Source organism: Nostoc sp., assembly GCF_036917815.1.
In the GTDB taxonomy this organism is placed as follows: domain Bacteria; phylum Cyanobacteriota; class Cyanobacteriia; order Cyanobacteriales; family Nostocaceae; genus Nostoc.
Genome location: NZ_JBALEK010000100.1, coordinates 55,700 through 171,042 on the forward strand (window position 1 = coordinate 55,700; position 115,343 = coordinate 171,042).

Consider the following 115,343-nt stretch of genomic DNA (forward strand, 5'->3'; position numbering starts at 1 on the left):
TTGTTTATGGCACTCAGAACGGAGGTTCTTAATTCTAGTTCGTAGCTCTCCTGAGGGAGAATGTCACCGGCTTGTGACATAGAAATTACTGACTTAATCCAACATCTTCAACAATTAAACTTTCCTTCAAGTTTCAGTGGTGAAATCGTCTTTGAGTTCAGTCTCAACAAAGGTCGGGTAGAACGGGTAGTTTTAGATGAAACAGCCTCAACCCTAAAAGATGAAGTTGTAGTGGAGAAAATTAAGCGATCGCTCCTACTTTCTACTTTGGAGAGTTCCTCTATCTACAACTGGCAAAGTTATCTTAACCTTGCATCTTCACGTTTAATTTGTAGAGATGCAAAATTTTACATCTCTATCAATTATTTAGGCGTTTTAACCTGACGTGCCATATCTAGGTAAGCACTCATATTCGCTCCAGGACGGCGACGACCATTAGAGCTAGTAGTCGAAGGAGCAAGATATTTTGGTGCAAAGGTGGTTTCAGTAGGTGTCTTTGTGGTGGCGGCTGCTTTAGCGGATTCAGCTTTGGCTGCTTTGCCATTCTGAGAAGCCTCTACTTTGGTCTTGTTAGCAACTTTGGTAGCTTTAGCAGCCTCAGATGCTGCTGGTGCTGCAATTGCAACTGGTTCCTGAGCTTTTTTACCGTTTGATGCTGCTGGTTTCGACTGACTGGTTGCTTCCTCCAATTCTAGGAAGTAACCATTGCTTTTCTTCTTCCCAGGTAACAGCCCAGCAAAGAAACCCAGAATACCTGAAATTAACTTTTTGATAAAATCCATTACAATTACTCCTGCCTGTTATATTTGGAAATCCACCGTAATTGTTAAAAATTACGACAAAATGTTACATTTTCTGCTTTGCGTCATCCCGTTTTGGTGACAACCCTTATAGGCTTCTGCTTAATCAACATTGTAGTAAAACTACAGGGCAAATGTTTTCTTGCAGGCACTTGCAACCTGTCTACACCGAGAATTAATTATTAAATTTTACTGTAACTAAGAGCAAGATTCTGAAACCAAGCTTTACAAAAATTAACATTAATTTGTTTGGTAAATATTTAATTGAAATGAAGCAAACAGTTTACTCTCAACCAGTAGAAGGAGTGTCATAGCCTATTGGCAGATAGCGATGGCAATAAGTTAAATTTTATACAAATTTTATTCCGAAGCATTTCAGTTTAAGCAACAGCTTCACTTTGTAGATTTGTAGAGCAGTATTTACGTACAAAAGTGAAATATACCCATTAATTCAGCGAAATTTTATACATGAACATTGAAAATCAACAACGCAATCCCGTTTTGTTAATACACGGCATTGACGACACAGAGGCAGTTTTTGATAAAATGAGGGCGTACTTAAGACAACGAGGTTTGTCTGTACATACCCTGAATTTACTACCAAATAATGGTGATGTGGGTCTTGATGAGTTGGCAAAGCAGGTAGCTGATTATATTACACCTACCTTTGGATCAGAACAACACCTAGATTTAGTTGGCTTCAGCATGGGAGGAATTGTCAGCCGTTATTATGTTCAACGACTGGGAGGAATTAACCGCGTGCAGAGGTTTATCACAATTTCTTCGCCCCATCATGGAACTGTGGTTGCTTATGTTTCCCGGCGGCCTGGTTGCGTACAAATGCGCCCCGACAGCATTTTTCTCAAGGATTTAAATTCTGATGCTGTAATATTGGGGCAGCTAGATTTTACATCTATCTGGACACCTTATGATCTGATGATTGTCCCAGCCAATAGTTCACAAATGTCTGTAGGACGCGAAGTAATAGTACCAGCTGCTCTACACCCTTGGATGCTGACAGACTCCAGGAGTTTAGCGGTAGTCACAGCAGCTTTAGCAGAGCCTATTAAGCTAAAAAATCCAGTCAGTAGCCAGAATGATTATTAAGCTTACATTTCTTTATTTTGAATTTTGAATTTATCAAAAAAATGGGTTTAATGACATATTATTTATTTACGAATCCTTGGCTGACAAAGGATTTCAGAGCAAATTTTTGTGTAATTAATTTTGTCTGACTACTTAGCACGGCTTTTCTTGATCAGGGAAAGCCAGATGGAATAAAGTTTGGCTCATAGCTTGTGTGGAAATATTACTTTAGCTGGAGAGGTTTCAGAAATTAAGCACTAAGCATGACAAATTCGTTATTCTGTTGATATTCAAACAAAATTACTCATGATTAATTGCTGATGTCATCCTTAATTGATTCTGTAAATCCCTGGTTGTTAGCAGTAGGATTAAACACAATTTTATTGGGTTTAGCTTGGATTGCGCCGAAAAAGCTACTTACCCCTGGTGGATTATTTCACGCCTGGTTCCTGGCCATCTTAATTTGGGTAACTCTAGGCTGGCAAGGATATGCAGTAGTAATGTTCTATTTTCTAGTTGGTTCTGGCGTTACCCGCATCGGCATGGCGCAGAAGGAGGCAGAAGGAATTGCCGAAAAGCGTTCTGGCGCAAGAGGTCCAGAAAATGTTTGGGGTTCGGCTTTAATTGGGGCGCTGTGTGCTTTAGGAGTAGGCTTGATAAATTCGGGATTTATTGTACCTAGTTCCCAATCCCTAGTCCCCAATCCCCAGTCCCTATTATTACTAGGCTATGTAGCGAGTTTCAGTACCAAACTGGCTGACACCACCGCTAGCGAAGTGGGTAAAGCCTATGGTAAAAGCACCTTTTTGATTACTACACTCCAACCAGTACCTCGCGGTACAGAAGGGGCGATCAGTTTGGAGGGTACTTTAGCTGGGATTGTGGCTTCTGTAGCGATCGCATTTGTTGGTTGGGGAGTTGGTTTAATTGATCTATTAGGAGTCGCTTGGTGTGTACTGGCAGCATTTATTGCCACCAACCTAGAAAGTGTGATTGGGGCAACACTGCAATCTAAGTATACCTGGCTGACCAATGAAGTGGTAAATATTTTTAATACATTAATTGGTGCGATCGCATCTGTGCTAATTGCCTGGACATGGATAAGTATCATTAATTAGATCGATTAAGTGGGGCACTGGGCATTGGGCATTGGTAGAAAATAAGAAATCTGCCTTACTACTGCGCTACCCATAATATTTTCAACAGGTCGATATTGGATACTGGGCAAGAAATTCTTTTAAATATCTGGTTGGGGTCTGAATACACATACTTATCTATCTTCCCAATCCCCAATCCCTAATCCCCAATCCCCAGTACAACCAGTTCAATCCTGTTTTGTCCCGGATCGACTGTAAAAGTGATCATGGGAAATTATATTATTTACTAGCTATATAATTTTTTGACCATCTAGATGTAATTAGTTCATGGAATCTTTATCATATTTATCCATCAATGACCAGATGATTTCTATATGATTTAATTTAAAAGTCCTATAAGTGTTTAACCATTTTCACATAATTAATTCATGGAATCTTTATCATTTTTGACAATTAATGACCAAATAATTTCTATTCAGTCAGCAGTAAAGTACCTGCAAGCCTCTGGAAAACTGGGACAGTTCATTGGCGATATTCTCCGCCAGTACGTACTTGAGTCAGAAATCCGCACACGAGACGATATTGAAATTGGTACAGGGATAACTGAACAGGCAATTATTGACTTTAGACTGAAAAATCAACTCACTGACCCCCAAAGTTTCCAAGAATGGTTAAAGACTAATAACACAGATTACGCTACCTTTCACACATCGGTTACTTTTGGTTACAAGTTAGAAAAGCTAAAAGCTGTAGTAACGGAAACAAAACTCCAAGAATATTTTATTGAACGCAAAATTTTTTTGGATCGGGTAGTACTTTCTCGGATTGTTGTTGATAATCGAGAATTGGCAGATGAACTACACACCCAAATTGAAGAAGGAGGTAGTTTTGAGCAACTAGCTAAAGAGTATTCACTTTCAGAGGACCGAATTGTGAACGGCATGATGGGAATCGTCAGCCGAGGCAGTATGCCAGATGTATTACGGGCAGCTATTGATGTGGCCAGTCCAGGACAATTGGTAGGGCCAATAGAAATCGTTGGCAAAGACTCTCCCCAAGGAGAAGGACCTTATGGTTTGTTTCGAGTAGAACAATTTCTGCCAGCGTCTTTAGAAGATACTCAACTAAAGCAAGCACTACAAAATGAGTTATTTGAGAAATGGCTAGCAGAGAAAATTCAAAAACTGACAGTCAAATTACAAGTGAGTTAAAAATTCTGGATAATGAATCTTTACGATTAAAAGTGCTAGCTTCTTTGCCTTGGAATCAGCCGCCGCTATGCTGGCTGACTCCCGAACAACAATCCCAATTAGAAAATGAGTCCGAAACCCGTCAATATCGTCTTGGAGAAAAAATCTGGTCAAACGATGTCGGCGGTTATCAATTCTTAATTGTGGCTGGGAAAGTCCGCTTGCGAGAGGAGGGCATTAGCAAACCAATAGCCGCCCTAGATGTGGGGGATTGGTTTGGTGACTTACAAAAGCTGTCTGCGGATGTTAAAGCTGTAGCTGCTAGTAAAGAAGTGATAGTAATTTGTTGGGATAGTGCGCTGTGGGCAGAATTTTCTCACCCACAAATTCAGGAGTTCTGGCAAGTGTTACCAGTAGAGATGAAGGGAGAAAGAGAGATATTTTCCTTCTCTTCCACTCCTGGACTACTGCCAGCCTCTGAGGGTACTTCCAGCCCCCACAGCCTCCAACCCCAAAGAGGACTCCCAGCCGCCAACCCGATCATCTCAAATTATCCATTTGTTGCTAGCTGGAACACTGCTGCGGCTTGTTTAACAATGGTGGCACAACAGTTAGAAAATTCTGTGCAACTGGAATGGGTGCAGCGCCAACTCAGAGGACAACGCCCAAAACAGGTTGTGGAAGCAGCAGAAAAGTTAGGGTTAGTCTTACGACGGTTACAAGTTAGTTGGGGTGAGTTGCGACAGTTGTCATTTCCAGCTTTATTGCTGTGGAATTCTGACTCATCCCAGAGTCCATCGTGGGTGGTGGCTTATGGAGTTAAAGGCGATCGCTTAATTATCGCTAACCCTCTAAATCCCGAACGGACTTGTGAAAGCTTGCCGCAGTCGATAGTTGAGGCATCCTGGGATGGAAAATTGTGGCAAGCAGAACTCGTATCTCAGCAAGAAAAATTTAACCTCAATTGGTTCACTCCAGCAGTTTGGAAGTATAAGGGATTACTAACAGAAGTATTGTTAGCATCTTTTACCTTGCAGCTTTTGGGGTTAACAACACCGCTAATTACGCAAGTTGTCATTGATAAAGTGATGGTGCAGGGGAGTTTGCCGACTCTCGATGTGATGGCGATCGCCCTTTTATGCGTCGCCGTATTTGAGTCTATACTGGGCATTCTGCGCCTATTCATCTTTACCCATACAGCTCGTCGTCTGGATTTGAGTTTATCAGCACAGCTATTTCGCCATCTGATGCGTCTGCCATTAGCTTATTTTGAGTCGCGGCGCGTCGGAGACACAGTAGCACGAGTCCAAGAACTCGAACAAATTCGTCAGTTTCTCACAGGTACAGCATTAACAGTAATTCTAGATAGCATTTTTACTGTGGTGTACCTGGCATTGATGTTTTACTATAACGTCCCACTCACCTTTGTCGCCTTAGCAGTACTGCCGCTATTTGCAACTTTGACGATAGTTGCAACCCCAATTCTACGTAACTGGCTCAACGAAACTTTTAACCGTTCTGCTGATAGTCAATCGTTTCTCGTCGAGACAATTACCGCAATTCACTCCGTTAAAGCCCATGCAGCCGAACCAGTAGCCCGCGATCGCTGGGAAGGCTTATTTGCCCGCTTCATTCGCACAGGTTTTAAAGCCTCTACTACCTCCAATATCAGCAGCAACATTGGTGACTTTCTCACCAATTTGTCTACCATGCTGATTCTCTGGTTTGGCGCGAAGTTAGTCATTGAACAAAAGCTCACAATCGGACAGCTAGTTGCCTTTCAAATGCTGTCTGGTAGAGTCACCGGCCCACTTTTGCGCTTAGTGCAGTTGTGGCAAAACCTCCAACAAGTGCTACTTTCTGTAGATCGCATTGGTGATATTCTCAACGTCCCCCCAGAAGCCGAACTGGGAACTGGCCTAGTTTTACCACCCTTGAAAGGACAAGTCACCTTCGAGCAAGTATTTTTCCGCTACCGTCCCAACTTTGAAGCAATTTTGCGGGGAATATCCTTCAATGCCGAACCAGGGCAATTTGTTGGCATTGTTGGACGTAGTGGTTCTGGGAAAAGTACCCTGTCTAAGCTATTGCAACGCCTCTATCAAATTGAATCAGGACGCATCCTCATTGATGGTTTTGATATTAAAAGTGCGGATTTAGCCTCACTGCGGCAACAAGTTAGCGTAGTTCTCCAAGAAGACTTTTTATTCAACGGTTCCATTCTGGAAAATATCACTCTTGGTACTCCCGATATTACCGCAGAGCAAGTAGTAGAGGCGGCAAGGTTAGCAGTAGCCCACGACTTCATCAGTCAATTACCCTACGGTTACGAAACCAATGTTGGTGAACGCGGTACCGCTTTATCTGGTGGACAGAGACAACGTATTGCCCTAGCAAGGCTATTTCTTTCCCAAGCGCCGATTTTAGTTTTAGATGAAGCTACCAGCGCTTTGGATAGTGAAACGGAACAACAAGTACTGCAAAACCTGCAAAAAATTTCCGCTAATCGTACTGTGTTTTTGATTGCTCACCGTTTTGCCCCCCTCAAACGTGCTGATTTGATTTTGGTGTTGGAGCAAGGGGTGATTGCCGAACGTGGTACTCACTCAGAGTTGTTGCAACAAAAGGGTTTGTATTGGTCATTATATCAACGGCAGCAAGCAAACATTTGATTTAACTAGCTAGCTTTTAGCTTCTGCCTACTTCACATCTCAAGAATAGCTTTTGGCGAATGGAGTTATGCTCTATTCGCCATTTGAATTGAGTTGCAAACTATGTAAACAAATATAATTGAAATATTTTTTAACGCAGTTTAGGGATACATATAATAATACACCCCAAAGATTTAAGAATCACTTCAGTAATTTACTCTTAATAAAAATCACACTTGTCAAAAGGTTTTTTGGTAATCTAATTAGCATTTTGTTCTGAGATTACATAGTAATTATTGACAATGGAGCTTATTCACACATTAAAATCTTTTTCTTCTAAAGATTTTAACGCTTCGTTCTGTCAAAAAACCATTGTTATCTTTGAAAAAAACTTATGATCAATGATGATACTAATAACAATGTATTGTCAAATAAACAGCTTAATGTAACTTCTATCTCTTCATTAAATAGTTTTAACACGAAGGATGACTACAGCCTCAACCTCGGCGGACGTAGTAGCTACAACTCAGCCGATGCTGATGTGCAGTTACTAAATAATGCTGACTCCGAAAATAGTAGTAACGCTACTGCTACTGCTTTTACGACTCAAAATTATAACTCAACTAATGGCTATGGCTTAATTAATGCAGCAGCAGCAGTGGCTAAAGCTACTGGTAAGAATACCTTTGCTGATGTTCCCGATCTTGGCGGCAATAATTGGGGAGCAGACCTTATTAAAGCACCGGAAGCTTGGGCACAGGGATACACTGGTAAAGGCGTTGTTGTCGCTGTTGTAGATACTGGAGTTGACTACAACCACGAGGATTTAAAAGATAATATCTGGACGAATCCCAAGGAAATTGCTGGCAATGCTAAAGATAATGATGGCAATGGCTATGCTAACGATATCCACGGCTGGAACTTTGTTGACAATAATAATAATGTCCTAGATGACAACGGTCATGGCACTCATGTTTCTGGGACGATCGCAGGAGAAAATAATAACTACGGTGTCACTGGTATTGCCTACGATGCCAAAATTATGCCCGTCAAAGTTTTAGATGACTCTGGCTCCGGTTCCTACATTTCCATCGCTAAGGGCATTCGCTATGCTGTGGATAATGGAGCTAATGTGATTAACCTCAGTTTAGGAGGCGGATCTTCCAATCGTACTTTAGAGTCAGCCATTAACTATGCCAGCAGCAAAGGAGTAATTGTTGTCATGGCAGCAGGTAACGATGGTAGCTCATCACCAGCCTATCCTGCCCGCTATGCATCCAAGTCGGGAATTGCTGTTGGGGCAGTAGATAGTAATAATAACATGGCGGACTTCTCCAACCGCTCTGGAACCAATGAAATCTCTTATGTTACAGCCCCAGGGGTCAATATCTATTCATCAGTTCCGAATAATCAATATGCCACTTATAGCGGCACTTCTATGGCTGCTCCCCACGTTGCTGGTGTAGTTGCCCTGATGCTTAGTGCTAACCACAACCTGACTGATGCCCAAGTACGTCAAATTGTCACAGAAACCGCCGGAAATAGTACACAAACTACAACCTCTAGTTTAAATATTTCTAATGTCAGTTCTATCGCTAGTCAGGTGATTGCAGACACAGCAGGAAATAATACACAAACTACAATCTCTAGTTTTAATCTTTCCAATGTCAGTTCTCTGGCAAGGCAGGTAATGTCTGATGGTAATCTGTTACGCATCTATGGAGAGACTGCAAATTATCTGACATCACAGACAGTTTCTAATTTTAACAGTTCCGATTTTGGTTCTCTGATGGGTCAGGCGATGTCTACGACGGGCTACGCCTACGCAGAAACGGCTAAATATTTAGCACCAGAGACCATCGCTAGTTGGAATAATTCTGATTTTAGTCTTGTGATCGGTCAGGCGATGTCTACGACGGGCTACGCCTACGCAGAAATGAAAAAGTATCTGACATCAGATGAAGGTAATAACGGATTAGTCAATTCAGAATTGCGATCGCAATTCCAAAACGATGAGAAAATTCTGGGCAGCGTCAATGTAGATAGCAATGAGGATGAGAATAATCTTGATGTTGGCAAATTCCTAGATGGAATCCCAAAACAAATGGAACAGTATAGAAAATTCTTGGGTATCGCTTGAAAATTATAGCGATTTGCACAGAGCTAATACTGCTCGATTAATAAAATTAACCAACCTCAAAACTTTGTAGAGATGCGAAATTTCGCATCTCTACATTCTTATAATTCTTGCTAACAATCTTTACCTAATCGCTATCGAGTATAGACCTAACCCCCAACCCTTGCATTTTTTTATTTGCAATAATACCCGTATTCACACCATGACTTCCTAAGTACTTTAACGTAAATTTGTAATATTTTTACGTACTAATATCATAGAATTTATGTAAGAAAAATACAAAAATAGTACATATTGGCAATTAAGTATCTACAAAGGATAAATGGCAATGGATGGGCTAACTCTAGGTAGCAATCAGGATATTCAGCATTCTATTTCTGGGTTAGAAGGAATTGGTTTGGGAAATACTTTCCCAACACATTTGACAGGATTGAGTTCGCAGGGGCTTTTGGCATCAGAGGGTGAAACGTTATTCGACCCTTCGCAATACCAACCTGACACAAGAACAGTCAGGGATTATACTACTGGTTTATTATCTTGGAGAATGCGTAAGTTTAGTTAAGAAAATGACGGGTAGTAATGCAACAACCTATCAATGGAAAAAAGGTGCAAATATTATCACCAGTGGAAATGTGACAGTTGGTACTGCAATAGCTACATTTAATGGTTCTAACGGTACAGCTTATGAAACCAGTAATGGAAAAAATAAACACGCAGCAATTTTTGCTGGCTACCTCAGAGATGATAAAGGTAGTATTATCGGGTTTGAAGCTTGGAATCAAAACTTTGATCCTCCCGGCTCCGGTGTTAAAAAATCAAAATTTTATACATCCGGTAACTATAATGTGAATAGCGATGCAGACTACTACTATGTAATTCAAGTTTAATTTTTCTTTTGTTTAGGAAGATTAGGTAGCGATCGCTCATCTATCGTTAATGAATGTAGGGGTTTAGCATTGTGCTTTACCCCTAAATTTTGTGTACGTTACTTGTCTCGTTCCCAGTCTTTGACTGGGAATGCCTGATGTGAGGCTCCGCCTCAAGACTTGCGGCAGAGCCGCAATGACGAGCATTCCCAGCCAGAGGCTGGGAACGAGGTTTTAAAAGGGTTTTGGCTTAAGTTGACACCTATGAGCATAATGCTAAACCCCTACGTTTTGTGTGCGGTAAGTAGGTGTAGCCCAACCGAGACATCGCCTTTGAACTAGAATCAAAACAACAGAGACTACAGACTTACCTCACTGAAAATGCCTCATTGAACCGCCGTGTTACAGGCTCAGTAATAAACGTCAAAATTGACTTTTTACGAGTGACAATTTCACCTGTAGCAGTCATCCCTGGGGTAAATTCTACTTCTTGACCCCGGACGTTGACGGAATGCTTACTGAGCTTAATTCTTGTCGGAAAAACTAAGCCTAATTCTTTATCAACAACTGCATTCGGACTGATTTGCATGACTTCGCCCTCCACAATGCCAAATTCCTGGAAGGGGAAAGTTGCCATTTTAACTTTTGCCTTCATTCCTTGACGAATAAAGCCAATATCGCGGTTGAGGACTTTCACCTCTAGGAGCATTTCTTCACCTTCCGGCAAAATTGAGACCAATTCTTCACCCGATTGTACTGGGCCTTTGGTGGCTTTGACTCTGTAAATCGTACCGGCAAAGGGAGCCTCGATGGTTTCCAAAGCTTGCTGCTTCCTCGCCTGCTCTAATTGACCTTGAACAGTTGTCAGTTCTTCTTTACGCTTGTTAAACTGCGTCAAAATTTCGCTTTGGCGTTCTGATGCTACACGCTGGGCTTGACTGCGGACACCGTTGTAAGCTTGTTCTGCTTGGCGAATTTCTTGGACTTGGGCAGCAATATCTTTTTCTAATGATGTGACTTTATCTTGAGCCTCTGTTATTTTATTATGGGCATTGGTCACTTCATCTTGCGCTCTGGTGATTTCTGTCTTTGCACGAGTTAATTTTTCTTGGGCATCCAAGTAATCCACACGAGGTACAGCGCCAGGAGTAATTAGGGTGCGTAGGCTTTTTTCTCTTTCTTGTGCAAGTACTAAATTGCTTTCAATTTTAATCCGAATGCTATCGGCGTTGACAAGGTTGGTTTTGGCATTGGCAACGCTGCTTTTGGCATTAATTAAGTTGTCTTGCAATCGAGTCAAGCGGACTTTGGCTTGAGCGATGAGTGCTATTTGGCGATTTGCTTCTGCTTCCGCCGCCGCTTGACGCGCTCGGAAGTCTTGCAGGCGGGAGTTTAAAAGTTCATCTTGCAATTTTGTTCCAGCAGTTTTGCCTCCGGTGCGTTCTGCATCCAAACGTTGCAAGTCGTCCTGAATCAATCTACTAGATTTGGCTAGGCGGGAAACATCAGTTATTTTCAAGTCTGGATCTTTTTGAATCAGAACTTGACCTTTAGTAACGCGATCGCCTTCTTTAACTTTGACGGCGACAATTGACCCTCCACCCAAGGATGTCACCGGTCTTACCTGTGTGGAAGCAATTAATTCCCCTGGTGCTGTTGCTACTTCATCTATTTGCGAGAAGTACGCCCAGGCGATCGTCCCAAATACAATGACGCTCATCGTTCCCGCTAATAATCTAGTGTACAGGGGTGGCAATTCCTGTACCGCCTTCCCCAACTCATAAGTGAGTTGTTCCTCTGGTTGGGCGAATCGCTCTTTTGTCTGACGTGATTGAGCAGCATTTGCAGCTAGGGAAGATTTCATAGGAATTTTGGAGTGGGGAGTAAGGAATGGGGAATGGGGAGCGGGGAATGGGGAGTAAGGAATGGGGAATGGCTTGTTATTTAAACCACATTAATTTTGAGAACCATAGTTTTTAAAAGTAGTGGGAGCATCTTGCTCCCTGGTGCTAGTAGCGGGCAAGATGCCCGCACTACTCCTCTCTTTCAAAATGGACGAGGTTTATATTGTTTCTTCTTCACCCTACTCCCCACTCCCTACTCCCCACTCCCCAGTCAAACTGCTAGATAGCGCCGCAAAAAGTTTTCTAATGTCTCCAACTGGAAGTTATAAATCGCCTCTAAATTGGCAATTTCATCTTTTGTACAGAAAAATTCATTTGCTAGCAATGTGCGATAAGTTCCCAAAGCTTTTTGAATTTGGGGATTAAATAAACCCAATGCACTCTGTAAGCCATCAATGACAAATAGTGGTGAGTTAATTATTACTGGCTCTTTGGTGAAGATCCGACCAAAAATCCGAGGAATATCTTCTCGTAATAAAATCTCCGGTCCTCCCACGGGTAAAATCTGGTTGCGAGCGCCTTCAACTGTCACAGAATCCACTACTATCCTTGCCAAATCATCGGTACTGACAATTGAGGTACGGTTTTTGCGATCGCCAATTAACAGATACAATCCCGTTTCCCGAAATCGTTCTACCAGTGGCAGCAAGTTAGATGCTAATCCAGATGGGCGTAAAATAGTGTAATTTAAGCCACTAGCTGCTAAATATCGCTCTACGGCTCGTTTGGCTTTGAATACCGGAGCGTCTTCATATCCGCGATCGGCTCCCAGTACGGAAATGAAGACAAAATGCTCTACGCCATTAACTTTCGCCTGGTCTATTAATTCAATATTGGCGCGGTAATCTAAAGATAGGGCATCGCGATCAGAACCGTGGGCGCTGATAATATACCGCACACCCCGACTAGCTTTCTGGATATCTTTTTCCTCTAGCAAGTCACCGATGAAGATTTCTGCACCCCGATGTTCTAACTCGCTGTAGCGCGAGGTAAGGCGGACAAATGCCCGCACAGATTGTTCTCGTTCTCGTTGTCGTAGGAGTCGCACAACTCTACGACCAATTCCTCCCGTTGCTCCAGTTACTAGAAACATATAAATACCTAAATTGAATAGTTACAGCGTTTATAATTCTCGAAATGCTCGATATATGCTCAAAATCCCTTGAGCAATACTTAAACAGAAATATGAGCATACTAAGCCAATAGGTCACACCTTATTTATTTTAATACTCTAAAAATTATCCCCCACATCTATTAAAGATGTGGGGGATAGGGTAATGGGATTAGTTTTATATCATATCCGCTTGATTACTTATTGAACCCGAAGAACCCCACCCCGCCAAAGCTACGCTTCGTCTCCCCTCCCGAAGAGCGGGGAGGGGATTAAGGAGTGGGGTGTCATGACTGTGGGAATCATAACTAAATTATGCGGACATGATTTTACTGGCTCAACAAGTTAATAGCTTGTTCAAGCGACATCTTAGCCTTATGCAAGTTCAGCAGGTTCTCTTGGTCGTATCGGTCAGGATAGCTCATTTTCCTGCCCTCCAGCGTTATCCTAATTAGTGCTGCTTGTTCATCTGTGGGTGAATTCATCTCCTCTATAGCAGAACTGATTATCTGAATGGCGTTAAAGTTAGGGAATTTTAACCCTTTACCTTGCTTCATTTGTTGCAGTGCTAAAAATGGAAATGCCATCAGAGTAACGATGTATGAGGTTTTGTATCCTGCATTCCCAGTTGGTTTAATGCCGTATCTACGACACAAGTCGCGTAATTCTTTAATAGTCTTGATTTCAAGTTCGGAACGCGTGAACATAAAATAGAAGTGTCCATTTTTGAAATTGGATATTGGTGGTTGTACTTCCGGCAAGTTGTCGCAACCACTAAAAAACAATCTATTGTTTTGGCACCAAGTAAATCAAGCCTTGTTCATATTTCTCAATAATGCCTAATCCTAAAGGGAACCCACAAAATTTACAACCAATTAAATCAAATAGAGAAGAGTCATTAACAGAGAGGATTAACCTACGCATTACCAAGACTATGAAGGAAGAATTATCCACCAAGGATGATCCTCCAGAATTTTGCCGTCGTGCGATCGAGGAAGCATTAGATAAGGATAGAGAAAAGTAATCTTAAAAGGATAATTGTCACCAGTGTGTGAATTACTGGAATGAGTCAGCAATCAAGCATATTGAGTAGTCAAATGGCATTCTGCTTGCGGAAAACACCGAAATGAGAAAGCAAAGAGACCTTTTGAGTAAGTCAAATACCATTTTGCTTGCTGAAAATACCGAAATGAGAAAACAAACACACCTTTTGAGTAAGTCAAATGCCATTCTGCTTGCTGAAAACACCGAAATGAGAAAGTAAAAGCTGCTTTTGCTTATTAAATTCGACTCTACGGACTCCCAAAAAAAAATACTCAACTACTTCTTGTGGGGTGGGCATCTTGCCATTGGTGTCAACTTAACGTGAAAACCTTCCTAGAACCAGCTTTTAGATTGTCTCGTTCCCAGTCTCCGACTGGGAATGCCGTTCTGGAGGCTCCGCCTCCCTTGCTGGCGGCAGAACCGCCATGAGTAGCATTTCCAGCCAGAGGCTAGAAAGAAGTCTGGGAAAAGTTTTCCCAATTTACAATCCCCCCACATCTTTGTAGATGCAGGGGGAGTATTAACAATTCAAAATTGTTTCAGATCGGGATTTAAACGCTTTGTGCAAGCAGCCGATCTCAAAACTACTCAGATGCTTTGTTATTAGCTCTATTAGCACGCGCCTCTGCCGAAGCCATGACTTCATCCATATTCTCTAGCACTTCACCAGGGTAGTTTTCCAAAACTCTGGTAGAAAGAGCAACCCGCCCTTTACCTTCATCCAAGTCAATAATTACAGCTTTAATTGGCTGACCAACTTGAAATACTTTTTCTAAAGAATCAATAAATTTCTGGCTTACCTGCTTGATATGAAGTAAGGCGCTCATTCCACTTAAATCGACAAATACACCAAAAGGTTTGATGCCAGTAACTTTACCTTCTACTAGTTGACCTAGTTCTAATAAGCTGAAGTTGCTAGAACGAGTTGCTAAACGCTGGGAAAGGATGAGTTTATTGGTGTTGCGATTAATTTCCAAAAAACCCACGGTCAGATTTTGACCTTTAAGTGCTTCTAAATTATCACGCTCGGACAGGTGCGATCGCGGAATAAATCCCCGCAAAGAAAGAATATCGACGGTAACACCACCTTTATTCACGCCCATAACCCTTACTTGCACAGTCTGAGCGTTTTCCTGCATTTCGGCCAATCGTTCCCAGATGTGCTGAATTTCCAACTGCTTTCGAGAAAGGGTGACTTGGCCTTCTGCATCCTGATCTCGAATAATCAAAAACTTCATTTCCTCTTGCAATGGCAGCACTTCCGATAAATCGGTAACTGCTCTCAAAGAAGCCTCATCGCGCGGTAGAAAAGCTGACGACTTGCCACCAATATCAACATAAGCTCCATCATGGTCAAGTTGAAACACTTTGCCATGTACAACCTGTCCCTTTTGAAACTGGTAGTCGTGTTTTTCTAGTGCTTTGGCAAAATCATCCATTGTAAAGGACGAATTGGCTGTTTGAGAAAGTTTCGATTCGGAATTCATGACTTTTGAAGATTAATTGTTATTTGATCTGGTGCAACTGAAGTTTAGATTGTTATTAGTCATTAGTCATTTATTATTCACTAACGCTCTTCTATGACTCTGGAGAGAGAATAATCCAAGCGATTAGAAATCGCGGCTACACAAGCAAAGTCCGCCTGCGCGGACTAACGCCAAAATAGGGTTTCAAATTTAATCTGACGAGAGTAATAAAAGAGCGCTAATGACTAATGACCAATGACCAATGGCAAACTTGGCTGTGTGTGCTTCAGTTCAGTTTACTAAAGAGTTGTTTCACTTGCTCCCAAGCATCAGCCGCAGCTTTAGGATTATAACTGCCACGATGGTCACAGAAAAATCCGTGATCAGCTCCATCGTAGCGAAACAGACGATGAGGAATTTTATATTTTTCTAACTCTGCTTCAATCTCATCTACTTGTTCGGGTGGGATGCTAGCATCTTCTATACCAAAGAAGGCATAGAGAGTACCTGTTATTTCTTTGGTGCGGGTGACAGTAGGATTGCCACCTCCCGGTGTGCGGGTAGTAACTCCAGCACCATAGAAGGAAGCCGTAGCTTTAATGTCTGGCAAGGTGGCTGCAAGATATGCAACGTGACCACCAAAGCAGAAGCCAATACAGCCAAAACCATCTTTTTTCACTTGAGGCAGATTTTTGAGGTAGTCAATTGCTAATTGAACATCGCTCAATAACTCTGAAGCTTGAGTTTGCATAGCGTAGTTTCTGCCCGTTTCCATATCTTCGGGTGTGTATCCGGTTTCAAAGCCAGGAGCAATCCGTTGAAAAAGTGCCGGTGCGATCGCTACATACCCAAGTTTGGCAATCCGTTCTGTAACCTCCCGAATGTGAACGTTGATACCAAAAATCTCCTGCAATACTACCACTCCTGGGTAAGAGCCAGATGCTTTTGGCTGGGCTACATAAGCAGACACTTGAATATTATCTTGCAAAAGATTAACTGTTGTGGTAATTATTGCTTGCTCTGTCATAATAATTTTTACCAGTGCTGTGTGATTAACCGTGTGTTTATTTGATATAACTATGCCAGTATGTCCAGGTTTTTCCAATTAAATTATCAATTACCAATAATGAGCGCATTAAAAACTTGTATCAGAACAACTTTATATGTAAATAACATATTCAGTATGTAGTAAATACATCTGGACACCAAAATAGTGCTGAGTAGGCAAGCAACACTTAATACTCCCCACTCCCAACTCCCCACTCCCCGCTCAGTATTCAGGAGGTTTGCTGATGATTCAATTCCGTATTCAGCCAGACAGCGAAATTCCCGCATCAACCCAGCTGTTTAATCAAATCCGGTTTGCGATCGCTTCCCGACAATATCCCCCTGCTTACAAATTGCCAAGCACACGGGCGCTGGCAATGCAAACGGGATTACACCGTAATACCATTAGCAAAGTTTACCGTCAACTGGAGGAAGACGGATTTGTTGAAAGTATGGCTGGTTCGGGAATTTATGTTCGTCCCCAAGGTCATGAGGGCGGTAGCAGGTTGCAATCACCAATTCTCAAACAAAATCCTGATACATATCAAGTTGTCCAAAAAGCACTTGACGATCTGCTCACCCAAGGATGTTCACTGAATCAAGCCAGAGAGCTATTTTTAGCAGAAATTGACTGGCGTTTGCGTTGTAGTGCGCGGGTACTGGTTGCAGTTCCATCTTATGACATGGGTGCTGGGGAGTTGATGGTGTATGAATTAGAACGATCGCTAAAAATCCCAGTCCAGTTGGTAGCAATGGAAGAATTAACAGCAGTCCTAGATAAAACTACCTCTGCCACAGTAGTCACCAGTCGGTATTTTATCAGTAATGTGGAAGCGATCGCCGCTCCCAAAGCTGCACGGGTAATTCCTCTAGATATCTACGACTACAGCAAAGAACTCAGTCTCTTGAAAACCCTACCAAAAGAAAACTGTGTTGGGATAGTTAGCCTCAGTTCGGGGATTGCACGAGCCGCAGAAGTCATCCTCCACGGCTTGCGGGGGGATGAACTACTGGTGATGACTTCGCAACCAAAAGATGCTTATAAACTTCAGGCAATGGTTAAACGAGCTGAGGTAATCATCAGCGATCAAGCCAGTTTTGCGGCAGTGCAAGCAGCTGTACAAGCAGCCGATGAAGATATTATTCGTCCACCAAAACTGATTAAGGTTGAAAATTATATCGGCACTAACTCGATTAACTTGCTAAAACGAGAACTGGGTTTAAGTTAACCTAAACGTGGTGAAGAGATGCTAAGAATGGCATAGACGGACATAGACGGACACACCTAACAAATAACTCAGGATTATGATTGTGGAAATACAACCAACAGGGTAAATACATCTATTTAATTCAGCTACTACTTATCAAGTATCCAGTAAAGAAACTGTTGAGAGGCGATATATATGAGCATCCCACTTCTGGACTATCCCATACAAGAAAAATTAGTGACCGTCGCAGATGTTTCTTGGGAGGAATTCAAAGGTATTGAGGCACATCTAAAGGACAAACGCAATGTCCGACTCTCTTATTTGTCAGGAATATTAGAAATTATGTCGCCCATCGGTGAAAAACATGAGTACGTAAAAAGAACTCTCAGCTACTTGCTAGAAGCCTACATGAGAGAGTTGGGAATCCGGTTCTACGGTCTTGGTAGTTTTACTCTGGAAGAACCTGGGTATGCTTCTGGTACACCAGATGAATCTTACTGCATTGGTAGCAATAAAGAAACGCCAGACATTGTGATTGAAGTTATTGTTACTAGTGGCACCATTAATCGAAAAGAGTTATACAAACCCAAGAAAGTGCCTGAAGTTTGGTTCTGGAAATCTAACCAGATAAAGATATTCAGTTTAAATGCGGCCGGTGAATATGAAGAAGTAAACCGTAGTGGTTTCTTACCAAATTTAGACCCGGCTTTGTTGCTACAATATATCGGACATTCTGACCAATACGACGCTGTTGCCGAGTTTGTGCAGGCTATCCGAAAATAAGTTAACCCACCTGCGGTTGTTGGGTGTTAATTTGCAAAAACTCTTGTACCCGTTGCAGATAAGTTGGTGCATCTTCCAACATCGGGAAATGCGCTGTGTTGCGAATCATCGCAAATTCAACTTTGTCACTCAATGACGCTGCTTGACGACCCATCTCGGCTGGAATAATCTTGTCATACTCCCCCGCTACGAGTAGAGTCGGCACTGTCAGCTTGGCAAACTCAAACGGCATCACTTCAGCTTGAGCCTTACTGACTGAAGTAAAAATTGTCCCTAAAGCCGCATCGTAATCTGCTTCGAGAAAATCTTGCAAAAAAGCTTGACGCTCAGAATATGGGATAGAACTATATAAAAATCTGGCCATAAACATTCGGTCAACAAAGGGAATTTTGCTTAACCACTTGGGACGGAATTTCACTACATAGCCACCGAATTTATGAAAAGCACTAAAGGATTTTTCATCGTACTCGAAAACGCCGCTACAAGTTAAAATTCCTCGTTCTACTCGTTGAGGGTAGCGGTTAAAAAATAAAGTCGCAACAGAAGCACCCATTGAATGAGCATGGATGTAGACACGCTGAATATGCAACCCATCTAACAAAGCTGCCAAATCATCAGCGTATTCCTCTAATTCATAGCTTAACTCTCTGATTGCCTCTAATTCTTCCTGGGGGGATTCAGACTCAGCAACAGCTTCACTTGCTTGAGTTATGGTTGGCTTCCCACGAGAACGGCCAAATCCCCGCAAATCGTAGAGTAAACAATCAAATTGCTCCGATAAAGCATCAGCAGTATTTTGCCAATACCTAGCCGAACCAGCCCAACCGTGCATGAAAACCATCACTGGTTTTACCAGAAAACTGGATGGTTTTTTCACCCATTCGTAGTAATGCTCAACGCCACGAACATTAATATAAGGCATTTTTGAGAGTTAGGAGTTAGGAGTTTTTAATTGTTGAATCTGGAGTTTTGAGTTAATTACTCATTCTCCACTCTTCACTCCTAACTTTACTCAGCACTAATTTACGCTGATTCTGGCTTCGGTAGTGAAGATGGATGTATTATCAGTTCAGCAGTCGATCGCTTCTCGACCATTTCCCTTGTAACTGTACAGCGTGTCACATCCTTACGGGATGGTAACTCATACATTACATCCAACATCAATTCTTCGACAATACCACGTAATGCTCTCGCGCCAGTTTTACGGCGGTAAGCTTCCTGAGCGATCGCTCGTAAAGCATCTGCTTTAAAATCTAACTGGACATTATCCATTTTCAGCAGCTTTTGGTACTGCTTCACTAAGGCACTGCGTGGTTGGGTGAGAATCGCCATCAGCGCTTCTTCATCTAGCGGATCTACTACTGCTACCATTGGCATCCGCCCAATAAATTCTGGAATCAGGCCAAATTTCACTAAATCATCCGGTTCTAGATGACGGAGAGTGTCTGCTGCTCGTTTCTCCTTCGATTGACCTTCTCCCGGTTGCACAAAGCCGATTGCTTTTTTGCCAACTCTCTGATCTACAATCTTGTCTAAGCCCACGAAGGCACCACCACAGACGAACAAAATATTACTTGTATCAATCTGGATGCAGTCTTGATAGGGATGCTTCCGTCCTCCTTGAGGTGGTACATTAGCGATCGTTCCCTCTAACATTTTCAGCAAGGCTTGCTGCACGCCTTCGCCAGAAACATCGCGGGTAATTGACGTGTTCTCGCTCTTACGAGCAATTTTGTCAATTTCGTCAATGTAAATAATTCCCCGTTGCGCTTCCTCTATATCCAAATCTGCCACCTGCAACAGTCGCAGCAAGATATTTTCTACATCTTCTCCCACATACCCCGCTTCCGTCAGCGTTGTCGCATCGGCGACGGCAAAGGGCACATCCAGGATTTTCGCTAGAGTTTGCGCTAAGAGAGTTTTGCCGCAACCAGTCGGGCCAATCAACAAAATGTTGGACTTTTGCAGTTCTATGGCATCATCTGCCCCAGGTTTGCCACTGGCTTTAGACTGAATCACTGCCAGCCGCTTGTAGTGATTGTAAACAGCTACTGACAGCACTTTCTTCGCTTCGTCCTGACCAATGACGTGTTCGTCTAGATACTTTTTAATCTCTCTTGGCTTGGGTATTTGATTAAACGAAATACTAGCAGAGTGGGTACGCCGTTTTTGAGGTGGCTCTGCTCTTGGTGCTGGTTGTGCTGCCGCACCACTGGTATCGAGCAACTCCTCGTCTAGTATTTCATTACACAAGTCAACGCATTCATCGCAGATGTAGACTCCCGGCCCCGCGATTAACTTACGCACCTGCTCTTGAGACTTGCCACAAAATGAACATTTTAAATGGGAGTCGTACTTAACCATACCAGCCTCTTATTTCAGAATGGTGACGTTTTCCCCTGCTACGGGAAGATTTTGCCTGGAAATGACCTGATCAATCAAACCGTAGTTTTTTGCCTCTTCAGCCGACATAAAAAAGTCGCGCTCAGTATCTGCTTCAAGTCTTTCTAAGGGTTGACCAGTATGGTGAGCCATTAACTGATTCAACTTAGCCTTAACGTAAAGAATTTCTCTGGCTTGAATTTCAATGTCGATGGCTTGACCTTGAGCGCCACCAAGTGGTTGGTGAATCATAATCCGGGAGTCGGGCAGAGACATTCGCTTACCGGCAGCTCCTGCTGTCAACAAAAACGCCCCCATGCTCGCGGCTAATCCAAAACAAATGGTAACAACATCAGGGCGAATTTGCTGTATTGTATCATAGATTGCCATCCCTGCGTAGACCGAGCCACCAGGAGAATTAACATACAGTTGGATGTCTTTTTCTGAGTCTTCGGCGTCCAGGAATAGCAATTGAGCCACAATTGAGTTGGCTACGGCATCATCTATTGGCGTTCCTAAAAAGATAATCCGCTCTCGCAGCAGGCGGGAGTAGATGTCGAAAGCCCTTTCTCCCATACCAGATTGTTCTATCACCATCGGCACGATGTTGCTAGGGCTGCTCAACTGGGAGTTAATGTTTATTCGACTTAAGTTGCTGATTGGGGAATTTCCCGACTGCGATTCAAGCATACAAGCTTTATTTGACGATAATTTAGGACAAATGTTTCAGCAACGGATGCTGCCTTTTCAACGAATGGAATTTGTATAAGCTACGTATTAACCATTATGCCTCATATAATTTCCTCTCGTGTAACACGGTATCAAGCTCAGGCGATAACGTGTGTCACTATTTGCCGAAAATTCATTAATTATTTTGACTTAATCCCTGAGTCATGGGGCATTGGGAAAGAGGAGGCAGAAGTTGTTTAATTTTGAATTTTGAATGCGTGAATTTTGAATTGATTTCTTCCTCATCTCCCTTACCTTACCCATTTCACCAGTACTTTAACTCAGAACTGGTGAATTCATGGCTGTGGGATTTTTTATTATCCTTCTGTAACTTCTGTAGAAGTTTCGCTGTTTCCTTCCTCAGTTTGAGGTGCATCAGCATCAACATCAACTTCTGCGTCTTCCGTTTCCTCTGCGGGACTCAAGGAACCTTCCGGTACAAGTTCAACTGATGAGTGTTCTAAGAGCCAATCGATGATTTTTTCGGTTAACAGTTCGTTTTCCACGATTGACCGCAGTTTATCTTCATCAACGTCTTGTTCCTCTGGGTACTCTTGCAAAAGTTCTGTGACTCTGGCTGCGATTTCTTCTGGTGTTACCTCGATAGATTCGCGTTTGCCGATTTCCCGCAAGGATAAGGAGCGCGTGATGCGTTCAATGGCTTCAGTACGCGATCGCTCCCGCAATTGAGGAATAATATCTTGAGTAAACAACTTTCTGACATCCAATCCTTGCTGAGACAGCCGCATTGCTGTTTGCGTTAGCATTGCATCCACTTCTTGCTCAATCAAGGTTGCTGGTAAGTCAACTTCTACATGCTTGAGTAGTTCCGTTAACAAGGCTTCTTGCTTGTTGTTTTTTGTTTTGTCGTCCGCCTCTTTTTGATATCGCTCTACCAAAGAAGCGCGTAACTCCTCTAAAGTTTCAAAATCGCTGATTTCCTGGGCGAAATCGTCATTTATTTCTGGTAGTTCCTTTTCTTTGATTTCTTTGAGCGTCACGGTGAAAGTTGCCGCTTTTCCAGCTAATTCTTCATTAGCATACGGATCTGGGAACTGCGCCGCAATTTCTCTGGTTTCTTCAGGATTCATCCCCACTATTCCCGAAATAAAGCCGGGAATAAATTTATCTTCCTGCAACTCAACTTGAAAATCAGTTGCTTCGGCTCCGGGAATCGGTTCTAGTTCGGCTGTTTCGTCCTCGCCCTCAACTTTGGCGAATGAACCTTTAAAATCGACCACGGCAATATCGCCGATTTGGGCTGCACGTCCTTCCACAGGAATCAATGTCGCCAATTCTTGACGTTCTTTATCCAGAGTGTTTTCTACTCGTTCTGGATCAAACTTGACTTCTTCAGCCTTAGCTTGCAAATCAGTGTACTGCACTAGATTCACTTCTGGTTCTACATCGACAGCCGCCGAAATCGTCAGGGGTTTTCCCGGTTCATAATTCTTAATCAAATCCTCAAAGGAGGAGCGCAATTGTGGTTGACCGATTGCCGGGATAGCTTCTTGTTTAACTGCTTGCTCAATGCCGTCTTGAATTAGTTCTTCCAGCGCTGCTGCCTTGATTCGAGTTGTACCCAGCCGTTGTAGTAATATCGGCCGAGGTACCTTGCCTTTACGAAACCCAGGAATATTGGCAGTACTCGCTAAGTTCTTAATCACCTGTTCGTAAGTTTGCTTGGTAATTTCCGGCGTAATCTCTATTTCCAGGCCAATTTGGCTGGCGGGAAGTTTTTCCTGGGTGACTTTCATGCTTTGTCTCTAGTTTTCTGGTATTTTATACTCCGAGTACACACAAGACGCAATAAAATAATTGTTTGCGTTTATGGCTTGATGTCTCTTAGGGGCAATGGGAGTTTGCCAAAAGGTCTGATGACATCCTTGGATGAATGCTTGTCCTAGGGCAAAGATCCAGTTTACTGCCAATTACCAAGGACTTGACATTTTACCTTCATAACAATTTGGCTAATGGGGCATCCCTTCTCTACGAGACGCTACGCGTAGCTTGCTTCCACGAAGTGGTACGGCTCCGCTCAGGGCAAGTGGGCATCTTCCCCTGCTCCCTCATTATTCCTCCACTCCCCTCTCACTCTTAGGAATTAATTATTCAGTGGGCTAATGCCGTGATATCCTGGTTCTCAACGAGTGGTTAGTACCCCCAAGTTAAAGTTATAGTATTGAGTCTAGCTATTATTAAGTTATGGTACAGGAGCGCATCTTTTACTTAACCACATCGCTAGGTTCTGTGTTTTGCTGGTTTTGTGCATTTCGATCTTAGTATATTCATCATCTTGGTAAACAACTTTGTAGCCAAGACGTTTCTTGCCTTATGGGTGAGATGCCTGTTAAACGTCTAAGTGCAGATATAGATATCTTCATTTTTCTGCTAAATGGCAGTTTGTTGTATAATAAAATATAGTTAAAATCGATGAAATAAATGGATGTCCATTGTTGTAAAATTCAACATCACTTAATTTATTAAAGAACCAAGCAAATAAATGTATTAAATATATAAAAACAGAGTAAATTAGAGAAAAATCTCAACCTATTCAAAATCTATTTCAAAACTTCGATCGCTACTTACTATATAAATTATTAATTGTTCCAAGAAATTGCAGATAAGTCTCTTAAAGGAGGAAGCAAGTTTGTCGAAATCCTATCGTTTAGCTATTTTGGGAGCAACTGGTGCAGTTGGCACAGAGTTGCTGGAATTATTAGAAAGTCGTAATTTCCCGGTTGCTGACTTGAAGTTATTGGCATCAGAGCGGAGTGTCGGGCGATCGCTACGGTTTAAAGGGGAAAATATACCAATAGAGCCAGTTAGCGATCGCGCCTTTGAAAATGTCGATATAGTACTGGCTAGTGCAGGTGGTTCCACATCCAAAACTTGGGCAGCAATTGCCGTCGAAAAGGGCGCAGTGGTAATTGACAATTCCAGCGCCTTTCGGATGAACCCGGAAGTTCCCTTAGTAGTGCCAGAGGTGAATCCCCAAGCCGCAGCAAATCACCAAGGCATTATTGCTAACCCCAACTGCACAACAATTTTAATGGCTGTGGCAGTCTGGCCATTGCATAAAGTTAAACCAGTGCAACGCATCGTCGCTGCAACCTACCAATCGGCTAGTGGTGCTGGTGCTAGAGCAATGGCAGAAGTCAAAACCCAAACAAGCGCTATACTACAAGGACAGTCACCGGTTGCCGAAATATTGCCTTACCCATTGGCATTTAATTTATTCCCCCATAACTCCCCATTAAACGATTTGGGTTATTGTGAGGAAGAAATGAAAATGGTCAACGAAACCCGAAAAATATTTGGCACGCAGCAAATCAGAATAACTGCAACCTGTATACGGGTTCCCGTACTCCGCGCCCACTCAGAAGCCATTAATTTAGAATTTGAGACTCCCTTTAGTGCAGAGGAAGCCAGAAAAATTTTAAATTCCTCCCCTGGAGTGAAATTGGTCGAAGATTGGGAAACTAATCATTTCCCGATGCCAATTGAAGCAACAGGTAAAGATGAAGTTTTAGTGGGGAGAATTCGTCAGGATATTTCTCATCCTTGTGGGTTGGAATTATGGTTATGTGGCGACCAAATCCGCAAAGGCGCAGCATTAAATGCAGTACAGATAGCCGAGTTGTTGGTAGAGAAAAATCTACTAAAACCTTCTAAAGCTTACGTTTCAAGCTAGTAATTAGTTAAAATAAAGGACTAATGGAAAAGAGCAAATGTGCAAATCACTGTTGAAAGTAGTTTGCAGATAGGTTATTACAATAGAGAACCACCAAGATATAAAAACATGGGTAATCAGGAGTGAAAAAAGGGTGGGAGATTTTGGCAATGTTTTAACCGCGATGATTACGCCATTTAAAGCAGATGGTAGTGTCAACTATGATGTAGCGGCAGAACTGGCGGCACATCTAGCTAACAACGGTACAGATACATTGGTAATGTGTGGCACAACAGGAGAATCCCCGACTCTAAGTTGGGATGAGGAATACCAGTTGTTTGTCGAGGTATTGCAGTCCGTGGCCGGAAAAGCCAAGGTAATCGCGGGTTGTGGATCAAATTCCACCAAAGAAGCGATCGCAGCCACCGAAAAAGCGTCTAAGATAGGAGTACATGGTTCCTTACAAGTTGTTCCTTATTACAACAAACCGCCACAAGCGGGATTGGAAGCGCACTTTAAGGCGATAGCACAAGCCTGTCCCGACTTACCCTTGTTGTTATATAATGTCCCAGGTCGTACCGGACAAAACCTTCAGCCAGAAACAGTTGCCCGGTTAGCTGAGGTTAGCAATATTGTCGGGATTAAAGAATCCACTGGTAGTATAGATCAGGCAAGCGAAATTCGTCGCTTGACACCAAAAGAATTTCACATCTATTCTGGTGATGATTACATGACTTTGCCCTTGTTAGCGATCGGGGCAAAGGGTGTGGTGAGTGTGGCTTCTCATCTGGTAGGAAACCAACTACAGCAGATGATCCAAGCTTTTAGTGCCGGAAAAATTGAGGTAGCCAGCGACATTCATCTTCAACTGTTCCCGTTGTTTAAAGCCCTATTTCTCACTTCAAATCCCATTCCAGTGAAAAAAGCACTGAAACTTCAAGGTTGGGAAGTTGGTTCAACTCGTCCGCCGCTATGTGAAGCTGATGTAGAAGTCAGTCAAAAGTTAGAAGCGGTTCTGAAAGAACTTAGTTTGATCTAGCCACTAACTAGTTAAGCGCTGATAATCTGCTTCTGATCAAAGATACATATAAACAATGATCATAATTGTTCATAAGTTGCAATTTAAAAACCTGTGCTAGGACTGATAGATATACTATGAATCCTTGAATGTACAGTCGATTTTATTGAATAAAAAATTGAAATCTTCAATTAAAACTTGATTGCTTTCAGACTAACTTAAGAGACAGATGATGTTGTCTTAAATACAAGTTCGTTAACTATCAACTTAATTAACCACAAGTAACAATCTCAGGAGAAAATGGCTAAAAACGAAGCTAACAATTCCGCCTTGAAAATTATTCCTTTGGGCGGTTTGCATGAAATTGGTAAAAATACCTGTCTTTTTGAGTATGACGATGAAATTATCCTGTTAGATGCAGGATTGGCTTTTCCCACAGAGGCGATGCATGGAGTAAATATTGTTTTACCAGATACGACCTATCTGCGGGAAAATCGCCACAAAATTAAAGGGATGATCGTTACTCATGGTCATGAAGACCATATCGGCGGGATTGCTTTTCATCTTAAGCAATTTGATATCCCCGTGATTTATGGACCGAGGCTAGCAATGGCAATGCTAGAAGGTAAATTAGAAGAAGCAGGAGTCCGCGATCGCACCGAAATCAGAACAGTTTTACCACGTGATGTGGTGCGGATTGGCAAAAACTTTTTAGTTGAATATATCCGCAACACCCACTCCATTGCTGATAGTTTCACCGTTGCCATTCATACTCCCCTTGGTGTAGTCATTCACACAGGGGATTTTAAAATTGACCATACCCCAGTAGATGGTGAAAAGTTTGACTTGCAACGGTTAGCAGAACATGGTGAAAAGGGCGTTCTTTGTTTGCTAAGTGATTCCACTAACGCCGAGATACCAGGATTTACACCTTCAGAACGTTCAGTTTATCCCAATCTAGAAAGAGTATTTAGTCAAGCGACAGGGCGATTATTCGTCACTACCTTTGCTTCTAGCGTCCATCGCATCAACATGATTTTGGATATCGCCAAGAAGCAGAATCGTGTAGTAACGGTTGTGGGGCGTTCCATGCTGAACTTGATTGCTCATGCCCGCAATTTAGGTTATATCAAGTGTGAAGATAATCTGCTGCAACCATTGCACGCAGTCCGCAATCTCCCTGACGAAAAAGTTTTAGTCTTAACTACAGGTTCTCAGGGTGAAATGATGGCAGCAATGACCCGCATTGCCAACAAAGAACATCCTCACATTAAAATCCGCGAAGGAGATACGGTAGTATTCTCTGCTAACCCAATTCCCGGAAATACCATCGCTGTAGTCAACACCATCGATAAGTTGATGATTCAGGGGGCAAAAGTAATCTACGGTCGGGATAAAGGAATTCACGTTTCCGGTCACGGCTGTCAGGAAGAGCAAAAACTGATGATTGCCTTAACTCGACCCAAGTTTTTTGTGCCATTTCACGGCGAACATAGAATGCTAGTGAAGCACGCAGAAACGGCTCAGAGTATGGGCATTCCTAGAGAAAACATGATCATTATCCAGAATGGTGATGTTGTCGAACTGACTGAAGATGCTATTCGCGTCGCTGGTAAAGTGCCATCTGGTATCGAATTGGTGGATACGACTAGTTCGGGTATGGTAAGTGCTAAAGTGCTGCAAGAACGGCAACGCATGGCTTCAGAAGGCATTATTACGATCGCAGCTGCCATTGATTGGAATGGTAAACTGTTGGCAAAACCAGAAATTCACCTCCGGGGTGTAGTGACAAGTGTAGAGCGATCGCTGTTACAAACTTGGGTAAAACAACGCATTGAAGAAATCCTCACTGTGCGCTGGTCAGAATTTGCTCCTGGCGGTGAAGCAGCAGATGTAGACTGGGGTGGATTGCAAGGTACTTTAGAGCGAGAATTACAACGTTCCATCCGTCGGGAATTGCAATGTCAGCCATCCGTGACTTTGTTGATGCAAATTCCTGATGAGCCACCTGTAAAAGTTGCTGATGGGAGAAGACGGCGGACTCGGACTGCTGCTCAGGTAGCATCATAGGGTAAGATAACAATTTAACAAAGAAGCGCAAAGACGCAGAGTTTTTCTCAAAGTCTTTGCGCTTTGGCGTGAGATAGGATCTTTTATTAGGGACTTCCAAGAAATAAATTATCCAAATAAACGAACCACAGAGCCACAGAGAACACAGAGAAAGGAGAAATAGAGAGGGTTTTTGGGTCAGTTTTGGGACATTTTTTTATTTGGAAGTCCCTTATGGGTATAGTACTTGCCTATAATTTTTGGAGGCGATCGCTATGACTAAAACACCAATAAAATCTGGCATGATTCATATACGGAAACTGTTTTAAACAAAGGGTTGGATATGCGTATCAAGCGTGTACTTAAAAATAATATTACTTATTTACATCTAGTTGAGGAGGGTTATAGCCCTGAAAAGAAGAAGGGTGAAAATAAAATAATTAAGGTACTGGGGGTAGAAGAACAAGAACTAGCTAGGCCACTCAATGACATGACTGAAGAGTTTGCAGTTGTGTGGGCGGAGGACAGGACTTTAGGTAATGCCGTGCCATTTAGTGAAAGAGTTATAGGAAAGTTCCCAGAGGAAGATAGCGGTAATGGCGTAATCCTCCCCTGTGATATAGTTCCATGTGGCAAGTTTCGTAACGGGGCAGAGCGCTGGTGGTGTCGCACCCATCAAGTACACTGGGGAGTCAAAGCTGATTTGCAACAGGCAGTTCAATGTGATGAGGGTATAAGATGCTCAAACTCCACCCAGCCTATGCATTACACAAAAAATCCGTTGGTGATTAATCCAGGTGATTATGCAGGAGGAATAGGTATTTGGGCAGCACTACCAACTGCAATCAACACTACAGATGAACCTGATATTAATGGCGTTTTAATTCATGTACATGTCAGACCTCAGTTGCAGGGCAAAAAGAGTATAGATAGTAACTTTCCATCTGTAGTAATCAAGTCCTGTGAATCGTCACCATTATTTGGTAATGCACTGATAAATATACAAAGAGTTGTTATTGCTCCACCCTCAGCACTAGCATATCTAGAAGCATTGATTAACAACCTGCCTCTGGGGACACTGTACTGTAACAGATGCCAGCACCCACATCTAGACCTTGGTGACTTTGCTCGAAATCCACACAAAAAACATTTTTGCGGCAACTGCGGCGTTGATTCTAACTGGTCAAAGACACCTATCGTTAGTAGTCCCCTCAATGAATTAGCAAACAAACTCACAAAAAACCCAAACTTTGTTGAGAGCGATCGCACTTTAGACCTGAGAGACTACCAGGACTGTCAGATCAAGGTATGGTCATCGACACCAGCCGTTCTCTGGACTAGCCAGTTACCCCAGGAAATGGGCATCCATGTCCATATCTATCAAGGGAAAAAAAAGATTGTAGATGACTCATTTGGAAAGGTTACAGGATTTGACGGTTCGTCTCTTGAGCGTGAAAAGCTGTTAATGACTATGTTAGATAAAGCAAAAAAAACTGCTGTTTGATACCTCAAAGAAAACTTCAGTACGATTGCCTTTGATAGAGTGATCGCCCTCAATTAACCTAGAGGACTGCGATTAACACTCAATATCATCGGCAGTAATGTCTAATGATAAGCCGCTACCGTCTACGCCTAAAAAATCCTGCATAGGATAGGTTGCAATACTGCGTAGGTTTTTTCTAAAAAATAAAAATGTGTCAGTTGGGTTTCGCAAAGCCTCAGCCCAACCTACAAATATTCTGAGACTATATCACTCTCAAATTGCCACTGCTAACCTAAGTTTTGTGAAATGCAATGATTCTACTCGATCAAAAATCAGTGCTTCTACGGCATTTAGCCAGCGATGAGCAGGACATACTTACGTGGGGAAGTGGGAACACGGAAAGGAAAAATGCCTTCTAGGATATTACTGATGTTTATACTTAGCAAAAATACTTTCAGAAAGACCTTATATTAAGTTGTGTAAATGTTACACTAAAACCTATCCAATGACAGATGTCTTTACTAAAATTTAAACTATGTCAAGTTATGAACAAGATCGTAATATTACACTACCGATCCCCAGAAATTTGCGATTAACTTGACGTAGTAATAAATTAGGTTCTGACTTAAGTGGCTAATCAGGTATTACATTATATCGCAGTCAGAACGCGATTTTTCCGGGAAAGTTCGTTGCCACGTTGTATATATTCATCAAAAAGGTGAATAGCCTCAATAACACAGAGGGTTAACCATGAAGGTATTCGACAATACCACCAAAAAGATTTTTCTGGCAAGCTGGGTATCAATCAATCAAACAGAGACTACTGAGCATAAAGCAACCCAGCTTAACCATTCTCCTTCCAAGCCTTACTGGGATATTCTCCAACCCTTACGGCAGCGAGTAGAAAACATTCAAGTCCGCGATCGCCAACTGGCTCACCGTTTGTGCAAACTGATTCCATCTCAGTGCCCCTTTGAACGCGATGTCAAATTCTTTGGGAAGACCTTGTTTCACATTCCGCCGATGTGCAAGCTCAACCCCTTATATGAAGAAGTAGTTGGTTTACGTTTCCGAGCGTTGTGCTATCTAGCCGATGAGTGTGGTGAAGATGTATCGCAGTACTGCTAATACTGAGATATGAGGGCTGGGGGAAAAGTTATGAGTAAGGAGTAATTAGGTCAGGGATCAATAATATAACTCCTAACTCCTAACTCCTAACTATTCTTTTACTATTTTTTTACTATTTCTTTTGCCATTTTTGGATGGCATCCTGAGCATCTTCGTAAGCGCCTGTTTCCTCTGGCACTAAAGCTGCGGTCGCAATTGCGGCATTACGTTCTCCTTCGGTGGCGCGACGCTTTGCCAAGTCTAAAATTTTCTCACTCCATTTATTAATCGATTTTTGGGCAGCATCAAAGCCTGGTTGACCTGCTGGTACTTTCTTGGCAACTTCGATCGCCCGATTGTAGGTAGATGCCTGTTCAGACTTAATCAAGGCATTAGCTGCATCTAAAAGAGTTTTGTTACTCACATACTGCTTGCTCTCTAGCCGCCACAGGTTAATTGCTGCTTGTGCTTTTGCGGATGAGGCTTCATCTTTGGTGATTAATCGAGCCGCAGCAATAGCGCTAGCATACTGTCTTTGTTTAGCACGGCCTTCTGCTAAATCTAAAATCATCTGGCTCCAAATCTTAATATTCTCCTGAGCTTGTTCATACAGTGGTTCACCAGGTTTAATTTTCCCGGCTGTCGCGATCGCCATGCTCAAATCGCTCGCCTGAGTTTGTCTGAGCGACATTTTCGCTAGGTCTAATACTGCTTGATTCCGCTTTTTTGACTCGGAATTAGAGACTATTTGGGCGCTAGATTGGTTGTTAAGTCTAACTGGTGGAGTGGGATCGCTTGGTAAATTATCGATAGTCTGGCGATCGCTAACAGTAGCATTGGGCGATGTGCTTGATATTTGCTTAATTCTAAAAGTTTCTTGATTACGGAGAAAAACTACAGCGATTAAACCTGCTACCAGCAAGCTGCCTCCGCTCCACAAAATAAACTGTTTCCATAAAGGGATGCTTGGTTGATTCGCTGGCAATCGAGAGACGTAACCTTTAGAGGAATTGGGGATAAATCTCCCACTGGTGTTCACTCCCAAGGAAGTTTCCGGCATAGGCTGGGAAACTAAACCAGCAGAAGACTCCTGGACTTTTTGACCCTTAGACTTCTCGACCTTGTAAGCTTTGCCCCGATCTGCTGAAGTTTTAGAATAATCGTCGAGGCGAGGAGCTGCAAGGGCAACAGCAAAGGATTCTTCGGGATAAATCATCGGTTCTGCTTGAAAGTCACCTTCCATTGCCAATTCTGGCAAAATTACTTGCTGCCTTGATGGGATGATAATGGCAGGGTTTTGGACAGGACGCCAGTGGTGGTGACATAATTTTGGCATGATCAGGCTTAGGTAGCTTTCTAAATCTGATAAGTTGCTACCATTACCAGAACGCAAAGCTTCTAACAAAGCTGCCGTAAAGAATCCGTGACCTAGTTCGCTGCTTTCATGGGAAAATTGCTCTGGTTGGCAAGAAAGAATTGTCGCAAGTTGTAGTTCTTGGGCTAATTCTATTGTTTCTTCCCCAACAGGAGCATCCGCTTGAGTGCCAAAAGCACGGTTGATATCAAGTAGTAGCAATACATTTAGGTCAGCAAGTTGCAAACTTTGCATTAGCGATCGCAATTCTATCCCAGTCTCTTGCACGAGTTCGGGGTTGCCCTCTGCTGGCATTAAGTAATCTTTGCCCTTGTAGTTGACCCCATAACCGCTAAAGAATAACCACAGATAGTCTTCCGGTTGCCAACTTGTCGCTGCTAAATTCTCAAGTAGCAGCAAAATATTTTCCTTCGTCGGGTAAGTTGACTTATCCCCAATGGGCGGCGAAGTGTCTGTCATGACTAGACAGTGCTTGGGGACAAAACCTGCCTCTGTCACCAAAAAATCTTCTAGTGCCTCAGCATCTGCTTGGGCACAACTTAAAGGTTGAAATAACTGATATTGATTGATGCCAATCGCGATCGCCCAGTAATTTGCCATCCCGCTCTTTGTCAGTTATTGTTTGCTGGTCTTAAAATTGCGGTTGGCTTTGCCAAAAAAACAAAGCTAACCTATGTCTTATAGTCTAGGTGATTCTGATCGAATCTTAAGTTAGAATGTACTTTTTATTACGTTATTTTAGCGGAAAATACCTTTTACCTAATTTCAATAACAGATCATCATTAAGGAGATAGAAGGTCATGAGCAAGATTTCTGCTCACCTACCATCATCGATCACTCCCTTTTCAGTTATTAGCCAAATTGCCAGAAGAATCCGGATAATTCCTTTAGTAGTTTTGCTCATATCTACTGTTCCGGCGTGGTTTTTGATGGAAGCGATCGCACCTGAGGTTGTGCGAGCTTACACCGCTAGAGTTGATCTAGCTATTGACCGCCTGCCAGACGAAGACTATGAAACCGTTCTCAGGAGGGCGGAAGCAGCCGCTAGGGCATCTGCTCAACGGAGTTTCGACCAAGATATCTTAGTGACAGATGTTTCAATCATTGTATCCGTACAAAAGGATGGAGCGATCGCACCAGTTCTGGCATTAGATGTCAGTCGTCCCCAATGGCGCTCGCGCCCTGATGCTCAAATTTGGGCTACTTACTTCAAAACGGCGCGATCGCTACTTTTCTTTGAAAATAACTCTAATACAGTTTCAGCCGCTAGCGGTGTGTCAACCAAAAAATGACGGGTTTAGCCAGACACAGAGAGAAGTTTGAGCCAAGGCTTCCTTCGCTCAAACTTTTTTTAAAAAAGATACAAAGTCCCCGTGTCCCCAGGTCAGTCTTAACCAAACTTACTTAATTCCTGACTCAACTGTTGTCCTTCGCGTCATTGGATGGCCTAGAATAAGAAGGTTGTCAAGAATCGCGATATCTGCTGACATGGCTGTTCCTAAGAAGAAAACTTCAAAATCAAAACGAGATAAGCGTCGAGCTACCTGGAGGCATAAAGCCGTCGTCGAAGCTCAAAAAGCCCTGTCTCTGGGGAAATCAATTTTGACTGGACGTTCTACATTTGTTTATCCAACTGCTGAAGAAGAAGAAGAATCATAATTTCCCAGTCAGGAAAAGCATGAACAGCACCGATAGATTTGATTGCTCAAGTCATCAATCAAACTTATTACCACTGGATAAACGCTTTTTCTTCGCTTTCCTGATTGCATTATGAATCATAGAAATACGCAGGATGCGGGAAACTCAGCTTTTTAAAGCTGGGAGGGAAGCGACACGAGGGATTTTAATCCCCGTGGTATTTTATGTTAAAATCACATCGTGAGTAAGAACAAAAAACATCTACGTGTTGAAGCATCCTAGTATCGGAGAAATCCCGGCTACGCAGTGAAACAACGGTTAGGTTTTAGTCCTGGCGCAGTATGACAGGAAAGAGCAAATAAAGGCAGGTTGCGGAGCGTAGCGCGTTTTGGTTTAGTGATGGATTCTGAAAGCATTGGAAACAATAAAAGTAGCTAGAAACCTAAGCTGGACTTAGAGTGACTAGGTAGACGGGGTTTGACGGTCGTAGCGAGAGTAAAACTTCTGTCTGTAGAATCCCAGTGTCTTTAGACCTGAGAGTGTCAAAAATACTCTACACCAGCTGATTAGATCGAAAAAAATTGGTAGTGAGTAATTGGGAATATCCATTACCCATTACCTATCATTCAAATAAGAGTCAAACATTTGGTGCTGCTGACAACTCAGCAAAAAAGCTTGTAAATATCTTGAGAAAACTTATTTTTCTCTAACTATGCTAGGAAAATTTTTTCAAAAACCAGGGAAGGAAGAGAGCGAACGCGTCCCTCCTGGTCAACACTTAGCTAAAGGTTTTCCCGTATTAACTTACGGTGAAACTCCCCAAGTCAGCGCTGAAGAATGGGAGTTTCGAGTTTGGGGGTTAGCAAAATCTGCTACCTTTAGTTGGTCAGACTTTATGGCGCTACCTCAACACGAATTCACGGCAGACTTTCACTGTGTAACGCGCTGGTCTAAACTCGATGTTAAATGGACTGGCATAAAAGTGACAGATTTTATGGGTCTGATTGAGTTAGACCCCAAAGCAGCCCAGATTATGGAACACTGCTATGGCGGCTACACCACCAATATTTCTCTAGAAGATTTTATGCGCGAAGAAAACTTCTTTGCCTTTAAAGTCTTTGGTGAAAACCTTCCATCGGAACACGGTGGGCCGATGCGGTTAGTTGTTCCCCATCTCTACGCTTGGAAAAGTGCTAAGTGGATTAATGGGTTGGAATTTTTAGCTGCTGAAGAACTTGGTTTTTGGGAGCGTAATGGCTACCATCGCCGTGGTGAACCTTGGGCTGAGGAACGTTACAGCAACGCTTTTGGGTTTTAATAGTTAGGAGTTATATCATGTCCGCTTGATTGCTTATTAAATCCGAAGAACCCCACCCCCGCCAAAGCTACGCCTTGTCTCCCCTCCCCGCTTGCGGGGAGGGGTTGGGGGTGGGGTGTAATGACTGTGGTTTGCATAACTAATTATGCGGACATGATATTAGGAGTTAGGAGTTAAGAGTTAAAAATTCATAACTCATAACTCATAACTTTTAACCCAGAAGTTTCTTGATTAGCGGCAATTTACTCTGATATGGAGCGTATCGCCATTTTAAATCCAGCCAGAAGGAGTTTTGCAATACACTTTTGTTATGGGAAAAGGTGTCAAAACTAGCTTTGCCGTGATAGTTGCCAATACCGCTATCTCCCACCCCACCAAATGGTAAAGATGAGACACCAACCTGCATAACTGTGTCGTTAATACAAACTCCACCAGAGGAAGTCTCCTGCAAAACTCGCTTTTGCAGGTTTTTGTTTTGAGAAAATAAGTATAACGCCAAAGGTTTGGGTCTAGAGTTAATCAAGGCGATCGCTTCGGCAATGTCAGTATATTCAATGATGGGTAAAATTGGCCCAAAAATTTCTTCCTGCATTACCGAATCTTCTAAAGAGACATGATCAATCACTGTGGGGGCGATATAACGCTCTGAAACTTGAGTTTTTCCACCAATGATAACTTTCCCATCTTTAAGAAAGTTAACCAACCGATCAAAGTGTTTTTCACTAATAATCCTGGCATAATCAGGACTGTTTACAGGATTATCGCCATAAAATTCTTTTAGGCATTTTTCCAGCCCATCTATTAAATCTTTTTTGATTTTTTTATTAACTAAAAGATAGTCAGGGGCGATACAAGTTTGTCCGGCATTAATAAATTTGCCCCAAGTAATTCGTCTGACGGTATGCTCAAGATTAATGTCAGTATCTACGATACAAGGACTTTTGCCACCCAATTCTAAAGTAACTGGGGTGAGGTGTTTTGCGGCGGCTGCCATAATTATTTTGCCGACGGCTGTGCCACCGGTAAAAAAGATATGGTCAAACTTTTCTGCAAGTAGTTTTTGACTTGCTTCCACGCCTCCTTCAACCACTGCAATATAGGCGGGGTCAAAATGTTTGGCGATAATTTCAGCGATGATATGGGAGGTATGAGAAGCAATTTCTGAAGGTTTGATGATTGCACAATTACCAGCTGCGATCGCCCCTACTAAAGGTGAGATAATTAACTGAAATGGATAGTTCCAAGGGCCAATAATTAAGACAACACCTAATGGTTCTGGATAAATTCTCGCTGAGTAGGAAAAAAAATCAAAGGAAACGGCTGCTTTTTTGGGCTTAGTCCAGTTTTGAAGATTTTTTATGGCGTAATCAATTTCCTTAATTACGCCGATTTCTGTCAGGTAAGTCTCCAATTCTGGTTTATGTAAATCCCCTTGCAATGCCTCGACTATTGACTGTTCATGCTCAATAATTACTTGCTTGAGATTTTTAAGTTGTTCAATGCGAAAATTAACATCTTTAGTTTTACCAGTCTTAAAAAACTCTCGCTGAGTCTGGATAATATCGCCAACGTTAGATAAGTCAGTGGTAATCATTGTTTTCTCCTATCAAAAAGTATTTATTTAAAACTAATGCTGTTTTACCAAAGCATTACCATTCTTCTTCTTTTCTTGACGCTTTTCGGCATTGGGTCAATCTAATGACGGCGGAGATGATAAATTTTTGAGGTGCGATTAATTTTTTCTAAAAGCTCTTGCTGCTGGGCTTTTAAGTCAGTTAACTCTTTTTCCGATTGCTTGATGTGCTGCCCCATTTTCTCAACCAGTTGTTTGACAATCGCTGGAGTCTTTTCCCAATCTAAGTCGGAAATTTCGATTCCGTAAGCGAGGCAGTTTTCATTCATGCCTCTTAATCTACCATCTACGTGTACCTATTTTTCACAGTAGCCGGATAACTCCTGTGAACGGTTACGAGATAGCTGGGTCATAATTTCATCTTCCTTCCCAGTTGCAAAATTAGCAAAGCGCTTTGCCAAAGGTGGTACAACTACTAAGGGATTGCTAAACCCAGCAAAAATATGAACGCCATCAAATCCTGGGATAGCACCAATTAAAGGGAGTCCGTCGCTACTAAATGCCACCAAACAATGATACCAAGTCCCTGGTAAATTCTCCAAAGCTGGTAAAATTTGACCAACACTTCTTCGCAACCATTTTTCACTTACGCCTGAGTTTACCTTGGCATGAGGATCTGCGATCGCACGGCTAATTTGACCGATGCGGATACTACCATCTAGAAACTGAATTGCACCCGCATCTAAAATCGGTGGTACCAACTCGTTACCCGCTTCATCCCATAATTCATCAACTTGAGTAGATTCAGCTTCTAGTTGAAGCCGTTGCACATTAGCCGGCATAACTAAGGTGCGTAACTGCACATCTACGGGTGGGGTTTCAATGATTTCTGCGTGGGTAAAATACAACTTGATGGGAATACCAGCAGATTTGAGAAGCTGGCGGCTGAGTCCACCTGCACAAATAACAACGTTAGCACTGTGGAAAGTTGCAGTTGTGGTTTTTACACCATCTTGTAGTACTTGCAATACTTGGGTAATCTGGATTTCACCCCCAGCCCGCAGAAAGGCTTGGATGTAAGCAAGTGATGTTTTTTCTGGGTGAATATGACCATGTTTAACAGTTAAAGCACCAGATATTGCCTCTCGATTTAGCTGTGGTTCTAACTCACAAGCTTCTTGAACACTGAGTAAACTGGGGGGGATGGCAAAATGATTATATGATGCAGCAGTTGCTTCTGGGTCGCTATGGGCAGAAATAGTCAGTAATAAATCTAATTCCCGAAATTGGATATCAGCGTCTAACTCTTGAGATAGGATATTGTAACGTGCGTAGGCGTAGCCAGTCGTAGACATCGCTTCTTCGCACAATAGCCGAGTTAGTGGCGTACTACCCGACCAATAAGAAAGCCCACCATAACTATAGCGAGTTGCATTCTGTGGTGTGCTGTGTTGCTCCAACAAAAGTACAGAAAAGCCAGTTTTAACCAATTCATAAGCGAGTGCAGCACCCGTAATTCCGCCACCAACCACAATCCAGTCGTAGGTTTTCATATTTATCTTTCTTAATTGCAAATTATAGACCTCTTGCAAAAGTCCCCTAACACCCCACCCCTTAATCCCCTCCCCGCAAGCGGGGAGGGGAGACTTTGACGTAAGTCAAAGGCGGGGTGGGGTTCTTTTTTTTGATTTATGCAAGAAGTCTAATGAATTACCATAAGTTGCTTGTAAACGTTGTAAAAGGTATTCCCCCGCAAGGATAGGGCGATAAATAGGCGATTGTTCTTTCTGGCAACTTTCCAAACAAGCAATTTCTGTATCATCATTAGGATGACAGAAAAAAGCGATAGAATACCGGGACTGGTTCACCCGATTATCACAGGGAATCATCACTCGATGCTTGGTTGAGCAAAATACATGATTTGTCCACCGTTGCATTAAATCGCCAGTATTGACTATTACAGTATCAGGAATTGCAGGTGCGGCAATCCACTCTCCAGATGCTGTCTGTAGTTCCAACCCCCCAACGTCATCTTGAAAAAGTAAGGTAATACTGCCATAATCAGAATGCTCTCCAGCACGGACTTGTCCGGGTTTGGGTGGTGTTTGTAATGGGGGATAGTGTAATAGTCGCAAGGTATGATTTTGTTGATTATGTTTTATAGTAAAAAAATCTTCTGGCAATTCCAAGGCCAATGCATAAGCTTGTAATATCGTGTTGGCAAGTTCTGTGCAACTATTATAAAAGGCGACAATAGAAACATCTATCCCTACAGCCGCCTGTTTGTTTACATTCAACGCTTCTTTCAAGTCGCCTGGTTTATTAGCATCAAGACGTTCTCTCTCAATTCCAACGTAACCTGTGTTACTCAATTCATCACTCCAAGCTTGCTTTTGCTTAACTTCTAAAGGTAAATTAAAGAAAGATTTGCTGTAAGTGAATACTTCTTTAATTAGGTTTTTTGATATTGCCGAATTATGCAAGTAGATGAAACCAATTTCATGACCAGCTTCATAAATTTGTTTGATAACAGCTTGCCGAGTTGCGGCGTTGCCATTGGTGAAGGCAGTTAAATCAATTACTGGAATGATGACCATTTATATTTGTAAATGTGGGATTTTGTTTAATTATTTAGCGGAGGCATAAGCTTTGCTTAAAATTATTCAGATAGAGACTGAAAAACATAAATCTCATATACAGGATCTGTTTTGGGAATATTTTAACGATACTAAGTTGATATTCAGCCATGAATTCGGCATCAATTTAGATGTTAATACATTCTTTGAGCAATATATGATTCAAATTAACGAATTTTTACCCCCTTCAGGACGGTTGCTTTTGGGACAATACGAGGCAAAAGTAGCTGGCTGTGCTTGCTTGCGAAAGATTGGTGAAGATGTTGGCGAAATTAAAAGGATGTATGTAAAACCAGAATTTCGCAGAAAAGGAATCGGTCGGTCTTTATTAGAAGCTATCATCAATGAAGCTGCCTACATTGGTTACTCAAGGATACGTTTAGACAGCGCTCCTTTTGCCAAGGAAGCACAGACACTTTATCGTGCGTTTGGCTTTCAAGATATCGAGCCGTATTTGGAAAAAACAGAGATTCCTCTAGAATATCGAGCAAACTGGATTTTTATGGAATTAGTTTTAAAATGATCAATATTCGTTGTGAAACTCTACCAGACTACCCAGTAATAGCTGAGGTGAATACATTAGCCTTTGGGCAGGAAAACGAGGCTAAACTTGTGGAAGAAATTCGCCGTTCTGACGGCTATATTCCAGAACTTTCTCTAGTTGCAGAGGTTGAAAATGTTGTAGTTGGTCATATTTTATTCAGCTATATTGACCTAGTGGGTGAAGAAACATTACAGGTACTCGGTTTAGCACCTTTAGCAGTTCATCCACAGTTTCAAAGACAAGGAATTGGTAGTGCATTAATAAAAGCAGGATTAGAAATAGCACAGGAAAAGGGAGAAGCCATAGTTATTGTACTTGGTCATCCCCACTTCTATACTCGCTTTGGCTTTGAGCCTTCTGCTGTTTATGAAATCGAGTCTCCTTTTCCAGTACCAGAGGAGTTTTTTATGGTGAAACTACTGCAAAGCTATCACCAAAGGTACAAGGGAAAAGTTGTTTATCCATCTACTTTTGATGGAGTATAACTCGCAACCAATCATTCACAATCAAAAATCAGACTACAATAACCTTAAGCTTTTAACTTTCTTTCCTTCAAGCCATGTTTGCACTAGTCTCAACTGATAAAATTCAGCTACCTGCCGGAGCAGTTGTACGGTTGCTTGCAACCTGGCAAGATTATCAGGGTTTGTGTCAGCAGCGAGGCGAGAATTCAATTCCTAGGATAAAATACCAAGATGGAGAAGTTTTGCTCATGTCCCCGCTTCCCAAACATGGACGTGATGCCCATTTAATTGCCAATATCATCACAACCTTGCTAGATTATTTTCAATGTGAATACGATGCTTTTACTCCTGTCACTATGGAATTACCACAAGAAAGTGGCATCGAACCAGATTATTGTTTTTACATTGACAATTGGCAAGCTGTCTCTGGTAAAGAGCGAATTGACTGGAGTAACGATCCTCCTCCCGATTTAGTGCTGGAAATTGATGTCACCAGCTATACTGATGTGAATGATTTCCTTCCTTATCAAGTGCCAGAAGTTTGGCTATACCGCAATAAACAACTGTATATTTATCAGTTGCAAGGACAATCATATATAATACAGAATCACAGTAAATATTTTCCAAATATTAACCTCCAAGATATAATTTTCAGATGTTTTCAAGTTGCTTATGAGCGGAATACCAGTGCCGCAATTCGTGAACTTAAACAGCGCTTAAGTTGAATAGATATCACAGTGGATTATGCTTCTGGCTAATGCACCCTACTGATTAAATCCACTATGGGTGGTGAAACTACACCCTTTACTTCTAACGCCGCCGCAACCCGTAAAATCAACGCTTCATTATATGGTGCTGCTATCAATTGCACACCCAAAGGTAAGGCATTTGGACGCTGAATTGGCACTGATAAAACTGGTAAACCAATGAAAGATAATGGTTGAGTAAATAGCCCCAAATGAGGACGAACAAGAATTTCTTCGTCATCTGAAATCATGGTTTGTTGACCAATTAGCGGTGCGGAAATTGGTGTAGTTGGGGCAAGAATTACATCGACATTTTGAAAAACTTCTCGCACGCGATCGCTATACCATCTTCTAAACCGTTGTGCTTGCAAATACCAGTTACTTGGAATTAACGCCCCAGCCAAAAAGCGATCGCGTGTGGCTGAATCAAAATCTTGAGGACGACATCGCAACTTATCCAAATGCAGATTTGCACCCTCGCTAGCTGTAATCACAAACGCCGCAGCACGGGCGCGGTGTGCTTCTGGTATAATCACATATTCAGTTACATTTAAAGCATCGGCTACTTTTTGGACTGCTACTAAAGCTTCCGGTTGTGCGCCTTTGGTAAAATAATCAGCAGCAATGGCAATTCTGATATCAGAAATATCTTGTTTAAGTTGTGGTAAAACCAATTCAGGCGGACGCTTTGTACAAACTGGATCGCCATCGTCTTCTCCCTGAAGCACATCAAACACCGTAGCGATATCTTGCACCGAACGCGCAAAAGATCCAATGTGGTCTAAACTGCTTGAAAATAAAGCTACCCCAGCACGAGACAACCTTCCATAAGTCGGCTTCAAACCAAAAACGCCACACAACGCCGCCGGAACGCGAATCGAACCATTAGTATCAGAACCCAATGTCAACGGAACCAACCCAGCAGCAACCGCCGCCGCCGAACCACCCGATGAACCACCAGCAACTCGTTGTAAATCATGGGGGTTGTGAGTAGCACCGTAATGGTAATTTTCCGTCACAAATCCATAAGCGTACTCATCCATATTCAAAGCGCCAACTAGCACCGCACCCGCTTTTTTCAGTTTCGCTACTGCGGTTGCATCAAGGCTTGCTGCTGGGTTTTCTGCATTGATTTTCGATCCCGCCAGAGTCGTTAAACCAGCGATATCGAAGAGATTTTTCACCGCAAAAGGCACACCAGCAAGTATTCCCGGATGATTACCTTGGGCAATTTCTCTGTCAATGCAGGCTGCATCTGTTAAAGCTGTTTCAGCCGTGACAGCCGTAAAACAATTGAGTTGATTATCCCGTGCTGCGATTCGGGCGATCGCCGCTTTGGTGACTTCCACCGCACTAACTTTACCTGCACGCACAGCAGCCGATATTGATACAGCATCATTCATGGTTCAAAAACTGGTGCAACTTCAATATCCTCTGGTAGGGGAAAAGAATTTACGAGATTAGCGATCGCCCTAATTCTCTCAAAATTTACCACCACCCCATCACGATACTCATCTCTTAACTCCAAATCCAACAACAACCCCATTTGATCAACATACTCACCCGCATCGAACCCTTCTCTTCTCATCTCTCCTCCTCTGTCCCCTCTGCATTCATTATATTCTCTGATGCACTTAAACAAGCAGGTGACTGATAATAGAATTTTTAATTATTGCTATTTAAAAACAGTAAAAAGTATGAATTATATGGTTTGAGATATGCTTTGTAAGCAATAACTAAATCACCTAAATACTATGAAAAATGATGACATTGATTGGAAAATTTCAGTATTAGTTTTTATTGTTATGTTGTTTAGTCAAAATTTATTAAGAAGTTGTGGCAAAACTAAAGTACCAATAAATTACAGTCCTTACAATGCTATACGAGGAAGAGAGTATTCTAATCGTTGCGAATGTCCTTATGATATTGCTGAAGATCGCAGTAGATGCGGAAATCGTTCATCTTATAGCAACCCTGGAGGCAGGGAACCGAACTGTTATTTAGGTGATATTTATGGCTATCCTCCTCAATAATTTATTCTGTTTCTCAATGCCTAATACCCACTAAAAATAAAAGTAAACTCCTGAAAATAAACCTTATAAAGCGATGCACTGTATGTAATGTTTGATTTAGGTTTAGGAGAAACGTTTTTCCTAAATTAATTTCAAGGTTTATCCTGTCGCAAGGAAGGCGAGAATCAGAATAGCTTAGTTCAGAAAATGTAACCCTGGCTTAGGGACTAGCTGATTAGCCCCTGCCCTTTTCTAATTGCAAAGATAGCGGTAGTAAGTAGCTCCATTACTATCTAACTTGATATTTGTAGGTCTTGGATTCCTGTATGGAGAAGATTCAACAAGCTCACCATTAAGATTAAAACTTTTCTTAGCTAGTAATACAATAGTTCTTTCTTGACAATTAATAACAGCATTAGCTTGACGAATAACTTGCCCATCTTTATGCATTAGCCAAAAACTATAACTCCCGTTGTAATCAGTGAGAATAGAATCGGCATCTATTATTACAGGGCTATCTTCATAGCTAATGTTAATCCAATTCTCAGCCGCAGCAGGTAACACCGCAGACATAGCAATAGCCAAACCCAAGAGTAAGCTTTTCATAACACACCAAACAAATTCATCATCTCTTAGGGATTAGCCCTTAGTTATCAGGAACTTTAGGGATATTATATGAAGTTCTTGTATGGCAACCGTAACTCACTCGTAGTAAAAGTAACTGTCCTTGAATTGTAGTTCTAACCAAAATGTTGCATCTTCTATCAACTCTTCCAAAATAAGCATTACGTGTTTTTTAGATACCAGTTGTCCAGATTTTTTATCAGCAATTCATCTACTCATTTCCCTTAGCCTTGATGCCAAATTTGGATAAGTATCTTGAGAATCTTGAATTAATCTTACTAAGTTAGACCTGATTTCATCTGGAGATTTTTGCACGCTAAATTTACTACCTAAATAAATAATCGATTTGCCCTGGTGACAGCTATGCTAGTTGAGCGCCAATTGTAAGGATTCGGTTTTGATAACCATACCGTAATTGCACAAGCCTGAGCAGAAAGAGCGCAATCACCCTCTCGCAACAATTATATTTAAGGATAAGCTCCGAGGATTTTTGCTTGTTCCCATTGTTCGCTTTTAGTGATATGTAAAATAGTGTTCATGGTAATTAATTAACAAATGCGATTAATTTTATACAGTAAACCCGGCTGTCATTTATGTGAAGGCTTGCAAGAAAAGCTAGAACAAATCCAAAACCTCAGTTTCGAGTTGGAAGTTAGAGATATTACAATTCGTGAAGATTGGTTTGCTAGCTATGAGTATGAAGTGCCGGTACTTTATTTATCGAACCGCAGAGGCGCAGAGGGCACAGAGGAAGAAGAGAAATTATTGCCGCGTCTTTCTCCTCGTGCTAGTGTGCAACAGTTGGAGCAAATGTTACGTAAGTATTTAGCTAATTAGAAAAAAATAATGCAAAATAAGCGCAAGATTAAGAATGTGGCGAGGTTCACAAGATGAAATTGCGGGAATTACTAAGGGCGGTAGATAGCGTTGAACAATTACCTAGCCATGCGACTTTAGAGGATGTGGAAGTTAGGGGTTTAAAGACTAATTCCCATGCTTGTGGTGTGGGAGATTTATTTATTGGGATGCCAGGAACACGGGTTGATGGTGGGGAATTTTGGCAAAGTGCGATCGCATCTGGGGCTGTAGCTGCGATCGTTTCTCCTGAAGCTGCCCAAAAAAATCCTCCCACAAATGAAGCTGTGGTCATTAGTGCAAGTAACATAACTCAAGCTTGCGCCCAAATAGCCAGTGCTTTCTACGGTTATCCGGGGCAAAAACTCAAGCTGGTAGGCGTGACTGGTACAAATGGTAAAACTACAACTACTCATCTAATTGAATTTCTGCTCGTCAAAGCGAATCTAGCTACAGCTTTGATGGGAACCCTCTATACTCGTTGGGCAGGTTTTGAGCAAACTGCTGCCCACACTACGCCCTTTGCAGTGGAATTGCAACAGCAGCTAGCGGAGGCTGTAAAGGCTGGTAGTGAGTTCGGGGTGATGGAAGTCAGTTCTCACGCTTTAGCCCAAGGGAGAGTGTTGGGTTGTGAATTTGAGGTGGCGGTGTTTAGTAATCTTACCCAAGACCATCTTGACTATCACAGCGATATGGAAGATTACTTTGCCGCCAAAGCGTTGTTATTTAGCCCTGATTATCTCAAGGGACGAGCAATAATTAATGCTGATGATTCCTACGGCAAACGTTTAATTGCGTCGTTGGATTCCCAACGGGTTTGGAGTTACAGTGTCAACGACAACAGCGCCGATTTATGGATGAGTGATTTAAGTTACCAGCCCAATGGTGTTAGTGGGACATTACATACACCAAAAGGTGACGTAGCTTTTCGATCACCCCTAGTCGGACAATATAATTTAGAAAATCTTCTCGCAGCCATAGGAGCAGTTTTACACTTAGGGCTAGATTTGCAGTTAGTGGCATCTGTAATACCTGAGTTTCCCGGTGTTCCCGGACGGATGGAACGGGTACAAATTGATGCTGACCAAGATATTAGCGTGATTGTAGATTATGCTCACACCCCCGATAGTCTAGAAAATTTACTGAAAGCTGCACGTCCGTTTATACCTGGCAAGGTGATTTGCGTGTTTGGTTGTGGCGGCGATCGCGATCGCACTAAGCGCCCAAAAATGGGTAAAATCGCTGCTGAGTTAGCTGATGTGGCAGTAGTGACATCAGATAATCCCCGTACTGAAGACCCCGAACGGATTTTGCAAGATATTTTGGCGGGAATAGCTGACACAGTGCAGCCAACTGTAATTTGCGATCGGGCGATCGCAATTCGTACCGCAATTTTACAAGCACAACCCGGTGATGGAGTCCTGCTTGCTGGTAAAGGTCACGAAGACTATCAAATTCTCGGCACCGAAAAAATCCATTTTGACGACCGAGAACACGCACGGGATGCTTTGCAAGAAAGACTCAAGATACAACGTTAATTTGGGCATTGGGCATTGGGCATTGGGCATTGGGCATTGGTTATTCCCCTTGTCTCCCTTGTCTCCCTTGTCTCCCTTGTCTCTATTGTCTCCCTTGTCTCCCTCACTCCCCACTCCCCATTCATATTTATTTCCGTGGGGATTTTGTAAAAAATGCACACATAAAGGTGAAAATCGAATACAGAGTTATTTCTTGCTTCATCCTTGTTGTGCTTGACTCATGAATGTTTCTCTGGCTAAGGATCTGTCTGTTTATAAACTGGTTATGGGAGTGCAAGCGCCTCCAAAACCATTGTCCCTCAGTCCTGCGACTCTGCTATCACTGGTGAGAGCGCAAATTGACTTACTAATTGAGCAGCAAATTGCAGCCACTTTATGGGTGAAGCTACCACCAGAAAAAATTTGGCAATCAGAATTAGCACGTTATAAATCCTCGGTAGGTGCGTCTAGTTTCATTTACACTTGCCAGATTGACGAGAGTGGGAAAGCTGAAGTAGGGGGAGATGAGGGAGAGGGAAGAGTAAATTCCTTCTCATCCCCCTCATCTGCCTCATCCTCTCACCACATCTCTGTTCACCTACCACCAGATAGCCAACTGCGGCGGGAAAACTTTCTGATGGTGTTATCTCCACAGTTTTGCAGTTTACTTTTGGCTCATCGACCACTGAAAAAACGCAAAAATCAGATATCGGGGAAGGTAAATACTGATAAAAACCAACCGTTGCTAATTATAACTACTGTTGAGGGGAGAGTAATTCAGCAAGTATTAAATGGTATCCAACAAGCAATCGCACCAGAATCATCCCCAATTTTACCTGCTAGTTTTATTTGTCCAACTGTGCCCCAAGGCGCACTGATGAATCAACTGTTGGCAAAACAACTCCTACGACAAGATGAAATTAATCGTCAAATCATCACAGTACGCACCAGCAAGTTGCAGCAGCAAAATCAAGAACTACACAACAAAGAGCAACTCAAAGATGAATATTTAAATAATGTATGTCAGGAATTGCGTACACCCCTAACGCACATGAAGACAGCACTCTCATTATTAAATTCCCCTAATCTTAAACCCCCCCAGCGACAACGTTATTTACAGATGTTAAATACCCAGTGCGATCATCAAAATTCGCTGATTACTGGTTTGTTGGAACTGGTGCAGCTACAACAGAATTTGGAGGGGACGAATTTGGAGTCGGTGCGTCTTTCAGATATTGTGCCTGGAGTAGTCAGTACCTACCAACCTGTAGCCCAAGAAAAAGGGATTATGTTAGCCTACACCATCCCGACTGAACTCCCACCTGTTTGGTGCGTGAGTGGTGGTCTGAGGCAAATTGTGATTAATCTGCTGCACAATAGCATTAAGTTTACTCCTGATGGGGGTCAAGTATGGGTACGTGCCCGTACTCAAGGCGATTATGTCCAATTAGAATTCCGCGACACAGGTATCGGTATTGGCGAAAACGAAATTACCAAAATCTTTGACCGCTTTTATCGTGTGCGTACAGCAGCAACTGAAGATTATGGTGGTGCTGGATTGGGGTTAACAATAGTACAGCAATTGCTGCTGCGCTCTGGTGGTTCAATTTCTGTCAGAAGTAAATTATACGAAGGTTCTACCTTTACAGTGCAACTGGCAAGAGTTGGCAATATCCCCAGAGCGATCGCTACAGAAAATCAGTTATGAGTTAATGAGTTAAAATTCAGAACTTATATGACTTACGCACGCAATAAAGCCCATGTTTGTCGTAGGGGCAATTCATGAATTGCCCCTACCGTGCGGGTCTACTTCCCATCAAATAATGCCTGAAACGACGTATTTACGTTGATACACAACATAATTCTTTTGTATTGTCATGCAGTCAATCAAACAAACTAGGCAAACTTTCGCCACAGTGTACTAGTAGTCCGTCAAGTTTAAATTGAGGGGTATTAATTTAGTTCGTAGTTGCGCTTTAGCGCTAAAGCGCAACTACGAACCCCTCAAAACTAGCTTGACAGACTACTAGTACGGCACAGCGTAAATAAACCACCCATTCCAAATCAATGAAACGCTTTCGCTGTATTCATTTTTAATTTTTAATTCCGCCCTTCGGTACTAGTCCAATCACAGACTCTCGTAGGTGAGTTCTGCATTTGCCCAGTTGGTTTCTGCCAGAAATTCTCTAAATGTGGTCAGAAGTCCAGGAAACTCCTCTTCTCGTAAACGCTGGACATTGGCTTGATAACCTTGTTTGCGATACCACTGAATCAAATCGAACAGTTCCCTTTGCAGCAAGAGTAAGAAAATCCAGGCGGGTGTCTCTTTGTAGACAACTTTCATCCCCTGCTCTTGGGAAAATACTTCTGCCATCTGCTTTGGAGTCAGCACATCACCAGCTAGCTCAATTTCTTGACCAATATACTTGGTGGGATGTTTAATTACGTAGGCAGCAACCCGGCCCATGTCCTTCGTTGTAATTAGATGAAGAGGCTTGTCTTGCTGAATGGAAAATGGGAAACTACCTTTGAGGATGGAAGGTCGCGTGTACTTCTTCCAAAACTCCTCCATAAACAAGCAGGCTCGCAACATAGTAGTCGGTAAGCCAGCTTCTTTGAGAATTTCTTCTACTTGGTACTTTTGCTCAATGCGAGGGATTCCTGAATTCCTATCCGCCCCACCTGCGGAATTGTAGACAAAGTGCTTAATGTTAGCTTGCTTGGTAACTTGTGCAAGTCGCCTTGCCCTCTCCACCTCTAGCGGGTCAATTTTAGTGGAGTCCGCAGAAGTAGCGTGGCAGTAAACAGCCGAAATCCCGGCAAATGCTGCGATGAGGGAGGTTTCATCATCGAGGTTGGCTTTTACCAGTTCCACTTTGGCATCGTTGAGCTTTGAAAGATTTGGACGATTAAGGTCAATTTCTCTAGTGATGACTCGCAGGTTGGTAACTCCCTGTTCGAGAAATCCCTTGACGACATTTCCACCTGTACCGCCAGTAACTCCGATGAGTAATATTTTATCGGTGTTTGACTCTGTGCGATCGGGGAAATTTGACATTCTCTCTTGTACCTGGAGTTTTTTATTTAAATTAAGTTTATCGAAAATTTGGGTTTAAAACCCCGTGCTTCTAGCACGGCTCTATATCAATCAATGGGGAACTATTGAACGTGCCTGCTCGATAGGAATCTCAATCACAAACTCTGTACCCTCACCAGGTGCAGAAATACACTTAATTTTCCCTTTATGTTTTTCCACTATAATCTGGTAACTAATAGATAATCCTAAGCCAGTACCTTTACCTATAGGTTTAGTAGTAAAGAAAGGGTCAAATAATCTAGTTTGAGCTTCCTTAGTTATTCCTGAACCATTATCTTTAATACTAATAATTATGCGCTCTTTATTTTTAACTTGAGTATGGATAATAATAGAACTAAGCTGTTTTTCAATCTCTCCTTTTAAACACTCTGTTTCCCATTGATATAAAGCATCAATAGCGTTACTTAAGATATTCATAAATACCTGATTTAATCCTCCCGCATAACATTCAATAAGAGGTAAATTACCATAATCTTTGATAATTGTAATTTCCTGCTGGTTATGATTTTCTTTGAGACGATACTGTAAAATTAATAGCGTACTATTAATTCCTTCATGAATATCAACAAATTTCATTTCTGCTTCATCAAGACGCGAGAAGTTACGCAAAGTTAGTACAATTTCACGAATACGTTCAGTACCAATTGCCATTGATGATAATATTCTCGGCATATCATCAATAATAAACTCTAAATCTATCTCATCAAGTAGAGTAGTTATTTCTGGACTATAATTATAGCATTGTTGCTGATACAGGGTAATTAAAGTTAGTAATTGTTGACTATATTCTCTAAGGTGGAGTAGGTTGCCATAAATGAAATTAACTGGATTATTGATTTCATGAGCAACACCCGCAACTAACTGACCTAATGAAGACATTTTCTCGGTTTGAACAAGTTGTACTTGAGTGTGTTGCAATTCTTTGAGTGTCTGTTTTAGTTGAAAATTTTTGTATTTTAATTTTACTGTTCTCTCTGCAACTTGTATTTCCAATCTAGAATTAGTTTCTTCTAAGGCGGCTTGAGCAATTTTTTTATCTTTTAAGTATTGCTGCAATAAATGCAATACTAACAGCCATGCTGGAATCAGCATTACTAAACTTATAATAGATTCTAAAATTGCCCAAAAAATTCTTTGATAATATTCATCAATTTTCTGCTGTAACTGAAGTGAAATGTTACGCTTTCTTTGGGCAACACCATTAGCATAAATGCGTTTATTGTTTTCATATTCGCTGCTAAAAAGCAGTATTTTTGCTTCCTCTTTTTGATTTTTATTAACTAAATCAAAAGATTGATATTCCATTGCAACCAAGCGCTGATTAGCAGCATCAATTATTTTGGCATCCTCATTTTTATATGCTTTAGGAGCAAGTTTAATAGATTCTTTAATAGCAATATCTAGCTTAGGTTCAAATTGGCGATACCGTTGTTCCCAAATAAAGTTACCTGTGGCAGCATTCATCCGGGCTGACATCGTTAATACTTCATCAAGATAAGTAATTTCATCACTCAGCATTTGTAGCTTAAATTCATATTTAACAATATTATTAAAGCTATGATATACTTGCAAGTTTAGCCAAATTTGAGGAATAAATAAGAGCAATGTCAGCAGTACTGTTACAGTTACAAGTTGAGAAGAAACAAATCTCAGCTTATAAGGTAGGTGCATTCTCATACTATTTTTTAGATCCATTTTAATTAGTAATAACTTCATTTAATACTCTTGCATCAATTTTGTTTCATCAGTATTAATACCGAAAAAGTCTCTTAAGAATTTGATATTTTCATTTTGATATATTTTAAAATCAATCTCATTTATTTGTTTAATTTTAATCTTTCTGCCATAGATAAATCCTAAGTTGAAATTCATGAAGTCTAACTTTGTAAAGTTATAAGGAGCTGGATATATAAATTTAGCAAAAAATTTATATATGAATAAATGTAGTTGATTGGTTCTTAAGTCATTACCCATTGTGAATCCTATTACAAAAGCTTCATCTTGAGGAGAAATTCCTCTACTTAAAAGTATGTGAATATAATCATGGTGGCGCAGACTAATTTTTCCAGGTAACGCCAATAGGCTCTTAGGGTTCTCTAGTAACCAAATTACAAAAGGAATTTTCGGGTCATTATATAAACTAAATACTATTGAATGTGCTTTTTTTAAATTAACTTGAGCTATATCCAGTTGAAAAGCTTCATCTAAATCAAAAGCCATATATGTATTTATAATCAAACAACTAACTTATTAATATTTGGTTTTCTCCCAATTTGTCTATACTTAAGAACAAAGTTGTTTGTATTTTTACAATTAAGTACAATAAAACAATTTTACATAAAATTGCAGCATGTATGATCACTGATACCAATTCTATGTGAGGCTGCGCTTTATTCAGGTAGGGGCAATTCATGAATTGCCCCTACAGCGCGGTTTCGGGTAAGTCCTACAGGCGCATCTTCATAAAGAAATGGTATGAGGTTTAGACTAAGGGCAAAGTCATCTAAATGAATAATCATCGACTGATACAGATTGCTGCAACTCTGCTGTGAAAAAAGGATGTTGCCGCAATAGCTTTATCATGGTTTAGTTGATGGGCTGTTTACCAAAGTCCTGAATTCGGTAAATATGTTGCCCATATTGGGCAACGAGCTAGATGCCAGAAAGTGTCAAACTAAATATTAAGTTTATAGAAAAGCCGCAAACTCAAACTATGACTCAGCAACCAACTGATTTAGACAAGAAAGCTGTATTTGAGTAGTTGTGGGAGATGACAAAAGAACTCCGTCAAAAACTAGTGGTCTGTCAAATTCATTTTGACGGTTGGAGAGAGGCGATAAATCGCCGTCTCTACAGAAAATTTATTCGTCAATTAGTTCTTGACATACTACTAGAGTCTCGTTTTCAGTTATATCTAGACCCTTGTGTAGAAAATTTAAAGACAACTGACCAATGCCCAATGCCCCATACCCAATGCCCCATGACTAATTTTGAATCCTATCGCGCTTTAGCACTGCAAGTTACCTCTCATGCAGTCAACCAAACAAGCGATCGCCACCAAGCGCGATCGGCTCTAAAATCATTGACCATCGCGGAATCGTATTAGCAGAGACAGGTGCAGGCGAGAGTATGGCAGCATTTGCAGAGATTGATTTAGCAGCATTACGCCGCGATCGCCGCCGACCGGGGTTAAATAATTTACTTGCCCGCCAACGCTTTGAAGTATACGCCGAAAGTTATCAACAATCACACTTTTACCCAGCTAATACTATGCTGGAAGGAGAAGTAGACCGCAAACACTTCCTGCAAACCCAGCAAGCCACCATTGAGCGGTTGGCCAAATTAGGCATAATTTGAATTTGGAAATGGGGCACTTGTACTGAGCGTACCCCTCCGGGGATCTTGCTACGCGTAGCGTCTCCAAGAGTTGCCGTTAGCGCAGCCTAAGAAGAGAAGTATTGGGCACTTGTACTGAGCATTGGATCATTGGAATACAAATAACTCCTAACTCTTAACTCCTAACTCTTAACTCCTAACTCTTAACTCCTAACTCTTAACTCCTAACTCTTAACTCCTAACTCCTAACTCCTAACTCTTAACTCCTAACTCCTAACTCCTAACTTGCAATGACAAAACCAATAGAAGTCCGCAATCCTCGAACTGGCAAATTTGACTACGTAATTATCCCGCCCCCTCCAAGGCTGCTGGTACAGCAATGTAAGCGCACGCGTCGGGCGCAAGTTCGCTGGCAGCAGTTGGGCTTAGAGGGGAGAATTGAAGCCTTACAGCAGTGGAAACAGGCGATATTATCTGGACGCGATCGCTTAACGGAAGCTTTGGTAAATGATACAGGAAGATTGTCAGTCTCAGTATTAGAAATAGATTCCTTCATCTCTAGCATCGATCGCTGGTGTCGGTTAGCGCCGGAGTTGCTGCAAGAATCTGCAAAAAATACAGCTATTCCGTTTATCGCCTTGCAACAAACATCCGTTCCTTATCCCCTAGTTGGGATAATTAGCCCGTGGAATTTTCCCCTAGTGCTGTCTACCATTGATACCATTCCGGCATTGCTGGCAGGTTGTGCCGTGATTGTTAAACCCAGTGAAATCGCTCCCCGCTTCGTAGCACCAATGATTACAGCACTCAATGCCGTCCCGAAACTGCACGATGTCTTAACTTTTGTTGAAGGAGCAGGCGCAACCGGATCTATTTTGATTGAAAATGTAGATTTGGTATGTTTTACAGGCAGTGTAGCCACGGGGCGAAAAATAGCAGAAGCGGCTGCTAAACGGTTTATTCCAGCTTTTTTGGAATTAGGAGGGAAAGATCCGGCGATCGTTTTAGAATCAGCCAATTTAGAATTAGCAACCTCAGCAATATTATGGGGTTCCGTCGTCAACACCGGACAGTCATGCCTATCAATTGAGCGAATTTATGTTGCTGAATCAATATTTGAAAAGTTTTACCATCAACTAATAGCCAAAGCACATCGCGTTGGGCTAGCCTACCCGACAATTGAAAGTGGAGAAATTGGCCCGATTATCACCGAAAGACAAGCAGCAATTATTAGCGACCATCTCCAAGATGCAGTGGAAAAGGGAGCAGTAATTCACTGTGGCGGTGTAGTTGAGGACTTAGGTGGGGGTTGGTGGTGTCGTCCGACAGTTATCACCCAAGTTGACCATTCCATGAAAGTGATGACCGAAGAGACTTTTGGCCCGATTATGCCAGTGATGCCTTTTTCCACAGTAGAGGAAGCAGTATCTTTAGCCAACGACTCAATTTATGGATTGAGTGCTGCTGTGTTTGCCGAGTCAGAAGCAGAAGCCCTAGAAGTTGCGTACCGGATAGATGCAGGTGGCATCAGTATCAACGATGCTGGACTCACCGCTATGATACATGAGGGAGAGAAAAACGCCTTTAAATTCTCTGGTTTGGGAGGGTCACGCATGGGTGTGGCGGCGCTAAAACGGTTCATGCGAAAAAAAGCTATTTTGATCAAAACTAACGCTACTAATGACCCTTGGTGGTTTGATAATGGGGAGTGACCAATGCCATCATCACTATGCAAATCATTACCGTAACCAATGGCGTAGCTTGCCGCCGTACTCCTTTGGAGAAGCAAGCTACGCAAAGTGTTTCCAAGAGTTGGCATCGCATTCTCATTCTGTTCAAAATATTTGTTTTACCACAGGCGATCGCCTCTGCCACAGTTTCGTCTACGATAAGGGACTTCCAAGAAATAAATTATCCAAAGAAACGAACCACAGAGACACAGAGAACACAGAGAGAGGAGAAATAGAGAGGGTTTTTGCCTCAGTTTTCGGATATTTTTTTATTTGGAAGTCCCTAACCAAAGCACCTGGAAGAATTTTGATAGTTTTGCTTCAGAACACAAGTCTATTGCTTCAGAACACAAGTCCATTCGTTAACTTGGTCAGTGGCGTGGTGTTGAAGTATGGCAAAGACAGCCGGGAATATGAGATGAAAGGCATCGCGGCTCGTTTCTTTGTCGTTTAACAATAAGTTGCACACGATTAGTGACAAGTTAAGGAAAAGCAAGATTTTTAAAATGATAAATCCTTCTTGTGCCAAGAGTTTGTCAAGCAGTTTGTGTCAAAGCTCAAATTACTAACTCAAGCGATCTGCCAGCGGTTTTGCTGCAATCGCGTTCAGGTCAACCACCGTTTGCTGCTCCAGTTGCAGCGCCGCAGCAAAGACATTCTGACGTAAATGCTCAACCGATGAGGTGCCGGGAATCAGCAAGATATTGGGGGAGCGCTGAAGCAACCACGCCAGCGCTACTTGCATCGGTGTCGCGTTTAAAGACTTGGCGGTACTTTCAAGTACTGAAGATTGTAGCGGCGTGAACCCACCCAGAGGGAAGAACGGCACATAAGCGATGCCCTGCTGTGCGAGATCGTCGATGAAAGCATCATCTTCCCGGTGTGCCACGTTGTACTGGTTCTGCACACAGACAATCTCCGTAATCCTTTGTGCCTCTGTTAACTGTGTAGGCGTGACATTGCTCAAACCGAGGTGACGAATTAATCCCTGCTTCTTAAGTTCGGCTAAGGTCGTTAGCGGCTCGACCAGAGAACCCTCCGATCGTCCGTGACCGTCACCCATCAAGCGGAGATTGACGACATCGATCGTGTCGAGTCCGAGGTTACGTAGGTTGTCGTGAATCGCTTCGGTCAGATCCTGCCGCGACATCGCAGGAACGCATGAGCCATCTTCAGGACGGCGCGCTCCAACCTTGGTTACAATTACCAAATCTTCCGGGTAGGGATGCAGCGCTTGTCGGATAATCTGATTCGTGATGTGAGGTCCGTAGAAGTCGCTCGTATCGATGTGATTAATGCCAAGTGATATCGCTTCGCGCAAAACGGCAACGGCTGCATCCACATCTCGCGGCGCACCCCATACATTCGGACCCGCGAGTTGCATAGCACCATAGCCTATGCGCTTCATTGTGATTGAGGTGTTCGGCAGCGTCAAATTGCCGCCAAGGTTCGTTTGCTCAGACATATCGTTACTTTCTCCAAGAATTTTTTAGTGATTTAACGAAAGCAATGTTGAGAGTAAAGTTATTGTAAAAGCTGGAAATTCAATCAGATATTATTCGCCGCTCACTCGCAACACGATATACACCAGATCACCTTCCCGCTCCATCTCATCCCAGATACCAAAAATCAGAAGCAACCACCTAGAGGTAATATCTAACACTGGTAACAACTCGACTTTTTTGCTTTCGTAAAGCAGTCTTTAAAAACAAGGCTGTTTGATTGTGTAAAAAACTTTCCCACCAGATACGTGGGACAAAAGTGGGAATAATGACTGTTGTAAACACACCTACAGCATACAGAGAAATTAACCGATCAACACTGCCTTTGAAGACAATGAGCAGAGTCGCACTAAATAAGCTCAATAGAATAATACCATTAGATTGAGCCACTCCCCCGTTTTCAAAACGGGGGATTCAGGCATCAGACAGAGATTGCAGTCTGAGACTGTCTAATATCTCCTACGCCTAGAGTCGAACTCCCGACTCTTTTAATATTCAAACTGGCGTTTTTATCTCGGTCATTTTCAGATTGACATGACGGACAACGCCAACGTCATGAAATTTTTTGTATTTAAGACATAAGAGCGTTAAAAAATTCCTTGAGAGTTGAACAAAATCTTTAATGGCAAGGCTTTTGGCGATTGCTCTGATTTATTAGCGTACAAAACTCCCAATTTGGCACAGTCTAGCCAGTAATGAGTAATAAGTAATGAGTAATACCCATTACTTATTGCTTCCAAATTAAAGACAGTTGGAGTCGGGGATTTAAACCCCAACTCAACTGATACTACGTGTAATGGTTAGGGTCTTAAACCCTTGAATTGACGATAAACCTGCCACAAAAATTGGCTCCAATCTGGCGCGATTGTGGGAACAACATATCTGTCCTGCGATTGACTGAAATTGGCTTTGACGTTTCACAGATGGTAGCAGTAGAAAAAATGCTTGCAGATTCGTAGTAATATCAACAGGAGTTTTGATATCAATTTTTATACAACGAGAAAAAAATTGGAGTGTTCTGAATGTCTACATTTAGCGTCACTAATACCAACAACAGTGGTCTAGGTTCACTACGGCAGCAAATTCTAAATGCCGATCTCGCTGGCGGAACAAATATCATCAATTTTGGTGGACTGTTTGATGATGGGCTGGCTCATACGATCAATCTGACTGGTAGTAGTCTCAGGATCACAGATCACCTTACCATTCAAGGCACAAATCCCAGCTTACTAACAATTAAGGATGATACTGCTGACCGTGTTTTTGATATTGGCAAAGGTGCAACATCTGCAATCAACCGGCTGACTATTACCAATACATACGATGGTGCAAATGGAGGCGGTGGTATCTCCAACGAAGGCATCCTTACACTGAGCGACAGCATCATCAAGGGCAACACTGTAAGCGATCAGATAAATACCCATGCACCAGTAGGAGTTGCATCATTTGCCGGCGAGGGCAGCGAGGGTGGCGGCATTCTCAACACTGGCAGTCTCACTGTGAACCACAGCACCATCATTGACAACAGAGCAGCCTACGGCGGCGGCATTTACAACACTGGCAGTCTCACAGTGAACCACAGCACCATCACTGACAACAGAGCATTCGTCGGCGGCGGCATTGACAATACTCGCAGCATTGACAATACTGGCAGACTGACCGTGAACTACAGCGCCGTCACTGACAACAGTGCAGACTACGAGGGCGGCGGCATTTTCACCAATAGTAATTTATCTTTATCTTATAAATCATCAATCACTACCGTGAGTTATAGCACCATTAGTGGTAATCAGGCTAGCGATGGTGGCGGCATTGATTCCTCTAATTTTTCCTACCTAGTGGTGGACAACAGCACTATCACGTCCAATAATGCCAACAACTATGGTGGTGGCATTGAAGAGAGTTTTTCCTACCTAGTGGTGGACAACAGCACTATCACGTCCAATAAAGCTTACGACGATGCTGGTGGCATTTACAAATTCAACAGCAATCAATACACAGAGTACAATAGCAGGATCTATAATAACTCTCCTGATAATGTTGTAAGCATGGTAGATAAGTTAGTCCACCCATCCAATTTGCAATTGGAAGTTTTAACGATTAACAGCCCCCCCTTTTTGGGAAAAATCAGAGCAGTGCAGTCCGCGCAATAAGTGCGTTTGCCCTGAAAGATGGGGGGAGTTTGAGCAAGCCTTGTTAAATTAAACTCCCCAGCGTTGCGTCAATTTGAATTTATGGGGATTATCTTTTTACTTTTTACTTCTTACTTGCCTCAAACTTTAAACCCAGATCAACTTAAGGAAATCTTCAAAAGCGCGATCATCGAATTAATTCGTGACAATCGAAAAGAAGTCTCTGAATTTCTGGCAGAAATTATTGAAGATGTGGCAATGGAGCAAGCGATCGCTGAAGGTGAAACAACTGAACTGGTTAGCCGTGAGTCTATCTTTCAACTTTTGGAGCTTATATGAAATGATCTACATTAGTCCCGACAATAACAATCGTGCCCGCACTTGGCATTGGTTTAAGAACAATCAAATCTTTCAACGCACCCTAATTCAAGAAGAACGGCTAAAATAGTAATTTCTCTCCTCAAAGATAAACCCTCATTATATTACCTCCCTTTATTCTCCAGTCAGTCATTGCACCCCACAGGCCAGTTGCTTCTCCCAAAATGAGAAAGGGAGAAACAACTGGCTTCCCCTTAATCCCCTCTCAGCCTCAAGGGTAGACAAAGCGTAGCTTTGGCGGCGTGGGGTTCTCCGGGTTTAATAATTAATCAAACGTATATGATATAATTCTCGTCTCAAATCTCAACTTAGTAAGGTACACCCATGGCCAAAGGTGACAAAATAAACTTTTCTACCCCTAGCGGGTTTCCAGAATTTCTTCCTAGCGAAAAGCGTCTAGAATTATATTTGCTAGATATCATCCGTAGAGTTTTTGAAAGCTATGGATTTACGCCCATCGAAACACCTGCTGTAGAACGTTTAGAAGTGCTGCAAGCTAAAGGGAATCAAGGCGACAATATTATTTATGGAATTGATCCCATCCTGCCACCAAATCGACAAGCCGAGAGAGATAAATCGGGTGAAACTGGTTCAGAATCAAGAGCTTTAAAGTTTGACCAAACAGTTCCCTTGGCAGCGTATATTGCCCGTCACCTGAATGAATTAATCTTTCCCTTTGCCCGCTACCAAATGGATGTAGTTTTTCGTGGTGAACGGGCAAAAGATGGGCGTTTTCGTCAGTTTCGTCAGTGTGATATTGATGTAGTTGCTCGTCGTGAACTCAGCTTGCTCTATGATGCTCAGATGCCTGCAATTATCACTGAGATATTTGAAGCAATTAATATTGGTGACTTTCTGATTCGCATCAATAACCGTAAAGTTCTTACTGGTTTCTTTAAGTCAGTAGGAATTGCTGAAAATCAAATTAAATCCTGTATTGGTATTGTTGATACTTTAGAAAAAATTGGTGAAAGTAAAGTAAAACAAGATTTAGAAAAAGAAGGAATTTCAGCAGAACAGGCGCAAAAAATTATTGAATTTGTCAAAATTGATGGTTCGGTTGATGAAGTCTTAGATAAACTTAAACACCTCGCACAAAATCTGCCAGAAACGGAGCAATTGAACTTAGGAGTTACCGAATTAGAAACGGTAATTACAGGCGTGCGTCATCTGGGAGTTGCTGAGAATCGTTTCTGTATTGATTTATCCATTGCGCGTGGTCTTGATTACTATACCGGCACAGTTTACGAAACAACCCTATTAGGACATGAAGCTTTAGGCAGTATTTGTTCTGGTGGTAGATATGAAGAACTAGTCGGGGTATTTTTGGGTGAAAAGATGCCTGGTGTAGGCATTTCTCTTGGCTTAACTCGCTTAATTAGTCGCTTGTTAAAAGCTGGAATTCTTAATACCTTAGCTGCTACACCAGCCCAAGTGATGGTAGTGAATATGCAAGAGGATTTAATGCCCACTTATTTAAAAGTTTCTCAACATCTGCGTCAGGCGGGAATTAATGTGATCACTAACTTTGATAAGCGTCCCTTGGGTAAACAATTTCAATTAGCAGACAAACAAGGAATTCAGTTTTGCGTAATTATTGGTTCTGAAGAAGCAGCAGCGCAAAAGTCCTCGCTCAAAGACTTGAAAACAGGCGATCAAGTAGAAGTGCTATTAGGAAATTTGGCTGAAGAAGTTAAAAGAAGGCTGACTTAAAATTCGATTTATCCATTACCGACTGTCTATTAAAATGCGTTACAGCTTCCGCCTCACACACTCTATTTATCTGGGAGTTTTTTATGAGTTTTTCGGATCTCCCTAATCTCTGGGTTCCTCTAGCACTTTTAGGTTTAATTGTGATGGCTGCTGTATTTTTCAGCCGCAGTAGTTGAGTAGCATATCAAGGATTACCGCGCCGAAAATCTTCATGAATGGCGACTACTTGGTACGATAAAGTACAGAGTGTGACAACTTAACTCAGAAAAGGAATGCGTACATGGGAAAAGGGAGATTAGAAGCATTCAGCGATGGGGTGATTGCCATCATCATCACTATTATGGTGCTGGAAATCAAAGTGCCGCATGGGTTCGATTTAGCCGCGCTGCGTCCGCTAATCCCGGTGTTTCTGAGCTATGTGCTGAGTTTTATTTATATCGGCATCTACTGGAACAATCACCATCACCTACTACAAGCAGTCCGACACGTTAATGGGCGTATCCTTTGGGCTAATTTGCATTTGCTGTTTTGGTTATCGCTAATCCCCTTCGTCACTGGCTGGATGGGTGAGAATCACTTTGCCGCCATGCCAGTTGCCCTTTATGGTACGGTGTTGTTGTTGAATGCGATCGCTTACTTCATCCTTACCCGCACCCTCATTTCTCACCACGGCAAGGATTCGACTCTAGCGATCGCAGTTGGTGAAGATTTCAAAGGAAAAGTATCGGTGGTCTTCTATGCTGTAGCAATTCCACTTGCCTTTGTCAACTCATGGTTTGCCTGTGCATTGTACGTTTTAGTCGCGGTAATCTGGCTGATCCCTGACCGTCGCATTGAGAAGACTCTCATTTCTTGAAGGAATTACGAATTACCTACAAGTGCAGTAAGGGAGCTATGTTAATTCGTTGGCTTCTTCATAAGTCTTGCCATCGCTCATTATCTTAGTTGCTTCAAAACGCGATTGACTTGCTGTTCTGTAAGCTTTTTAGAAGCTATATTTAAGTCATACAGGTTCTAAAATGATACCTGTATTCAAAAGATTGCAAAAGTATCAAAAGCAAAATAAGATGGTTCACAAAATTGCCTTGTTCAATCACAAAGGTGGTGTCAGTAAGACCACAACGACTTTTAATTTAGGTTGGATGCTTGCTTCAAAAGGTAAGAGAGTTATCCTTGTAGATACTGATCCTCAATGTAATCTAACAGGAATAGCTCTAAAAGAAGAAACTGAAGATGACGAGGCAAGGATAGAAAATATCTACAATACACATTCAAATATCAAAACTGGCTTGGCTCCTGCTTTTGAGTCACAGCCACGGGCTATTGAAGCTGTAGATTGTATTCCGATAGAAGGACAAGAAGGTTTATTTTTATTACCTGGTCATGTTGGCTTTGCTGAATACGAAGTAACATTAGGCATCGCGCAGGAACTCAATCGATCAATTCAGACACTCAAAAACTTGCCAGGTGCTATTTCTGAACTCTTGGAAAAAACTGCTAATAAATTTAATGCTGACTATATTCTGATTGATATGAGTCCAAGTTTAGGAGCAATCAATCAGAACTTACTAATGACAAGTGACTTTTTCTTAGTGCCTACAAATGCTGATTTTATCTCTGTAATGGCAATTGATTCTCTGTCTAGAATTTTATCAAAGTGGTGTGCTTGGGCAAGGATAGCAAGTGCAAATCCTATATTAAAGGAAGCTGTTTATCCATTTCCAGAATTTAACTTGAAATTTTTAGGAACTATAGTTCAAAACTATAGAATTATTAGGGGTAAAGAAACAGCAGCATTTCAAACATGGATACAAAAAATAGAGAATACAGTTACTCATAAATTAGTACCAGTTCTAGAGCAAAATAAACTGTTATTACCAAAGCAAGTCTATACCGAGCAGGGTATGAATGATAGTTTTACCCTGACAAAAATTTCTAATTTTAACAGTTTAATTGCTATATCACTGGGACACAGTACACCAGTTTATGCTCTAACATCTGAACAATTCAACCAGAAAGGCATAGTATTAGAAGCTAATCAAAGAAAGCAAAATGAATTTAGAGAAACTTTTTCTGACTTAGCAGATAAAATTATTGCACTATCATCCAGCTATGCAATCAGCGCTTGACCAATTTCGCATTAGTATTCAGCGTGTTCGGGATCTGATTGCTCTTCATACTTCCGTTAAGGCTCAAGCTACTGCTGCTTTGGATCTTTCAGACATTTTACGAGCTGCCCTAGTTCTAACTGTTAGTGCCTTGGATTATTATATCCATGAGGTTGTCACATTGGGTATGCTGGAAATTCATCGAGGAGAACGTGCTGAACCAGTATCTTCAGCTAATACTCCTCAATCAGCCTTTTCCCGTTTTCAAGTTTCCTTAGGAAGCGCTCGTGAGGATAGAAGAATAGCCATAGATATTGCCTCTTGGATAGAGAGTGATATACAGCAGGTTTATGGAGCTAACTTTTTACAGCAGTCTCATACTATTTCTGGTTTAATTCCAGCTATATCAAATAGTATTTTAAACAGATTAAATAATACTTCATGGTTAGAAGATGAGATTCGAGAACGTCTAAGTTATCAAAGCTTCCAGCAACCTGACAAAATAGCTGATGCAATTAGGCAAATTTCGGATAAAAAATTGTGGGATGAGGTTGCTATTAAAATGAGTAAACCTGCTAAAGATATTAAGCAAAAACTTACTTTAATTGTTGATCGCAGAAACAAAATTGCTCACGAAGCAGATATAGAGCCTACCCTCAACATAGGTAATCGCTGGTATATTGACGAATCAATGGTTGGTGATACAGTTGATTTTATTGAGCAGCTAATAGAGAGTATTCATCAAATTTTGTAACTTTGGGTAGATCAAGGGTAGATATTGTTGACTAATTGACCAAGATAGGCAAGCAATCGTTGTAGATAGATGAGGGCTACGATCGCCCTACTTGTGCAAAGTATCTAAAAAATATTTAAGTCACTTTTAACGGTTTCTGAGGAAAAGTAATTGGCTGTGGCAAAGTTTTTCCTTGCTCTTCATACCATTCAATCAGAGACTCAATCACTTCTTGTCCGTGTTTAGCGGCTTCTTCATAACTCTTACCATGAGTGTGGAATTGCTGCCAAGGGAATTCCGGTAAGTGTACCAAGTAGCAATTATCCTCATCTGACCATTGAATTACCATACTATAGCGATCGCTCATTATTCTTCCTCTATTTCTCCTAGTTGTTTCAAAACACGATTGACTTGCTTTTCCAAGTATCGGGGTGCATCGTCTCCATCTTTTCCCGCAATGGTAACTGGTTCGTCAGGTATCAATGGGTGAGTCCAGAAGGTATGACTACCTTTTGCAGGGCGATAGACAAACCCAGCCTTCAACAAAATAGCTTTTAACTCTCTAATTTTATTGGGCATCTCTTCTAAATTTAAATCCTTCTAATTTAAATCATTTTATATTTCCCTAATTAGGTTAACCAAACTCTCTAACTATCGTTGCTATCGGCAAAAATAGTGAGAGTTCATTGTCTTGAAAAGGAATAAACTCATACTTGAGATAAAATTCCTTTGCCTGAAAATCAATAGCATCAACTCTCACGGTATACATACCAATTTCTTGAGAAACACGAACAGCACGATACATAGCATCAGCTAACAATTCGCCTCCCAAACCTTGTCCTTTAACCGAATTATCTACAGCTAATCTCCCAATCAGCATTGCTGGAATCGGATAGGCTGGCATTCCACGATGATAAGATTCTGGTAAGGATTCATACTCAATAACGCTGGCACTAACAGTGTAATAGCCATCAATCTTCAAACTTCCTGATGCCGGAATTGCTACAAATGTTTTAGCAATTCCTTTAATATGATTTTGCCACGCATATTTCTTGAGATAATCATTCAAAATTGCATAACCACAATCAAAAGAATCTCTTTGATGCTTTCTATCAATTGGTACAAAATTCCATCTTGCCTCGCTATCACAAGTCATACTTCTGTCTATATTTGTGAATAGCAGATTTGAGTTTTCCTTTCAGTTCTGGAGGGTTTTCCATTACTGACATAAACAAATCTCTATCAAGATTAGAAAGCACCAGCTTTTCATTCGCATCTATATCTTGCTTGGCGACTGGCAAAATATGAAAAAGTGTATAAGCACTCAAAGAAATTCCTTTGAGACTCGCAGCACGTTCTAATAGTTCTTTTTGCTCTTGGGTAACTCGTAAATCGATACGGCAATCTTTTGCAGATGATGTTTCTGACATGGCTAATTCCTACCTTTAGCTGAGTCTCTATTTACAGCATAGCTAACATTAGTGGACAATGTACACACAATTTTTTAACCAGGATAATTTTTTCATCAGATCCAGGTGAATTAAAATACTAGTGTGGAGATAGCGATCGCCCCTTTCCCCACCAACTTAGATAAAATCACTATGGTGCTAGTTAACTTTAAATCTGATGAAAAGCGATATCTCCGATGGGCTACGCCTACGCCTCTCTCCCCCACTCTCCCTTCAACTTCCCGAACTACTTGCGCCAGCAGGTAACTGGGACTGTGCTAAAGCTGCTGTGGAAAATGGGGCAGATGCGATTTACTTCGGTTTGGATCGCTTTAACGCCAGAATGCGGGCACAAAATTTTACTGAGGCAGACTTACCTCAATTGATGGCATTTCTGCATCGTCGAGGCGTAAAGGGTTATGTTACTGTCAACACACTAATATTTCCCAAAGAACTAGCAGAAGCGCAGCAATATCTCCGCACAATTATTGCCGCAGGTGTGGATGCAGTGATTGTTCAAGATATTGGTATATGCCGTCTCATCCGTCACCTCTCCCCTGATTTTCCCATCCATGCTTCCACCCAAATGACCATTACCAGTGCGGCTGGGGTGGAATTTGCCAAATCTCTCGGCTGTCAATTGGTGGTGCTGGCGCGTGAATGTTCTCTCAAGGAAATCAATAAAATACAGCAGCAGATTGCCCTACAAGAAACTTCGCTGCCCTTGGAAGTCTTTGTTCACGGTGCTTTGTGCGTAGCATATTCCGGTCAGTGTTTGACTAGTGAGGCTTTAGGCGGACGTTCTGCTAACAGAGGTGAATGTGCCCAAGCTTGCCGGATGCCCTACGAGTTAATCGCTGATGGGGAAATTGTCAATTTAAAAGAACGCAAATATTTACTTAGTCCACAAGATTTAGCCGGGTTAGATGTTCTGCCAGATTTGGTGAAATCAGGAGTAACTTGTCTCAAGATTGAAGGTCGCCTGAAAGCTCCAGAGTATGTTGCCAATGTCACCCGTGTTTATCGGCAAGCTTTGGATGGGGTGATGGACGAATTGGAAAGACCTAACCCCCTAACCCCCTTCCCTGCAAGGGAAGGGGGAATAAAGGCTCCCATCTCCGCTATGCCTAACGGCAGGCTGACGCCAACGGAGAGGGGTTGGGGGAGAGGTCAATCAGATCAAGAACACTACAACTTAGAGATGGCATTTTCTCGCGGACTCTACACGGGTTGGTTTGGCGGGATTAATAATCAGGAATTAGTTCACGCCCGCTTTGGTAAAAAGCGCGGGGTTTATTTAGGTGAAGTTACCCGCATCCACAACGAACAGGTAACAGTCAAATTGGAAGCGCCTGTAAAACCAGGGGATGGAATTGTGTTTGACTGCGGTCATCCAGAGGCGAAGGAAGAAGGCGGACGGGTTTATGCTGTGGTGTCCAAAGGTAAAGAAACCATGCTGACATTTGGGCGAAATGACTTGAATCTGCGTCGAGTGCATTTGGGCGATCGCATTTGGAAAACCAATGATCCAGAATTAGATAAGCAACTACGTCAGAGTTTTGCTGGCGATAACCCCCAATTTCAGCGTCCCATTGATATAGAAATTTATGGAGAAATTGGTCAGGCGTTGATTGCGATCGCTCGCGATCGATTCGGTAATATTGTCCAAATTGAGTCTGCAATTTCACTGGTAGAAGCTCACACCAAACCCCTAGATACAGAACGTTTACAAGAACAATTCGGTCGTTTAGGTAACACCCCCTTCTGTTTAGGAACGCTAACCAACCATCTCATCGGTGCAATTATGCTACCCGTCAGTGAGTTGAACCGGATGCGGCGAGAAATAGTTGTACAGTTGGAAGAATTGCGGAGTCAACCCAAACGCTGGCAATTACGTTCTGATGTCTCTTTCCAAAACTTACTCCCCTCCTCATTACCCTCATCACCTTCATCCCCCTCACTCATCGTCTTAGTACGAAACCTCAAGCAACTCCAAGCCGCTCTCAAAGCTGGTATTGAGACACTTTACTGTGAATTTGAAGATCCCCGCGCCTACCGAGAAGCAGTACAGCTAGTACGTCAACCCAGACAACAATCCCCAGTCCCCACAATTTGGGTTGCACCACCCCGAATTACCAAACCAGGAGAAAACTGGATTTTGCAGCAAGTGCGTGCTTGTGAAGCCGATGGCTATTTGATACGGAACTATGACCAACTGCAATTTTTTGCCACAGACCGTTGTATTGGAGATTTCTCACTCAACGTTGCTAATCCTTTAACAGCAGATTACTTTCAGCAACACTTTGGTTTAGAACGGCTGACGGCATCATACGACCTGAATATTACCCAATTGCAAGACCTGCTTACCAGTTGCCCTCCCCAGTGGTTTGAGGTGACAATCCATCAGCATATACCGATGTTTCACATGGAGCATTGTGTTTTTTGTGCCTTTCTATCAACGGGTACAGATTATACCAACTGTGGACGACCTTGTGATAAGCATGAAGTGAAATTAAAAGACCGTGTAGGTACTGAACACGTTCTCAAAGCAGATGTCGGTTGCCGAAATACTGTATTTAACGGCACTGCTCAAACGGGAGCCGAGTACGTACAACGTCTGATAGAACTGGGATTACGTCACTTCCGCATCGAGTTTGTGAATGAGACACCAGAGCAAGTGACTAAAACAATACATCGCTACCGTCAACTACTGCAAGGTGAAATTACAGGTTCCCAACTCTGGCGTGAGTTGAAACTGCAAAATCAGCTGGGCGTAACTCGTGGCCCTATGGGAGTATCTGCACTGCGGTCATAATTCATTTTCTGAACGCCCAGCTTGAAAAATCTGTTCGGCGGTCAAGTTTAATTCTGGAAATGTAGGGGATATGATGCGGTCATTTCCCCGAAACAGATTAACTTGATACTCACCATCCACCAAATAGTAAACAGAAATAGTCGGTTGTTTGGGATTACCTATATACCTTCTACCACCCAAAGCTAAATAGTCAATAATCCAATATTCAGGAACACCGAAAGTCTCGTAGTCAACCAGCTTGGATGCATAATCATCCCTCCAATTAGTGCTGACGACTTCAATAACTAAGGGAACCGATGCAGCTTGAGTAACCGTTGATGACTTTTTCCACATCGGTTCTGCTGAAAGATTCTTTTGATTTATCACTATCACATCAGGCGAATAACCTGATTCTTTGTCAGGAACCTTAACTAGTGCTTGCTTGGGTATGAGGTATGGGAGTTTTAATCGTTTGAACTCTAAAGTTACTTCGCCAGCTAAAAAACCATTAATCTCTTCATGATCTCCTACTGGTTGCATTTCAACAATTACCCCATCGTGTAGTTCATAACATCCGCCATCTGGCTTCCAATTGAGGAATTCTTCAAAAGCGATCGTTTTTGGTAAGGCTTGAAACATCACACTTACTCCTGATGATGATTCAGAGTTTAGCAAATTACTTGTTATCACATCACTGAGGAGAATCGCTATAATAACCAGATAGACGTGATTGTAGTCAATGAATGTCATGGAAATTAAAAATATCAAGGAAGAAGCACGACGGCTAATTGACAAATTGCCAGAAAATTTGACATGGGATGATTTAATGTATGAAATCTATGTAAGACAAGCAATAGAAGCGGGATTAAGTGATAGTGAAGCGGGAAGAGTTGTTTCTGTTGAAGAAGTACGTGCAAAATTTGGATTGCAACCGTGAAAGTTTTTTGGACAGAAACAGCCGTTAATCATTTATCCTCTATTTATACCTATATATCTCAAAATTCTCCTCATTATGCTCAAAGACTGGTTGAGCGATTAACTCAACGCTCTGAGCAAATTGCCAAATTTCCATTATCGGGTCGCATTGTCCCAGAATTTTAAACTAAGCAGATTAGAGAAGTTATTGAAGGCTCTTATCGCATTATTTATTATATAAAGTCTGACCAAATTGATGTTCTTGCTGTTCTTCATGGTTCTCAACAAATTGAACCTATAATTGATGAAACTTGATTCTTTGGTAAGCGTTCAGGGGGTGTAAAGAAGACGAAAAACACGCCCCAAAATCAAGGAATGAAATTAAGCCGCTTTTAAAAAGTCAGAATTATCAGAACAAATAGTAACTTGTGGAAGCGAAGAAGGCGCAATTTTACTAGCACGAGCAGCAACAACAGCCTGAATCATACGCGATAAATCGCCGTCTCCACAAGTGTTTTGTTGCTCATTCTAAACTGTATTGCGTTATAAACTCAATGTTGGAATCGGCTAAATGTTAATGTTTCCTTAAAGCTCTAATAGTTAATGCTTAAACCTATATCAGTATTTTTGTGAGGCTTACAATCATTTTGTAAAAATCAATGCAACTACAGTTATTTAAGTGGGCGATTCTTCCCGTTGCGTTTGTGGCTGCGAGCCTCCTAAGCGTACACGCGGTAGTGGCGGAAAAGGGTGAAAGCGTTGGAAGGTTCGAGAAGAGCGAAAGGTTTGAACGGGGTGAAAGGGGCAGAAGGATCAAACATATCTTTGTCATAGATATGGAGAACCACAACTTCACGCAACCCAGCAGCGATACAAGTGCGCCCCCTCAGATACTCGGCAATCCCGCAGCCCCGTATCAGAACAGTCTCGTTACTCCCGGAAATCGGAATTCCGCTCAGGTCTCTTACGCCGGTGCTTACCATAACGTTCTGGCTACACCGTCCGGCAATAATCCGAGCATCCACCCGTCCGAGCCAAACTATATTTGGCAGGAAGCCGGCAATAACTTTGGCGTGTTGAACGACAATGATCCTTACAAAGATCCTGGTGGCACTAACCAGAATACGACACTCCATCTCAGTGCTTTACTTCAGCAAGCTGGTATCTCTTGGAAATCCTACCAGGAAGATATTGACGTAGCAAAAAATGCTAATGGTCTGCTTACCAACACGGTTCTACCTCGAAACCAGTGGACTGTCCCTCTGACCAGCTTCAATGGGACATCACCTGATTACACTAACCCCTACAACGGTAGCCATCAATATAACTTTGCGTGTAAACACGATGGTCATCTGTTTTTCACTGACACCAACGGTGGTAACGACCCAACACCAGCAAATCCTCTAGCATCTAAATATGCACCATTGCAACAATTAGAGCAAGACCTTGCTCATAATACAGTTGCCACTTACAACCTGATTACACCAGACCAATTCAACGATTCACACACTGCGTTGACTAATGGCTTTGACTATCATGGGGTGCATTACACAGGCGATCAGTCCCAAGTTGCACAGGGTGACAACTTTCTTGCGAAGATCATTCCAGAGATCATGCGCTCGGATGCTTACAAGGATGATGGTGCGATCGTGATCTGGTGGGATGAGAGTGAAGGCACTAACGCCAACGACTTCAGCCACACCCTGGAGGAAATCGTCATCTCACCTCTGGCCAAAGGCAACGCCTATGAAAGCTTCGTAAATTACACCCACTCGTCCGACCTGAAGAGCTGGGAAGAACTCTTCGGTGTGTACGCACCAGGGCACGTGTTTTTGGGTGATGCAAACTCCCCAAGTACCAAGGACTTCTCGGATCTGTTTAAGGACGGGGCACTCACCTCGATCGGGTGGAGGCAATAGACAAATAAACAGGAGTAATTCGCGCCGTAGAGGATCACCTGAAGTCAACGACAATTCAACCCAAAAAGCATCCGCGTTGAGATCAAGATAAAACTCTCGAATGATTGTTTTTAGTTGTAACCAAATATCTTCTTATTGTTGTAAGCCGCCCTATTCAACACTGCTGGGCAGTTTGTTTAACTATCTCCACAAGCCTCAGCACGGTTGGGGATGTCTCGTTTTTTCGCCAAATCATCGCGATCGCTACTTTTGGGCTAGGTTCTTGTAATTTTTTATAAACTACGCCAATCCGTTGCAGGTTTTGCAAAGATTCTGGCACGATCGCAATGCCCATCTCGGCTGCTACTAGGCTAACAATCGTCTGCATCTGGATGGCTTCTTGAACAACCTTGGGACTAAAGCCTGCTTGCTGGCACAGACTGATAATTATGTCAGTAATCTTTCTAGTTGCTCGGCTATTACTTCATCTTCCACCATTGGTCTGTGTTTCTTTTTGGCGTGATCTCTATTGGTTTTTCGGCTGGTGGTCATGGCTGGCCTCAATCGCTCAATTACTTGTCCAGATTGAGTTTCCCACTATTTTTGACCTCTGCAAACATCACCCTCGACAATTTCCCCTTTTCCTTAACTTGTCACCAATGGGAGAGTTTCAACCTTCTACTTGCTGCTAAGTGTGATTCTGTGTAAATTCTTTGATTGCCTAGCGTCCATTAGGCGCGTTAGTTTCCCTTCTGTCTCCCACCGCCTTAATGTCGATGAAGAAACACCGATTAATCCGCCAAATTCTGCAACCTTCCACATAAACTTGTCTAAAATACCTAATTCTAGATAAGTTTAGCAAAGTTTTCTGTCATTTAGTTTATCTCTATGTTCAGAATATTCATCGCCCCAAGTGTATGTTGCACCATCCAAGCCACCACGGGCGGCGTATTCCCATTGAACTTCCGTGGGTAGGGATTTTCCTGACCATTTGGCATAGGCTAGGGCATCTTCGTAAGCTATGTGAACAACTGGGTAGTTGGATTTGTTGGCAATCGCACTGTCTGGGCCAAAGGGATGTTGCCAATTCGCGCCAGTAGTCCAATGCCACCAACTCAGAAAGGAAACTTGCTTGACACCTGGTTTTACCATCTCAAACACTAAGGAACCCGGTAATCGCTGCTCATCGGGTAAATCGGGAAACTGTTTTTGAGATAAGGGACGCTCTGCAACTGTCACATATCCTGTAGCTTTGACAAATTCACCAAATTGTGCATTTGTTACCTCATATTTATCAATACAGAAGTTAGTCACCGTTGCATCTCCAGGCGATCGCTCTTCCACAAAACTGGAATTATCAGACCCCATTTTGAACGTTCCTCCTGAAATCATCGCCATACCTTGGGGACAGGGATTGACTGTGGCTGCCAATGCGGTTGTATTGATGAATAAGAGTGCGATCGCTATTCCCTGAATGAATATTAATGTGAGAAAGCAATATTTTTTTCCATCCCGAATATTCTCACTTTTGCTATTTCTAATTGAATGCCTGTAGTTCATCAATAAGATTCAACTTTTCCTAAAACTTATATTATTTTGGATTTTAGATAAACTGGTATGATGCTTTGATCGCACGGCTGTTATAACTTTGTGGTTGTAATCAATCTAATAGGATGTTGCCGGGGTTAAAGCACAGCTAAAACTACCGCTTAATTCTAGTCAAACTAGAAAATACTGTACATCTATCGACTTAGCGTATTTTTTAGATATTAAGTCAGACTTTCTCACAATCGGTGATGAAAATCAAGAGGTTTTTACAAAAAACTTAGCAAAATCGTCAAAGTCCTAAGCAGCAAGGGTTTAAGGTGGTTGATGCTCAATTAAACACAGGTGACATCATAGCCAAGCTCGGTCGTATTGACTTCACCCCGGTAGAAATTGACTGACAAAATTGTTAATATACTAAAAGTCGATAGATTTATGATTATTTATCAAAATATCTTTGCTAGCAATAATTCTCTATGTCTGAAAAATATCGCTTTGAAACATTGCAAGTCCATGCAGGACAAGAACCAGCTGTAGGAACTAATGCCCGCGCTGTACCGATTTATCAAACAACGTCATACGTTTTTGACAATGCGGATCATGGGGCGCGGTTGTTTGCGCTGCAAGAGTTTGGCAATATCTACACGCGGATCATGAATCCGACAACGGATGTATTTGAAAAGCGAATTGCTGCTTTAGAGGGGGGTGTAGCAGCGTTGGCTACCTCTAGTGGTCAGGCGGCGCAGTTCTTGGCTTTAAGTACGATCGCTCAAGCTGGGGATAATATTGTTTCCACCAGTTTTTTATATGGGGGAACCTATAATCAATTTAAAGTTGCATTACCACGTTTAGGTATAAATGTCAAATTTGTCGAAGGAGACGAGGTAGAAAATTTTCGTCAGGCGATCGACGATCGCACAAAAGCATTGTATGTGGAAACCATCGGCAATCCCCAATTCAATATTCCCGACTTTGTTGCCTTAGCCCAAATTGCTCATGAAAATGGAATTCCCCTGATTGTCGATAATACCTTTGGGGCTGGCGGATATCTGGCTCGACCAATTGAACACGGTGCAGATATTGTAGTTGAATCTGCAACTAAGTGGATTGGTGGTCACGGCACTTCTATCGGTGGCGTAATTGTCGATTCTGGTAAATTTGACTGGGGTAATGGCAAATTTCCCGTCTTTACTGAACCATCCCCCGGTTATCATGGGCTGAATTTTCAAGAAGTATTTGGTGTAGGTAGTCAATTTGGTAATATTGCCTTCATTATCCGTGCCAGAGTAGAAGGGTTAAGGGATTTTGGTCCCTCATTGAGTCCATTTAACGCCTTTCTGTTATTACAGGGATTAGAGACTCTTTCTCTGCGTGTAGACCGCCATGTGAGCAACGCTTTAGAATTAGCTCAGTGGTTAGAAAAGCAACCACAAGTAGCATGGGTCAATTATCCAGGACTTCGCCATCACCCTGCTCATGAGCGAGCCAAAAAATATCTCAGACACGGATTTGGCGGAGTCTTAAATTTTGGTATCAAGGGCGGACTAGAAGCGGGTAAAACCTTTATTAATCATGTGAAATTAGCAAGTCATTTAGCAAACGTTGGGGATGCTAAAACCCTCGTTATTCATCCTGCTTCCACAACCCATCAACAACTAAGTGATACAGAACAACTTTCCGCCGGTGTGACACCTGATTTAGTGCGTGTATCAGTGGGAATTGAACACATTGACGATATCAAAGAAGATTTTGAGCAAGCATTTCAACAGATTAGTCATTAGTCATTGGTCATTGGTCATTGGTCATTGCTCTCTCGCTCATGTTCACCAAATCTAAAATTCTGAATTTTGATTTTATTGTCTCCTCAGTTAGTATTAGATGAATTATCAGCACTTCATTTCACCACAAACTCAGTATTATCATTTGCCGATGCTATTTGAGTTAGAAGGAGGCGAAGTTTTAACTGGGGTTCAGGTCGCTTATCGAACTTGGGGAAAGTTAAACTTGGAAGGCGATAATGGAGTGCTAATTTGTCATGCTTTAACTGGTTCGGCTGATGCAGATGACTGGTGGGAAGGTTTGTTAGGTTCAAAAAAAGCACTGGATAGCGATCGCAATTTTATTGTATGCAGCAATATTTTGGGAAGTTGTTATGGCACTACGGGAGCAACTAGCATCAATCCCCAAACAGGAATCCGTTATGGCGGATCATTTCCAGCGATTACGATTCGGGATATGGTTCACTTACAAACTGCACTGATTAAATACCTGGGAATTAAATCTTTACAACTAGTAATTGGTGGGTCACTCGGTGGGATGCAGGTACTAGAGTGGGCATTATTATATCCAGAAATCGTGCAAGCGATCGCACCAATTGCCACTTCCGGTAGACATTCAGCTTGGTGTATTGGGTTGAGTGAAGCTCAAAGACAGGCTATATATGCTGATCCCAATTGGCTTGGGGGTGACTACACACCAGAACAGCCACCAAACCAAGGATTAGCTGTAGCGCGGATGATGGCGATGAGTGCTTACCGTTCTTGGCAGACCTTTACAGAACGTTTTGGACGACAGTATGATGCTTCTGCTGACCAATTTACGATCGCTAGCTACTTACAACATCATGGTCAAAAGCTAGTACAGAGATTTGATGCCAATACTTACATCACTCTCACCCAAGCGATGGATAGTCATGATATTGCTCAAGGTCAAGACTATAAATCTGTTCTGCAAAGCATTAAACAACCTGCTTTAGTTGTTGCTATTGATTCTGACATTCTTTATCCGCCGATAGAACAACAAGAATTAGCAGATTTAATTCCTCATGCTCAACTAGGTTTGCTGAAATCAATTTACGGTCACGATGCTTTTTTAATTGATACAGAAGCCCTTAATAAGCTATTAATTAACTTTCGATAAGCTTTCACACTCCTCCTCATTATTCAACTCGCACTCGGCTATCAATTTTAATTAGGGGACTTCCAATTGAAGGAGGCAGGAGGCAGGAGGCAGTTGGGGATTCGACCCCTACTGATTTAGCAGCCCTGAACAAGAGTTCAGTGGGGGTCTTAAACCCTTCACACTAGCGATCGCCGCAGGAAATAAAGGATTTTTAGCAATTGGAGATTGGATTTCAAGCTACCGCGAGCAGTTAGTTGACCTTTTTAAACCCGGAGGACGTTTTGTGGCAGAATTTGGGGGTAAAGGAAATGTGAAAGCGATCGCCACAGCTTTAGAAAGCGCTTTAGAAGCATTTAATATTTCTGCACAAACCCTAAATCCTTGGTATTTCCCTAGCATTGGTGAGTACGCCACCCTACTAGAACAGCAAGGCTTTGATGTTATCTATAGCACCCTGTTTGCCCGTCCAACTCTTTTAACAGAGGGAGAAGCAGGTATGGCAAACTGGATTCAGATGTTCGCCAGCAGTTTTTTAACAGGACTTTCTAGTGAGCAACAAATACAAGTAATTCGCGTCGTTGAGGAATATCTGAAGCCAACGCTGTATCAACAAGGAACTTGGACAGCAGATTATCGAAGAATTCGCATCGTTGCCATTAAGATTTAGCTTGTGCTAATTATTACTTATACTTTAATTACGAATTAGTTATGCATATACCTAAATTGTGCGATCGCCCTTGGCCTTGGCGCAGCGATCGCCAGATATCGTTTTCATTACTACTAACCATTGCCCTCAACACTTTACTAGTCGCGCCCTCACTAGCGCAAACGCCCTCAATACCGTCGCCTTCTAGTGCGCCTCTAGAATTAGACTTATTGACCAAGCCAAAAGACTATGTAATCACAGCTAACACCGTAAACCCAGCGCGATTAACCGTTCCCAGTTTATGGTGGGCACAACAAAACTCTGAGAAAAAGCTATTGGATAATTGGATAGCATATCCGGCTTCTGAAAAAGAACCTGCACGAGTAGACTTAATTGTGAATCAGCAAATTTGGAGCTTATTAGAATATGTAGAGCGCTACGACTTCGTAAATCGCTTGGGTAGTGCTGCACGAAACTTTGGTTACAACATCCGGGTATTTAATTATCAAAAAGAACCCTTGGCAAGCTACACCTGTAACTTTAGTACAACTCCACCTTTATGCACTATCCAAACGACTGTTAAGAACAAGATAGGGTTACAGCGTTCTTTGAGCCTATCCCACTAACCTCAAAATGTAGTAATTTACTTATCACATGAGAAGGGTATATCACCGTATGGCTGGCCATTTTGAAGGGTTGAGCGACTAGTGATTACAGTTCTTTGAAGATATACCGTTTCCTACTTTACTGAGGCACATCATAGCCTCCTCCTCACTTACCTACGGTGTATACACAAGTCGAGTTGGGAATTAAATGGACTGAAAATAACGGAAAATTATTTTTAAAATCCTTAATTTTCCGTTAAAGCTCTATCAATAATCTGACACTATTGATAATCAGCTTGCTCACCTCAAAACCTTGCCTACTAAGGCTTGTATCTTCCCAGACAAGGATTTTAGGACTTGTGTATACACCGTAGCCTCACTTACAGGGAGGGGGTTCTTGTAGCTCACTCAATCAAGAAGCGCTATATATTTCCACTGCGTAGCCAGAAAAACGTGGTATAAGGAATACCTCATGCGCCGGAACGCAATGTATAAATACTATATTATTATGATTAACCAGTGTCCATAGTGTCGCTTACCATCTGGGGACATGTGGGCATCTAAAAGCTCGTGCCACCGATGGTTAAAGCAATGGCGATCAGATGGAATATTTGAATGATTAACAAAATATTATTAGTGGGATAGCTTCATATATTTTTCATCTAATTTCAGCCTCATCATCATTTTGTACCTTTTCAACGTCCTGAAACTCACATTAAATTCATGAGAATTTAGGTAATCACGCTATAGCCGCAATCAAGCGTAAGTTGTCATGATGTATTTAATAAGTATTTAAGCAAATTGAATTGCATATAAACTCTGCTAAATCATCCTTCAAGCCAACTGATTGCGCTGACTATGAAGTATGTAATTACCCATCAATGGGCTTATTTAAGTAAGTTGGATTGGGAATAAAATTTAAATTAATTAATACTTGTTAGGGCTGTGATAAATTCACTTTTTAGCAAAGAATGAAAATCTTTAATTCATAAGTAATATACACGTTGTTATCTGTGATATTGGGATTTAAGCCAATATAATTTCTGACTCGATCATACAAAATATCTTCGCAACGCAACATCTTCGTCACGATTAATAGTTACTTTTTCAGAGATTCTGTTTATTCTCAATACTTGGAACCAATTTAACTATGTTTGACAATCCTGAACTTCACATCGATTCCTCTCTCCCCCAGTTGAATAACGCATCAAATTCTCTAGATAATAATTCGCTAAATCCTTTACAACCTGATTGGAAAGTATTCGGTTCACAGAAACTTTTGAGCTTGGCAGGTGAGACTCTCATCCACGCATGGCAGAACCAAACTAACCCAACCCTAGCAATAGTTTATGCTGCTGGGAGTATTTTTAAGAGTAACTTTGCTGCTAATGCTCACATTGCCTTTGGAGAAGCCTTTAATGTTAACAAAGCAGAAGCATTAGGTGCTGATATCTTGGGTGGAAACTATGGTGTCTTGCCAGATGTGCAATTTCTCTCTAATACTCAGATGAATGGTGCTTTCGGTGCATACGCCAAAAGTAACAACACAATCTACGTTAACAGTGTTTTTCTCACGCAGAATTCAGCTAACCCAACTGCTGTAGGCAAAGTTATCGTTGAAGAGTCAGGACACTTCCTAGATGTTTACGCTAGTCCTATTGACTCCCCTGGCGATGAAGGTGAGATGTTAGCAGATTTGATTTCAGGTGATCAACTAAGCGCAGATCAGATTACTAGGATTCATGCTGAAGATGATTCAGCAACCATTGTTGTTAATGGGCAAAAATTGGGAGTTGAACAGTCAAGCCCAGTACCCACAATTACCATCAGCGCCAATGATGCCAATGCTGGAGAAACCTTAGCCGGACAACCTACAAACCCCGGTCAATTTACCCTCACCCGCACTGGTAGTATCGCATCTGCATTGACAGTGAATTACACAGTTGCCGGGACAGCAATCAATGGTACAGATTACAACAAATTAACCAATAGCATCACTTTTGCGGCTGGTGCATCCACGGCAGTGATTAATATTAATCCCATTGATGATTTCCTCATCGAAAACGATGAGACAGTCATCCTCAACCTTGCCACTAGTACTAATTATAATTTGGGAGTGGCAACCACTGCCACTGTCATGATTGCGGACAATGATAAACCCACAATTACCATCAGCGCCAATGATGCCAATGCTGGAGAAACCTTAGCCGGACAACCTACAAACCCCGGTCAATTTACCCTCACCCGCACTGGTAGTATCGCATCTGCATTGACAGTGAATTACACAGTTGCCGGGACAGCAATCAATGGTACAGATTACAACAAATTAACCAATAGCATCACTTTTGCGGCTGGTGCATCCACGGCAGTGATTAATCTGAATCCCATTGATGATTTCCTCATCGAAAACGATGAGACAGTCATCCTCAACCTTGCCAATAGTACTAATTATAATTTGGGAGTGGCAACCACTGCCACTGTCATGATTGCGGACAATGATAAACCCACAATTACAGTTACTAATCCCAATGGTGGAAATAGTTTACAAGCAGGTAGTAGTTATAATATTACCTGGAGCGATAATATTGCTGAAAATGTAAAGATAGACCTATTTAAAGGGGCTATTTTCAACAGGACTCTGTTCAGTTCTACACCAAGTGATGGCAATGAAGTTTGGACTGTTCCTAGTAATTTAACTGCTGGTTCTGATTATCAAATTAAGATTACTAGTGTGAATAATGGTAATCTTTTTGATTTTGGTGATGCTAATTTCACAATCAATTCAGTACCGTCTGATTATGCTGGCAATAGTTTAACTCTAGCCCGCAATATAGGTACTTTGAGTACTAAGCAATATTTTAGTGATTTTGTAGGTGATGCTGACACTAATGATTATTACAAATTTAGTGTTACTAGTCCCAGTAATTTTAATTTGTCGCTTAGTGGTTTGACTAGTAATGCCGATGTGCAGCTAATTCAAGATATTAATGGCAATTCTCAAATAGATGCTAATGAAATATTGGGAAGTTCAATTCTGACAGGTAGTTCAGCAGAATCAATCAGCGTACCTTTATTTTCAGGTAACTATTATGTTCGGATATATCCAAGTGGAAATAGCATAAATACTAACTATAATCTCAGCCTTTCTGCTACTTCTTTGGGTAATTATGATTATACTGATCCTTCACCCAATAATAACAGTTACTACAATCTACCCGTAACTCGATCTTTCTTTAATAGTAATGGAATTGGCGTATATCAAAGTCAGTATGGTATTTTTCTCATGTATGGTTCCATAGCTGATTATTATACGAATAACCAATATGCCAACAACAACACAACTAATGGATTGTTTGGTATTTACTCTGGTTTAGGTTTGCCAACTTCCGCCATTTATAAAAAAGATGATGGCAGTTTTGTGATGGAATTTGAAGGTGGTATGCTGACTAACCTTAATGGCATTGTCACTCCATCTTATAACCAAAAAGCTAGTAGTTTTGCTTTAGTCGGGCAGGGTGCGCCTGATGGTACAGAATTGCAGTGGAAGAATGATTATATTTATTGGAGTAAGAACAGTGTAGGCAATCCAACTGGATCGGTGCGTCATGTTACTGGGGGATGGATTCAGGAGTTTACAGGTAGTCCAAAAGGAGATGGAGACAGCATCTTTTTCGTAAAAGATGGTAAGCAACTAACTCAAGGCGGACCCTATCGAGTGCAAGGATGGATGTTAGACATCTATCGCTTAACAGGTGGTTATGAACGACAAAATGGCGGACTAGGATTTCCTACACAAGCTACTGAACAATCTAATGTCAATGGCTACAAGCATTACCATACCTTTGAAAATGGTTTTATTGGGATAACTCCTGACAATAAGATCACAATTAAAAATTGGCAGGGGCAGCTGATTAATGTCGTCGGTTACGATGGTGTTGCTATTAATTCAACCTATAGAAATACCTTCAATCGGGATGGTGGTTCATCATTTTTAGGCTCCCCAATTAATAATGTGCATTCTTGGGGAGATGGCTATATTCAAGAATTTTCTGGAGGTTCTGACGGCAAAGGCGGAATTATGAAGTCTAACGCCAACGATAACTCTTACTGGGTTGGCGGTGACTTTTGGAATAAATTCATAGAAGTGGGTGCTGCTGGGGGGATTTTACATTACCCCACTTCTGACAGGTACAGCACTGTAAACGGTGCATTGAGACAAGACTTCCAAGGTGGGGCAATAATCAAGTCAGATAAAGGAATCTTTACTGTTTATGGAGGAATTGCTTCTCAGTACCTTCAAGTTGAAGGTGGCGAAAAAGGTCGTTTAGGGTTGCCTACCAGTGGTGAGATTAGTATTGGTAATGGCGTTGTTGTCCAGAACTTTGAGAAGGGGCGCATAGTTTGGAACAACGGACCTACTCGGACGGAGATGTATGGGCAATCTACTCCCCAACCTACACCTTCATCTATCAATTATCTCAATTTCACGGGTGTGGTAACGCCCTCTCAAGGCGTAAATCTTCGTAATAGCTCTAATTACGATGATAGAAGCAGTCAAAATAAAGCTTACGGTAATCTTCTGACATTTGACGCTTGGACAACAGGCACTTCAGTACAGGATTACAACAATTCAAACATTGTGACTGATCGCTGGTTTAGATTAGCAGGTACTAATTTCTGGGTTCCCGATGCCTACATTAATGAAGATTATACACAACCCACACCTGCACCTACACAACCGCCACAAACAGGGTCTAATACCTTTACTTATGGCGGAAAAACTTATCAGTGGAGTCCTTACACAATCAAGTCTGGGGAGAGTCTCAGCGCGATCGCTAAAAATACTTTGGGAGATGGCTCGGCTAATGGCTACAACTTCATCGCCCAACACAATGGAATTTCCAATCCTAACAATGTTAATGGCGGACAAGTGATCGATATTCCTGTGCTGTTCAACAACTCTAATTCGCCATTTGTACCACCGCAACAACCAGCACAAACGGGATCTGTATTTGATATCGCTGTAAATAACGCAATTAATCGTATTGGTGGTCTTGGTGTTGTTGGCAAACTTATCATCCCACCTACCTATGTTAGTACGAATGATGGACGTGGATGGTTTGAGGAGTTTCAAGCTGCTAATGGTGAGCAAAGATTGTTAGCACTGCAAGACGGTAAAAGCACTGCCTATTGGGTGCATGGAGATAACCTGCGGGAGTACTTGCAAAGAGGTGGTGCTTACGGTGCATTAGGTTTACCTACTAATGAAGAAACTCAATTCACAGCTTCTCAAACTGGAACTAAAGGTATTTGGCAAGGGTTCTCTGGTTCTGGTGGTAAAGCTAGAATTCACAACCATCCCACTCTTGGATCTGTAGCTACTTGGGGAAGTATTGGTAGCTTCTATGAAAATATGGGAGCAGCAAATAGCTGGCTTGGTTTACCTACTAAAGCAGAACAACAAGCAGCAGATGGTGTCACTATTTGGGCAGAATTTGAGAGAGGAAAAATTGCCTTCAATCAGCAAACAGGTAAAAGTGAGGCTCTTAGAACAGAACAACTGCCTTCTTGGATATCTATTCTTAAAGAAATTAATTTACAATCAACTCCCGGAATCACGATTGATCCTGGTTCTGTTACTAAAAAGTTTGAAGACTTGATAGGAACTTACGCTTTTATTGTAGATAGATTGAACTATAAAGATCTTAGTGATGGCTCTAGAGCATTGAGTTTCGATGTATTCAACACAGGTTATGCTCAGGGAGTGATTGAAGTTAGAAATGCTCAGGATCAATTAGTTGAAATCAGGGGAATTGAAGGTATTAGAAATCCGACTAGTGTTTTTGGGTTTGGAATTGAATCAATACAAAGACTATGGAGGCTAGCTACTGAAGGTTACGGTTTTACAGATCCAAGAAACTCATTAGGTAGTTCAGAAAAAACAGAAATCCGAAATATTGTTATTCCACCGGGAGGCAGCCTGAAACTTACTAAAACTGGTACTTATGCTACTGCGTACAATTTAGCAAAAGTAGGAATGGATCTTCTGTTTGAGTTTGGGTTGCCAAAAGTGTTTGAAGAAAATTATTCCCTCAAAATGAAACTATTGTCAGCCATTTATGCTGAAGTATTGCAAGAAAACGTTAAAAGTTTGGCAGCAGATGGGGCATTTAATACACCTCAAGATGCTCTAAAATCCTTGGAAACTTTCAACTGGATTAATAAGCAAGAATTGGGTAAGCTAACGGAAATAGCTATTAAGGTTCTTGCAGAGGAACTACCCACATTCAAATACTACTCACAATACTCACTCTTAGCACCAGCTCAACAAATTGTAGACAATGTAGAAAAATTAAATTATTGGATAACCTTAGCAGAGACATTTGCAAAAGGTAGTAATAGTTTTTTACAATCTCTAGACTTGGAGCGATCAAAAAAACTAGAACCAACAACACAGCTTATCAAGTTTATAACCAAGTAAGTGTTATAGGAATCGATTTAGGTTTTGCTAGATACACTGACAACTCAAAACTTGTTTCGGTAAGCTGTGAGTAAATTTCGGGTTTCAAAAATAAAATAGGATTCTTACAGTACAGATAATCGTAGGGGCACAACATATTGTGCCCCTATCCTTTTACTTTATTTACCTGATACCAAATCCCGGTTATTTACCCCTTTATCTTCCAATAGGGTTCAGTTAAGGCTATGTCTAACGACAAGCCGCTACGCGTCTACGCTTTTCTCTTGTTGCTTTTGTGACTACCCAAAGTGCGATGTCCTGCATGATGAAGTGCGTTGGCGCAGCCCGCCACAGGCATCGCAATTTCTTACTTGAGTTAGCAAGACTTCAATAACCATCATCTTATAATAGAGTCAACCAGCATGAAGCGGAATTTATGAATGCCAAACAGAAAATAATTGAAGAGATAGAAAATGTACCAGAAGAAATTATATACGAGGTTCTGGACTTTTTACTTTTTTTGAAAGCCAAAGAAGATAAAGAAGATTTAGAAGATGCAAAAGCTGCATTAAAAGAAGCACAAGAGGTTGGTACGATTTCCTTGGGTGAACTCAAAAGGGAATTAGGTTTGTGAGTTACGAAGTAGAAATTGCTCCGGCTGCAAAAAGACAGATAAAAAAATTACCCTATGATGTTCAACAAAAAGTGGTTGCTAAATTGGAAGAACTTGCTTTTGAGCCTCGTCCTGATGGTGTGAAAAAATTATCAGAACCTTATAATTTATATAGAGTCAGATTGGGAAAATATCGAATTATTTACGAAATACAAGATGGTTTATTATTAGTCACGGTGGTCAAAGTAAAGCATCGTAGTAATGTTTATAGATTGTGAACACCTAAAAATCGGGAGCATCCCAAATGTGCAAAAACGCCTTACCGCTTTCGCATTCTCATACATGATGCAAGTGCGTTGGCGCAACCCGCCACAGGCATCGGCTTTGTAACTACCCAGAGTGCGATGTCTAACGACAAGCCGCTACGCGTCTAGGCTTTTCTGTTGTCGCCCCCTCAGTCAGATGGGAACGTCGAAAAGTTTATTTTGATGCATTCGTTGACCTCGCTACCATCCACGTTTGGATTAACAAAATAAGCTAAAACACATCTAATTTGCATATTAAAATTTTCTCAACATCTTGTGGGGTGGGCAACATGAGCGCCTTGATTATGCAACTTAGATGCAGATTAGCTTATTATTAGTGGGATAGATTCTTTGTAAAAAAAAGAGAGTTGGCAGTGGGGAGTGGGGGACAAGGAGAATAATCATACCCAATTCCCAATGCCCAATTAAACCTTAATTTTGGCAAATAAAGACTCGTATTGTTTTATTGCAGATGGCGGTAAAGGAAGCAAAAATTCACTTTTATCAAAAACCTTGCGTAGGCGTAGCCCGTCGGAGACATCGCTCTCTAACAAACTCAATAATGGTTCTTGAATATCGGAAGCAGTAATATTTGTAGAAATTGGCGAATTACTTTTAGTCAGCACCGAAATTTGTTTAGCTGTGCTTGGTTCCCAACAAAAATCAATCCATTGATCTGATAAAGTACCCTTAGTAATACCTGCGGGACGTACCCACAAGTCCGCCCAAATTGCTGTTCCTGACTGGGGTATAACTGCGGCAAATTGTGGATAACGCCCCAGAAATGGCAGTACATCGCTTGACCAGCCAACGGCTAGCCAAGTGTCTTCCATAATCAGAGGTTCCAAGTAGTGATTGGAACTGTAGAACTTCACTTGTTGATTTAATATCTGTAATTCTTTTTCCAAATCTGGTACTTGGTCAAGATTCTCTGTATTATAAGATTTTCCTAGCTTCTTTAAGACTAAACCAATAACTTCTCGTGGTTGATTTAGTAGGGAAATACGCTGCTGCATTCCATCTCGCCACAAATCACTCCAATCTTTGGGCGTCCATCCCAACTTTTCCAACTTGTCACGGTTATAAACAATCACCGTACTACCCCATCGGTAAGGCGCACCCCACACTTTTCCTTGAGTATCCAAGTTACCGTGGTCGTTACGCGTTACCAGTTGTTTCCACCTTTCACCCAAAGCAGGCCACTGCTTTAATTGGTTTCCCTGTACCTCTTGGAGTGGCTGAATCAATTTCTGCTCAATAGCTGCTTTTAACCAGTAATCTCCCAAAGTCACTAGGTCTGCATCAACCGCTTTTTGACCTTGCCTAAAGGGTATAAAGCGACTCCATCCCTGCTCATCGTTAGCTTTTGGTTTCTGCTGCCAACTTTGTAATTGCCGAAATAAATCCTGTACTTGCTCAACTGGAGCAAACTTTAACTGCACTTGTTGCTGTAAACCTTTGTGGAACTGATTCACTACCTGACCAGGTATAGAACCTTTTAATAACTGTACTCTTAGTTGCATCTGCTTGTTTCCACCACAGCCAAAAAGCAGTTGTGAAAGTGCCAGTGTGCTTGTACCTAGCAAAAAAGACCGTCGATCCATTGATTTGGGATTTGAGATTTTTGATTATACCTAATATTAAGCAGAGATTCACCAAAGGCTGACTAGCTGAAAAAGTGGAGTTAGAGAATTATCAGTATTTTTTCTTCATAATACCGATAATTTTGAATTTTTGACTCTAATTAGCGAGTTTTTCAGCAAATAACTACCTAAAGATTAATTTTTCTCTATAAATTTCCTTGCTAGTACTTATGGAGAAACTTTACTTATATTTAGAAGTAATGATTTAAATGTCACATTTCCGCCAAAAATTATCAATACTTAAATAATCCATAAGTATCGTTAAAATTGGCAGTAACTTGAATAACATAAAGAAAATGTACGGATAAAGGTATTAAATGGAACTATTACAGCAGCAGATTCTGACTTTAAGCCAAAAACTGGATGCCCTGTGTCAAGTGATTGAGCAGCTTGATGATAAAGTTACTCAAGCTTTTTCAGAGTGTTCTTTAGCGAATACACAAGCAAAGGATAATTATCAGGAAAATGGGGCGGCTGAAGGCTACCAGTTCAAAGGACGTATCAATTTAAATCCAGAAATGGAACATAAGGATGTGTTGACAGATGGCATTTATCTAGATATGCATCGTCAAGGTGGAGACAACATAACACCAGAAATTCAAATACAACGACTGACAGCGCAATTAACAGCAGCATACAATCGTATTGCTGCCTTGGAAGAACAATTACTTAGACAGAGAATTCATTAAATTTAACCGTAACCTTTCACACTTCCCCCTATCTTTCAACGATAAATCAATGGTTTTGGCTACTTTGCATGGGGGAGTGATTAACAATTCAAAATTCAAAATGACGCTCTCTACGAGACGCTAAAAGCGAACGCGGACTCGCTTGCCGCCGGCGCTAACAAAATTCAAAATTCAAGACATTTCAGACGAACGCGAGTGCGTCTCCAAGAGTTGAGAAGTGCCAAGCGATAAGTTAAGAGCGTTGTGGCAACTGACGCTCCTGTGTCGCTAAGGCTCTTCCTAACGGGGGATTTAAACCCCGATGGTTCCTGAGCCTGCGTTGCCCTGAGCTTTGTCGAAGGGTCGAAGGACTGAAATGGGTGCTACATGTAGATTGCAGGTTCTTAAACCCTTTAATTTACGATAATTATATTTAACATTCAATCTGAATTAAACGAATTAAATAATGGCTGGAGGTAGAGAAGGCAAGCCTTTAGTTTGAATGTCGATTGATAGCTTTATGATTATATATTAAGTATAAACAACTAATCCAGCCATAAAATTGATAAAAAACTTAAACATACTCTTACATATATTTACGTAAGAGTGTGATATATCTACTTATAGTTTTTTAGTCAATACCTCACTGTGAAACAAAAAAACAACAACCCTAAGAGTCGTGTGGTTAGGGTATTGTATGGTTTAAAAACCAAGATTTTTTTATTAATCTGCGTTTTTCTCATTAGTGTTTTTGGCATCTTGTTATCAAATTGGTTGATGACAAGCCAGACAGCTTTCGCTAACTTCGGTAAGGTTGACCTTTTGCAACCTGCTCCTACTCAAACGCTAGGCTATTACGACTATTTCGGCAAACTACTTAGCCCTCAAGAAGCAGCACAAGTAGTTGTAAATAAGGGACTCGATTCTAATGACCCCATTTCCTATCAACGGGTAGGGGCAGTTAAAATCACTCAGGAATTAATAGCCCAAGGTGAAAATATATTCTTCAACCGTAAGATTGGAGACACATTTGGTTTGCAAGGAGTATTCGGTTTTGGACTTGGCATTGCTAGAATTTTGCCAGAATTACAGACAGCAATAGTTAAGTTACAAGGTCAGCCAACAACAAACTTACAAATTATTCTTGAGAAGAATATAACACTAGGTAGTCGAACTTTTCCCCAAGGAAGTGTCATTAATACAGGCTTGAAAATGGAAAAGGGAGGGTCTTTTCCCGTTGGACTGGGAATCACAGTTAATGCAACAAATACACCTGAGATTGACCTTCGTTGTGCTGCTTGCCACATATCCTTTTCAAAGAAAGGTGAACGTCTTTTGGGAGTACCTAATGGCGAAATTGCTACGCCTCTACTGATTGCTTTAGCACCAAATACAGCCGGAGGGTTTGCGCGGTTAAACTTCAACCCACTAGATCCACAATACAAAGGCAATGGTAAAACTATTATTGACAGTAAAGGTAATAAGGTAGAGCTACCCGATCCTGAGAAGTTAGAAAAAGCTTTCGACGATGCAGTATTAGATGTACCTTTTGGTCATTTCGAGAGTTCACCAGATGGTATTAGAGACAGTACTCAAATCCCCAGTCTTTTCACGTTTAAAAATCATCCTTATGCAGCATCAGGAGAAGCATCTGTTGGACCATTTGCTGGACTGAGCGCTCTTAATAATGGTGTTCACTCTTCAGAAATCAATCTGCTGGCAGCTGCTCAACTCAGTGCAGAAACTATTGGCATTGACCCAGAAGTTTATATTGGTACATTTCTTCAGAATGCTGCCACTCCCAGCCTACGTTTACCAGAAGGAGTGATAGTAAAACCCTCAGAATGGCTGCGGAAAATTGCACCGAATCCGACACAAGCAGAATTAGAAGCCCAAATTCCTGCCCCTGGCACAGGAGCTTACCCAAACCTGCGCCCCAGTTTGTTTACTTATAACGGTTTGGTTTTCAGCCCAAATACTGGAAACCCCAGTGATATTGCTAGTGGTACTTTCTTATTTGCTGACAACGCCATGTCTGCTTTTCAAAATAGCTTAGTACCACCTGCTAACCAGACTTCGGAAAACTGGCAAGCGTTGAACAGCAATTCTGTTAAGCGTGGCGCAAAAGTATTTGAGAAAGCTAATTGTGCAACTTGCCATATTCCACCCTTCTTCACTGACAACAAAATTCATCCACTTGATGAAATTGGTACTAACCCAGCTCGTGCCCAATCTCGCTTGGAGCTGAGTAACTTGTTAGTACCACCCAAGCTATACACTTTTAACACTCCCGTTCCCGTACCTGCTAATGCTGAAGTGCTGAATTTACCAACGCAGGGTATATCTGATACTCCCACAACTCTACCCACAGGTATATTGCCAAAAGGTGGTTACAAAACTAGTTCCTTGCGTGGTCTTTATTTAAGCGCACCATATTTGCACGATGGGGGTGCAGCAGTACGAGCAGGAAGCCTGAAAGTTGACTCAAATGGTAGTTTCACGGTTGTTGATAAGAGTGGCTTAGGGCTGTCTGGTACTCTTAGCCAAAGTATACCTGCCGATGCAGCTAGCAGCTTGCGCGCCTTGGTTGATCGCGATCTTCGTGCCTTAGTTGTGAAAGCCAACAAAGCTAACCCTAGTTTAGTACGTAGTAACCTTGATGGCACAGGTCATGACTTCTACGTAGATAGACAGGCTGGGTTTAATTCCAACCAGCAAGCAGACGTGATTAATTTCTTGCTGGCACTTGATGACAATCCTGGAAGTTTTTAATCAAGCTATAGATGATATCTTATGTTAATACCAAGTTGCCTAGTGATACATCACAAAAGCGACTTGGTATAGCGGTTCTCGGTTGAGTGAGGTACAAGAACCCCACCCCCAACCCCCTCCCCGCTCTTCGAGAGGGGGCTATGATGTACCTCATCTGATTAATAAACGCTATATTACTTTAAGTAAGAGTAAGATGGCAAGTACATTTTAAGGCAATCTAGCTCGGAGATGGACTATCAAACTATCAAACTTACAGATAGATGCCTTTATGTGCCTTCTTCTGAAAAGCTACTGCTTGCTTTCGCTTCATCCACCAGCCAAAACCAAGAGCAATCAATGAGCCACTTACTGTGTAGGGTTCGGGAACAGGACGTGGTACAACACTAAAGCTACCATAATCTACATCGCTTGAAAACTCTGAATAACCTTCATTTAAACTACTGTAAAATACGTTGACGTTCCCATTTCCATCTTCTCCGCTTCCAGAAACCAGGTAAGAAAAACCGTTCTGGGTTAACAGAGGTGTACTTGCATTTAATAGATTATCATTGATTCCGTATGTACCTGGTGATAGCAGCCCGATGATTTTATCGGTAATTCCTTGGACTGTCCTTGTTCCAGTTATTGCTGTGATTGTGTAATTGTTTTTTATGGGATCTAGATCGGTGGTGGTAAGAGTACCGTTAGCGGAAATCGCTGTACCATTTGCTTGATAACTGGGAAAAGAATACTGAAAATCAAATAGCTGTACAGCTTGTGCCGGAGAAGATCCACTGACACTAGTGATACCTATAACAGCACTAGCGGTAGCAATACCAAGGTTTTTGACTAATTTCATCAGATAATTCTCCTGAAAAACAAGAAGGTAAACAAAGTTGCATAGTTCAAATTGCTAGAAAGACGCTCTTATATCATGTCCGCATAATTAGTTATGCTAACCACAGTCATTACACCCCACCCCCAACCCCTAAGAGCTCTTCGGGAGGGGAGACAAAGCATAGCTTTGGCGGGGTGGGGTTCTTCGGGTTTAATAAGCAATCAAGCGGACATGATATTACACCCCACAAGTCAAAAGCTTCTGGCTTTCTGAGATCAAAAGTTCAAGAGACACGCAGATGCAATTTGAATGACGATTAGATTATTAAGTGTTAATTTTGCTAAGTACAGCTTTGCGTATAATTGTAGCGAATTGAGGGTTTAAATTTAAACGCAGATGCGCTTCGCTTCCCGCAGTACTGGGGGCGCAGGAGTAAGCCTAGAGACACGCAGAAAATTTGCTATTATATTAATCTAATGCTGTACTTAGCAGTTCAAGTTGGGCTTCAATAGCTGCCAAAAGTTGTTGTTGCTGCCAATCTTGGCTAAGATGGGCGGCTATGCAAGCTGCTCCAGCACCCATACCTTCTTTGACAAAGCCCTGCTCATAAGCTCTCAACTGGGGATAACGAGAATCAGCGAAGCTCAGACGAGTTGCTAATAAGGGAGGGGTTCTTCCACTCTTAGTTAGGGCGTCTTTTCCTAAGTTGAGGGCTAAGTCAACTGTAGCGCCAGTAGGGTCTTCTGCTACCCACCGAGTTGTGCCTACAACTACTTCTTCTGGTAGCCATGATAAGGCGTAAGTTTGAGCGATCGCATTCATCAGCGCATAAACCGCCAACATTTGCGTCCCACCAGCTAGCATTACACCACAACTACGGCTAGCTGCGATCGCCATCCCAGCTACCACCACTTGCATCGGATCACCCACGGCGGCGACGAGTTGCAAGGGGTTCACAGAGGAAGATGAGGGGGATGAGGAGGACAAAGTAAAATTTTCTCCCCCTGCTCCCCCTGCTCCCTGCCCCCTGCTCCCCCTCATCTTCTCCAGCCCAGATTGCACTAGTGCCCACTTTTGCGCGTGGTTACAAACAGGGTGGCTACTGTTAACTTTTCCGGCAGCATCTATACCTAAACCAGTTAAGATGGCCAGGGCTGTTGTAGTGCCTCCAACGACGCACTCACCGATAATCAAATACCCCTGTTGGATATTGGCAGCAAGGCGTTCTCCCCAAAGTAGCCCTTGTTCAAACAAGTGGTGTACGGTTGTGATTTCCATAGCAGCACCTCCACTTAAACACTTAGCAGGAGCGCCACCCAAATCAATTACTGGCACAGCAGGATTCTGGGGTAAACCTGCATTAAATAAATGAACTGGTGTTTTTAGTGACTCAAAGACAGCGCGAGAAATCAGCACAGGTGAAGCCCCAGCCGCTAATGGTGGTAAGGGATATTGGGCTTGATGTTCCGGGCCATAATACAAAAATTCGGCATCGGCACAAGCGGTATATTTCCGATCTTCTGGAGTGCGACCGGCTGCTGAAATCCCTGAAATTAAACCAGTTTCAGTAAATCCTAAAACACAGGCAAATACGGGTAGACAACCACGATAGCGTCGTAGCCATTCTTCACCCTGTTCTTTTTGGGTATAAATACTAATTTGGGCATTGGGCATGGGGCATTGGGAATTGGGCATTAGGCATTGCTGATTAGTTAGGACTCATCATTTAACCAATGACAAATGACTATCCCTCATAATCCATGAGAACTTGTACCCAGTGTGGTGGACGGGGAATAGGGTTGCCCAGGCGGTCAAAAAGTAACCATGCTGCTAGGTGTACCACAAAAAGGTAGATAAAGTTGTTGAGTATTATGAGAGCGATCGCTCCCACTTGAATCAAAAACACGCTGGGACTCGCCAACAAACTCAGCTTCAAAAATGCCCACTCTATGAACTCAGTCACCTGGGTAATCACATAAATCCACAAGTCTTCACCTGACAAAACAGACAGCAACCACAGTCTAAAAAAAACTCCCAAAGTACCCAACAGGGTACCCAAGGTGATAGAAATAATCCAGGGAACACGACGACGATACCACGTCGCTCCCAAAAGCACGCCCATGAACCCGTAGGGCATGACAAAAAGCAAACTGCGGGCTGGCCCCATCAGTACTGTCAGCAGTAACCCACAGGTGAGTGCTGCCATCCATGCCGCACGTTTGCCCCAACGCAAATAAACTAGAGCGATCGGTACCGGAAAAAATATCCGCAAAACTGGACCCAAGGGAAAGTAGAAATTAATAAACCAAATTAAGCTAGCGGTACTGGCTAAAAATGCCGTTTCCACCATCCTCAAGGGCGCATCAGCTTTAAGTTGAGGAGGCATTAACTGCTGTTCTTTGTCTAACCAATGATTCTGGGGAGTTGGAGATTCAGGGGATGGATCTTCCTCCGGCTCATTTGGCAGAGAATCTAAAATACTCATATCTGACAAGTTCTTAAACTGGGGATTGGGGATTGGGGACTAGGGACTGGGAATTGGGAAGATTTGGTTGGGGCATGAATCCCAATCAAATCTTAAAAGAATTTCTTTTGCAGTACCCAGTACCCAGTACCCAGTACCCAGTCCCGGAGCGCCTATTCTTGTCCAACTTTTCTTAGCTGTTAGCGTAGCGTCTCGTAGAGAAGTTGGGGAAGGAAAGGGCGCAACCTGTTAAACGATCATTCTTTCTAAGGCTGACAAATCGGGAATACAAATAGTGTCTTGATCCCGTTTAATCAAGCCTTTTTTTTCTAGCCTTGTCAACACTCGTGTCACCGTTTCCCGCGCCAGACCGCTCAAACTACTCAATTCCCGATGAGGTAAATTGGGGATTTCGGTTCCTGTGTCCGCTTTTTTTCCCTGTCCTTCTGCCAAAAATAGCAACGTATCTGCCACACGTGACTGGCTATCAGATTCCCGCAGCCGCAATCGGCGATTTACTTGCCGCAATCGTCGTGCCATCAGTTGCGCCAATCGAACTCCTGCCAAGGGTTCTATGTGAAGTAACTTGACAAAATCCTGAGCAGGCATACTGCCAATTACTGTCGGGGCTAAGGTAATCACATCTGTGGATCGAGGTACTTCATCTAGCGCCGCCATTTCACCAAACAATTCTCCTTTACCAAGAATATTCAGCGTTACTTCTTTTCCTTCCAGATTGTAGGTGCGAATTTTTACCCATCCATCCATAATAAAATACACAGAACCGCCCCAGTCATTTTCCAGCAGAATCACCTGATTGGCTGGGTGAGTGCGGGTGACAAGATGGATGAGAGCTGATTCCACAGCAGTCTCTGGCAACCCTTGAAAAAAGGGAGCCGAGGTGATCATCCAGGGATTAGCCTGTGCTTGCAAGCTATATCGGTCTTCCATTACGACATTTTTATTCAAGCTGCTATGTACACACAACAAACAAGAGCGCCATTTTTAGCCTAAGCTATCATTGCACAGCTCCCTTTCAAAGAGAAAACTAAACTATGCTACACAAGAAAACGACAAGAACATTTTTCTAAATAATCTTTACCTATAAGTTTAAACCGGGTAAAAGTTTTGCAAACAAAAAGTAGTTTATAGCCGAGGCTTGTATTGCTTACCGGCTAGCTGCACTGCAAACTTGATTAATTAAGAATATAGGCAAACAACATCAATGATACTAAAGTGAGTAAATTATTGCTCAGGTATTTTAGCGATTTTCAAAAATAGGCAACCAATGAGCTGCAAAACTAAGCTTTTTAACAAAAAAGGTAGGAGGAATACTGCCCTCTGCCTCCAGCAAGAACTGCCTCCTTAAACAAACGCTGACTGAACGATTGCCACGACTCCCAGTAATCCATAACATAATGACAGTCACAAATCCAAGCAGTGGCTTTTGCCACTCAAAACTTCTCCTATGGCCGACACTGCGCGTAGCAAGATCCCCATTTGGATACGGTGATTGTAAAGTAATTGTCACATTAGTGGACATAAATTTCTACATAAGGTAATAAAAGTGACTTCCAATGCAGATGAAATTCAAAAGCTGATCGCAGATATTGACAACTTACTTGCCAGTGGTGGCAAGCGCCTGTCTAGATTTTGGTCTGGTCAGGCGCAAGAACCTAAAGAAGTTTTAGAACGAATTCGGGACTTCTTGATGAGGTTACAAGAACAAGAAGCATTACAGGGCGGCAACCCAAATCAGTCTTCTGAAGAACCGCGATTGCCCTTGGCGTTGACGGAGCCATCGCCATTGTTAACAAAATTTCTTGATCGTGGTAATAACCAGTATCCACTACCGCAGCTCGAACCCAGTCAGGAACAGAGTGCTGTTGGCGCAGGACAATTAAAAAATGAATTTTCGAGCTTGATTCAGCCATTGCGATCGGAATTAGAATCGCTCTTGCAAGAACGAGCCACCCTCATCCAGGAAATTCGCCAGCTAGACCAAAGGCGATTGCAAAACTACTCCCTAGCGCAGCAGTTGACGAACCAGGAGCAAATAATTACCGAGTTTTTACAGGTACTCATGAGTCGCCTTGTACCAACTTTAACGCCACTGGTAGGACAGACGGGGGAAAATTCGGCCAATTTTTCAGGAGCAAATAATCACCCAACCTCAGCAACTCAACCTTTGTTAGAATCCCCAGACCGTGTGGAGCAGTTAACCCAGCTGGCGAGGGAGTTGGATCAACGCCTATTATCACTAGATGGGACGGTAAATGTAGTCTTTGAGGCACTACAACGCAACATTAATACTTATTACGAATCCCTGTCGCAAGCACTGGCAAGAATGCATAGCAAGGGGATGCAAGGCGAACAGCTGATGGCCAGCTTTCTCAACAATTTGACCCAGCATTTGCAGCAAGAATCCCCTAGTTCCCAGCCATCTTTCCTGGGGGTAGAATCTGAGACACCATCATTATTGACTGACCAAGGCGCGATCGCTGCTGAAGTTTCGCCCCAACCGTTGGAACTGATACAGCCGGAAACTTCATCTCCACTCACAATTAATTCTGAGCAACAGGAGACTACCCTCACTGAAGATTTAGATGCAGCGCTGTTGCAGCTTGGTTTGGATTCGTCTGAATCTTCCGAAACCCCGACCGAATTACCGGAAAATATTTCTGCGTTAATTGGTGATGAGGTAGACCAACTTTACGCCAGTTTGTTTGGTGCTGGTGATGTTAATAATCCAAGCCTCGATGTTGTCACAAATGAAGCATCACCGTTGAACATCGCTGAGACTCCAACTGGGGATTCTGCTGTTGTGATACCAGATACGGGTTTTTCAACCCAAGAGACTTTAGGAGAAACCACAGATTTATCAGAGCCACAGGAAGAACTATTTTTTGAAGAGGATACTGAGCTAGACTCGCCTCTTAGCTTCTCTACACCACAAACAGACAGTTTCCCGGTACAACTCGATACTCAGCCAGCTAGTGTTGATACAATTCATACCCTAACTGACCTATTGCCTGATACCGATAGTGAGCAGCAATTGCTGGAAGTATCATCTTCTGTGGATAATGCCACAACTACAGCATCAGTTACTCCAGAAGTAGCAGAAATGGCGTTGGCAAAACCTACCGAAAGTATCGCCACATCGGAAGTATTAATTAACGATAATCAACCAGAACCGTCTTCAGATAACTACATTGCTGCTTCACCACAAGAAAACTTGCTTTCTATTGAGGCAAACCAGGCTCCAGCCGTACCTGATATTTCCCTAGATGAAGAACAGTTACAGCAATTAGATCGGGATTTAGCTAATTTTGATCAGCAGTTAAATTCTGAGTCGCAGCTGGCTACTAACTTGGATATTTTCTCGGAACTATTTGATCACACTCAAGACACAATCCCGACAACTGACTCTGAAAATCTTCAAATAGCAGAGAATACCTCAACTGCTGATTTCTCTAATTTGGCAGTTCCCCTGGTAGAGACTGACAAAAAAAAGGAAGTCATAACTCCTGTTGAAGAAAGTTCTTTACCTGCAATTTCCAATCCCATAAATAATCCAGAAGTTTCGCCCAATGTTCTAGAATCAGTTTGGTATTTAGGAATTGATTTAGGTACAACAGGAATTTCTGCCGCATTATTAAATCGCTCGACTTTTGTTGTACATCCTATCTACTGGTCAGCAGAAAATCCACCGGGAACAAGTTCCTTCCAGCAATCGTTTCGTTTACCAACAGAGGTTTATCTGCCTACAGCTTCTATACCCCACGGAGAAAACGAAAGTATAGAAACACATGAGCAGACGGCACCTGCGGCTGTTGCCCAAGATAAAGTGCCTGACCACTCCACCAGCACTTCGACAACACCGAGATCAACAGCAGATCCGACGACAAATAATCTCTACTCGGCGCAGTTGAAGCCCTATTTACAAGTAGCCATTCCCTACAAGAGTGAACGGCAAAAATGGGAACCTGTTTTGCAATTAAATGAATTTTCGGCAGGGCCTTTGATTTGGGTTGTGCGATCGCTCTCTAAGCTACTATTAACCCTCAAATCCGAAAAAACAAGCACCACCCCTAGATTAATGGCTGCTGCTGTTGGAATCAGCGAACAAAATTTTTCCCAGATTATCAATAATATTGCTGGTATAATTTGCACCTGTCCATCTAGTTGGTCGGAACAATACCGCTTTAACGTGCGGGAAGCTTTACTCACTAGCAAACTCATTCAACATCCGCAGCAAGTCTTTTTTGTCGAAGAAGCGATCGCTAGTCTACTCCCAGAACTCAATGCTGCTAACGGTGAGCAAGTAAAATTAAGCGATTCTCAAGGCGATCATCCGGCAAAAACCAGCGAACATCCCATTGTTGGCAATACTCTTGTAATTAACATTGGGACAACTGCTACAGAAATGTTGCTGGTGAATATACCAGAAAGCTTGGTGCAATTGACATACAATGATTTCATGCTTCACAGTTTTGCTTATGCTGGCAAGGGAATTGAACAAGATATTATTTGCCAGCTGCTATTGCCACCTAAATCTCGGCAATCACGCTTAGAAACACAAAGCGATGCCTGCGGTGGGCTAAACCTACGCAAAACTATCACCAGTAATCCTTGGCAATGGCAACCGTCAATTCCCGGTTTAGACCAAATGCGTTGGCAGAGTTTAGGGTTGGAAGAATTAGAACTACCCAGAGTCGGAGAACCAGATATCAGCGCTCGAATTCGCCTCCAGCAGCGTCTAGAAAGTTCTCTACTGGGACAGGCCGTATTAGATGCAGCACTAGCCCTCAAGCTGATTTTGCAACACCAAGACTCTTTTACCCTAGAATTAGCTGATCAACGGTGGATTTTGCAGCGAAGAGACTTAGAAAGTCAGGTATTTATCCCCTTTGTGCGCCGCCTGAACCGAGAACTCAACAAATTATTGGTAGCTCGTGGCATCCCTACAGAAGCCATTAATCAGGCTATTCTGACTGGTGGAGTGGCTTGTATCGGGACGGTGAATCGCTGGTTACGCCAAAAACTCCCCAGCGCCAAGATTATTCAAGATTCATATCTCGGTGAAAACGGCGCTCCTAATTGCAGTCGGGTTGCCTATGGTTTGGCAATGCTGCCTCTACATCCTCAGATTTTAGATATACCCAGGCAACAATACACTGATTATTTCTTGTTTACAGAATTGCTGCGACTGCTACCAGATCGACCCTTATCTTTCGGTGAAGTTATCCAGTTATTTGAGGGTCGTGGGATCAATACTCGCACTTGTCAGCAACGGCTGCTAGCTTTTTTGGAAGGTGAACTACCTTCGGGTTTGATACCTTCAGTTACAGATTCAACTTGGCTCACCCAGAGTTCACAAGAAAATCCTGACTATCAAGCGATCGCCACAGCACCACTTTTTGAAAAACAAGGGAGTCTCACTTATCGTCCCAATTCCCAACAACTATTGTCTTTACGTCGCTATCTAGCTGCGATCAAGGCTAGTAATCAGCAATCACTGGAGGAACCATATACGGTGAATTTTGCCTTAGAGGGTGTTTGAAAATAGAAAGCACCACGGGATCAGGCCAAAATTCAGGTTTTGTGGTCAAATGCCCGTTTTGCGATCGCACTCTCGCAAAAATGCTCCCAAAGCCTAGATAACCTTCATGTTTTGTCCTGCTCAAAAAATGTTGGGTCGTGGAGCGTACTTTCGGTTGGGTAATGGGGTACCTACGGTTGCTCAGAGACTATGAGTTATTACCCGAAACATCGGAGATGTTTATTTACCTTGCCATGATCCGGATCATGGTGAGGCGACTGGCATAAAATTTGACTCCTCAAAACTTTTCAAACACCCTCTTAGAGGTTGATTATTGATACTAGTACATTACGCTAGAAATAAAGATATTACTCAAAATTCCAAATGCTTATCTCATAAGCATTTGGAATTTTGCAAAGCACTACTAGCAGTCTGTCTCATTAATTTTCATCAGTTCGTACTAAGCACTTCAGTGCTTAAAAATCCAGGACGAAAGTCCTGACTACGAGCTTGTTCACACTTCGTAACTAATGAGAGAGAGACCACTAATACTTCAGAAAAGTAATTTTTTGGATGTTTAATATACTAGTATCTTTTTTATTTGATGGATAAAAATACTGTAATTTTACAATCTATCACTTTAATTCAAAGATTCTGTAAACTTTGGGTTTTCAGTTTTTCTATTGTTATAATTTTGTGTATATTAACACTAAGTAGTGGCGACAAAAACAATAAAAATCGCCTAAAAATCATGTCTACACTACTGATGCAAAAACTCCTGTTATAAAATAAGTTAGCCCTTGTGAATAATCTTTATCTTTATTCAGTTAATTGTTTGCAACAGCCTTCACATCCGTCAACTTTAAGCGTGAGAAAACGATTAATTGACATTGTTGGAGCCATTGTAGGGCTGGTAATTACATTTATGGTAGCAATCCCCGTAGCAATTGCGACCTTTATTCATGAACCAAGTCCAATACTTTATTCCCAAATTCGCTGTGGCTTGAACGGAAAAACTTTCCGCATCTGGAAATTCCGTTCCATGATTGTCGATGCTGATAAACTCAAGCATTTGGTTGAAAACCAAGCCAAAGGTCACATCTTTAAATCTGTTGACGATCCTCGCATTACTCCTGTAGGTAAATTTTTGCGGCGTACTAGCTTGGACGAATTACCCCAATTTTGGAATGTTTTGTTAGGGGACATGAGTTTAGTTGGTACTCGTCCACCTACTCTTGATGAAGTCAGCCATTACGATCTACACCACTGGGATAGATTACGAGTCAAACCAGGTATTACCGGAGAATGGCAGGTTAATGGACGCTCTAGCATCACAGACTTTGAAACCATTGTCAAGATGGATCTAGATTATCAACGTAAATGGTCTATAAGTTATGACCTGAGTCTGATTATTAAAACTATCTGGGTGGTATTTCAAAAAACTGGTGCTTATTGAATTGGGTATTGGGTATTGGGCATTAATTATTTCTCCCTCATCTACCACTTTCTTGTTCTGAATTCGTCTTCAACCCTTGACACCGCTACCTGTTTCTGTAGGTACGATGTAACGTTGTAAAAATAGAAATAGTAATAATACTGGGGCGATCGCAATCACTGAACCAGCAGCTACCAACCGCCAGTCAAGGGAAAATGTCCCTGCTAGCTTTGCAACTCCCAAGGGAAGAGTGTATAAATTTTCGTCTTGGATAATAATTAAAGGCCACAAAAAATCACTCCAAGCACCAATGAATACAAAAATAGCTAAAGTTACCAGTGCTGGGCGAACTGCTGGTAACATAATATGCCACCACAAACCTAACTCCGAGCTGCCATCCATCCGGGCGGCTTCTTCTATTTCTTTGGGGACACTCATAAAAGCTTGGCGCAACAGAAAAATGCCAAAGGCAGAAGCTAAACTCGGAAAAATCATCCCCAAATAACTATTTGTCAAACCCAACTGGACTGTCAAAATATACAGGGGAATCATCACGATTTGGAAGGGAATCATAATCGTAGAGACGATCGCCACAAAAATCCAGTCTCGCCCCACAAACGACAATCTCGCCAACGGATAGGCAGCTAAAGCGCAAAACAGTAGATTTAAGCCCACAGTCAGCACTGACACCAAAGTACTGTTATACAGGTATTGTCCAAAAGGTAGAGAGTTCCACACACTAGAGAAGTTATTTAGCGTCGGTTGACTAGGCAATAACTGTGGCGGCGACTGAAAAATATTTTCCGTAGGCGATTTTAAGGCTGTACTAATTAGCCATAGTAAAGGAAAGAGCATCAATAGTGCGATCGCTCCCAACACTGCATACATTAATAGAATCTGCGATCGTGATTTTTTCCAGTTCAGCATTTGATTACGAATTTTCCATTATAATTAGACAATGCTTTCGCACTTCATTTGTTAATCAGCGAAAAAGTCTGCTTGCTTGATTTACCTTGAGTAAAAAAATTGTAGGTTGGGTGGAGGCTTTGCCAAAGCCAACATCCTGATATATGTTGGGTTGCGCTCCGCTCCACCCAACCTACGTCTAATGCACTATTTATTTTAAGCTTTCATACCCTACGTGTATTTCAACAATCAAATAGGAGTCCTATAGCTTTACTTAAGAATTTGGTTAATTTTATCGTAACCTATCATCAAAAATCTGGTTAAAGCAATTGCCGACTTCTTCAATAAGTCGGAATCTAAATCCATATAGATAGATGTAGAGACATAAAATCTTACGCCTCTACAAGATTCTTGTTTGTAAAACTTATAACTTTTATACATCAAATCAGCAAAGCAAAAAATCGGATCTAATCAAGTAGGCTTATAGCCTATCATCCTACAGTCTGAAGCAAATTCACAGTGGTTAATTTCCAACTGCAACATAAGGTTGTGGTTCCCGCGAACGTTGGGCAATTTGTTCTCGCCGATATTTTGCAAGTTCGCTGTAAAGCCTCTTGCGAGAGAGATTCACACTTCCAACAGGCTCATGCTCTAGCAGTGTATGCCAAGGGGAAAACAATATACCCTCATCTAAGCGTTTGCGTTCTTCCAAATCAAATGTCTGACTAGGAATGCGGACAGTTGCAACTTTAATAAACGGTGAATCTGCTTCTTGCCATTCTGTAACGTGGTCTTCAATTGGCGTTTTGTCATCATCTACATAAAACTGAATTAAAAAGTCAAAAGACGCTTCTCGACCTTCTTCAGTCAAATATTTTACCAGTGTTTCTCGGAGGTAATTTTCTGATTCTGGAAGTGCTTCTGGTGGTTGTTCAGGCTGTTGAGATTTGACGGATAATTTGACAATGCGACTACCAAATTTAAACGGAGCCATACTCCAATATTGAATCAAAAGCGGATTTCCTACCTTCTGGCTGCCAATTTTTTGCAAGATAGCAAAGACATAAGCAAGTTCCTCCAGCCTTTCTGGGCTAAGTTCTCCACTACCTGCTTTGGAGAGATCCGCGTAATCACGAACATCTTTGGCCAAGAAAGTAGGATAATTGTTGAGTATAAAATCTTGAGTTTTTTCTTCATCATCAAGCACTTTTTGCCCGTCCACATTCATCACCTTAATGGCGATACCGCGAACATCAGGTTGGCTATCGGAGCTAAATTTACCACGTTTTTCAGGCGAACCACCACTAGAGAAGCGAATCCATGCAGGATAGGTTTGGGGCGTTTTGAACAAACCTACTCTCAGGTCTTCAGGAAGATTGGGTTCAATAATAAACTCTCCCCAAAGAAGTCCATGACTTTTACTATGAATTTGGCGGAGGTCTGGGCCGGTTTTTTGTTGAGCTTGGAGACTACTGGCGATAATCTCGTCGATTATTGCTTCTTGCTCAGTGGTAGATGACGTTGGGTTAGTCATAAAACATTTGATAATGTGTCTTCATTATCCTGAATCCTTCAGCCTTTTTGAGTCAATCCGGTTTCCGTACAAATAGCTTGTAGTGGTTTATCCCAAGGTTCAATAGGTATTTGTGACAAATAGGCAAACTCAAAGACAATTCCGATAGTCGGCTTCATCTCCCACTGCGGTAAACTGAGCAAGCGATCGTAATATCCGCCGCCATAACCCAAACGATATGCTTGAGAGTCGCAAGCTACACTAGGGAGCAGAATCAAATCTACTTCGGCAGCATCTAAGATGGGAGCGTCGGGGTAGGGTTCAGTAATGCCATAAGCGCCGTTTTGGAGAGAATCTTCAGGTGTCCAAATATGCCAACACAGGGATTTATCAACGCAGCGAGGAAATCCCCAACGGTATTTGGTGTTTGCAAATAGTGGACTGAGGTCAGGTTCTTGGCGAAAGCTGAAATAAGCGAGGATTGTTTTTGCTTGGGTAAACAAAGTAGAGTTTTGTAAATGAGAGCATAAGCGATCGCTTTTTTCTCTCCACTCTCCAACGGACATTGATTGACGTGTTTTAAGTAGAGTGCGGCGTAGTTCTGCTTTATTTAGTTGATGATTAACTTTATTCATAAAAATTGATACAAATAAGCTGGGCATCGCCCAGCTTATACCACCCTACATTTACTACTACATTCGTTATAGGGCGTGTTGACGATACCACTCAATGGTATTCTTTAACCCTTCTTCAAAACTCACTTGAGCCGTGAAATTAAAGGCTTCCTTGGCGCGTTCAGTATCTAAACATCGGCGGGGTTGACCATTAGGCTTGTCAGTTTCCCAAACAATTTCACCCTTAAACTCCATCAATTGGCAGATTAGAGTTACCAAATTCAGGATGGAGATTTCATAACCAGTTCCCAGGTTAACTGGTTCCGATTCGTTATAGAATTGAGTTCCCATAACAATCCCGCGCGCGGCATCTTCTGAATAGAGAAATTCACGGGTGGCACTGCCATCACCCCAAACTGGGAGTTGCTTTTCTGCTTTAATTTGGGCTTCGTGAACTTTACGAATTAACGCAGGAATAACATGAGAACTTCCGGGGTCAAAGTTATCCTCTGGGCCATATAAATTCACTGGCAGTAGGTAAATCCCATTAAAACCATACTGCTGGCGGTAAGATTGCAATTGGACTAAAAGCGCTTTTTTAGCAATTCCATAAGGGGCGTTGGTTTCTTCTGGGTAGCCATTCCAAAGATCATCTTCTTTGAACGGCACTGGGGTGAATTTAGGATAGGCGCAGATTGTGCCAACACAAACAAATTTTTTGACTCCAGCTTGATAGGCAGCATGAATTAGCTGGGTTCCCATGATCAAATTATCGTAGAACAACTCTGCGGGTTTTTCGCGGTTCAGACCGATACCACCGACATGAGCTGCTAGGTGAATAATTATGTCTTGCTGGTCAACTGCACGTTGGCTATTTTCCCAAACACGTAGATCGCAATCGCGCGATCGCGGTATTGTAATCTTGTCACGATCGGCCCCTGCTTTACACAGTTGATCTATCACCTGACGACCTAGAAACCCCGACCCACCAGTGACGAGAATACGTTGATTTTTTAGTTCTAAGGCGGTCATATTTTTATCCTCTGTGGTGCGAATCAGAAGTGCAAAGCGCCCAGCTCTTGACGAACAGTCGCAATATCGGATGGAAATTGCGAACCATTTCCGTTGGGTGAAGTGTGACCCAATGCTTGTAAGTCTGCTTCTACCATTAGGGAAACTAGTTGTTCAAAGGTTATTGATGGTTTCCAGTCCAACTTCTGCTGTGCTTTGGTAGAATCGCCAATCAACAACTCTACCTCAGATGGACGGAGGTAACGCTCATCAAACTCTACATAATCTTGCCAATTGAGATTCACATAACTAAATGCCAGTTGCAAAAACTCCCGTACTGAGTGGGTTTCACCAGTCGCAATTACGTAATCATCTGGCTGCTCTTTCTGCAACATCAACCACATTGCTTTGACGTAATCTTTTGCATAGCCCCAATCTCGCTTGGAGTCTAGATTACCCATATAAATCTTTTTCTGCTTACCAGCAACAATACCAGCTACGGCTCTAGTAATTTTGCGGGTTACAAAGGTTTCACCACGACGGGGTGACTCGTGGTTAAAAAGTATGCCGTTACAAGCAAATAAATCATAAGACTCACGATAATTTATAGTTTGCCAGTGGGCGTAAACTTTTGCACAAGCGTAAGGACTACGAGGATAAAAGGGCGTTGTCTCACTTTGAGGTATTGCTTGTACTAAACCATACATTTCTGAAGAACCCGCCTGGTAAAATCGTACCTGAATTCCGGTACGATGTTGGTAGTCTCGAATTGCTTCCAACAGACGCAGCGTACCCATTGCTACAGCATCCACCGTGTATTCTGGTGAATCAAAGCTGACTCGGACATGAGATTGAGCGCCGAGGTTGTAAATCTCTACTGGCTTAACTTCTTCTAAAATGCGTCGTAAGGTTGTACCATCCGTCAAGTCACCATAGTGAAGAAACAACCGCACTCCATCTTTGTGGGGGTCTTCGTAAATGTGATCGATGCGGTCTGTATTGAAGGTAGAAGTCCGGCGAATGATGCCATGAACCTCATAACCTTGTTCCAACAAAAATTCACTTAGATATGAACCATCTTGTCCAGTAATACCAGTAATCAACGCTCGCTTCTGTTGCGTCATGCTCAATTATCCCTTATTGCTTTGATTAAAAAGTTACAGGCAATATCATACAACCTAGCAACTAATTGCTGAATTGCCTAATGGGAAACCTACGAGTTATTGTTGTTATAAGACTTTTTCCCTAAATAAATATACTTAGTAAAAAGCAATTTAATAATGTCAGCCTAACCTTCAATAGCTCAAGATTGTTTCATTATGTATATTTTTTTATACTAGTGGTCTGTCAAATTCATTTTGACGCTTAGAGAGGCGCGATAAATCGCCGTCTCTACAGAAAATTTATTCCTCAATTAGTTCTTGACAGACTACTAGTACAAGAAGGCAAAAGTAAAAAGGCAAAAGTAAAAAGAAAGAATGCTTATTTTGTAGGCTTTCTGGCTATTTAAAATGGTTGCTTTATTTACGCCGTGTCGTACTAGATAGATCAAGATTCTTTTTGTGTATGTTGTTTTTTGTCGAAACTTCATATATCTCTGGTTTTGTGAAGACTTAATAAAATAGGTATTTAAAATTAGACTTCGGGCAAAAATCTCAATCAGGGCAAAATGAACCACAGATACACGTTCAGATCATTCTAAGCTACGTAGAAAGACACAAATATAGACAACTAGATAGAACAGTCGTTTAGTCTTAGGGGCATTAACTGCCCCACAGAATCGACCCTAAGTATTTACTCAGTATGCCCCGTTATTTTTGGGTAAAATTACCACATCAACAGTTTTCAAGATGATCCATAAATCAAGCCAGAAATTCCTAAATTTGACATAATGCAGGTCTATTTGGACTCGCCGAGGGTAGGGAATGTCATTACGGCCAGATACCTGCCACAAACCAGTAATTCCTGGGCGGATTGTTAAAATCTCATCAATGTGACAACCGTATTTTGGCAGTTCTTCTGCTACCAAGGGTCGTGGTCCGACTACACTCATGTCCCCTTTTAAAACGTTCCAGAACTGGGGAAATTCATCTAAGCTAGTAATTCGCAAAAATCGACCAATTTTGGTAATCCGGGGGTCTTGTTTCAGCTTAAAACTGCTCTCAAATTCTTGTCGCAACTCAGGCGATGTTTCCATCATTTGCATGAGGATTTCGTCTGCATTGCTTACCATTGTTCGGAATTTAATACAATTAAACGCCTTGTAATTTTTCCCTACCCGTTCCTGGATGTAAAAAATTGGGCCTTCTGAGCTAAAGGCAATCAGCAAGGTCAAAATTAAGTAGACGGGGAAGAACAAAATTAACACCGACAGCGAAAACACTATATCGAACAGTCGTTTGGCAAACTCTCCGTTTAAACCCTGAAAAGGTAAACCTTTGGGCTTAACTCTTGGCGTCTTTGTTTTTTGACCGCGTTTTAAGAAAGTACGCGTAGACGCTCTAGTGTCTTGCCGTACGCCCCGCTTGCCGGAGAGGAGTGAGCTCTGGGCAGTCATCATACTCCTTAATAATCCACACCACACATAGTCCCAATATTAAAGCGAAAATGAGATGCTTCTGGGGGAAAATTCCCAAAAGCCTAAAAAATAACTAGATTAACCAAGACCATCATTGCAAAAATGGTCTTTTTTCGTTGCACTTGTTTACAAAATCTAGATAACGATCTGCAAAAATTTGCGGTGAAAACTGCGCGGCGTGCGATCGCATATACTCGGAACTGAACGAACTCTCATACACTTCAAACTTTTCCACTGCCTCCACTAAAGCCGCCTCTGTTTGCGTATTGAAAAATATACCTGTCCCTGTATCCACACAAGAGCGGATATCTCGCACTGTTTCTAGGGCACCCCCGGCACCGTAGGCAATCACCGGCGTACCGCAGGCTTGTGCTTCTACTAAGGCAATACCAAAATCTTCACAAGCTGCATACACAAATGCCTTGGCCTTAGACATATATTTTTTTACCACATTATCGGGTTGCCATCCCAGTATTTGGATATTGGAGTTTGCCATCTCGCGAATCTTGTTCATTTCATCTCCTGTACCAATGACTACTAATGGTCGTTTTAGTTGATTAAAAGCCTTGACAATCAACGATATTTGCTTATAACTCACTAACCGAGAAACTGTCAGGTAAAAGTCCTCTTTCTCAGACACAAATGGAAATTCGGCAATATTCACTGGTGGGTAAATGACTGTTGCTTCTCGTCGATAGCAACGCCAAATCCGCCGAGCTGTGTGCTGCGAGTTGGCAATGAAGTAATCAACGCGATTGGCACTCAATACATCCCACTGGCGCAAACGATGTAATAAATACCGCGTCACCCACCCAGGTAAGCCACTACCTAGTTTGCTATGGCGCAGATAATCAAAAGTCAAGTCCCAGGCATAACGCATAGGGCTGTGACAGTAGCAAATATGCATCTGTTCGGGAGTGGTAAGGATTCCTTTGGCAACAGCGTGAGATGAAGACAGAATTACATCATAATGCCGCAAATCAAGTTGTTCTATTGCCAAAGGCCACAAAGGCAAGTACTTTTGTATACCGTTTTGGGCATAGGGAAAGTTCTGGAGAAACGTCTTGCCAATTTGACGCTTATATAAATAACTTTCTCTATTGCTGGATTCAAAATCGATGAGGGCATACAAATCAGCATCAATGTGATTCAGAATTTCTCGGACAACGAGTTCTGAACCACCGGTGGCTTTGGGGGTTAGCCACTCATGAACCAGAGCATATTTCAAGGGCACAGCTAACTTGAATAAATGGAAAATACTTAGACAATTTGATGACGTTAACTGAAAAGTTTCCCCTTGTGATTAATTAACGGGAAGCGCCCCAGATTAGCACATAAGACGGAATCTTTATTTCAGAGGTTCCAGATGGATGCTGCAACCTGATAATCTCAGAGTGGGGAGTGGGGAGTGGGGAGTGGGGAGTGGGGAATGGGGAATGAGGAATACCAATAGTTATTCTTCCCCTGCAACGCCAGCCTCCCCTGCCTCCCCTGCTTTTCCCCTATTCCCCACTCCCTACTCCCTTAACGACAACTGATATAGAAAGGGTGAATTTATGCGAATTCTAATTATGGGTGGTACTCGGTTCATTGGTGTCTATTTGACTCAACTACTAGTGGAACAAGGGCACGAGGTAGTACTGTTCAATCGTGGGAATCGACCAGCACCTTCTTTACAGGGAGTAGGACAAATTATAGGCGATCGCACTGATGCTACCCAATTAAAAGCAAAGTTATCACAAGAAGAGTTTGATGTCATTATTGACAATAACGGGCGGGAACTTACTGATACTCAACCACTAGCAGAGATTTTTCAAGACCGAGTGCAACATTTTGTGTATATGAGTTCTGCGGGGGTGTATCTCAAATCTGACCAATTGCCCCACATAGAAGGCGATCCAGTAGATCCCAAAAGTCGCCACAAGGGTAAACATGAAACGGAAGCTTATCTGACTCAATTGGGATTACCTTTTACTTCCATTCGTCCTACTTATATTTACGGACCTCGTAATTATAATGAGTTGGAAGGCTGGTTTTTTGACAGAATTGTGCGCGATCGCCCTATTCCTATCCCCGGAAATGGCTTGCATATCACTCAACTAGGTCATGTAAAAGACTTGGCACTAGCAATGACTAAGGTTTTGGGCAACAAACAAGCCATAGGACAGATTTATAATATCTCTGGCGATCGCTTTGTCACTTTTGATGGTTTAGCCCGTGCTAGCGCTGTAGCGGCTGGTAAATCAACCGATGCTGTCAAAATCGTCCATTACGACCCGAAAAAGTTTGATTTTGGCAAACGCAAAGCTTTTCCGATGCGGGTGCAGCATTTCTTTGCTTCGGTGAATAAAGCACAAACAGAATTAAACTGGCATCCTCAATATGATTTGATTTCTGGGTTACAAGACTCTCTGGAAAATGATTATTTGGTTAATGCAAAAGACAAAGCTGATGTTGATTTCTCTGTAGATGAGGAGATTTTACAAGGGTTGTGAGTAAAAATGTTTACGGGCACATTGTTGTGCAGTAGCTAGGGCGAATAGAATTCGCGCGCCACTTGCTTCTCCCAGGGGGAGACGCTGCGCGTAGCAAGATCCCCGGAGGGGTGTCGGGGAACCGCAAGGGCGCCGTGGCTTGGCTATACAGGCAAAGTCCACCTCCGCGGACTAAGGTCAAATTAAGGGTTTGAAACCCCCGGAGGTGGGTTTTGTTTCTGTAGACGCGGTTTCTAACCGCCCGTTTCGCATCTTCAAAACTCATCAGGGTTAAGGCCTAACTCTCGCAGTTGTGCTGCTAATCTGTTAGCGCGTTGACTTTCTCGTTCTAGCGGCGTGGGAAGCCAATTCCCGGATGCATCATACCAACGTAGCCACAATCGCTCAATTCCTTGGTATGAACCTTGCCAAAGTCCTAATCCCAGTTCCAAACCCGGCATCCACAGCCTTGTTGTACTCAAGTCCAATTCGCTGTAGCGGTCTGCAACTAATTGGAATGCTTGGAGTTTGTCTGTGTAGCGGTTAAACACAATGTAGTAAGGAACTCGCAAAATTCGCTCATAAACTTCCCATTTGGTCGGCGGTTGGCTAATCTCCCGCAAAGTTTGTCCTAAGTCTTCTTTTTCTGTCCCTGGAGACAGCAATTCTACCACTACAAAAGGCGCAACTCCTTCTTGCCAAGTGACATAACTCAGACGCAAATCCTGTTCTTCGTAGAGACGAGAAACTCCCACAGCCGCAAACCAATCTGGGCGTTTGTACCACAAGGAATGTTGGGGGTCGTAATAGAGGTTTAAGTCAGTGGCAACAAATACCTCATCTGCTGGATAGTTAGGTGGACAGAAGGTTTCGCGCAGAAGTTGGGGTTGAAAAATGTGAAATTCGTCGGGCAAACCAGAGTCCTCCGGGTATTCACTGGGAAGATCATACATGGTGGGTAGGGTTTCTTTTGCAGGACGAGGCGGATCTGTTTGGTACATAAGGGTAATCCTGACCGACTAATTTTAAGTTAAGGGATCTCGGTAAAGGTTTGACCAAAGTCAAAATCAAAAATATTTTCTTCTCCCTGGGAAAGATGCGATATAGCGGTTCCCATTCAGATGCGGTACAACATTATATCGCTAGGTGTAGGGGCACGGCAGTGCCGTGCCCTTACGGGTGTACCTAACTAGGTCGAGAAACGCTATAAATTGCGTTTTTAGTTTTTACTATAGGACTTACGCAAAAGTACACGCTGTAGGGGCAATTCATGAATTGCCCCTACGGGAGAATAAGGGGTTCGGCTATTGTTTGCGTAAGTCCTGTACTAGAACAGAAATTAAATTTTTCTTTATTAGTAATGCAAACCTTTTTTATAGTTGCCTCAAGGCTACTGAAATTACTTTCTGTAAATACTGTTGTTGGTTGATCAAATGTGCCAGGTTTTGCAATATCCACTCCAGAATGTTCTAGAGTCTTGTGCCAGATTGGGTGAAGCCCCCATCTGGAATTCTACCCACAACCTAATTTATTGGGTCGATATCTACAACAATAGAGATAAACTAAATGTCTAAATTCTTATCCAAAATTTCTCAAAGTTCATCATTTTGATCAAGTTTAGTTTGTACCCATGCTTCAATCACTTCTCTCAACTCATTAGTCCATTGAGGAATTGATATGACTTGCTCACGAATCCCAGGACGTAGTTTTATAGTCAATGGCTTTCGATCTAGTGCAATAGTGTCTTTAGGCAGAAAACCGAGGGTATTGTTTTTCTTAAATGGCATTGCTTGATTTCACTAATGCTGGTATACTTACATAAGTATCTGATATCTAGTGATGTTTGCCATCAAGCGAGAATTAAAACTAAATAATGTTGAAACCTCTTTGATGCGCGGCAATGCTGGGTTTAAGCGCTTTGTTTATAACTTCGGTTTAGAACTATTAACCGCATCCTGGAGTTTTGAGGAGTACATCAGTTCAATCCTGCTACGGGGAAAGACTCGTTTTTTGATGTGGGAGATGTAGTCGGTGCGATCGCAACAGCAGGTAAAGATAGATTAATTATGGCGAGAATTACACAAACCGAAAGGAAACGTTTGCAGTCAAAGGTTTTGGCAGTGGTTTTCCTTGTGCTTGGTAATCTTCAATCAAAAGTTCCAGCACTTCCTCACCATTATTGAGAGCATCCGCGTAGGTATTTCCGTGAGTATGTGCATAGGGGCCAAACTCAGGTAGGCTGACAATGTACTTTTTATCTTCATCAGACCACTTAATTACAATACTATATTGTGGTTTCATTCTTGTTCAGTGCTAGCTTTTTGCGGCAAAAGATAAATACCCCCAGAGATTAAAGTCAAGGCGACAGAAATCCAAAAGGCAATCAGAGAAGGAGTTTGCCACACTTTAGGTAGGGGTGCAATCAGAAATGCGATCGCGACTATTTGACTAACAGTTTTGAGTTTACCCCAAATATTCGCCCCGGTAATTGTCGTTTGATTTACTCGCCAACCTGCGATCGCTAATTCCCGCGCTAAAATCAAAAACACTCCCCAAGCTGGCACTTTTCCGAGTTCAATAAAAACCAGCAACGGCGCAAGTACCAGAAATTTATCCACTAAGGGATCAAGAAATTTACCCAAGTCAGTAATTTGGTTGAGTTTCCGCGCTAAATAGCCATCTAACCAATCAGTTAACGCCGCAATGATAAAAATCGCTAAACATATCCATCTAGCTTGAGGTGTAGGATTATATAAACCGTAAAGCAAAAATGGCACACCCAGAAGGCGAGAGAAGGTAATCCAGTTGGGTAAAGTCACGTCGCTTCGCTCCGAATTAAAAATTAAAAATTAAAAATTAAAAATTAATAATCTCCATTAATAAATTTAGTTGCCCTGTGATCAGGAAGAGGCAGAGGGGACAAACTTACTACAACTTCTCTTTGTCTCCCCACTTTCTCCCTAAGCGTGGGAAAATCTGTTTTCTGTAGCTCTCTTAAAACAATACTATGACTCAACACCCAGACTCCCAATTTCGCATCGAACGCGATTCGATGGGCGATCACCAAATTGCTAGTAGCCTTTATTACGGCATTCAAACGCTACGGGCAATCGAAAACTTCCCCATTAGCGGCATCAAGCCTTTGCCTACTTACGTAGATGCTGGATTGATAATTAAAAAAGCTACAGCAATTGTCAATGGTGAACTTAATTGCATTCCTCAAGATATTAGTCAGGCGATTGTCCAAGCAACTGATGAAATCTTGGCTGGGAAGTTCCGGGATCAATTTGTCGTGGATGTTTATCAGGCGGGTGCGGGAACATCCCACCACATGAATATCAACGAAGTTCTCGCAAATCGCGCCTTAGAAATTCTTGGTGAAGAAAAGGGCAATTACAAACGTGTTAGTCCTAACGATCATGTTAATTATGGGCAGTCTACCAATGATGTGATTCCCACTGCAATTAGAATTGGTGGTTTATTGGCATTATCCAAGATATTACACCCAGCAATAGATGGTGCGATCGCGTCCTTAGAAAACAAAGCTGTAGAATTTCAAGATATCGTCAAATCTGGCAGAACCCACTTACAAGACGCTGTACCTGTGCGTTTGGGTGAGAATTTTCGGGCTTGGGCGCAAATTCTTACAGAACACCAAAACCGGATTTATACCGCCTCTGGAGATTTGATGGTGCTGGGTTTGGGAGGTAGTGCAGCTGGAACGGGGTTAAATACTCATCCTCTGTATCGCGCCCGTGTGGTAGAAATTCTTTCAGAATTGATTGACACTCCTTTAGAACCTGCGCCCCATCTCATGGCAGCCATGCAAAGTATGGCACCATTTGTAAATGTTTCCGGTGCTTTACGCAACTTAGCGCAGGATTTAGTCAAAATATCTCACGATTTGCGACTGATGGATTCGGGGCCAAAAACAGGCTTAAAAGAAATTCAACTGCCTCCAGTGCAACCCGGTTCCTCAATTATGCCAGGGAAATATAATCCAGTGATGGCAGAGATGACATCAATGGTGTGTTTTCAGGTGATGGGTTACGACAGTGCGATCGCTTTAGCCGCACAAGCCGGACAATTAGAATTAAATGTGATGATGCCACTGATTGCCTATAACCTAATTCACAGTATCGAAATTCTCGGTAATACCATCGCCGCACTCACCGAACGCTGCATTGGTGGAATTACTGCGAATCAGGAACGTTGTTTAGCTTATGCCGAAGGCAGTTTAGCTTTAGTAACGGCACTAAATACCCACATCGGTTATTTAGATGCCGCAGCTGTTGCCAAAGAATCTTTAGAAACAGGTAAATCCCTGCGGCAAATTGTTTTAGAACGAGGATTGATGAGTGAAACAGACTTAGCCACAGTGTTAAATCTAGAACAAATGAGTGGTATCTTACCGCTCAAAACACAATAATAGGTTACGGGGCATTGGGCATGGGGCATGGGGCATTGGACAATAACTAATAGTTCTTTTCTCCCTGCCTCCCCTGCTTCCCCTGCCTCCCCTGCCTCTCCCACTCCCCACTCCCTACTCCCTACTCCCCAATTTATTATCCATGCAGACTCAAAAACCATCTGTTAGTCTCATTCGGGCTACATCTTACGAACGAGAAGCCTTACGGGAATCTTTAGTCATTCTCCTGGAACCTTTTGGAGGAATGGCAGCGTTTGTGAAAAAAGGCGATCGCGTTTTACTAAAACCTAATCTACTTACAGGTACGCGTCCTGGTAAAGAGTGTATCACCCGTGCGGAATTAGTTTATGAAGTTGCCAAGATGGTAATTGAGGTTGGCGGTAAACCATTCTTGGGCGATAGTCCGGCTTTTGGCAGTGCCAAGGGCGTAGCAGTGGCAAATGGCTATTTGCCTATTTTAGAAGAACTGAATCTTCCCATTATCGATTTTCACGGTCAGCGTTACCAAACCATTAGTGACAATTTTAACCATCTGCGGCTGTCTAAAGAAGCAATGGAAGCAGATGTAGTAATTAACCTACCGAAAGTGAAATCTCATGCCCAATTGACATTAACCCTGGGCGTAAAAAACTTATTTGGTTGCGTTCCCGGCAAAATGAAAGCTTGGTGGCATATCGAAGCTGGAAAAGATGCCAATAGATTTGGTGAAATGTTAGTAGAAACTGCCAGGGCAATTAACCCTAACTTAACCATACTAGATGGCATCATCGGTCATGAAGGAAATGGCCCCAGCAACGGGGAACCTCGCCAACTGGGAATTTTAGCAGCCGCATCAGATATATTTGCCTTAGATCGGGCAATGGTGGAAATTCTCAATGTTCCTCCTGAACAAGTGCCTACAGTTGCAGCTTCCCAAAGACTAGGAGTTTGTCCAGAACTTGCTGCCATCGAGTTTCCGCATTTAAATCCTGACTTATTAAAAATAGAAGATTGGCGACTACCAGACAAGTTGATGCCCATCGATTTTGGTATGCCCCGCGTAATTAAATCTACGTTTAAGCATCTTTACACCCGATTTATTAAGGAACCAATGAGTGTTTATGGAAGGGAGTAGGGAGATGAGGGAGATGGGGGAGATGAGGGGGAGATGGGGAAAATAACCTATTCCCAATCCCCAGTTCAAGTACTAACCCAAGTTGCGGGTTATCAAATTTTAAATTTTTTGCATCCCTCCGCTATCTTCTCAGCCTGCTCAAAAGCCAAATGATTTTTCCCCCTTCGTGCAGCATCTTATAGAAAAGGCATGAGAACTTTCTCAGACAGAGGTACAGACAGAAAGAGTAAATTCAGCAATGCTTTGCTCTGTCTGTACATCTCTGCGTTCACTCCATCAAAATCAAGCGCAGAGGATCTAAACGCACATACCAAGGAAAAGGTTGGTCTTTCATCGTCGCCCATTTTTCTTTGAAGACTTCAGCTTGCAGATGGTAATCTTGAGAATTCTTACCAACAGAATGTAATTTGAGAAATAACGTCATTCGATGGGGCGTTTCACTTGCTTGTACTACCCAACAGGGAAAGGTATTTTCCTGTGATGAGTCGTTGGTAAAAATGAACTGATGGGCACGAATGCCGATGTGGGATAATTCGCTCTTGACTGGTTCAATTACTTGAAGAGTACAACCCCAATCAGTCGCTTCTACCTGTTGTGATGACTGGCGAACAGCACGGGAGAAGTTTTTACATCCAGTGAGTTGGGCGACACTCACAGTAGCCGGATGCTCGAAAATCTCATGTTTGCTGCCATAATGAATGGCTCTACCATGCTCCAATACCAACAGATTCGGACAAATCCGATAAGCTTCTTCCATATTATGGGTGACAAATAGAGTCACACCTTGGTAGTCAGTTAGAGTTTCTGTCATTTGCTGCTCTAATTGGCTACGCAGATGGGTATCAAGTGCCGAAAACGGCTCATCTAAAAGCAATGCTTCCGGTTGACTTGCCAATGCTCTGGCTAAGGCTACCCGTTGTTGTTGTCCCCCTGAGAGTTGGTGCGGATAGCGATCGCCTAATCCCTGCAACTGCATCGCTATTAGTTGCTCTTCTACCTGTACTCTAATACTCCCAGCAGATAGTTTTTTGGGCAAGCCAAAAGCAATATTTTGCGCCACACTCATATTCGGAAAGAGGGCGTAATTCTGCACTAAAAAACCGATGCGGCGATCGCGGCTAGGTAAATTAATTCCTTGTTCTGAGTCAAACAGGACTCTCCCATTTAAAACTATGCGCCCTCTTGTAGGTGTTTCTATCCCCGCAAGACAGCGTAAAATCATGCTCTTACCCGCCCCCGAACCCCCCAATAACCCCAAAGGTTGCTCATCAGTACTGAAAGCAACTTTTAAATCAAAGCTAGGAAGGATTTTTTCAATGTTGACTAATAATCCACTAGATTCAAGACTAGAGCGCGGAGTATAAAGAATTTCTCCCCCAGCTAAGAGCTCCCGTTCGGCTACGCTCACGGCAAGCCTGCTCCCTGCTCCCCCCGCTCCCCTCCTCTTTTCCCTCAATTCTTGCCAGAAGTTAACTGCAATAATTCCAGATAGAGAAATCGCCATAATCGCGATCGCCCAAAACCAAGCTTCGTTCATTGCTCCCGCTTCCACAGCAAAATAAATCGCCATTGGGATTGTCTGCGTTTGTCCGGGAATGTTACCAGCTAGCATCAGCGTCGCCCCAAATTCTCCCAAAGCACGGGCAAAAGCCAGCATTGTGGCGGCGACAATGCCGGGTAGTGCTAGAGGTAAACTGATGCGCCAAAAGATTGTGGCTTCAGTTGCACCAAGGGTTCTGGCTACTCGCAGCAAGTTCCCATCTATTTGTTCAAAGGCTCCTAGTGCAGTTTTATACATTAATGGGAAAGAAACTACCGTAGCTGCGATCGCTGCACCATACCAAGTAAAAACGATGGTAAAGTCAAAAGCCCCCATGAGTTTCCCTACAGGGCCATTTTTCCCAAAAAATAGCAGCAACAAGAACCCAACAACCGTAGGTGGTAAAATTAGAGGCGCAATAAAGATACCCTCAATCAACGATTTCCCTTTGCCACGATATCCCAGCATCCAGTAGGCAGCAGCAATACCGAAGAAGAAGGTGATAAATGTGGCAAGGAATGAAGTTTTGAGTGATATCCAAAGAGGCGAGAAATCCAATGGCATAGTTGTCTGGGGAAGAATTAGCTCAACTAATCCCTAATTTACCAACTTTAATCTGAAAAATTTAGTAAAAGTTGGTAAATTACATAACAACGCTGTAGGGGCACAGCATCAACTTAGAGCCAGGGCGAATGGAATTCGCGGCTACACAAACAAAGTCCACCTCCGTGGACTAATACAAAATCAAGGATTCTTAACCCACGGAGGTGGGTTTTGCCTGTGTAGACAAGCCAGTGCGTTGGGCGGCTCCGCCGACTTGAAGCACCTGGC

The 115,343-nt window shown here is 42.2% G+C and carries 100 protein-coding genes and 7 pseudogenes; 57 read left to right on the plus strand and 50 right to left on the minus strand.

Translation table 11 applies throughout. The features are described 5' to 3' along the window. The first annotated feature begins 60 nt into the window (after positions 1-60). Positions 61-384: an after-VIT domain-containing protein gene (locus V7K97_RS30065; RefSeq protein ID WP_334804628.1), complete on the plus strand. Its 324-nt coding sequence runs from the start codon at positions 61-63 to the stop codon at positions 382-384. On the opposite strand, the gene V7K97_RS30070 is transcribed toward V7K97_RS30065, so the two are convergent. Next, positions 363-782 (minus strand): hypothetical protein, encoded by a 420-nt coding sequence (locus V7K97_RS30070; RefSeq protein ID WP_334804629.1) that lies wholly within the window; start codon positions 780-782, stop codon positions 363-365. The genes V7K97_RS30065 and V7K97_RS30070 overlap by 22 nt on opposite strands. 486 nt (positions 783-1,268) lie before the next feature. Here V7K97_RS30070 and V7K97_RS30075 point away from each other — a divergent pair, with 486 nt between their 5' ends. From V7K97_RS30075 to V7K97_RS30105, 7 genes are all read left to right on the plus strand, one after another. Then, positions 1,269-1,907 carry an esterase/lipase family protein gene (locus V7K97_RS30075; RefSeq protein WP_334804630.1) on the plus strand — a complete coding sequence of 213 codons (639 nt, stop codon included), beginning with the start codon at positions 1,269-1,271 and terminating at the stop codon, positions 1,905-1,907. A 299-nt stretch (positions 1,908-2,206) separates the two neighbouring features. After that, positions 2,207-3,004, plus strand: a complete 798-nt coding sequence (locus V7K97_RS30080) for a TIGR00297 family protein (protein WP_334804631.1) — start codon at positions 2,207-2,209, stop codon at positions 3,002-3,004. 407 nt (positions 3,005-3,411) lie between these two features. Beyond that, positions 3,412-4,194 (plus strand): peptidylprolyl isomerase, encoded by a 783-nt coding sequence (locus tag V7K97_RS30085; protein ID WP_334804632.1) that lies wholly within the window; start codon positions 3,412-3,414, stop codon positions 4,192-4,194. Continuing rightward, positions 4,143-6,845 (plus strand): type I secretion system permease/ATPase, encoded by a 2,703-nt coding sequence (locus tag V7K97_RS30090; protein ID WP_334804633.1) that lies wholly within the window; start codon positions 4,143-4,145, stop codon positions 6,843-6,845. Before V7K97_RS30085 ends, V7K97_RS30090 begins: the two co-directional genes overlap by 52 nt. Before the next feature lie 373 nt (positions 6,846-7,218). Next, a complete protein-coding gene (locus V7K97_RS30095) occupies positions 7,219-8,964 on the plus strand; it encodes a S8 family peptidase (protein ID WP_334804634.1) in 1,746 nt (581 codons plus the stop codon). 325 nt (positions 8,965-9,289) lie between these two features. After that, positions 9,290-9,523 (plus strand): hypothetical protein, encoded by a 234-nt coding sequence (locus tag V7K97_RS30100; RefSeq protein ID WP_334804635.1) that lies wholly within the window; start codon positions 9,290-9,292, stop codon positions 9,521-9,523. A gap of 4 nt (positions 9,524-9,527) precedes the next feature. Then, positions 9,528-9,848 carry a BPSL0067 family protein gene (locus V7K97_RS30105; protein WP_334804636.1) on the plus strand — a complete coding sequence of 107 codons (321 nt, stop codon included), beginning with the start codon at positions 9,528-9,530 and terminating at the stop codon, positions 9,846-9,848. A 346-nt stretch (positions 9,849-10,194) separates the two neighbouring features. Here the strand turns inward: V7K97_RS30105 and V7K97_RS30110 are convergent, their stop codons facing one another. From V7K97_RS30110 to V7K97_RS30120, 3 genes are all read right to left on the minus strand, one after another. Next, positions 10,195-11,691: an HlyD family efflux transporter periplasmic adaptor subunit gene (locus V7K97_RS30110; protein WP_334804637.1), complete on the minus strand. Its 1,497-nt coding sequence runs from the start codon at positions 11,689-11,691 to the stop codon at positions 10,195-10,197. Between the two features lie 251 nt (positions 11,692-11,942). Further along, positions 11,943-12,824, minus strand: a complete 882-nt coding sequence (locus V7K97_RS30115) for an SDR family oxidoreductase (RefSeq protein WP_334804638.1) — start codon at positions 12,822-12,824, stop codon at positions 11,943-11,945. A gap of 347 nt (positions 12,825-13,171) precedes the next feature. Further along, positions 13,172-13,549, minus strand: coding sequence for a hypothetical protein (locus V7K97_RS30120; protein WP_334782711.1), 378 nt, complete (start codon positions 13,547-13,549; stop codon positions 13,172-13,174). Positions 13,550-13,677: 128 nt separating this feature from the next. Here V7K97_RS30120 and V7K97_RS30125 point away from each other — a divergent pair, with 128 nt between their 5' ends. Then, positions 13,678-13,866: a hypothetical protein gene (locus V7K97_RS30125; protein WP_334804639.1), complete on the plus strand. Its 189-nt coding sequence runs from the start codon at positions 13,678-13,680 to the stop codon at positions 13,864-13,866. A gap of 604 nt (positions 13,867-14,470) precedes the next feature. Here the strand turns inward: V7K97_RS30125 and V7K97_RS30130 are convergent. Continuing rightward, complete coding sequence (locus V7K97_RS30130; protein WP_334804640.1) at positions 14,471-15,373, minus strand: S1 RNA-binding domain-containing protein; 903 nt, start codon at positions 15,371-15,373, stop codon at positions 14,471-14,473. 265 nt (positions 15,374-15,638) lie between these two features. After that, positions 15,639-16,379 (minus strand): dienelactone hydrolase family protein, encoded by a 741-nt coding sequence (locus V7K97_RS30135; RefSeq protein ID WP_334804641.1) that lies wholly within the window; start codon positions 16,377-16,379, stop codon positions 15,639-15,641. 265 nt (positions 16,380-16,644) lie between these two features. Here V7K97_RS30135 and V7K97_RS30140 point away from each other — a divergent pair, with 265 nt between their 5' ends. Continuing rightward, the gene (locus tag V7K97_RS30140; protein ID WP_334804642.1) at positions 16,645-17,628 is read left to right on the plus strand and encodes a GntR family transcriptional regulator; all 984 of its coding nucleotides are present in this window, start codon (positions 16,645-16,647) and stop codon (positions 17,626-17,628) included. A gap of 174 nt (positions 17,629-17,802) precedes the next feature. Then, positions 17,803-18,390: a Uma2 family endonuclease gene (locus V7K97_RS30145; RefSeq protein ID WP_334804643.1), complete on the plus strand. Its 588-nt coding sequence runs from the start codon at positions 17,803-17,805 to the stop codon at positions 18,388-18,390. Between the two features lies 1 nt (position 18,391). On the opposite strand, the gene V7K97_RS30150 is transcribed toward V7K97_RS30145, so the two are convergent. From V7K97_RS30150 to tig, 4 genes are all read right to left on the minus strand, one after another. Continuing rightward, on the minus strand, positions 18,392-19,312 hold the full coding sequence (locus tag V7K97_RS30150; protein WP_334804644.1) for an alpha/beta fold hydrolase: 921 nt from the start codon (positions 19,310-19,312) through the stop codon (positions 18,392-18,394). A gap of 101 nt (positions 19,313-19,413) precedes the next feature. Further along, a complete protein-coding gene (clpX, locus tag V7K97_RS30155; protein WP_334804645.1) occupies positions 19,414-20,754 on the minus strand; it encodes an ATP-dependent protease ATP-binding subunit ClpX in 1,341 nt (446 codons plus the stop codon). A 9-nt stretch (positions 20,755-20,763) separates the two neighbouring features. Next, a complete protein-coding gene (gene clpP, locus V7K97_RS30160) occupies positions 20,764-21,462 on the minus strand; it encodes an ATP-dependent Clp endopeptidase proteolytic subunit ClpP (RefSeq protein WP_069071412.1) in 699 nt (232 codons plus the stop codon). 356 nt (positions 21,463-21,818) lie between these two features. Beyond that, entirely contained in the window at positions 21,819-23,258 is a 1,440-nt protein-coding gene (gene tig, locus V7K97_RS30165) for a trigger factor (protein ID WP_334804646.1), read from the minus strand. 893 nt (positions 23,259-24,151) lie between these two features. On the opposite strand from tig, the gene V7K97_RS30170 reads away from it, so the two are divergent. The 5 genes from V7K97_RS30170 (at position 24,152) to V7K97_RS30190 (ending at position 30,852) form a co-directional block, all read left to right on the plus strand. Then, positions 24,152-25,195: an aspartate-semialdehyde dehydrogenase gene (locus tag V7K97_RS30170; protein WP_334804647.1), complete on the plus strand. Its 1,044-nt coding sequence runs from the start codon at positions 24,152-24,154 to the stop codon at positions 25,193-25,195. A gap of 133 nt (positions 25,196-25,328) precedes the next feature. Beyond that, positions 25,329-26,213, plus strand: a complete 885-nt coding sequence (gene dapA, locus V7K97_RS30175; protein WP_334775690.1) for a 4-hydroxy-tetrahydrodipicolinate synthase — start codon at positions 25,329-25,331, stop codon at positions 26,211-26,213. Positions 26,214-26,492: 279 nt separating this feature from the next. Beyond that, positions 26,493-28,262 (plus strand): ribonuclease J, encoded by a 1,770-nt coding sequence (locus V7K97_RS30180; protein WP_334804648.1) that lies wholly within the window; start codon positions 26,493-26,495, stop codon positions 28,260-28,262. Between the two features lie 322 nt (positions 28,263-28,584). Next, positions 28,585-29,745: a hypothetical protein gene (locus V7K97_RS30185; protein ID WP_334804649.1), complete on the plus strand. Its 1,161-nt coding sequence runs from the start codon at positions 28,585-28,587 to the stop codon at positions 29,743-29,745. Positions 29,746-30,474: 729 nt separating this feature from the next. After that, positions 30,475-30,852 carry a Mo-dependent nitrogenase C-terminal domain-containing protein gene (locus V7K97_RS30190; RefSeq protein ID WP_334804650.1) on the plus strand — a complete coding sequence of 126 codons (378 nt, stop codon included), beginning with the start codon at positions 30,475-30,477 and terminating at the stop codon, positions 30,850-30,852. Positions 30,853-30,964: 112 nt separating this feature from the next. Here the strand turns inward: V7K97_RS30190 and V7K97_RS30195 are convergent, their stop codons facing one another. Then, the gene (locus V7K97_RS30195) at positions 30,965-32,806 is read right to left on the minus strand and encodes a caspase family protein (protein WP_334804651.1); all 1,842 of its coding nucleotides are present in this window, start codon (positions 32,804-32,806) and stop codon (positions 30,965-30,967) included. A gap of 200 nt (positions 32,807-33,006) precedes the next feature. On the opposite strand from V7K97_RS30195, the gene V7K97_RS30200 reads away from it, so the two are divergent. The 3 genes from V7K97_RS30200 (at position 33,007) to V7K97_RS30210 (ending at position 35,162) form a co-directional block, all read left to right on the plus strand. Continuing rightward, positions 33,007-33,498, plus strand: coding sequence for a hypothetical protein (locus V7K97_RS30200; protein ID WP_334804652.1), 492 nt, complete (start codon positions 33,007-33,009; stop codon positions 33,496-33,498). Between the two features lie 196 nt (positions 33,499-33,694). After that, on the plus strand, positions 33,695-33,865 hold the full coding sequence (rpmF, locus tag V7K97_RS30205; RefSeq protein ID WP_334804653.1) for a 50S ribosomal protein L32: 171 nt from the start codon (positions 33,695-33,697) through the stop codon (positions 33,863-33,865). 691 nt (positions 33,866-34,556) lie between these two features. Next, on the plus strand, positions 34,557-35,162 hold the full coding sequence (locus V7K97_RS30210) for a sulfite oxidase-like oxidoreductase (protein ID WP_334804654.1): 606 nt from the start codon (positions 34,557-34,559) through the stop codon (positions 35,160-35,162). A 211-nt stretch (positions 35,163-35,373) separates the two neighbouring features. Here the strand turns inward: V7K97_RS30210 and V7K97_RS30215 are convergent, their stop codons facing one another. The 4 genes from V7K97_RS30215 to V7K97_RS30230 all read right to left on the minus strand — a co-directional run bounded on the left by V7K97_RS30215 (position 35,374) and on the right by V7K97_RS30230 (position 39,332). Further along, on the minus strand, positions 35,374-36,756 hold the full coding sequence (locus V7K97_RS30215; RefSeq protein WP_334804655.1) for an aldehyde dehydrogenase: 1,383 nt from the start codon (positions 36,754-36,756) through the stop codon (positions 35,374-35,376). Positions 36,757-36,857: 101 nt separating this feature from the next. Continuing rightward, positions 36,858-37,064 carry a hypothetical protein gene (locus V7K97_RS30220; RefSeq protein ID WP_334804656.1) on the minus strand — a complete coding sequence of 69 codons (207 nt, stop codon included), beginning with the start codon at positions 37,062-37,064 and terminating at the stop codon, positions 36,858-36,860. Positions 37,065-37,091: 27 nt separating this feature from the next. After that, on the minus strand, positions 37,092-38,288 hold the full coding sequence (locus tag V7K97_RS30225; protein ID WP_334804657.1) for an NAD(P)/FAD-dependent oxidoreductase: 1,197 nt from the start codon (positions 38,286-38,288) through the stop codon (positions 37,092-37,094). A gap of 105 nt (positions 38,289-38,393) precedes the next feature. Continuing rightward, positions 38,394-39,332, minus strand: a complete 939-nt coding sequence (locus V7K97_RS30230) for an isopenicillin N synthase family dioxygenase (RefSeq protein ID WP_334804658.1) — start codon at positions 39,330-39,332, stop codon at positions 38,394-38,396. Between the two features lie 52 nt (positions 39,333-39,384). On the opposite strand from V7K97_RS30230, the gene V7K97_RS30235 reads away from it, so the two are divergent. From V7K97_RS30235 to V7K97_RS30245, 3 genes are all read left to right on the plus strand, one after another. After that, positions 39,385-39,894, plus strand: a complete 510-nt coding sequence (locus tag V7K97_RS30235) for a GNAT family N-acetyltransferase (RefSeq protein WP_334804659.1) — start codon at positions 39,385-39,387, stop codon at positions 39,892-39,894. Next, entirely contained in the window at positions 39,891-40,400 is a 510-nt protein-coding gene (locus V7K97_RS30240; RefSeq protein WP_334804660.1) for a GNAT family N-acetyltransferase, read from the plus strand. The genes V7K97_RS30235 and V7K97_RS30240 overlap by 4 nt, the downstream gene beginning before the upstream one ends. Positions 40,401-40,474: 74 nt before the next feature. Continuing rightward, positions 40,475-41,104 carry a Uma2 family endonuclease gene (locus tag V7K97_RS30245; RefSeq protein ID WP_334804661.1) on the plus strand — a complete coding sequence of 210 codons (630 nt, stop codon included), beginning with the start codon at positions 40,475-40,477 and terminating at the stop codon, positions 41,102-41,104. Between the two features lie 29 nt (positions 41,105-41,133). Here the strand turns inward: V7K97_RS30245 and V7K97_RS30250 are convergent, their stop codons facing one another. Then, positions 41,134-42,528, minus strand: a complete 1,395-nt coding sequence (locus tag V7K97_RS30250) for an AtzE family amidohydrolase (protein ID WP_334804662.1) — start codon at positions 42,526-42,528, stop codon at positions 41,134-41,136. After that, positions 42,525-42,713: a DUF4089 domain-containing protein gene (locus tag V7K97_RS30255; protein WP_334804663.1), complete on the minus strand. Its 189-nt coding sequence runs from the start codon at positions 42,711-42,713 to the stop codon at positions 42,525-42,527. The genes V7K97_RS30250 and V7K97_RS30255 overlap by 4 nt, the downstream gene beginning before the upstream one ends. 166 nt (positions 42,714-42,879) lie before the next feature. Here V7K97_RS30255 and V7K97_RS30260 point away from each other — a divergent pair, with 166 nt between their 5' ends. Next, positions 42,880-43,158, plus strand: a complete 279-nt coding sequence (locus V7K97_RS30260) for a hypothetical protein (RefSeq protein ID WP_334804664.1) — start codon at positions 42,880-42,882, stop codon at positions 43,156-43,158. A 231-nt stretch (positions 43,159-43,389) separates the two neighbouring features. Here V7K97_RS30260 and V7K97_RS30265 read toward each other — a convergent pair whose 3' ends face one another. Further along, a complete protein-coding gene (locus V7K97_RS30265; protein WP_334804665.1) occupies positions 43,390-43,743 on the minus strand; it encodes a hypothetical protein in 354 nt (117 codons plus the stop codon). A 573-nt stretch (positions 43,744-44,316) separates the two neighbouring features. On the opposite strand from V7K97_RS30265, the gene V7K97_RS30270 reads away from it, so the two are divergent. The 3 genes from V7K97_RS30270 (at position 44,317) to V7K97_RS30280 (ending at position 47,841) form a co-directional block, all read left to right on the plus strand. Continuing rightward, the gene (locus V7K97_RS30270; RefSeq protein WP_334804666.1) at positions 44,317-44,598 is read left to right on the plus strand and encodes a glutaredoxin family protein; all 282 of its coding nucleotides are present in this window, start codon (positions 44,317-44,319) and stop codon (positions 44,596-44,598) included. A 53-nt stretch (positions 44,599-44,651) separates the two neighbouring features. Then, a complete protein-coding gene (locus V7K97_RS30275; protein ID WP_334804667.1) occupies positions 44,652-46,154 on the plus strand; it encodes a UDP-N-acetylmuramoyl-L-alanyl-D-glutamate--2,6-diaminopimelate ligase in 1,503 nt (500 codons plus the stop codon). A 220-nt stretch (positions 46,155-46,374) separates the two neighbouring features. After that, positions 46,375-47,841 (plus strand): DICT sensory domain-containing protein, encoded by a 1,467-nt coding sequence (locus V7K97_RS30280; RefSeq protein ID WP_334804668.1) that lies wholly within the window; start codon positions 46,375-46,377, stop codon positions 47,839-47,841. A 420-nt stretch (positions 47,842-48,261) separates the two neighbouring features. Here the strand turns inward: V7K97_RS30280 and V7K97_RS30285 are convergent, their stop codons facing one another. The 4 genes from V7K97_RS30285 to V7K97_RS30300 form a co-directional block, all read right to left on the minus strand. Continuing rightward, positions 48,262-49,191 carry an NmrA family NAD(P)-binding protein gene (locus tag V7K97_RS30285; RefSeq protein WP_334804669.1) on the minus strand — a complete coding sequence of 310 codons (930 nt, stop codon included), beginning with the start codon at positions 49,189-49,191 and terminating at the stop codon, positions 48,262-48,264. 90 nt (positions 49,192-49,281) lie between these two features. Then, positions 49,282-50,901 (minus strand): sensor histidine kinase, encoded by a 1,620-nt coding sequence (locus V7K97_RS30290; protein WP_334804764.1) that lies wholly within the window; start codon positions 50,899-50,901, stop codon positions 49,282-49,284. Between the two features lie 45 nt (positions 50,902-50,946). Continuing rightward, positions 50,947-51,450, minus strand: a complete 504-nt coding sequence (locus tag V7K97_RS30295) for a hypothetical protein (RefSeq protein WP_334804670.1) — start codon at positions 51,448-51,450, stop codon at positions 50,947-50,949. A 170-nt stretch (positions 51,451-51,620) separates the two neighbouring features. Further along, positions 51,621-51,749, minus strand: coding sequence for a hypothetical protein (locus V7K97_RS30300; RefSeq protein WP_334804671.1), 129 nt, complete (start codon positions 51,747-51,749; stop codon positions 51,621-51,623). 251 nt (positions 51,750-52,000) lie between these two features. Here V7K97_RS30300 and V7K97_RS30305 point away from each other — a divergent pair, with 251 nt between their 5' ends. The 4 genes and pseudogenes from V7K97_RS30305 (at position 52,001) to V7K97_RS30320 (ending at position 54,532) form a co-directional block, all read left to right on the plus strand. Then, a complete protein-coding gene (locus V7K97_RS30305; RefSeq protein WP_334804672.1) occupies positions 52,001-52,336 on the plus strand; it encodes a hypothetical protein in 336 nt (111 codons plus the stop codon). Continuing rightward, positions 52,300-52,587 (plus strand): annotated as a pseudogene (locus V7K97_RS30310) (nitrilase-related carbon-nitrogen hydrolase); the annotation flags it as partial. The gene V7K97_RS30305 and the pseudogene V7K97_RS30310, both read left to right, overlap by 37 nt. A 269-nt stretch (positions 52,588-52,856) precedes the next feature. Then, entirely contained in the window at positions 52,857-54,278 is a 1,422-nt protein-coding gene (locus V7K97_RS30315) for an aldehyde dehydrogenase family protein (protein WP_334804673.1), read from the plus strand. Positions 54,279-54,295: 17 nt separating this feature from the next. Further along, the gene (locus tag V7K97_RS30320) at positions 54,296-54,532 is read left to right on the plus strand and encodes a hypothetical protein (protein ID WP_334804674.1); all 237 of its coding nucleotides are present in this window, start codon (positions 54,296-54,298) and stop codon (positions 54,530-54,532) included. Positions 54,533-54,861: 329 nt separating this feature from the next. Here V7K97_RS30320 and V7K97_RS30325 read toward each other — a convergent pair whose 3' ends face one another. The 3 genes and pseudogenes from V7K97_RS30325 to V7K97_RS32205 form a co-directional block, all read right to left on the minus strand. Then, positions 54,862-55,761 (minus strand): aldo/keto reductase family oxidoreductase, encoded by a 900-nt coding sequence (locus V7K97_RS30325; RefSeq protein WP_334804675.1) that lies wholly within the window; start codon positions 55,759-55,761, stop codon positions 54,862-54,864. A 178-nt stretch (positions 55,762-55,939) separates the two neighbouring features. Then, entirely contained in the window at positions 55,940-56,188 is a 249-nt protein-coding gene (locus V7K97_RS30330) for a hypothetical protein (RefSeq protein WP_334804676.1), read from the minus strand. A gap of 31 nt (positions 56,189-56,219) precedes the next feature. Beyond that, positions 56,220-56,345 (minus strand): annotated as a pseudogene (locus V7K97_RS32205) (RNA-guided endonuclease TnpB family protein); the annotation flags it as partial. Between the two features lie 475 nt (positions 56,346-56,820). Here V7K97_RS32205 and V7K97_RS30335 point away from each other — a divergent pair. The 7 genes and pseudogenes from V7K97_RS30335 (at position 56,821) to V7K97_RS30365 (ending at position 62,883) form a co-directional block, all read left to right on the plus strand. After that, the gene (locus tag V7K97_RS30335; RefSeq protein WP_334804677.1) at positions 56,821-57,951 is read left to right on the plus strand and encodes a hypothetical protein; all 1,131 of its coding nucleotides are present in this window, start codon (positions 56,821-56,823) and stop codon (positions 57,949-57,951) included. Between the two features lie 81 nt (positions 57,952-58,032). Next, on the plus strand, positions 58,033-58,269 hold the full coding sequence (locus tag V7K97_RS30340) for a hypothetical protein (protein WP_334804678.1): 237 nt from the start codon (positions 58,033-58,035) through the stop codon (positions 58,267-58,269). Then, positions 58,262-58,378, plus strand: a pseudogene (locus V7K97_RS30345) (DUF3598 domain-containing protein); the annotation flags it as partial. The gene V7K97_RS30340 and the pseudogene V7K97_RS30345, both read left to right, overlap by 8 nt. Before the next feature lie 254 nt (positions 58,379-58,632). After that, positions 58,633-60,021 carry a histidine--tRNA ligase gene (hisS, locus tag V7K97_RS30350; RefSeq protein ID WP_334804679.1) on the plus strand — a complete coding sequence of 463 codons (1,389 nt, stop codon included), beginning with the start codon at positions 58,633-58,635 and terminating at the stop codon, positions 60,019-60,021. 280 nt (positions 60,022-60,301) lie between these two features. Continuing rightward, positions 60,302-60,877: a TMEM175 family protein gene (locus V7K97_RS30355; RefSeq protein WP_334804680.1), complete on the plus strand. Its 576-nt coding sequence runs from the start codon at positions 60,302-60,304 to the stop codon at positions 60,875-60,877. Positions 60,878-61,040: 163 nt separating this feature from the next. Continuing rightward, positions 61,041-62,150 (plus strand): ParA family protein, encoded by a 1,110-nt coding sequence (locus V7K97_RS30360; RefSeq protein WP_334804681.1) that lies wholly within the window; start codon positions 61,041-61,043, stop codon positions 62,148-62,150. Next, positions 62,134-62,883, plus strand: coding sequence for a HEPN domain-containing protein (locus V7K97_RS30365; RefSeq protein ID WP_334804682.1), 750 nt, complete (start codon positions 62,134-62,136; stop codon positions 62,881-62,883). Before V7K97_RS30360 ends, V7K97_RS30365 begins: the two co-directional genes overlap by 17 nt. Positions 62,884-62,998: 115 nt before the next feature. On the opposite strand, the gene V7K97_RS30370 is transcribed toward V7K97_RS30365, so the two are convergent. Genes V7K97_RS30370 through V7K97_RS30385 form a run of 4 tightly spaced genes read right to left on the minus strand, consistent with a single transcriptional unit; the run spans position 62,999 to position 64,292 of the window. After that, complete coding sequence (locus V7K97_RS30370; protein ID WP_334804683.1) at positions 62,999-63,229, minus strand: type II toxin-antitoxin system HicB family antitoxin; 231 nt, start codon at positions 63,227-63,229, stop codon at positions 62,999-63,001. Further along, a complete protein-coding gene (locus V7K97_RS30375; protein ID WP_334804684.1) occupies positions 63,229-63,441 on the minus strand; it encodes a type II toxin-antitoxin system HicA family toxin in 213 nt (70 codons plus the stop codon). The genes V7K97_RS30370 and V7K97_RS30375 overlap by 1 nt, the downstream gene beginning before the upstream one ends. A 55-nt stretch (positions 63,442-63,496) precedes the next feature. Then, entirely contained in the window at positions 63,497-64,018 is a 522-nt protein-coding gene (locus tag V7K97_RS30380) for a GNAT family N-acetyltransferase (RefSeq protein WP_334804685.1), read from the minus strand. Beyond that, positions 64,008-64,292, minus strand: coding sequence for a type II toxin-antitoxin system TacA family antitoxin (locus V7K97_RS30385; RefSeq protein WP_334804686.1), 285 nt, complete (start codon positions 64,290-64,292; stop codon positions 64,008-64,010). Before V7K97_RS30385 ends, V7K97_RS30380 begins: the two co-directional genes overlap by 11 nt. Before the next feature lie 196 nt (positions 64,293-64,488). Here V7K97_RS30385 and V7K97_RS30390 point away from each other — a divergent pair, with 196 nt between their 5' ends. Continuing rightward, entirely contained in the window at positions 64,489-67,125 is a 2,637-nt protein-coding gene (locus V7K97_RS30390; protein ID WP_334804687.1) for a U32 family peptidase, read from the plus strand. Here V7K97_RS30390 and V7K97_RS30395 read toward each other — a convergent pair. After that, positions 67,120-67,743, minus strand: coding sequence for a Uma2 family endonuclease (locus V7K97_RS30395; protein ID WP_334804765.1), 624 nt, complete (start codon positions 67,741-67,743; stop codon positions 67,120-67,122). The genes V7K97_RS30390 and V7K97_RS30395 overlap by 6 nt on opposite strands. Positions 67,744-67,852: 109 nt before the next feature. On the opposite strand from V7K97_RS30395, the gene V7K97_RS30400 reads away from it, so the two are divergent. The 3 genes and pseudogenes from V7K97_RS30400 to V7K97_RS30410 all read left to right on the plus strand — a co-directional run bounded on the left by V7K97_RS30400 (position 67,853) and on the right by V7K97_RS30410 (position 69,938). Beyond that, positions 67,853-68,041, plus strand: a complete 189-nt coding sequence (locus V7K97_RS30400; RefSeq protein WP_229496155.1) for a hypothetical protein — start codon at positions 67,853-67,855, stop codon at positions 68,039-68,041. Continuing rightward, a pseudogene (locus tag V7K97_RS30405) lies at positions 68,038-68,334 on the plus strand (type II toxin-antitoxin system RelE/ParE family toxin). Before V7K97_RS30400 ends, V7K97_RS30405 begins: the two are co-directional and overlap by 4 nt. 344 nt (positions 68,335-68,678) lie before the next feature. Further along, positions 68,679-69,938 carry an alkaline phosphatase family protein gene (locus V7K97_RS30410; protein WP_334804689.1) on the plus strand — a complete coding sequence of 420 codons (1,260 nt, stop codon included), beginning with the start codon at positions 68,679-68,681 and terminating at the stop codon, positions 69,936-69,938. Between the two features lie 154 nt (positions 69,939-70,092). Here the strand turns inward: V7K97_RS30410 and V7K97_RS30415 are convergent. Continuing rightward, positions 70,093-70,371: pseudogene (locus V7K97_RS30415) on the minus strand (LysR family substrate-binding domain-containing protein); the annotation flags it as partial. A gap of 401 nt (positions 70,372-70,772) precedes the next feature. Continuing rightward, entirely contained in the window at positions 70,773-71,477 is a 705-nt protein-coding gene (locus V7K97_RS30420; protein ID WP_334804690.1) for an SUMF1/EgtB/PvdO family nonheme iron enzyme, read from the minus strand. 461 nt (positions 71,478-71,938) lie between these two features. On the opposite strand from V7K97_RS30420, the gene V7K97_RS30425 reads away from it, so the two are divergent. The 7 genes and pseudogenes from V7K97_RS30425 to V7K97_RS30455 all read left to right on the plus strand — a co-directional run bounded on the left by V7K97_RS30425 (position 71,939) and on the right by V7K97_RS30455 (position 82,965). Next, entirely contained in the window at positions 71,939-73,243 is a 1,305-nt protein-coding gene (locus tag V7K97_RS30425) for an O-acetylhomoserine aminocarboxypropyltransferase/cysteine synthase family protein (protein ID WP_334804691.1), read from the plus strand. Between the two features lie 97 nt (positions 73,244-73,340). Further along, entirely contained in the window at positions 73,341-74,381 is a 1,041-nt protein-coding gene (metX, locus tag V7K97_RS30430; protein ID WP_334804693.1) for a homoserine O-acetyltransferase MetX, read from the plus strand. A gap of 244 nt (positions 74,382-74,625) precedes the next feature. Continuing rightward, positions 74,626-75,030, plus strand: a pseudogene (locus V7K97_RS30435) (SAM-dependent methyltransferase); the annotation flags it as partial. A gap of 41 nt (positions 75,031-75,071) precedes the next feature. Further along, positions 75,072-75,635: a hypothetical protein gene (locus V7K97_RS30440; protein ID WP_334804694.1), complete on the plus strand. Its 564-nt coding sequence runs from the start codon at positions 75,072-75,074 to the stop codon at positions 75,633-75,635. A gap of 1,129 nt (positions 75,636-76,764) precedes the next feature. Further along, positions 76,765-82,095, plus strand: coding sequence for a Calx-beta domain-containing protein (locus tag V7K97_RS30445; protein ID WP_334804695.1), 5,331 nt, complete (start codon positions 76,765-76,767; stop codon positions 82,093-82,095). Positions 82,096-82,510: 415 nt separating this feature from the next. Next, complete coding sequence (locus V7K97_RS30450; RefSeq protein ID WP_099066453.1) at positions 82,511-82,708, plus strand: DUF2281 domain-containing protein; 198 nt, start codon at positions 82,511-82,513, stop codon at positions 82,706-82,708. Beyond that, positions 82,705-82,965 (plus strand): type II toxin-antitoxin system RelE family toxin, encoded by a 261-nt coding sequence (locus V7K97_RS30455; RefSeq protein ID WP_334804696.1) that lies wholly within the window; start codon positions 82,705-82,707, stop codon positions 82,963-82,965. Before V7K97_RS30450 ends, V7K97_RS30455 begins: the two co-directional genes overlap by 4 nt. 452 nt (positions 82,966-83,417) lie before the next feature. On the opposite strand, the gene V7K97_RS30460 is transcribed toward V7K97_RS30455, so the two are convergent. After that, a complete protein-coding gene (locus V7K97_RS30460) occupies positions 83,418-84,596 on the minus strand; it encodes an extracellular solute-binding protein (RefSeq protein ID WP_334804697.1) in 1,179 nt (392 codons plus the stop codon). A 356-nt stretch (positions 84,597-84,952) separates the two neighbouring features. Here V7K97_RS30460 and V7K97_RS30465 point away from each other — a divergent pair, with 356 nt between their 5' ends. Beyond that, positions 84,953-85,324: a hypothetical protein gene (locus V7K97_RS30465; RefSeq protein WP_334804698.1), complete on the plus strand. Its 372-nt coding sequence runs from the start codon at positions 84,953-84,955 to the stop codon at positions 85,322-85,324. Between the two features lie 756 nt (positions 85,325-86,080). Further along, complete coding sequence (locus V7K97_RS30470; protein ID WP_334804699.1) at positions 86,081-88,075, plus strand: hypothetical protein; 1,995 nt, start codon at positions 86,081-86,083, stop codon at positions 88,073-88,075. Between the two features lie 250 nt (positions 88,076-88,325). On the opposite strand, the gene V7K97_RS30475 is transcribed toward V7K97_RS30470, so the two are convergent. From V7K97_RS30475 to V7K97_RS30495, 5 genes are all read right to left on the minus strand, one after another. Continuing rightward, positions 88,326-88,913, minus strand: coding sequence for a PEP-CTERM sorting domain-containing protein (locus V7K97_RS30475; protein ID WP_334804700.1), 588 nt, complete (start codon positions 88,911-88,913; stop codon positions 88,326-88,328). Positions 88,914-89,360: 447 nt separating this feature from the next. Next, positions 89,361-90,566, minus strand: a complete 1,206-nt coding sequence (gene cobT, locus V7K97_RS30480; RefSeq protein ID WP_334804766.1) for a nicotinate mononucleotide-dependent phosphoribosyltransferase CobT — start codon at positions 90,564-90,566, stop codon at positions 89,361-89,363. 70 nt (positions 90,567-90,636) lie between these two features. After that, a complete protein-coding gene (locus V7K97_RS30485) occupies positions 90,637-91,377 on the minus strand; it encodes a DUF2232 domain-containing protein (RefSeq protein ID WP_334804701.1) in 741 nt (246 codons plus the stop codon). Between the two features lie 228 nt (positions 91,378-91,605). After that, a complete protein-coding gene (locus V7K97_RS30490) occupies positions 91,606-92,307 on the minus strand; it encodes a Crp/Fnr family transcriptional regulator (protein ID WP_334804767.1) in 702 nt (233 codons plus the stop codon). A gap of 310 nt (positions 92,308-92,617) precedes the next feature. Beyond that, complete coding sequence (locus V7K97_RS30495; protein ID WP_334804702.1) at positions 92,618-92,899, minus strand: hypothetical protein; 282 nt, start codon at positions 92,897-92,899, stop codon at positions 92,618-92,620. A 24-nt stretch (positions 92,900-92,923) separates the two neighbouring features. Between V7K97_RS30495 and V7K97_RS30500 the strand changes: the two genes are divergently transcribed. The 3 genes and pseudogenes from V7K97_RS30500 to V7K97_RS30510 all read left to right on the plus strand — a co-directional run bounded on the left by V7K97_RS30500 (position 92,924) and on the right by V7K97_RS30510 (position 98,354). Further along, positions 92,924-96,919, plus strand: coding sequence for a hypothetical protein (locus V7K97_RS30500; RefSeq protein WP_334804703.1), 3,996 nt, complete (start codon positions 92,924-92,926; stop codon positions 96,917-96,919). 110 nt (positions 96,920-97,029) lie between these two features. Beyond that, positions 97,030-97,185, plus strand: a pseudogene (locus V7K97_RS30505) (transposase); the annotation flags it as partial. A gap of 515 nt (positions 97,186-97,700) precedes the next feature. Further along, positions 97,701-98,354, plus strand: coding sequence for a sugar transferase (locus V7K97_RS30510; RefSeq protein WP_334804704.1), 654 nt, complete (start codon positions 97,701-97,703; stop codon positions 98,352-98,354). Positions 98,355-98,423: 69 nt separating this feature from the next. On the opposite strand, the gene V7K97_RS30515 is transcribed toward V7K97_RS30510, so the two are convergent. From V7K97_RS30515 to V7K97_RS30545, 7 genes are all read right to left on the minus strand, one after another. After that, positions 98,424-99,260 (minus strand): carbohydrate ABC transporter permease, encoded by an 837-nt coding sequence (locus V7K97_RS30515; protein WP_334804705.1) that lies wholly within the window; start codon positions 99,258-99,260, stop codon positions 98,424-98,426. 502 nt (positions 99,261-99,762) lie between these two features. Further along, the gene (locus tag V7K97_RS30520) at positions 99,763-100,773 is read right to left on the minus strand and encodes a catalase family protein (RefSeq protein WP_334804706.1); all 1,011 of its coding nucleotides are present in this window, start codon (positions 100,771-100,773) and stop codon (positions 99,763-99,765) included. A 38-nt stretch (positions 100,774-100,811) separates the two neighbouring features. Then, the gene (locus tag V7K97_RS30525; protein WP_334804707.1) at positions 100,812-101,387 is read right to left on the minus strand and encodes a 5-formyltetrahydrofolate cyclo-ligase; all 576 of its coding nucleotides are present in this window, start codon (positions 101,385-101,387) and stop codon (positions 100,812-100,814) included. Between the two features lie 66 nt (positions 101,388-101,453). Next, complete coding sequence (locus tag V7K97_RS30530; protein ID WP_334804708.1) at positions 101,454-102,398, minus strand: GDP-L-fucose synthase family protein; 945 nt, start codon at positions 102,396-102,398, stop codon at positions 101,454-101,456. Between the two features lie 23 nt (positions 102,399-102,421). Then, positions 102,422-103,501, minus strand: coding sequence for a GDP-mannose 4,6-dehydratase (gene gmd, locus V7K97_RS30535; protein ID WP_334804709.1), 1,080 nt, complete (start codon positions 103,499-103,501; stop codon positions 102,422-102,424). Positions 103,502-104,175: 674 nt separating this feature from the next. After that, positions 104,176-104,934 carry a sugar transferase gene (locus tag V7K97_RS30540; protein WP_334804768.1) on the minus strand — a complete coding sequence of 253 codons (759 nt, stop codon included), beginning with the start codon at positions 104,932-104,934 and terminating at the stop codon, positions 104,176-104,178. A 112-nt stretch (positions 104,935-105,046) separates the two neighbouring features. Continuing rightward, positions 105,047-106,189 carry a glycosyltransferase gene (locus V7K97_RS30545; protein ID WP_334804710.1) on the minus strand — a complete coding sequence of 381 codons (1,143 nt, stop codon included), beginning with the start codon at positions 106,187-106,189 and terminating at the stop codon, positions 105,047-105,049. A 322-nt stretch (positions 106,190-106,511) separates the two neighbouring features. Between V7K97_RS30545 and V7K97_RS30550 the strand changes: the two genes are divergently transcribed. Continuing rightward, entirely contained in the window at positions 106,512-107,450 is a 939-nt protein-coding gene (locus V7K97_RS30550; protein ID WP_334804711.1) for an NAD-dependent epimerase/dehydratase family protein, read from the plus strand. Positions 107,451-107,704: 254 nt separating this feature from the next. Here the strand turns inward: V7K97_RS30550 and V7K97_RS30555 are convergent, their stop codons facing one another. Beyond that, on the minus strand, positions 107,705-108,430 hold the full coding sequence (locus V7K97_RS30555) for a Uma2 family endonuclease (protein ID WP_334804712.1): 726 nt from the start codon (positions 108,428-108,430) through the stop codon (positions 107,705-107,707). A 591-nt stretch (positions 108,431-109,021) separates the two neighbouring features. Next, positions 109,022-109,147, minus strand: a complete 126-nt coding sequence (locus V7K97_RS30560; protein ID WP_334804713.1) for a hypothetical protein — start codon at positions 109,145-109,147, stop codon at positions 109,022-109,024. A 121-nt stretch (positions 109,148-109,268) separates the two neighbouring features. On the opposite strand from V7K97_RS30560, the gene V7K97_RS30565 reads away from it, so the two are divergent. Next, a complete protein-coding gene (locus V7K97_RS30565; protein ID WP_334804714.1) occupies positions 109,269-109,457 on the plus strand; it encodes a hypothetical protein in 189 nt (62 codons plus the stop codon). A 48-nt stretch (positions 109,458-109,505) separates the two neighbouring features. On the opposite strand, the gene V7K97_RS30570 is transcribed toward V7K97_RS30565, so the two are convergent. Together V7K97_RS30570 and pgsA are read right to left on the minus strand one after the other, a co-directional pair. After that, on the minus strand, positions 109,506-109,730 hold the full coding sequence (locus V7K97_RS30570) for a type II toxin-antitoxin system HicB family antitoxin (protein WP_334804715.1): 225 nt from the start codon (positions 109,728-109,730) through the stop codon (positions 109,506-109,508). Beyond that, complete coding sequence (gene pgsA / locus V7K97_RS30575; RefSeq protein WP_334804716.1) at positions 109,727-110,248, minus strand: CDP-diacylglycerol--glycerol-3-phosphate 3-phosphatidyltransferase; 522 nt, start codon at positions 110,246-110,248, stop codon at positions 109,727-109,729. Before pgsA ends, V7K97_RS30570 begins: the two co-directional genes overlap by 4 nt. A 188-nt stretch (positions 110,249-110,436) precedes the next feature. Here pgsA and V7K97_RS30580 point away from each other — a divergent pair, with 188 nt between their 5' ends. Beyond that, complete coding sequence (locus V7K97_RS30580) at positions 110,437-111,858, plus strand: aspartate ammonia-lyase (RefSeq protein WP_334804717.1); 1,422 nt, start codon at positions 110,437-110,439, stop codon at positions 111,856-111,858. Positions 111,859-112,000: 142 nt separating this feature from the next. Next, positions 112,001-112,972, plus strand: a complete 972-nt coding sequence (locus V7K97_RS30585; protein ID WP_334804718.1) for a DUF362 domain-containing protein — start codon at positions 112,001-112,003, stop codon at positions 112,970-112,972. Positions 112,973-113,240: 268 nt separating this feature from the next. Here the strand turns inward: V7K97_RS30585 and modB are convergent, their stop codons facing one another. Next, a complete protein-coding gene (modB, locus tag V7K97_RS30590; protein ID WP_334804719.1) occupies positions 113,241-115,076 on the minus strand; it encodes a molybdate ABC transporter permease subunit in 1,836 nt (611 codons plus the stop codon). Between the last annotated feature and the right edge of the window lie 267 nt (positions 115,077-115,343).

What these genes read in the sequence shown, in the direction of transcription:
- V7K97_RS30065 (WP_334804628.1), top strand. Translation starts at nt 61, where the DNA reads ATGTCACCGGCTTGTGACATAGAAATTACTGACTTAATCCAACATCTT.
- V7K97_RS30070 (WP_334804629.1), bottom strand. Translation starts at nt 782, where the DNA reads ATGGATTTTATCAAAAAGTTAATTTCAGGTATTCTGGGTTTCTTTGCT.
- V7K97_RS30075 (WP_334804630.1), top strand. Translation starts at nt 1,269, where the DNA reads ATGAACATTGAAAATCAACAACGCAATCCCGTTTTGTTAATACACGGC.
- V7K97_RS30080 (WP_334804631.1), top strand. Translation starts at nt 2,207, where the DNA reads ATGTCATCCTTAATTGATTCTGTAAATCCCTGGTTGTTAGCAGTAGGA.
- V7K97_RS30085 (WP_334804632.1), top strand. Translation starts at nt 3,412, where the DNA reads ATGGAATCTTTATCATTTTTGACAATTAATGACCAAATAATTTCTATT.
- V7K97_RS30090 (WP_334804633.1), top strand. Translation starts at nt 4,143, where the DNA reads ATGGCTAGCAGAGAAAATTCAAAAACTGACAGTCAAATTACAAGTGAG.
- V7K97_RS30095 (WP_334804634.1), top strand. Translation starts at nt 7,219, where the DNA reads ATGATCAATGATGATACTAATAACAATGTATTGTCAAATAAACAGCTT.
- V7K97_RS30100 (WP_334804635.1), top strand. Translation starts at nt 9,290, where the DNA reads ATGGATGGGCTAACTCTAGGTAGCAATCAGGATATTCAGCATTCTATT.
- V7K97_RS30105 (WP_334804636.1), top strand. Translation starts at nt 9,528, where the DNA reads ATGACGGGTAGTAATGCAACAACCTATCAATGGAAAAAAGGTGCAAAT.
- V7K97_RS30110 (WP_334804637.1), bottom strand. Translation starts at nt 11,691, where the DNA reads ATGAAATCTTCCCTAGCTGCAAATGCTGCTCAATCACGTCAGACAAAA.
- V7K97_RS30115 (WP_334804638.1), bottom strand. Translation starts at nt 12,824, where the DNA reads ATGTTTCTAGTAACTGGAGCAACGGGAGGAATTGGTCGTAGAGTTGTG.
- V7K97_RS30120 (WP_334782711.1), bottom strand. Translation starts at nt 13,549, where the DNA reads ATGTTCACGCGTTCCGAACTTGAAATCAAGACTATTAAAGAATTACGC.
- V7K97_RS30125 (WP_334804639.1), top strand. Translation starts at nt 13,678, where the DNA reads ATGCCTAATCCTAAAGGGAACCCACAAAATTTACAACCAATTAAATCA.
- V7K97_RS30130 (WP_334804640.1), bottom strand. Translation starts at nt 15,373, where the DNA reads ATGAATTCCGAATCGAAACTTTCTCAAACAGCCAATTCGTCCTTTACA.
- V7K97_RS30135 (WP_334804641.1), bottom strand. Translation starts at nt 16,379, where the DNA reads ATGACAGAGCAAGCAATAATTACCACAACAGTTAATCTTTTGCAAGAT.
- V7K97_RS30140 (WP_334804642.1), top strand. Translation starts at nt 16,645, where the DNA reads ATGATTCAATTCCGTATTCAGCCAGACAGCGAAATTCCCGCATCAACC.
- V7K97_RS30145 (WP_334804643.1), top strand. Translation starts at nt 17,803, where the DNA reads ATGAGCATCCCACTTCTGGACTATCCCATACAAGAAAAATTAGTGACC.
- V7K97_RS30150 (WP_334804644.1), bottom strand. Translation starts at nt 19,312, where the DNA reads ATGCCTTATATTAATGTTCGTGGCGTTGAGCATTACTACGAATGGGTG.
- clpX (WP_334804645.1), bottom strand. Translation starts at nt 20,754, where the DNA reads ATGGTTAAGTACGACTCCCATTTAAAATGTTCATTTTGTGGCAAGTCT.
- clpP (WP_069071412.1), bottom strand. Translation starts at nt 21,462, where the DNA reads ATGCTTGAATCGCAGTCGGGAAATTCCCCAATCAGCAACTTAAGTCGA.
- tig (WP_334804646.1), bottom strand. Translation starts at nt 23,258, where the DNA reads ATGAAAGTCACCCAGGAAAAACTTCCCGCCAGCCAAATTGGCCTGGAA.
- V7K97_RS30180 (WP_334804648.1), top strand. Translation starts at nt 26,493, where the DNA reads ATGGCTAAAAACGAAGCTAACAATTCCGCCTTGAAAATTATTCCTTTG.
- V7K97_RS30185 (WP_334804649.1), top strand. Translation starts at nt 28,585, where the DNA reads ATGCGTATCAAGCGTGTACTTAAAAATAATATTACTTATTTACATCTA.
- V7K97_RS30190 (WP_334804650.1), top strand. Translation starts at nt 30,475, where the DNA reads ATGAAGGTATTCGACAATACCACCAAAAAGATTTTTCTGGCAAGCTGG.
- V7K97_RS30195 (WP_334804651.1), bottom strand. Translation starts at nt 32,806, where the DNA reads ATGGCAAATTACTGGGCGATCGCGATTGGCATCAATCAATATCAGTTA.
- V7K97_RS30200 (WP_334804652.1), top strand. Translation starts at nt 33,007, where the DNA reads ATGAGCAAGATTTCTGCTCACCTACCATCATCGATCACTCCCTTTTCA.
- rpmF (WP_334804653.1), top strand. Translation starts at nt 33,695, where the DNA reads ATGGCTGTTCCTAAGAAGAAAACTTCAAAATCAAAACGAGATAAGCGT.
- V7K97_RS30210 (WP_334804654.1), top strand. Translation starts at nt 34,557, where the DNA reads ATGCTAGGAAAATTTTTTCAAAAACCAGGGAAGGAAGAGAGCGAACGC.
- V7K97_RS30215 (WP_334804655.1), bottom strand. Translation starts at nt 36,756, where the DNA reads ATGATTACCACTGACTTATCTAACGTTGGCGATATTATCCAGACTCAG.
- V7K97_RS30220 (WP_334804656.1), bottom strand. Translation starts at nt 37,064, where the DNA reads ATGAATGAAAACTGCCTCGCTTACGGAATCGAAATTTCCGACTTAGAT.
- V7K97_RS30225 (WP_334804657.1), bottom strand. Translation starts at nt 38,288, where the DNA reads ATGAAAACCTACGACTGGATTGTGGTTGGTGGCGGAATTACGGGTGCT.
- V7K97_RS30230 (WP_334804658.1), bottom strand. Translation starts at nt 39,332, where the DNA reads ATGGTCATCATTCCAGTAATTGATTTAACTGCCTTCACCAATGGCAAC.
- V7K97_RS30240 (WP_334804660.1), top strand. Translation starts at nt 39,891, where the DNA reads ATGATCAATATTCGTTGTGAAACTCTACCAGACTACCCAGTAATAGCT.
- V7K97_RS30245 (WP_334804661.1), top strand. Translation starts at nt 40,475, where the DNA reads ATGTTTGCACTAGTCTCAACTGATAAAATTCAGCTACCTGCCGGAGCA.
- V7K97_RS30250 (WP_334804662.1), bottom strand. Translation starts at nt 42,528, where the DNA reads ATGAATGATGCTGTATCAATATCGGCTGCTGTGCGTGCAGGTAAAGTT.
- V7K97_RS30255 (WP_334804663.1), bottom strand. Translation starts at nt 42,713, where the DNA reads ATGAGAAGAGAAGGGTTCGATGCGGGTGAGTATGTTGATCAAATGGGG.
- V7K97_RS30260 (WP_334804664.1), top strand. Translation starts at nt 42,880, where the DNA reads ATGAAAAATGATGACATTGATTGGAAAATTTCAGTATTAGTTTTTATT.
- V7K97_RS30265 (WP_334804665.1), bottom strand. Translation starts at nt 43,743, where the DNA reads ATGAAAAGCTTACTCTTGGGTTTGGCTATTGCTATGTCTGCGGTGTTA.
- V7K97_RS30270 (WP_334804666.1), top strand. Translation starts at nt 44,317, where the DNA reads ATGCGATTAATTTTATACAGTAAACCCGGCTGTCATTTATGTGAAGGC.
- V7K97_RS30275 (WP_334804667.1), top strand. Translation starts at nt 44,652, where the DNA reads ATGAAATTGCGGGAATTACTAAGGGCGGTAGATAGCGTTGAACAATTA.
- V7K97_RS30280 (WP_334804668.1), top strand. Translation starts at nt 46,375, where the DNA reads ATGAATGTTTCTCTGGCTAAGGATCTGTCTGTTTATAAACTGGTTATG.
- V7K97_RS30285 (WP_334804669.1), bottom strand. Translation starts at nt 49,191, where the DNA reads ATGTCAAATTTCCCCGATCGCACAGAGTCAAACACCGATAAAATATTA.
- V7K97_RS30290 (WP_334804764.1), bottom strand. Translation starts at nt 50,901, where the DNA reads ATGCACCTACCTTATAAGCTGAGATTTGTTTCTTCTCAACTTGTAACT.
- V7K97_RS30295 (WP_334804670.1), bottom strand. Translation starts at nt 51,450, where the DNA reads ATGGCTTTTGATTTAGATGAAGCTTTTCAACTGGATATAGCTCAAGTT.
- V7K97_RS30300 (WP_334804671.1), bottom strand. Translation starts at nt 51,749, where the DNA reads ATGATTATTCATTTAGATGACTTTGCCCTTAGTCTAAACCTCATACCA.
- V7K97_RS30305 (WP_334804672.1), top strand. Translation starts at nt 52,001, where the DNA reads ATGACAAAAGAACTCCGTCAAAAACTAGTGGTCTGTCAAATTCATTTT.
- V7K97_RS30315 (WP_334804673.1), top strand. Translation starts at nt 52,857, where the DNA reads ATGACAAAACCAATAGAAGTCCGCAATCCTCGAACTGGCAAATTTGAC.
- V7K97_RS30320 (WP_334804674.1), top strand. Translation starts at nt 54,296, where the DNA reads ATGCAAATCATTACCGTAACCAATGGCGTAGCTTGCCGCCGTACTCCT.
- V7K97_RS30325 (WP_334804675.1), bottom strand. Translation starts at nt 55,761, where the DNA reads ATGTCTGAGCAAACGAACCTTGGCGGCAATTTGACGCTGCCGAACACC.
- V7K97_RS30335 (WP_334804677.1), top strand. Translation starts at nt 56,821, where the DNA reads ATGTCTACATTTAGCGTCACTAATACCAACAACAGTGGTCTAGGTTCA.
- V7K97_RS30340 (WP_334804678.1), top strand. Translation starts at nt 58,033, where the DNA reads ATGGGGATTATCTTTTTACTTTTTACTTCTTACTTGCCTCAAACTTTA.
- hisS (WP_334804679.1), top strand. Translation starts at nt 58,633, where the DNA reads ATGGCCAAAGGTGACAAAATAAACTTTTCTACCCCTAGCGGGTTTCCA.
- V7K97_RS30355 (WP_334804680.1), top strand. Translation starts at nt 60,302, where the DNA reads ATGGGAAAAGGGAGATTAGAAGCATTCAGCGATGGGGTGATTGCCATC.
- V7K97_RS30360 (WP_334804681.1), top strand. Translation starts at nt 61,041, where the DNA reads ATGATACCTGTATTCAAAAGATTGCAAAAGTATCAAAAGCAAAATAAG.
- V7K97_RS30365 (WP_334804682.1), top strand. Translation starts at nt 62,134, where the DNA reads ATGCAATCAGCGCTTGACCAATTTCGCATTAGTATTCAGCGTGTTCGG.
- V7K97_RS30370 (WP_334804683.1), bottom strand. Translation starts at nt 63,229, where the DNA reads ATGAGCGATCGCTATAGTATGGTAATTCAATGGTCAGATGAGGATAAT.
- V7K97_RS30375 (WP_334804684.1), bottom strand. Translation starts at nt 63,441, where the DNA reads ATGCCCAATAAAATTAGAGAGTTAAAAGCTATTTTGTTGAAGGCTGGG.
- V7K97_RS30380 (WP_334804685.1), bottom strand. Translation starts at nt 64,018, where the DNA reads ATGACTTGTGATAGCGAGGCAAGATGGAATTTTGTACCAATTGATAGA.
- V7K97_RS30385 (WP_334804686.1), bottom strand. Translation starts at nt 64,292, where the DNA reads ATGTCAGAAACATCATCTGCAAAAGATTGCCGTATCGATTTACGAGTT.
- V7K97_RS30390 (WP_334804687.1), top strand. Translation starts at nt 64,489, where the DNA reads ATGAAAAGCGATATCTCCGATGGGCTACGCCTACGCCTCTCTCCCCCA.
- V7K97_RS30395 (WP_334804765.1), bottom strand. Translation starts at nt 67,743, where the DNA reads ATGTTTCAAGCCTTACCAAAAACGATCGCTTTTGAAGAATTCCTCAAT.
- V7K97_RS30400 (WP_229496155.1), top strand. Translation starts at nt 67,853, where the DNA reads ATGGAAATTAAAAATATCAAGGAAGAAGCACGACGGCTAATTGACAAA.
- V7K97_RS30410 (WP_334804689.1), top strand. Translation starts at nt 68,679, where the DNA reads ATGCAACTACAGTTATTTAAGTGGGCGATTCTTCCCGTTGCGTTTGTG.
- V7K97_RS30420 (WP_334804690.1), bottom strand. Translation starts at nt 71,477, where the DNA reads ATGAACTACAGGCATTCAATTAGAAATAGCAAAAGTGAGAATATTCGG.
- V7K97_RS30425 (WP_334804691.1), top strand. Translation starts at nt 71,939, where the DNA reads ATGTCTGAAAAATATCGCTTTGAAACATTGCAAGTCCATGCAGGACAA.
- metX (WP_334804693.1), top strand. Translation starts at nt 73,341, where the DNA reads ATGAATTATCAGCACTTCATTTCACCACAAACTCAGTATTATCATTTG.
- V7K97_RS30440 (WP_334804694.1), top strand. Translation starts at nt 75,072, where the DNA reads ATGCATATACCTAAATTGTGCGATCGCCCTTGGCCTTGGCGCAGCGAT.
- V7K97_RS30445 (WP_334804695.1), top strand. Translation starts at nt 76,765, where the DNA reads ATGTTTGACAATCCTGAACTTCACATCGATTCCTCTCTCCCCCAGTTG.
- V7K97_RS30450 (WP_099066453.1), top strand. Translation starts at nt 82,511, where the DNA reads ATGAATGCCAAACAGAAAATAATTGAAGAGATAGAAAATGTACCAGAA.
- V7K97_RS30460 (WP_334804697.1), bottom strand. Translation starts at nt 84,596, where the DNA reads ATGGATCGACGGTCTTTTTTGCTAGGTACAAGCACACTGGCACTTTCA.
- V7K97_RS30465 (WP_334804698.1), top strand. Translation starts at nt 84,953, where the DNA reads ATGGAACTATTACAGCAGCAGATTCTGACTTTAAGCCAAAAACTGGAT.
- V7K97_RS30470 (WP_334804699.1), top strand. Translation starts at nt 86,081, where the DNA reads ATGACAAGCCAGACAGCTTTCGCTAACTTCGGTAAGGTTGACCTTTTG.
- V7K97_RS30475 (WP_334804700.1), bottom strand. Translation starts at nt 88,913, where the DNA reads ATGAAATTAGTCAAAAACCTTGGTATTGCTACCGCTAGTGCTGTTATA.
- cobT (WP_334804766.1), bottom strand. Translation starts at nt 90,566, where the DNA reads ATGCCCAATGCCCAAATTAGTATTTATACCCAAAAAGAACAGGGTGAA.
- V7K97_RS30485 (WP_334804701.1), bottom strand. Translation starts at nt 91,377, where the DNA reads ATGAGTATTTTAGATTCTCTGCCAAATGAGCCGGAGGAAGATCCATCC.
- V7K97_RS30490 (WP_334804767.1), bottom strand. Translation starts at nt 92,307, where the DNA reads ATGGAAGACCGATATAGCTTGCAAGCACAGGCTAATCCCTGGATGATC.
- V7K97_RS30495 (WP_334804702.1), bottom strand. Translation starts at nt 92,899, where the DNA reads ATGTCCACTAATGTGACAATTACTTTACAATCACCGTATCCAAATGGG.
- V7K97_RS30515 (WP_334804705.1), bottom strand. Translation starts at nt 99,260, where the DNA reads ATGCTGAACTGGAAAAAATCACGATCGCAGATTCTATTAATGTATGCA.
- V7K97_RS30520 (WP_334804706.1), bottom strand. Translation starts at nt 100,773, where the DNA reads ATGACTAACCCAACGTCATCTACCACTGAGCAAGAAGCAATAATCGAC.
- V7K97_RS30525 (WP_334804707.1), bottom strand. Translation starts at nt 101,387, where the DNA reads ATGAATAAAGTTAATCATCAACTAAATAAAGCAGAACTACGCCGCACT.
- V7K97_RS30530 (WP_334804708.1), bottom strand. Translation starts at nt 102,398, where the DNA reads ATGACCGCCTTAGAACTAAAAAATCAACGTATTCTCGTCACTGGTGGG.
- gmd (WP_334804709.1), bottom strand. Translation starts at nt 103,501, where the DNA reads ATGACGCAACAGAAGCGAGCGTTGATTACTGGTATTACTGGACAAGAT.
- V7K97_RS30540 (WP_334804768.1), bottom strand. Translation starts at nt 104,934, where the DNA reads ATGACTGCCCAGAGCTCACTCCTCTCCGGCAAGCGGGGCGTACGGCAA.
- V7K97_RS30550 (WP_334804711.1), top strand. Translation starts at nt 106,512, where the DNA reads ATGCGAATTCTAATTATGGGTGGTACTCGGTTCATTGGTGTCTATTTG.
- V7K97_RS30555 (WP_334804712.1), bottom strand. Translation starts at nt 108,430, where the DNA reads ATGTACCAAACAGATCCGCCTCGTCCTGCAAAAGAAACCCTACCCACC.
- V7K97_RS30565 (WP_334804714.1), top strand. Translation starts at nt 109,269, where the DNA reads ATGTTTGCCATCAAGCGAGAATTAAAACTAAATAATGTTGAAACCTCT.
- V7K97_RS30570 (WP_334804715.1), bottom strand. Translation starts at nt 109,730, where the DNA reads ATGAAACCACAATATAGTATTGTAATTAAGTGGTCTGATGAAGATAAA.
- V7K97_RS30580 (WP_334804717.1), top strand. Translation starts at nt 110,437, where the DNA reads ATGACTCAACACCCAGACTCCCAATTTCGCATCGAACGCGATTCGATG.
- V7K97_RS30585 (WP_334804718.1), top strand. Translation starts at nt 112,001, where the DNA reads ATGCAGACTCAAAAACCATCTGTTAGTCTCATTCGGGCTACATCTTAC.
- modB (WP_334804719.1), bottom strand. Translation starts at nt 115,076, where the DNA reads ATGCCATTGGATTTCTCGCCTCTTTGGATATCACTCAAAACTTCATTC.